Source organism: Veillonella montpellierensis (assembly GCF_947090115.1).
In the GTDB taxonomy this organism is placed as follows: domain Bacteria; phylum Bacillota; class Negativicutes; order Veillonellales; family Veillonellaceae; genus Veillonella; species Veillonella montpellierensis.
This window is the reverse complement of sequence record NZ_CAMUMS010000007.1, coordinates 1-115,343: the sequence shown is the minus strand read 5'-3', so window position 1 is coordinate 115,343 and position 115,343 is coordinate 1. Positions and strand designations below refer to the sequence as shown.

The window sequence follows — 115,343 nt, the reverse complement described above, 5'->3', positions numbered from 1 at the left end:
GTCGTACTCGTATAGGCCACCGTATAGGCTTTGATTTGTTCCTTTAATTCTCGAATCGTCATTTCTTCTGGTTTACGTTGGTCTTTAGCAATCGCCGACGGTGCTTGTCGAATCGGTAATTTTTGTTCTTTAAAATGCAAGGACCGTTCAACCCCATCACCTGCGGACACATCAAATATAGTGCCGTCGTGCATAATCCAATATTCCCCATCCCACGTAGCACGATTGGCATTTTCAATTTGTGACAAGGTACCATTGGTAAATTGTTGCACCGTTACCGTAGTCAATTCTTTCGTAGTAGCATCGAACTTTCTAGCATACATCAAGGCCGTTAGATTATCTTTGTCGATCGTCTTTAACACGATATGTTCCTGTGATTGCGGTGTGGCTTGTTTCATAATATCTTGACGAACAATGGTTTGATACATATGATTGGTTCGCGGCACCACATATTCATTAAAGGCAACGGAAAACAGAGAGATACAGAGTGCTAGTAGGTACACGGGTAATGCTAATCGTAGAAAGCTAAGTCCACCCGCACGCATGACGATAATTTCGCTAGTGCTACTCAAACGGCTAAAGGCCATCAAAGCGCCCAGTAATACGGCCATTGGAAATGTAAGCGTAATAATGCTAGGCAAGGCTAATATAAAAGCTTGTAAAACGAGCCACAAGGAAGCACCATATTCTGTTACATATTGGGCAATTTTAAATAGAGTGCCTGTGCCCACAAAAATGCTGGTAAAGGCAAAAATGCCAAATATAAAGGGGCCAAAGAACGCCTTTATCATATATTTATCTAATAATCTCATACAATTATGTGCCTACTTTCATGCTACATGCGAAAATCTTGACCTAAATAAAATTCTCTAGCAATCTCACTATTTGCAATATCCTGTGGCGAGCCTTCTAATAAAATTTCACCATTATTTAAAATATACGCCGTATCAACAATGCCCAAGGTTTCCCGTACATTGTGATCGGTAATCAGAACACCAATTCCTCGTTCTTTTAAATGGCGAATCATTCCTTGTATGTCGGCTACGGCAATGGGATCGACCCCAGCGAATGGTTCATCTAAAAGTACAAAGCGTGGTGACAAGGCTAAACAACGAGCAATTTCTACGCGGCGCCGTTCTCCCCCCGATAATTGCATGCCTTGGCGAAACCGAACATGTTCAATGTGAAACTCTTGTAGTAATGATTCTACCGCCTCTTCAATAGCCGTTTTCGTCATGGTCGTCGTTTGTAACATGGCGCGAATATTATCTTCTACTGTCATGGTACGAAAAATCGACGCTTCCTGTGGCAGATAGCCAATGCCTTCATCGGCCCGCTTATACATCGGCATCCGTGTAATGTCTTTACCGTCAATCAAGATAGATCCAGAGCTAGGTTTTTCAATGCCTACAATCATGTAAAAAGTCGTTGTCTTTCCTGCGCCATTGGGTCCCAACAGTCCTACAATCGATCCCTCTTGAACACGAATACTAGCGCCATTAACAACATTTCGTCCTTTAAATGTTTTAACTAACTTGTGTGTTTCGATATACATAAATTCTCCTTATCGTGGAGCAATAATCAATGTGCTACGACCGCCAACAGTTTCCGCTGAATTATCTTTCATAGCTAATTTTAATGCTGGTGCATTCAATACATTCCCCTGTTGAATAGCTCGTGCATTCCCCGTCAAATACGCTACCCCATCGTCTTGTCCCGGTGTTTGTGTATAGGTAGCACGATTTGCTGTGGCCGACATATGACGTGACGGACTTGATAGTGTGACAGACCCATTCGCCTCTGCTCGAATTTCATTCAGCCATCCTTCTATGTGATCCGCTGTTAATGTTGCATCGTCTATCATCAAACGACCATTACCACTGACTACTCCATAAGCTGTATCCGTATGATAGATAAGAGAGTCGCCAAATACTTGACGATCGTCTTTCTGTAAATGAACATTGCCCGTAGCCTCTAATTCTGTTTGATGCCTACTATGGAGGGAATCGGCAACCATCGACATGGTATCACCGATCAAACTAACTCCACCCGTTAAACTGGCTTCTTCTTGGTGTACATCGTACCAACCATCAGCGCCCGTCATCGTCTTATCATCTTTCGTAATCACCACATTGCCATGCACTTCAGCACGACCCGTGGTGCCATCATAGGTCATTCTATCCGCACTAATCATGACATTTGACGAATTACCTGCTGCTAATACAGATGCCGTCATAGCCACTACGACTAATGCAATCCCTGTTACTTTTTGTAATTGTTTCATCTGTTGTATCTCCATTACTTTTTAGCTAGTTTAGCATGTCCTTCTACAGAAATTTTTTGTAACCCCGTATCGGCTACCAATCGATCTCCCGTAATTGTAATATTCTTACCCGTATAGGAAAAGGCTCCTACCGATGATAGTTGTTTCGTCGTATTATCATAATGTAATGTCGCCGTATCAAATACGGCCCCCTCTGTATTTGTCGCATGAATGCCGCCTGTCATATCTAACTTTGTATGCTCCTTAGTCATATGTGCCTCAGGGGCTACAATGTTTGTGGTCACACCATTATGATGAAAAGTGCCTTTCAAGTTTTTCAAATGTATTTCTTGTGTTGTCGGATCCACATCAATGCTATCCGCCGATAAGGACCAAATAATTTGACCATTTTTCTCTTCACGAATATCGGTGCCACTAAAGCTAATTTGTGCACTTTGCCCAGTCATCTCACTCCGTTCTTCATAGTGGTATATGTAATATCCAAAACCACCGATAATGAGTAGTATGGCTACTATCAAGGCTATTATTTTGTTACGATTGGTCATGAGCTAACTCCCTTATTGCCATTTTTTTATCATAATCTATAATTTCATGCGGTTGTGTACGCCAACGATGTTGAAACCATAGCCATTCATCGGGGTGCGCCTTAACAAAGTCTTCTGTTACTTGTATCATCCGTTCCGTCAAGCGATATAGATCAACGTCTTTTTGCCCCGTATCCTCATATCTAAGAATTGGTAACACATCAATCACATGACCACCATTCGGTGTTCGTGATGAAAAAATAGGCACCACGGGGGCCCTAAATTTTTCTGCAAAGGTGGCAGGTCCTAATACAGCCGAAGATTCTTGTCCCAAGAATGGCACGGGAATGCCATTCACATAGCCGTCTTGATCGGCTAAAAAGCCTAGTAATTTTTTCTGTTTCATCGCCTTAGCCGCTCGAATCACTTCCGATCCGCCACGTGCAAAGACTTCCATACCCGCCATTTCTCGATATTCGTTCAAAAGTCGTGTGAATTGAGCATTCGGTTGCTTTTTCACCAACGTCGTTGTAGGATATCCATACGCTGCAAGAGCCGCACCCATCCATTCCCAATTGCCCACATGTGCCGTTAAAACGACGACGCCTTTATTTTCTGCTAAGGCGGCCTCTAAAATATGAGCATTTCGTAATTCTATGTGTTCCTTGATAAATTCTTTCGTCAAATTAGGCATGTAGAACATTTCCATAACAGAGCGACCAAGATTACAGAATAATCGTTCCATTAAATCGGATGCTTCTTGTTTTGATATGTCTAAGCCAATCATGGCATTTTTCATGCCTCGTTTTTTTTGTTTCTTTGCAATAAGCGAGTACACTGGACCCAGCTTAGCCCCTATAGAAAGTATCGTTTTATAGGATAATTTGCATACTAACGAACTAATTCCCCGCAATACGGTATATTGCCATTCATTCGACACGAGTCCACCTCCTCTACTTATTGTCCCTTTTCATATTGTTCACGCTCGTATCGTGCCACCACGTCTTGCCAAGAACCATTTTGATGTATGATATATTCTGCCGCTTCACGAACAGCACCATGACCACCGTGGCGAGTGGTTACAAAGTCTGCGACGTTACGCACTTCTACGCATGCATTCGCCGGTGCAATGGCAAGGCCTGCCAATTGTAAAGCACCCAAATCATTTAAGTCATCACCTATATAGGCTACTTCCTCCACTTCCCAATGAAAGTTCTTACAAATGGTGAGGAGTGCTTCACTTTTATTACGCACCCCCATTCGCACCACATCCATGTGTAGTTCATTCGCTCGTCGCTCTACGATGGATGATGTACGCCCTGTAATAATCCCCGTTTTTATGCCCTGCGTGCGCAAGGCTGTAAGGCCCATGCCATCCGCTACATGAAAGTTTTTTACTTCATTTCCATCAGATGTATAGGTAATAACACCATCTGTTAACACCCCATCTACATCCATCAATACACATCGAATCGTCATTATACAATACCTTTTCGCAACAAATCAGTAAGATGTACAAGCCCAATCGATTGGTATTCTTCATTGACCACTGGTAATACCGTAATCGGTCTTGGCTCATTTTGTTCCATCTGGCGCAACGCTTCCGTTGCCAATTTATCTTTCGTAATCGTCCTTGGCGCCGTCGTCATCATAGACGATACAGGCATGGATAATAAATCTTGTGTTCTATCCAGACCTCGACGAATATCTCCGTCTGTCACCAAGCCTACTAACCGTCCCTCTCGATTCACTACATTCGTAGCGCCTAACCCTGTATCCGTCATAACAAATAATGCATCTCGTACAGAATCAGTATCTAGTACAACGGGATTATGTTCACCCGTATGCATGACATTTTCTACGGTCATCAATAATTTACGTCCCAAAGAGCCACCAGGATGAAAAATGGCAAATTTTTCTGGCGTAAAGTGAGAGCTTTCTAACAAACAGACAGCCAAGGCATCTCCCAAGGCTAACGCCGCCGTCGTGCTCGAAGTCGGTGCTAACCCTAAGGGACATGCTTCCTTCTCAACGGCTACTAGTAGCGTAATATCTGCATTCGTAGCTAGTGTAGAATGCGGATTGCCTACCACACTAATCAGTTTAGCCCCAATACGGCGTAAGGATGGTAATAAATTAACCACTTCGCTCGTTTCTCCACTATTAGAAAAAGCTAGTACAATATCTTCATGGGTTACCATGCCTAAATCGCCATGTACCCCTTCTGCAGGATGTAGATAAAAGGCTGGCGTTCCAGTACTCGCCAATGTGGCCGCCACTTTACTAGCAATATGTCCAGATTTTCCCATACCTGTACAAATCACACGTCCTCTGGATGCCATAATCATGGTAACGGCCTCTTCAAAGTTGTGATCGAGTGTAGTAATTAATGTTTCAATGGCTTGCGCTTCCTCATGGAGAACGCGCGCTGCTTGTTCTAATATGGTCACGATATCACCTCTATCCAACGCTACAACTTTATAAGCGCTACTCTATCTTGTAGTCGCCTACGACATGTGTCAATGCCTCGATTACATCAATCGTCTGACTCTATTACTACTATTACCCTTTTACAATCTTATCAATCGCCACTAAATCTGTTAATAACGATTCTAGGTCATCTAAATATACCATGTTAGGACCATCCGATAAAGCTTCTTCAGGATTATCATGAACTTCCATAAATAATCCATCCACGCCACTAGCAACAGCAGCACGTGCAAGGTTAGGTACAAATTCTCGTTGTCCACTTGATGAAGTACCAGCACCACCAGGTAATTGTACACTATGGGTCGCATCAAAAATCACTGGATAGTCAAAGCGTCTCATAATCGGGAATGAGCGCATATCGACTACTAGATTATTATAGCCGAAACTAAACCCTCGTTCGGTGAGCATCAAATTATCATTTCCCGTTTCCTGCATTTTATGTAGCACATTTTTCATATCGTTAGGTGCCATAAATTGACCTTTTTTTATATTCACTGCTTTTCCCGTTTTAGCCGCTCCATATACTAAATCAGTTTGTCTACATAAAAATGCGGGGATTTGCAATAGGTCGATCACTTCTGCAGCTGGTTCTATTTGTTCAATGGAATGGATGTCGCTCACAATCGGCACTTGTAATTCTTGTTTAATATGTGCCAAAATGCGAAGGCCTTCTTCTAAGCCCGGTCCTCTAAAAGAACCATAGCTTGATCGATTCGCCTTATCAAAAGAAGCCTTGAAAATATATGGAATCCCCACGCGTTGGCAAATTTCCTTTGCTCTTCGTCCAATCATAAGTGTCCGTTCTGGGTCTTCAATAACGCACGGTCCTGCTAATAAAAACAAACCTTTACCGCCACCTACTGTGAGGTTGCCAATTGTAACTTCTTTCATTTATTTCTCCTTATCCGCCCATAGTTGATTTACCAGTTGTAAATCCTCTATGGTATCAACGCCAATAAATCTCTCTTTCGTAGTAATCACACGAATCGTATACCCATTTTCTAAGGCTCTCAGTTGCTCCAAAGACTCTGTTTCTTCTGCTGGTGTAGGTGCCATCTTTGCATAATCTAAAAGAAATTCCCGTTTATATGCATAGATACCCACATGCTTTAATGGAGGACTTACAAAATCATGTCGTGGATAGGGCAACAAGGATCTAGAAAAATACATAGCATTTCCCTTGCGATTTAAGACGACTTTAACCGCTGACGGTTCGTTATATTCCTCTGGCAACAACGGAGATGCTACGGTGGCCATCTGTAACGTGTTATCCTGTAAAAATTCATCTGCTAGTTCATCGATAATTGCGGGATCAATTAAGGGTTCATCGCCTTGCACATTAATAATGACATCTATATCGTCGTGGGATAGAGCCACTTCTGCCAGACGATCCGTGCCTGTTGGATGGTCGGCGCGAGTCATAACAACATGTCCACCGAATTTTGCTACCGCATCATACACACGCTGATCATCGGTAGCAACAATGACTACTTCAGGTCGTTTTGCTTTAGACACTTGTGCATATACGCGTTCAATCATAGGGCGTCCTGCAATATCTGCCAACGGTTTTCCCGGCAATCGAGTTGACCCATATCGTGATGGAATGACACATGCAAACTTCATCATAGATCCTTCTTTCTCTTATACTTCTACGCTAGATAGGCATATACGCCTATCCAGGCCCTCATATGTCTATATATACAATCTCCCTTATCCCTCTATCCCTTTTACAAGGTATACCGTGATATAAAGGCTTATTACAAAGACCTTACTAATGTGCGTAATTGGTCTTCTCCCTCTATACATTCAATACCTATGGCCAGTACATAAATAGGAATATTAAAATCAGTAATCGCCGGTAATTGGCTAAATTTTACCGCATCTTTTTCTGTAATAATAATGGCTTTCGCCCCTTTAGCAAACGCCATAGACCATATATCCACTAAATCATCATTGATAAAATTGTAATGATCCTCATAGGCCATACAATGAACACTCGTATAGCCAAGACTTGTCAAGGTCATTTCAAAGGACCCTGGATTACCAATGCCCGTAACGGTCATGATTGGATCCGTAACATAGGCCTTTACCTGTTGTCCCGCTTTACCATCCATCCATTCATCTAATGTGTACATAGTCGTTGGTTTATGAATGGCTTCTCCTATTGGTATATGGGGCACATATTGTTTTAATTGACGTCGCAGTTGTAGCAATTCACTCTCTGATACCTGATCTACCTTCGTTATAATAATCATATCCGCTCTAGACAGACCCGTTAGTGGTTCGCGCAACAAACCTCGAGGTAACACATACCCAAAGCCGAATGGATTCGATGCATCTATCAATAGGATATCCAAATCTCGATCCAGTTGTCTATGTTGAAAGCCATCATCTAGCACTAGCCGATTAGCTCCCAAAGACGATGTGGCTAATGCCGCCGATGTAGCGCGAGAGCGGCCAATGATTACATCGGACTGTGGCAAGGATTTTGCCAAAAGCCATGCTTCATCGCCACTTATCGTTGGTGATACATCGATGTTTCCTAAGCGAGATACGATGCGACTCGTTTTATTATTTTCCGCCTTATAACCTCGACTTAACACCGCCGTATGATAGCCATCTGTATTTAGTATATCACAAATATAACGAACCATCGGTGTCTTTCCCGTACCTCCTACGGTAATATTACCGACGCTAATAACGGGGACGTCTGCATGATAGACGCCGATGCCCTTATCAAATCTACGATTGCGCAAATTCATAATTTGCCCATATAATCTACTCGCTGTTGTAAGACCAGCACGAGCCATATCGCCCGCTAAAGATGCATCATGACCACCGATAATCATTTTAAACATACTATCACGGTTCACAGATATTCACCTCATTTCTAAGGAATGATATGTTTCTTTTTAAACAACATTCGTATTTCTTCTATATTTCGATGCGTCGCCCCTTTGTTTTCCGCCATAATCTCCATACAATGACATCCCATATCCTCACGTAGTTGAGCATCTCCACACAACCTAAGAATGGTGTCTGTCAATTCATGTCCATTACGTACTTGTAAGCACGCCTGGCGACTATGTAATAAATTAAATATTTCTTTAAAATTAAACATATGTGGTCCCACCACAATCGGTTTGCTATGTGCGGCAGGTTCTAAAATATTATGCCCTCCCGTTTTCACTAAAGAGCCACCTACAAAAATAATATCTCCTAAACTGTATAAGCGCCCTAATTCACCTATCGTATCTAATACGACGATGGGAATACCTTCGTGAACCGGTTCTTTCATAGCACTACGACAAATCGATAAAAGTCCATAGCGACTCGCAATATTTTGTACATCCTTACCGCGCATAATTTCTCGTGGAGCTATCAACATTCTAGCTTGTGGGTACGCTTGTAATACGGTAATAAATGTGTGAAATAGTGCTTCTTCTTCCCCTTTATGCGTACTTCCCGCTACGATAATAGGATGGTTATGACAAAATCCAAACTCGTCTAACAGTGATTGTTTTTCTTCTTCTGATACAGTAGCGTAGGTCTGATCGTATTTCATATTGCCAGTTACTGTAATGTCTTGTACCGGTGCACCTAATTGTTCAATATAGGCTGCATCAAATTTAGATTGCATGCAAAAACGATTAATAGATCCTAACATTTCTTTCGTAAACGCACTAATATATCGATATCGTTTCATGCTTCTATCACTAATACGCCCATTCACCATCATAATGGGAATCTTTTCTTTTTCCGCAATGCGCAAGAAATTCGGCCAAATCTCAGTTTCTACGAGTAAAATCGTAATCGGTTTGATAATATGCAAAATCTTTTTCGTCAAATATGGCAAATCTAAAGGGAAAAAGATAATTCCATCAGCTTCAGGAATAATGCGATGTGCCATAGCATGTCCCGTAGCAGTAACAACAGATACGACTACAACTGCTTCTGGAAAATCCCGTTTAATGGCTTTTACAATGGGGCTGGTCGCCACAATTTCCCCTACAGAAGCTGCATGTACCCAAATCGCACGCCGTCCTTCTATTTTTTTTAGTAATGGTAACGGCATATAACCAGCACTCTGCTTAATCCGTTCATAAAAACCTTCTTCAAATGCTAATCGATATAGGATAACAGGAATCAATCCCAACCAATATATGATAAGCAGTATATTATAAATCCAATACATAGTTATTTATAATCCTTTATCAGCAAATTGAACTGAATGCAAATATTGATATACTCCATTTGGTAATGCTAATAATTCTTCATGTGTCCCTTGTTCTACCAACTTTCCTTGTTGTAGTACGATAATGCGATCTGCATTTTGAATGGTACTTAACCGATGGGCAATGACAAAGGCCGTCCGTCCACGCATAAGTCTATCTAACGCTTCTTGCACTAATCTTTCACTTTCTGTATCAAGTGCCGACGTCGCTTCATCTAGAATTAAAATTTTAGGATTTTTTAAAATGGCCCGCGCAATTGCCACCCGTTGCCGTTGACCACCAGACAACGAATTACCTCGTTCTCCTACAATAGTGTCTAACCCATTAGGTAATTTCTGAGCAAATTCCATCACATTAGCCGCTTTTGCAGCTTCTACTATTTCTTCATCGGTAGCCGCTAAATTACCATATAAAATATTTTCCCAAATTGTCGTATTAAATAGCATCGTATCTTGCGGTACTAAGCCTATTTGCTCGCGCAAGGAGGTAAATGTAACATCTCGCACATCAATACCATCAATGCATACTCGGCCATTTGCCACATCATAGAAGCGAGGTAATAAATTAGCCAATGTTGTTTTCCCTGCCCCCGATGGGCCTACGATAGCCGTCACTTCACCAGGCTCTACATCTAAACAAAAATCTTGTAGCGCCATTTTTTCACCATCATAGGTGAAATCTACGTGATCAAACACCACATGCCCTTGAATTGGGGGCATAACGATAGCATTTTCTTTTTCCACTACATCTTCTGGTGTATCTAATGTTTCCAATACACGATCCCCAGCCGCCATAGCTTTTTGAATATTTCCATACACTTGACTTAATCGTTTGACTGGATTCGACAAGTTGATTGCATAAATCAAAAATGCAATTAATGAGCCTGCCGTTATGCTACCAGTTACAACGGAATATCCACCATACCAAAGAATTACTGTAATGGCAATGGCCGCTGAGAACTCTACCAACGGACTCAACAAGCTAGTTAGTTTCGTGGCCCTCATAACTGCTCTAAAGTTATTTTCATTTTCTGTAGTAAATCGCTTGATTTCATGGTCTTCATGAGCAAATGATTTAACCACGCGAATACCCGATAGTGTTTCTTGTAATAAAGAAGTAATATCCGCTGTTCTTCCTTGTACGTCATGACCAGCTAGGCGCAATCGCTTTCCAAATATATTAATAATACCTAATACCATTGGCACAGTAATTAACGTAACGAGTGTCAATTTCCAATCGATTAACAACATAGATACAAATGAACCAATCAATGTAACCGATTCGGTAACCATAGATACTAAATTTTCTACAATAGCCGATTGTAATGCCCCTACATCATTGGTTAAATTGCTCATAATCACGCCTGTTTTACGTCGGTCAAAGTAAGATAATGACATACGTTGTAAATGCTTAAACAAGGCTTCACGAATATCAATAATGACACGTTGTCCAATATAGGACATATTATAGGTTTGACCATAGGTAGCAAAACCGCGAAGTAAGAAAACAATTAAAATGGCGCCGACTATTAAATTCAACATCCACATTGCTTTTGCTTGTAACACTTCATCGACTACATTTTTAATCAACCAAGGTACGACAAGGTACGCTGCTGCTGCTACAATCATACAAAATACAGCAAATACCATGCGCCATCGATAGGGTTTCACAAAAACCACTAACCGTTTATAATTATTCATTTATGCTTCTCCTCGTGCTACTGTACTAATGAGTTGTGCCACTCGATTAACTGCACCTTCTTGACCTAATAATGATCGTACTCTATGTAATTCTTCTATCATATGCGTTCTATATACATCATCATATAACATAGGTTGTAAGGCTTTACTAATGTTATCTGGTGTCACATCCTGTTGTAACAATTCAGGAATAACCGATGTACCCGCTATAATATTAGGCAAACCTACAAACTGTACGTTAACTACCAGTTTTCCGATGCCATACGTAATTGGTGACAATCGATATAGTAATACGGTTGGTAATCCCATTAATGCTGTTTCTAACGTAGCTGTCCCAGAAGCCGCCACGCAAGCATCACAAATTTGCATAAGATCATACGTATATTCTTCTGTAACCTGTATAGGCACTGTATATTGGCTAATCACATGTTCTAATTCTTCTAGACTAATCGTATGTGCACGGGGTAAGAAAAAAGAAACTTCCCCTTGGGCAGCCATTGTTTCTGCAGCCTTTAGCATCGGTGGCAATAGGTTCATAATTTCTTGCTTACGACTACCCGGCATTAATAACACGCGTTTTCCCGTTGGTGATACAGAAAAATATTGTTTTGCCCTCTCTTTTGTCATGGTAGGTTTCACAATATCTAACAAAGGATGTCCTACAAATTCTACATCACAGTGAAATTCTTCATAGGCTTTTGCTTCAAATGGAAAAATAGAAGCAACTTTTGTTACATATTTTTTTATGTCCTTACCTCGACTTTTATGCCACGCCCATATAGTAGGAGCGATGTAGTACACCACTGGTATTCCTAAATCATGTGCCACTTTTGCCAATTTCATATTAAACCCTGGGTAGTCCACACAGACGAGAACATCGGGGCGCTGGTCTATCATAATTTGTCGCAAATAGGCACGAAGTTTAAAAAATTTAGGGAGGGCTTGTATAATTTCTACAAATCCTATGATGCCTAGATTTTTAATATCATATACAATGTTAACTCCTGCTTGTGCCATAAGCTGTCCACCCATACCGAACATAGTCACTGTAGGATCTAAGGCGGTAAGTGCACTAGCTACTTTAGCTGCATGCGTATCACCAGACGCTTCTCCAGCGGAAAACATCACTTTCATTTATGCATCCTTTCGTAAACTTTCTTCACTAACAGCACAAATCGTAATTCCTTTTTTATTGGCTAGTGCCAACACTTCTTCTTGTTCCACAAAAATAGTTCGACCTGCTTCAATGGCCAATACACGGCAATTACTTTCTATCATCGATTCCAATGTTCTACGACCAACCGCGGGTACATCAAATCGTACATCTTGATTTGGTTTAGCAGTTTTAACTACTACTGTATCGCCTCTTCCCAACGAGCCACCTCGCACAATGCAAGCATCGGTACCTTCGATTGCTTCGATAGCCATAGCCGCCTTATGTTTAACAACTACCGTTTGACCAATATCTAGCCCCCCCATCTGCTTTGCTAGGGTAAACCCAAAGCGAATGTCTTCCATTTGTTCTTTGGTTGGTCCTTTCTTGGTCAATACGCCTACCTTAGGAATCAGTGGTTGTAAATATACTGTTTGATCCACCACATGAAATCCTTCCGCCTCTAATTCGTCGACAATTGCTAACATAATCGTATCATCTTTTCGATTTCTCAAACGATTTAAAAGTTGTAAAGCCCGTAAATCTGGCATAGATAATCCTTTAAACAGTAGTTCTTTTGTTACCTTGCCCAGCATAGTTATGTCTACAACATTTTCTTTATGTAAGGTCTTCAAAATTTTATTCAATTTAGCTGCATTAATCTCATAATACTGATTGGCTTCCACAGCTAGTGCAGGATTAACTCCTGCCACAACGGCTACAACGACTACTTCATGTCCTAATGATTGGGCAGCCCTCATAAACTCTACTGGCAAAACACCTATCCCTGCAATGAGTCCAACTCGAGACATTACATATTCCTCCTACTCTATGGTTATTTCTTATCGTCCTATTCTATAGTATAGATACATTTTATTGTACTATAAAATACCGATTAATTCAATTAAATCAAGGCTTAACAACCATTTTCATCGCGTCATCAATCTGCTAATCCAAGATTTTCATATCGATATATTTCATTCATTTCATGTCTTATACAATTATAAACAGAGTTACTCTCTCTTACCTATCAGCACACAGTGTCTCATAAAATAATTACAGATTTTGAGCATACTTATTAGCACATATGTGCCACATAGATACGTATTCTAAGAAAACTGGTTAACTTTTAAAGACATCTATGCTCTTAGTGTTATAACTTACTTCCTAGTTTGCATGTATTCTGTCATTTTTGCGTCTAATCCGTTCCATCCATGCAACGTTTTCCGTCTTTCTATAACTTCTCTCACCTTATCATGTTATCCAAATTAGTAAATACGTCATAAACATTGTATTGATTCCATCAGTACACATAAAAAAGGGGCTGTGATCTTACAGTCCCTCTTGTCACCATGACTTATGATCGGCGAGTACGCATAATACCACGATCAGCGTTCCGCAAAAAGCGCAATAAATTTTCTAATTCCACCGACGAATTAAGTTGTAACTCCATTTCTTCAATGGCACGAGTTAGTCCAAAGCCAGAGCGATAAATAATGCGAAAGGCTTGCTTTAAATCACGACGAATTTCTTCAGAAATACCTGCCCGTGATAGGCCTACAGAATTTAAACCGATGACGCGAGCTGGTTGACCATCGGCAATCACATAAGGCGGTACATCTTGTACCACTTTTGCCATGCCACCAACCATCGCATTACGTCCAATTTTTACAAATTGATGAATGCCTGCAAGTCCTCCAATAACAACGCGGTCTTCTACAATGGCGTGACCTGCTAATCCTGCACAATTACTCATAATGACATGATTACCTACAATACAATTGTGAGCTACATGCGTGCAAGCTTGAAACAAGCAATTATTGCCTACTCGCGTTTCTTCACCTTCGCCCGTAGCGCGGCTAATCGTTACACATTCACGAATAACAGTATCATCGCCAATATTGCAGTAGCTTTTTTCCCCTTTAAATTTTAAATCTTGTGGTTCTAAGCCGATAGCCGCATTCGGATAAATTTCACAGCGTTTACCAATAGTAGTCCAGCCACCAATCACAGCATTAGCCCCAATTTTTGTGTCTTCCCCAATCACCACATGTTCGCCAATAACAGCTCCTGGTCCTACGATTATTCCTTTTTCTAATTTGGCATTTGGATGTATAACGGCCGTCGGATGTATATTAGAATCAGCATGTTCCATGCCTACTACTATCATAAATGTCAACTCCTTACTATCTAGTTCTTATTACTAATACTACTTGGACAGTAGATATAGTAATAACTATATGCTCATCTACTTCAAGAATTAACCTTTAGTTACCAAGGCAAACATATATTCACCACTAGCGCATAATTTACCATCCACTAATGCACGACCTGCCACTTTTCCCATTTTCCCTTTAGTTTTCACAATTTCTGCTTCTAAACGAACCGTATCACCTGGTTTAACAGGATGGCGGAAACGTACTTTATCAATGCCTGTAAATACGGGTGTAAGTCCACGATTTTCTTCTGGATATAACAATGCTAATCCGCCGATTTGTGCGATAGCTTCGGTAATCAATACACCTGGCATAATTGGATTACCTGGAAAGTGTCCTTGGAAGAAAGCTTCATTAAATGTAGCATTTTTAATTCCCACAGCTCGTTTCATAGGTTCTAATTCGATAACCTTGTCCACTAATAACATCGGATAACGATGTGGTAAAATTTCCATAATTTCTTCGACAGTTAATATCATGGTTACTGGTCCTCCATAATTTCTTCCAAAATACTCCTAGATAATCGAGAGTTTAATTCATGGCTCGATTTCACGGCAATAATATGCCCTTGTATAGGGCCTAATAAATATAAGTCCCCTAAAATATCCAATATTTTATGTCGCACTAATTCATCTTCAAATTTAGGTACTGACAAACACTGTGTATCATCATAGACCAGTGCATTTTCTAAGGTGCCACCTTTTGCCAATCCCATGGCTTGCAACTGTTCTAATTCTCGCAAGAATCCAATCGTTCTCGCTGGGGCAATTTCTTTTTCAAAGGTAGCTGGGGTAATCACAAAGTCCGCGTGCTGCGTCCCTAATAATGGATGTTGATTAATAGATGTAAAGGTAACACGTAGTCCATCATAAGGTACAATGGCAATAAATTTATCTGCATCATATACCGTATGTGCTCGTTTTACCGAATACACTAATCGCTTTATTTCTTGTTCTACTATGCCGGCCTCTTTAATTAATGATACGAAGGTAGCACTACCCCCATCTGCCACTGCAGGTTCAGGAGAGTTCATTTCAACGATACAATTATCAATTTCCATGGCATTAAAGGCAGCCATTACATGTTCAATGGTAAATACTTTCGCTAATCCATCTTCCAATGTAGTAGCTCTCATAGTATTCGTCACATATTGTATATTCGCCTTAACAGATGGGCATCCTTCTAAATCAGTCCGTACAAATACTATCCCTGTACGTTCTTTTGCAGGTTTAAACTCCATCGTAACAGGCGCACCACTATGAAGTCCGGATCCCTTATACTGAATTGACTTTTTTAATGTCTTTTCATGCAGTATCATGAGGGCCTCCTTTCTAATATGTTTAATCACTAGTATAATCCAATATGTATTATACAGTATTCACCTAGTCTTTTACAAGAAAGGATTCTGTCATAGGATCGGGTGGTGTTTCAATTTTGCCTGCATATTTGCGACGAGTCCATTTCCAACGATTATGAAGCCAAAACCAATCTTCTGGATACCGACGGATATGGTCTTCAATAATTTCATTTAACGCTACTGTTGTCACCACTATATCCCGTTTCTTATCGTCCGTATGCTCTGCATAGATCAGTGGATCTACGTTAATAATATGTTTCTTTTCAAAACAATCATAGTGAATCGTTACTGGTATAATAGGACAATCTTGCATACGAGCCAATGAAGCGGCCCCTGTAGCCGTTAATGTTTCATAGCCAAATAGAGGTGCTAGAACACCTGTATGCGCAGGGTCCTGATCCATAAGTAAGCCGATAAATGAGCCTTTTTTTAATTCACCGATCATTTCTCGAACCCCAGTTTTATACGTTACATGTTGATGCATAAGTGCTCGATATTCATTGATAAATCGATCGGCACCACCATCTTGTTGCATCGCTACAGAAATCAACGGATAGCCTTCCGATGCTAATACGCCACCAAGGAGTTCCCAGTTGCCACTATGTAGGGACAGAATGATAGCTCCTTTCCCTAATGCCAATGCATCATCTAAATGCTCACGTCCTTCAAATCGAATCATGTCTCTATATTGACCGTCTTTAATTTCTGGAAATCGCAACACATCGATAATCATATTACCAAACCGAGTCGTACTAGCCTTAGCAATACGCACAGCTTCTCGTTTATCTTCCGTAATACGACAAAACAAAATTTGAGCAATCGCCAATTTACGACGTTTAGGTGGTAAAAGTAACCAAATAATTTCCCCTAATAATGAGCCTAATGCATATTGCAAACTTGTGGGCAATATGCAAATAAAAGCACTTAATAGTTTCATAAACCTATACATAGAGTATTACTTATCCTCTTTCTTTGCTTTTAATTGTTCCACTTCTTTTTGTAATTGCTTAATCATTTTCGCCATTTCTGGTAGGCGATTTTCATAGGCTGCTACTTTCAGCCATTGTTTATGAGGTCGCATAGGAAATCCTGCATAAACACCATCGGATGGCACATTTCCTATAATCCCAGTTTTTGCGGCAAATGTAACATTATCGCCAATAGTTATATGCCCCGTACATCCAGTTTGTCCAGCAAATGTAACATGATTACCACATTTAGCACTACCAGCAATTCCCACTTGTGCAATGATGAAACAATCTTCCCCAATTTCAACATTATGACCCAAATGTACTAAATTATCAATTTTAGTGCCTCTACGAACCATGGTAGATCCCATAGTAGCATTATCAATACACGTGCAAGAACCCACTTCCACATCATCTTCTAATATAACATTACCCACTTGAGGAATGTGTCGATGTTTACCATTTTCAGTGGCAAAGCCAAACCCTTCTCCACCAATAACAGCATTAGCTCGTATAACGACACGCTGACCAAGCACACAGTTCTCATGAATGATAGCGCCTGTATAAATAGTCGTATCGTCTCCAATTCGACTATTATGTCCAATATATGTGTGAGGGTAAATAGTGACGTTATCACCGATAGTCACATTATCAGCAATGACCGCATAGGCACCAATCGCCACATTTTTTCCCATCTTTACATGATCGCCAATCACCGCCGTAGGATGCACCACGCGATCAATAATAACAGGTGGATGAAATAGTTCAAGAATACGGGCAAATGCCACTTTGGCATTAGGCACGACAATTTGTGTCATAGGTGCCTCTGGTATAGCCTTTTCTACGATAACAGCGCTCGCTTTCACTTGCGGTACATACTCTACATATTCACCAATAGCAAATGTAATTGTTCCTTCTACTGCTTGTTCTAAGCTTCGTGTATCATAGATAAGGGTATTTCCATCACCTACCACTCGTCCGCTAACAGCTTGCGCTAATGAATATATCGTGTGTTCCACCTAATATGCTCCTTTCTATTGACTATTATTGTGCTGGTTGACTATTCTCTGTAGAGCCCGTATCTGCTGGTGCTGTAGACGTCGATGCATCAGCTGCTGGCTTAGCTGTGCCAATCTTTTTTAATAATGCATCGGTTACATCTACACCACCGCCACCGACAGCATTTTTATCAACTACCACTGTTACACCTTGTTCTTTCGCCACTTCGCCGATATTGCGTTCCATATAGGTTTGTAAATCATTCTTCATAGCTTTTGCATAAATTTGGTATTCTTGATCTGCTGCCGCATAGGCTTTTTGAATTTCTTCTTGATTTTGAGAATCTTCCGCCGCTTTTATTTTTCCCATAATTTCTTGATGTTTTGCATTTAATTTCTGTGTGATTTCTTGACCTTTTGTACTTTCTGCAATCACTTTATTACTGTCAATATAACCAATTTTATCTTGGTGTCCACAGCCAGCCACAGATACTACACCCATCATCATGGCGCCTAAGATCATTAATTTGCTATAACGTTTATTCATCTATCTATACTCCTTTTATGTATCCTTGTAGGTAGCAATCAGTTCATCGGTAATATCTATACCCTTATTATTACTCACTTCATCAGTAAGAACAAGGTCAAGTCCTTTTTCTTGAGCTATAACCGCTACACGCATTTCAATATCTTCTAAAATTGCTTCATGTAAAGAATTTACTTCTGCTTCTTTGTCCTGTATTCGCTTAGTCCATTGACCACTCCATTCAACAGGTGATGGTAAATCGTTGTGACTCATAACCATACGAGCTTGTTCTTCTATATGACCATCACGCTTACGAATAAGTTCTGCACGCAAGGTGCTCGCATAGGCTTCTAGTTCCTGTTGTTTTTTTACTTGCATCGGTTTTAGTTCTGCGTCGACTTGCTCATGTATACGCTGTATATCACGTTCGATAGCCGGTCCTCTCTGTGCTAATAGTCGTTTCAGTTCTAATTCCTTAGCTGATTTTTCATCAGCGATTTGTTTAGCATCTTCTTGATTAAGAGGAACCCGTTGTACACGACTTACTAAATCTAATTGTAAATTAACAATGCGTAAATCAATGTCCGTTGCTGTCGATGTATGGTTTTGTAAATACTTAGCTAGCAAAGCTTGTCGTTGTCGCTGCATATCTGCATTTAACGTATCTTCTTTTACTTTAATTTTTGCTTGCAGTTCATCATTTAACGACTGTATAAAAGCAGAATCACTCGCAATCGCCGCCAACTGTGATGATTGTACATTCGCCTTGGCATTCAATGTGCCTTGCTCATTTACATATTGTTGTTTTAACTCTTCTAATTCATGCTTTGCCTGTATATATTCTTGATAGGATGGATTGATTTCGATAAGTTTATCCAGATGAACAATGCCGACTTTAGTAACAGAAGAAGCGGTAGGCTCATGGTGTACTAAAAAATGTCGAATTCCGTAACCTCCTAACAGAGCGCCTACTACGATAAGGCCTACTAGAATCCAACGATATGTACGTCGCACACAATCCCTCCCCTCTATCATTCATATGTGTAAGTTAAGCGATGAAATCATAGCTATACAATTTCTGTATGTCTGCTAGATTCCATCGCTCACAATATACATTATTTTTTTATATTATTTACTAGCATCACTAGAAAGTTTTTTACTTACCTGTTCAGTTACATCTACGCCACCATATAACACAGCGCGTTTATCCAAAATAACTGTCAATCCTTTTGCTTCTGCTACTGATTTAGAGGCCTCTGCCACTTTATCTTGCAAGCCTTTTTGAATTTCTTCTTGTTTTGCCTGCATTTTATCTCTAAACTGAGCACTTAGTTTTTGTTTACCCTGATCATCTAAGTTAGCAGATTGTTGTTCGAACTCTGTCTTTAATTGATTTTGATAGTCAGAAAATTCTTTTTCCGCATTAGTTACTAGAGGACTATCATTGGTCAATAGTTTAGATTGATCAATAACACCGATATTACTTTCTGACGCCGCATAGGCAGGTGCTGCCATCTGCGTGTACGCTAATGCACCAATACCGATAATAAAAATAGCTGCTACTACTACAGAAATAACTTTTACGTTGGCTTTATTGCCCAACAATCGCATCATACTACATGCCCTTCTTTCTTAACCATACTTTTCTATTAGAATTGTGTACCAAAGCTAAAATGGAATTTTTTATCATGTTTCCCAATACCATAATCAAGTTTCACTGGTCCAATTGGCGTAATAACACGAACACCGGCACCAAAGGAGTATTCAAAACTCTTTGTATCTTTATACCAGATTATATTAGATGTATCCCACGCACTACCGATATCAGTAAATAATACGCCACTTACTTTTTTAATAATAGGGAAACGATATTCTAATGTAGCATTGTACATTTTTTTACCGCGAAGTTGATCATCTTCATAGCCACGCAATGAATCGGCACCACCCAAGGTAAATAATTGAGAGTATGGACTGCTGCCTTGAATCCAACCGATACGACCACGAAGTGCAATCACTTGTGATTTTCTTACTTTATGGTAGAAACGTGCTTCACCAGTGAATTTCCAGAAATTAAAATTACCCCCTAGGACACGCGTAGCCCATTGCACTGCTGCCGATAAACGCTTACCTTGTGTGGCATCATACACATTGTCACGAGAGTCAAAAATTTTCTGCCATGTAATACTATTCGTGCGACCAAAATTTTTACCCACATAATTCATATCTTTAAAATTAAGTGCTTTCTTATCTTTCTGATTAGCCGGATGGGTATCTGGTGTTTCTTGGTCTCCATAGTTTTTAGTATAAATAAACCCGTTCGCACTGTTACTCTTAGGGTCAAATATATACTTATCGTCACGACTTTCTAAGGTTAAATAATCTCGTGTGTATTCTCCCGTTTGACGGCCTAAGGATACATTAAACCCTGTTGTTTTCTTATTATATTCTGCAACAGCTGCGCCTTTTGCATCATAGTCATTGTATTCATTCGTACGACTAAACACATTCACACCTAACGATGTTGCTTTATCATCTAGCCATGGATGTAAATAGGAGATTTGATAATTTTTGTATTTATTAGATCCCCCATATTCCCAATGAAGTTTAACTTTATCGCCTGTACCACGTAAATTATCTTCCCCTAATTCTAAAATGCCTGTTAACCCATCTGATTCTGAATAACCAGCACCAATAGTAACAGTTCCTGTTTTACGTTCTAGTACATCTGTTTCAAGGATAACTTTTGATGGATCGCTACCTTCTAACAATCGAACATTAACATCATCAAAAAATCCTAGGTTGTACACTTTTTCTACCGACCGGCGTACTAAGAATTTATTGAAAGGCTTGCCTTTTTTTTGATTGAATTCACGAGTAATAACTTTCGTTCTCGTTTTCTTATTACCAGCAGCCGTAATGTCTTCTACAATGCCTTCTACAATGCCTACATGTAGAGTGCCTTGTTTATCCACATGAATGCCCGATACATGAGCTAGCATATAGCCATCACGATTATAGGCTGCATTAATACCTTGTATTTTTTCGCCCACCGTAACCGTATTAAGAATGTTGCCTGGCTCTAACGCCATATAATTAGTTAAGGCTTCATCTGTGTAAATAGTGTTTCCTTCAAAAGCAACACTGTGTACGATAGGGTTTGATGTTACTTTGTAAGTAATCTTAACACCTTCTGGTATCACCGTTATAATCGGATTTACTTCCGAAAATATACCTCGATTGCCGATAGATACTATATCATTCTTTACACCATCAATACTAAGAGCATCACCAATTTTTTGATGCAACCCAGCAACCAATTTCTGCTCTGCTTCTTGAGTAACCCCATCTATGGAAAAAGAAGCTATTGTTTTTCCCACATACGGTGTTAACAATTCATCCGTCACCGCCGAGATATATTTTGCTTGTACGCCTACAACTTTTGTAGAGGCAGCCTCCATTTTTGCTTTTTCCAAATCAGTCTTACCTGTTGTTTTAGCAATAACCGTCACTTCTGTATCCGCTGTAGATAAAGCAGAATTATCAACTGTTACATTAGCTGGCTTACCATCGATTGGCGTTACATTGCCACGAGCTTCAGTAATAGCCGCCATGACATCCACATTATTTAATGCTTTATGATCTGTTGTTGTATCCATACTTGGCACATGATTACTGGATGGTGTAGCGGCCCATGCGGTGCCCGCTCCCATCAATGTTGATACCACAGCAACTGTCAACACGTTCTTGTAGGCTCTTTTTCTAAGCATCTATGCAAATCCTCCTAAACTTTAACATATAGTAACATACTATATTCTATCATAATAACTATTAGTAAGCCTCAATGAATGATATCTTAATCTTTTACATTATAGCACATCCCTATTTCATTGGGAACATTCTCACTTCATATAATTAGCAATTCTTGATAAATTATAGTTTCATCTGGTCCATGTATTCCATTACATCATGGCTTGCTATCTACAAAATCGCTATTTCACAAACTTTCCCAGAGTCCATGTTATACCAGATTGTATATCCCCAATTCATAGGACCTATATAGCATTTCGTATAGTATATACACATTCTATGAAGTACAAATGATTTTTACAATCCTAGTATCTTTTAAAATTCTTTACTCCACTTCATGCCTACAAATCGATTCTTATCAGAGTTAGTCCATGCACTAAGCGCAAAATGTTTCGACACATCATACTGTATACTGTAGGAATAGTTATCATTGTTAATGCCGCGACTATATTTAAGATATACATTAGGAATAATATATTTACCGATTTCCAAATTATAAAAACCAGCCACGTCTTTATCATCTTCTTGTTGAAAGCCCATAGCCCCATTTGTAATCGAGAACGTATCGAGTCCTGTAATATCTCGCACTGTATTTTCTACATAACCAAAGGCAAACATTTGCAATCCTTCTGATAATAAGGAGTCCGCATCATCTCGCCCTACCCCTCTTGTAATTCCTCGATCATGACCGAAGGTCAACAATGATACAATCTGATTCTGTGTCAATGTCGGTTTTGCCGACAAATTCATTTTCAATGCATCAACCGTACCATCTACTTTCATAAAGATTTGATAATTAGACCTTTCTGTACTTGCTTCCATATAGAGATGAGGCAATAAAGAATTATTTCCGAAATTAGCCATGCCTTTATTAATGGTAAAGCGATTATTTAAATATTTAACACTGCCCCGTTTAACCGTAAACTGACCATCGGAGCGCGGTTCTACTAATGTACCTCCAAAGTGTACATCCCCAGTAACCAACATATCGTATAAAACTGGATCGTAGAGGCGCACTTTATCGTCTGCATGAACACTTACATCAAGGGCTATATTAGATGTAGCAGTGTCACTGGTCAACGTGAGAGGAACCTTAATAGTTGTATGTTCTAGATTAATATCGCCTTTTACTACAGGGCCATCATCTGTCTTAGTTATATATAATTCCCCATTCAATGGACCTTTTATATATTCATTTACCACATCTAATTTATCAAGCTGAATACCGCCCGTATAGGCTGTTAAGGTTCTACCCATCCACTCAATGTGTCCAGTAGCACCCATGTTGCCTTTCCCCATGGCGCCTTCCATTTGAAAGTCTCCATTTCTACCTTTACATACGAGGTTAGCATTAATATTCGCTAAATCATTAGCCACATTTTTTATGTGTAAGGAACCATTAGTAATACTAAGAGAACCGTTCACTTCTGGTTGTTCATAGGAACCAGTTACATGTAAGGTGCCTTTTAACTTACCGTTTCCTTTCGTAAACAAAGAGGAACTAAGTGGTAATACTGCCAAATCAGCATCATTCATATCAAGCATCATATCAATTCCCTCTGCATCTCCAGGAGAGAGATACTCACTCGTATATAATGCATGAAGTGGCACTTTGCCATAGGCTTTCACTTTATACGGTCCTTTTTGTAGTACCATCTGATTCACATGAATCACTTTATCTTCCATCGTTGCTAATACATAGGCCCGGTCAATGCCTATCTGCTGATACGATGCATTTTGTATTTCCCCAGAAAATTCCATATGCGGATTCTTGGTTTGTCCCGTTATATTAGTAATCATACTAATCGTGCCAGTTAGATCAAGTGGTGACTGACTTAGTAATGGTGCTATATACGCTGCATCAACATCTTTCATAGCGATTTGCAGATTCGATTCACCACGCAAGTCGGCTTGTCCTCCTACAGCCAACATACCTTTGCCAATAGGCAACGACAATTTCTTTATTTTACATATATGGTTCGATAATCCCACATCAATCGTAGCATTACCAACTAGCCTATCACCGAAGGTAACATGATCTACCGTTCCCCACACGGTAAGAGACGGATTTTCTACGGTGCCATCTACGTCAATCGTGCCGGATAATTGTCCACCGACCCGTTCTAACGGTTGCCCTACCATTGAAGCTATGCGCGAAATATTACCATTTTGTACTGTCGCTTTTCCAAATATATGATTTTTCTCTATCGCATCTCCTAATGTCATACCCCCAGTAGCATGATAGTAACCTGTAGTTTCATCGCCGAAAGAGATATCTTCCACATGCACCACAGTAGGATCCACATGAATCTGTCCCACCATATTAGAAAGAGCCGTATTTTCTATCATCAACGACCGTGATTTTACAGTTCCCTCAAAAATAGGTTTTTCCATAGTACCACTTACGGTGCCTTGCATCGCAATTTTTCCATCTATATCTACTGACGTACGAGGCAAGAAACGCCCTATATCAATCGCATCTCCCAATAAATTAATATGTAATTTATCTTTGCTAGCTATACCGTCAACAAAAATTTTTGATCCATACGCATCTATTGTGCCATCGTATACAGTAATTTTTCCTTGTTCATAACCGTATGTAGTACGTGCATCGGTAATCAACTTGCCATATAGAGAGCCTTCCCACATATGAGCATATCCATCTACTTTTGGTGCACGCAAGGTGCCTGTAATATGATTATGCATCGATAACCAACCTGTCATTGGTATATCTGTAAATGGTGATATAAGGTTTTCAATTCTCACATTGTCTGTGTCTAAGCGCATATCAATCGATTGCGTACCAGTTAGGTCTATAGTGCCTGCTACGCTATGAGAGCCAGTGGCATCTAACAAATCTCCTTTTTCTACATGGAGCACGTGGTCCTTGACGAAGAGATCTAATTTAGCACGTTCATAACGAGTTTGATCAACGCCAATATCATTGGCAGACAGTTTCGCTTGTATAGATGGATTATCTACAGTACCCGTCCAAGTCCCTGTAATGGTACCCGTTCCAGCCAATTGATGTCCTGTCATCTTACTAGCTATAGAAAGTGGTAGATTGTGACCGGTGAAATTCATATGGGCTTGTCCATAATTCCAAGTGCCATAACCAGTAATCGCCCCATTATCTATAGTTCCATTTAGATATGTCAATGTATAGGCATTAGGAGATCCCTCAAATCTAGCATCCACTGTATCGAAAGTAAAAGAATCATACGATATAGCCTCTCCATGTAAGGTACCATTTATGTAAGTAAGCTGTCCATCTCGACCTGTTACCATAACATGACCATTCACTATGCCCGTTACATCATAGCCAGTGATATCTTGCAACTTTGACAAATCTAATGATTTTCCCACAGCAGCCACAGAAAATTCACTTGTATCCGTATGATACGTAGCCTCGGCTTCGACTAATCCATTGCCGATAGACGCTTGCCCATTAATGACTTTCAATACATGATTATCATACATAACATCTGCCGATAATCGATCTAATCCTATACCCTCATATTGTATAGAATCAGATGTAATATGCCCATCTACAGTCGGCGAGACTGTAGTGCCACCAATATGTAGTGTCCCATCCACTAATCCATGAATCGGCGTATCCACGAATTGTGCTACATCAAAATGAGTGGTATACACATTAAGATTCAATGCACTATTCGCCGTATCTTGCAGCGTAATCACTCCATCGAGTCCAATAGCTTGATCGTTAACACTACCTTTTGTGTTTGAAAGAATAATCTTCTGATCATCTAGTCGCACATGAGCATGTACATCATGAATCCTATAGGTAGTGTCATATACAGCATCTACATCATTAAGCACTACAGAACCATATAATTTTAAATTATTATTAGTTCGTACTGCATGTACAGCTATATCATCGAGTGAACCGCGCTTTACGCTAAGCGGTATGGTATCACCAATAAAATCATTGACATACGTACTGTGAATACTATCGCCCTTAATCGATATATCAAAATCCTTAGCATCATTCATAGTGATAGTTCCACGTACTGTAATAGGTTTGTTATCCAGCGTAGCTTCTACTGCCCCATCTATGATTGGCATATTCGACAAATCAACGCCACCACTGACATTGGTTACATCATAGGCATGTCCTTGTAGGGGCTTGATGTGAACATGCATAGTATCAAACAATATGCGTCCTCTGAAATCCGACGATGTATCCTCATCATTGGAACGTATAAGATGTGTTACATTCCAGGAAGAGTCCTTTTCTTGCCAAATTTGTAGATCTCCATCAGAAATAGTAACTGTAGAGATAAGAGCTGTCATCGTTTTCTTGCCTTGTATAATATCAATGATCATGCTCGGCGATAATGCGACTTGAATATCCTTAACGCTCATAATTTCTTGTTTCTTTGCGTCTTGTATACGTGCATTATCTATATGAACCTGTCCACGCCAATCAAGTCGTAAACTGTCATAGGTAACAGTCCCATTTACAGCGGTATTTAATTGTTCTTGCACTAATGGTGTTACATATACTTCTAGTGCTGGCTTTGCTATCGTAATGCCCCCTGTCAACGTCAAGATAGCAGCCACTGCTAGAGCGATGGAGCGTGTATTTCCTAGTTTCATATTATCACACACCTTTATTAACACCTTATATCACTATGCAATCCTCTACGATGAATGCATTTATTTCATATATATACCTTACATGACATTTCTAGTCATAGATTTCTTATCTTTATCGTTGTGATTGTCTATACTTAATATTTTTAACTGACCTAGTTCCAACAATCATTATAATCATCATTATCTTTTATTGTACTATATATAGTGCGTAGTGACTATCACGGAATATTATTTTTTATCACTGCCAATACAAATTGGAATCTTCATAGGCTAAAAGGTGATACGTCAGTCCATGTACATTTCCTAATCACGATCCATGTACATCACCTAGTCACTATCCCGAAAAGCGTTACAGTTATATATCATCCTATACTCTATTATACTATGACCGACTTACAAAATGTGTAGATAAAAATATAGATGACAACCATTCGTATCGTACTTCTACCTTCTATGCGCGCTAATACGATGTAACCATGTCTAATCGAGTTACGTCACATGTGAGTGCTATAATCAATTACTTTCTCCATCTGCTAAGTTCTTTATCATAGTAGCCTTATCAAGGTGTTTCCATCTACAGATACATACCTACACAAAAGACTATTACCATAGTTATCTATGGCAATAGTCTTTTTAGTATATCTATTCTACTATAGAGCATTTGTTACGCCACTCTATCTACATGTTATGAGAACGAATTAAATCTGCTCCGTTAGCCACTCGAGTCTCTACAGGAATGCCAATTGCTTGTTCCAATGTAGCTACACTAACGTTATAGTCATATAATGCATCTACATAGCGATTTCGTGCATTTGCTAATTCTGTTTCTGCATCTAATACATCTATATTGGTTCCCACACCAGCCCGATATCGTAAAGAGGCAATACGGAAGTTTTCTTGTCCTTCTTCGACAGCTGTTTTAGTACTGCTTATCATTTGCTCTGTAGAACGCATAGTAAGATAGGCTTGTTGCACACCTAACAAAATAGAATCAATGGTAGCTAAATTGTGTTCCTTTACTTGTTCTAACATAGCTTTTCGTTGTGCCACAACCGCATCACTAGCACCGCCATCCCAAAGATTCCAACTAGCCTGTCCTGCAATATGCCATCCTGTATGATGATCCGTCCCAGTCAAACTGTTTTGACTCTTAAAACTATCCCCCACATTGAGATATACAGCTGGCAATTTTCCCGCTTTAGCAGCATGAATTGCTTCTTCTGCAGCTTTTACTTGCATCGTTGACTGAACTAGTATAGCTCGATGTGCTAAGGCATAGGCTTTAGCATCGTCTAAGGTCACTTCATATGGTCGATATGTCATCTCTTGATCGGTAGTATCAATATGCACCTGTACAGGAATCGCCAATACCATGTTCAATGCCGCTTCTGCCAAATCTGCACCTTGTTGTGCCTGTACTAGATTAGTTTTCGCCTTTTCTAATCTGGTTTTTGAAGCCAACACATCAGAACTTGCTACAATACCTACATTATATTGAGCTGTCACATTCGATAAATGACCTTCATAATCTCGCAAAGCCTGTTGTGCTATATTGATCTTATTTCTTGCTTTTATCAGTCCATAATAATCTGTAACGGCCTTTAATTTAGCTGCTTGTTTTGCTTCTACCACTGCAGCTTGTGCCCCTTCCCGTTGATATCGCGCACTAGCAAGAGCTGATTCTATCTTGCCGCCGGTATACAGAGGAACCTGTATATCCAAGGCATGACTAGCTGCCGTATCAATAGGTTGCACATCCGTCGTCTGCATTTTGCTAGCTTTATATTGGTAGGTAACTACAGGATTTTTTGCTGCCCCTTGCACACGTACACCCGCTTTTGCCGCTTCATAAGACCAGTTTGCTTCTTTAATAGAGCGATTATTTTGAAGGGTCCATGCGACAGCACGATTTTCATCCAAAGTAACCACCTGAGGGATTGCCTTGTCGCTTATTACTTTATCAGCTACCACTTGTTGTGTTATGTGTAACGCCTTCTCTTGGTAATCTTCTAAACTTGTATGATTTCTAGGCGCTGCCAATGCACTAGTGGTCATTATCGATAATATAAGTGCCAATGTGGCCGCTTTCTTATGCACATTCATCATCTCCATTTCACTTAAAATACATGTTTAACACCAAAATAGTTTCCTCCTAGGGGATCACTATAGGGCCTTGTAATTTGTATAATACCATACGTATCATCAAACAATTTATATTCGCTACGAATCCGATACCGTTGATGATTAAGATTAATCATCGCCGCCGAAATGGAAAAAGGAGTACCTACACCATAATCGAGACTTGCACCTAAGTCGCCTTCAAATAAACCACCTCGAAGCAACCATCGGTCAGTTAAGAATTTACCATAATTGGCATTCAATGATGTGTTATCGCCTATGTTAAAAGCACCTATCTCGAGCATTCCATTTCTTAAAAATAGTCTTGCATTACCATTTACTCCATATCTATGATTATGAGAATTATATAGCAATTCTACGGAGTTTTCTGACCACATGGCTCCACGATTCTTCGTATTCATGTATTCACCTTCATCAACCGTCGCTGTGGTAGAATCCTTATACGCACTGCCTCCAGTCAATTGATTAATCCGCTTAGAAATTTGTGCCGTATTATGTAATGTTTCCTTAATATCGCGCTGTGCTTGTGGATCATCCACTATGGTAGACATAGAACGCGCCATTGTATTTACAGTATCTGTAGTATCTTTTAGATTATCTAATATTTGTCGCATCTGCTGTCCAGCTTGTCCATCATGATCAAATTGTGTCGCTGTCCGATTTAATTCCGTTGTTAAAGAATTCACATTACGAGTGACTTCAACCATATTCGAAGTAATCTGATTGATATTTCCTGAATTTTGTGCCAGTGCGCTATTCATCTGTGCCGTTAACATAGCCATATTATCAGCTATCGTCGATGTCGTGCGCAATGTATCTCGCAAAGCGCCTTGTGTTTCGTGATCGCCAATGATGCCATTAATAGCTTTTAATGTCTTATCGCTACTGTCAATTAAATTTTCCACTTTTTTAAAAGCACGCTTCATATCATCTACGTGGCCATTAAAATGATCGCCATCATGAAAATACGTCGTCGCCTTTCCTGGTTGTACTTGTATGAATTTATCGCCCAAAATGCTATCGGACTCAATTGTGAATGTAGAATCTGTCGGTATCAGCGTTTTTTTATCTACCGTCATCGTAATCACAACACCTGAAGTACCAATATCAACTCGGTCAATTTTACCGATACGCACGCCAGAATAATTGACGGCACTTCCTGCTTGTAATCCTGATGCATTAGAAAACGTTCCCACTAATGTCATCTGTGGTTCATGGAATAATGACACACGCCCTACAAACAATATGGTCACAATCAATAATACAATGCCTGCTAATGTAAAGATACCCACTTTAGCTTCTGTTGTCATCGGCACGAATGTATACCCCCTTTTAGTTCTCCTCGAACGCTATATCACCATGAATAAATTGCTGTACGCGAACATTCGTAGATTGTTGAAAGTCTTTCGTCTTCGACACTTCTATGAATTGCCCTTTATCTAACAAAGCAATCCGATCCGCTATATAAAACGCCGATTTCATATCATGCGTCACAACAACAGACGTACAATTCAATCGTTCTTGCATATTACGAATCAGCATGCTAATAGCATTCGAGGTTACTGGATCTAATCCTGATGTAGGTTCATCATATAAAATCAACATAGGGTCAAAAGCAATGGCTCGCGCCAAGCTAACGCGTTTTTTCATGCCCCCTGATAGTTCACTGGGTTTATATGTTTCATACCCTGCTAGTCCGACCCAATCCAACTTTTCTCTTACTATCTTAGCAATATCATCAGCACTTCTGTGGCCTTCACGAACTAAGCCAAATGCTACATTCTCACCTACCGTTAAGGAGTCAAAGAGTGCAGAATATTGAAACACCATACCCATCCGTTGCCGTACTCGATTAAATTCCGCTTCAGACATATGTGTAATATCGTGTCCATCCACTAAAATCTGTCCCGATGTAGGCTTTACTAATCCTATTAATAAGCGTAACAACGTACTTTTACCGCTACCACTACCGCCTAAGATAGCGACTGTTTCTCCATCTAAAATTGTTATGTTAATATGATTTAATATAACCCGCTCATCATATGCCATGACTACATCTTTAAATTCAATCATAATGAACCTCAGAATAATAAAACGGATAAAAAGTAATTTAATATAAAGATTAAAATAATGCTCGTCACCACCGAACTAGTCGTAGAATTACCTACTGCTCTAGCCCCACTGCCAGTATACATTCCTTTATAAGCACCTACGAGAGCGATAACCGCACCAAACACACTCGCCTTTATAAGGCCATATGTTAAGTCTGTTATCACCGCCAAATTTTGTATCGACGTCGTATAGGTTAGACTGGCTAATCCTTTTATATAGGTAGCTACAAACCAACCACCGCCAACGCCAATCAAGACGCCATAGAATGATAAAATTGGCACCATAATCATACAGGCAACAACGCGAGGAACTACCAAATATCCTATAGGATTCGTAGCCATCACGCGTAACGCATCAATTTGTTCAGTTACTTTCATAGCACCTAATTCAGCAGTAATGGCCGCCCCTACACGGCCTGCTAACACGACGCCCACCAAAATGGGGCCCAATTCACGTCCCATAGCAATGGCCATAATACCACCTACAGTACTTTGGGCACCATAGGTAATTAATACATCTGCCATTTGTAACGTCATAACTGCACCGGCGAACACTAAAGTCAAGCTAATAATCGGCAAGGAATCCACGCCTAGATATGCCATTTGTTGTATTGTATGACGCCAATTAATCATTGTTAATTGGCTACAGGTATCTACTACAAGTAACATAGCACTACCTATTTGTTCCAATCGTTCTAATGTCCAACGACCAATTACCTCTAACCAGTGCATAAAGCCTCCTCGCTTATCGGATACGTCTTATCAAGTTATGTTTCCAATTTCATTTTTGCCAATTGTATTGCTTCTTTTTTCTTTTTCGCCAACATTTTATCTCGCTTATCCGGCGTCATAACTTGAATGTTAAACTGACCATCACCTTGAATAATATAGTCTGTATTCACATAGGTTCGTTCCTCTTTTGTATCCTTATGTAAATTATCTTTATTTCCCTTTTTAGTAATAGTGCCTGGTAATTTATTTGATTCCACACCATCGATTTTAGCAGTCTTTTTAGAGGATGTGCCTTCACTGTCTACCATGCTAACCCCAGAGTCTAAAATTTCAACTACTATTTGTTGATTCGAGTCAGTTGTCAATAATTCCTTATAAAATTCATTAAAATCTTTATACGTTTTCAAGCGCCGAATAATTTCATCTGTTAAATTATATTTTTGTTTTTCAAATACATATGGCAATGGTACAACACCACCACCACGTACTTCTAACACGGCATCACCCAATGGCTGATCTTTAGGAACAGTGTATAGCACTTCTTTTGTAAATGGTGTGCCTCTAAATGGATATAATTTTACATTAACAGAAATCGTATCGCCTGGTGAAACGATGACAGGAGATGCGGTGGCATCAACAATTTTAGCCGTTTTCTTGTCTTCCATCACATCTACATGAATCGTAATATCAGAAATATCATAATCGATAAAGCGATTATTCATTAGTACATCAATGACATTATAAAATTCATCTACACTTTTAATACTAATAGAATCCGCAGAGTAGAACATATTTTTTCTTGTAAAAGGAACAATCCCCGTATTACGCGGCGTAATGGTATATGATATGGTCGCCGTTCCCGCTCCAGATCTATCTAAGGTTTTATTTAAAAATGTATATAACGATGTGGATGCTAATGATGGCGTCATATCGCTAGATTCAATAACTTTTACATAGGCAGTTCGTTCCTTGCCTGTATCTAAATCGCGAATGACCATACGTACAGGAATTCCTGCATGAATACGACCTACCGTACCAGCAATACCGCTACCACGGTCTTCGACAACCGATCCTACTTCAGCACCCATAGATCCTAATTTGAAAGCTGATTCCACACTTTTTACTACCGTAAAGATACTAGAGTTGTGCATGAAATAATTAGTGCTACCATGTTTTAAGAAAGGATGTCCAAAGGCAACAACTTTATCATCATCCACATAGGTAACGGTACCAATTGCACCTAATTTCAAATCGCCATCCACTAATAATGCTGCTACAGATCCACCAGGAACCAAAGGTTTAACCACATCATCTCCATTGGCCGCTGCCGTATCATACATATCATAATGATATTGTGGTAGTTTCTTCGCCATATAATCCAATGCATCACGATCAAATCCATAGGCCATTAACGGTGTCCCCATAGGAATTAATTGACCATCTTGCCATTGATGGGCCATTTCTTTTTCGTAGGGTATATTCCACAGTTTGACCATATCCGCAATCGGTGTGATCATGCCAATCGTACCATCTGCAAATCCCCAGCCATAGGCTACGGCACCGACTAGTTTTCCATTAATGTATACAGGACTACCGCTCATACCATGCGCAATACCCCCTGTTTTATCCATAACAGGACCTGAAAATTTTGCCAATATCAAATCTCCTGATGGCCCTTTATCTTTCATAATGCCTAATACTTTGACATTAAATGTAGAGATTGTATCTCCTACAAGTACAGTTTTCGCAATTCCTTCCATGCCTGTTTTTACATCAGCCACAGGCATAAAATCAACAGCTTGCGCCTGTGCCGCTACAGACCAACAGAAGAAAAGCGCCAGTACACCTTTTCCATACCGACGCAAAGAATGAGGTAATTTCATTCTTATTTCTCCCCTCTATTTACTTTCAATAGTAACAACTACTTGACCTCGTTCTACGGAAGATCCTATTTGTGCCTCTACAGCACTAATAACGCCATCTACAGTGGCTTTTGCACCTGCCATAGGACCTGCTAATGTTTCTATGGTGAGTAATGTATCACCTTCTGTGACAGCAGTACCTACTGGTAATACTGTGGCTACAGTTCCACTTAATACTGTAAATTGTTGCACTGGCTGTGCCATAGCTGGCATAATCCCAATAGCAGTCAATACGGCTACTACCGCCATAATTATATTCTTTTTCATATATACCTCCAGTCATACCCATACAGGCTATAACATGATGAACTTATATGTATTATACTTATAAAACTTATCACTCTATAATTAGTACCATATATTACATTATATAGCAAAAAATAATTCTATACTAGAGTTATTTTATATACGCCACGCTTAATCGTCATAGAATACAAACGAAATAGTATAAGTACTTATATATAAATGGATTACAACAAATAAAAATTTATTGTAATCCATTGGTAGTAATAAGTAAGCTAATTAACCTATGATTTCATAAACTACTATACTTATTGCAATTCATCTAGACTATCTCGTAAATCAGACATTTCTTCCAAAGCCTTAGCCGTTCCTTTAATCACTGCATAGCGTGGTGAGTCCATTAAGTACGTAGCGATTCCAACGATTCGTGTAATTAATCGATCTAAGCCATCCATAAGAGCACCACCACCGGTTAAGACAATACCATGATCGGCAATGTCAGCCACTAATTCTGGTGGTGTTTTTTCTAAAATCCGCTTAATACCTTCTATAATAGTCATGACTTGTCCTTCTACAGCTCGTTGAATTTCGCTAGACGTAACCATAATTGCCTTTGGCAATCCGGAAGCACTATCGCGACCACGAACAATCATTTCATTGCTTTTCGCATGGCGATCTACGGTACCAATAGATATTTTCAATGCTTCCGCCGCACAGGTACCAATAATTAATTTGCGTTTTCGACGGATATAGCGAATAATCGACTCATTAAACATATCGCCACCTAAGCGTAATGATTCACTCACAACAATGCCCGTAGTACATACTACGGCAATGTCTGTAGTACCACCACCAATATCTACTACCATAGCACCTGCTTCTTTCACAGTATCAAAGCCTATTCCCAACGCAGCTGCTAAAGGTTCTTCAATGAGTACCGTTTTCTTAGCACCGGCTCGCAAAAACACTTCTAAGACCGCTCTTTTTTCCACCGGTGTAACACCTGATGGCACGCATACTACAATTCTAGGTCGTATAATCGCAGAAATAGATACTACACTTTTTAAAAAATAGCGTAGCATAAATTCAGTAGTATCATAATCGGCAATAACGCCCGCCTGTACTGGGCGAATAACCTCCACTCCTTGCGGTGTGCGTCCTAACATATGTTGCGCTTCTTTACCAACTGCTAAGACTTCCTTTGTGTGAATATCTCGTGCTACGTAACCTGGTTCATCTAAGACAAGACCTTTTCCTTTTACATATATCAACACATTGGCTGTTCCCAAATCAATGCCCACATCATAGGTAGCTACACGACTTACAATATCGAAAAGAGATTTTCTGTATTTTTTTGTTTCTTTTTTCATGGTCATTTGTGGCGTTGTTTTAGCAATCATTTGTGTTTGCCTTGCTCGTCGTGCTTTACGCCTATCGTCTATGGTTAGAGTCTTCGCTTTTTTCTTATTCGTCCACCCGAACAATGTCAGCACCTAACCCTTTCAATTTACCTACCAAATCATCATAACCTCTATCGATGTGATGTAAATGATCAATTTCAGTAGAGCCTTTGGCCGCTAAGCCTGCACATACCAATGCTGCTCCAGCTCGCAAGTCGGTGGCGCGAACACGGGTACCTGTCAAGTGATCAACCCCATCAATGATGGCTTTTCTGTCTTCAATGCGTATGTGAGCTCCCATTTTTTGCAATTCTTCCACATGCATAAACCGATTTTCAAATACAGTTTCTGTCACAGAGCTAGTACCTGTAGCAATCGTTGTTAGCGCCATAAATTGCGCTTGCATATCCGTAGGAAATCCTGGGTATGGCAATGTTTTAATATCAACCGCTTTGAGGTTTCCATCACTAATGACGCGAATGCCATCTACATCTTCTTCTACGGTAACACCAGCTTCTTTTAATTTAGCCACCACTGGTTTTAAATGTTCTGACAAAGCGTTTTCCACATACACATCGCCACTAGCCATAGCTGCCGCAATCAGATAGGTACCCGCTTCAATACGATCTGGAATAACCGTATGTACCGCTCCGCTAAGTTCTTTAACCCCTTGGATGCGGATAATGTTAGTACCAGCCCCTTTAATATTGGCCCCCATACTATTCAAATAGGTCACCAAATCGACAATTTCAGGTTCTTCGGCTGCATTTTCAATAATGGTTTTTCCCTCTGCTAATGTGGCCGCCATGATAACATTTTCCGTAGCACCAACGCTTGGGAAATCGAGATAAATTGTATTGCCTCGTAATCCATTTGGTGCATGGGCATACACATATCCTTCAGTTAATTCGATGGTAGCGCCTAGTGCTTCAAACGCTTTCAAATGTAGGTCAATAGGTCGACTACCGATAGCACACCCGCCAGGTAGAGAAATTCTAGCTTCTCCTTTACGTGCCAAGAGTGGCCCCATTACTAAAAAAGAAGCTCGCATGCGTCGAACCAAGTCATAAGGAGCTTCAATAGCGGTTAACTGCGAAGCATCAAAGTTAATTTCATCTGTATCGCGATTAAACGTCACACGCACACCTAATGATGCAATGACATCGCAAATCGTAAACACATCATCTAATTTTGGGATTTCTAGTAGCGTACTAGGAGTTGTGGCTAACATAGTAGCCGCAATAATTGGTAAGACGGCATTTTTTGCACTACTAACGCGTACTCTACCTTTTAATTGATTACCACCTTTAATAACAAGCTTTTCCAACAGAGTTCCTCCTATTTAATCCCATTTCTATAGTAACGTTTCAGTTTGTTCATCATAATTCACTACATTATAGTATACTATTATTTGACTCGTATCATCAAGTATTATGCGTTTTAATTTCCAAAGGAATCCTTGTGACGATGTTCCTCACCTATATACATCAAACTAATAGCTTATAGACCTCATTTAGTAATATTGCTCATGCAATGATGAGTCTTGATTATATCTTTTTATACATCTCATTAAAACAAAAAATATGTACTATGATTGTAGTACTATACATAGTATATAATGTATAACGCATATCATAAGGAATATATACTGTACCCCACTGAGCAACTTAATCGTTAATATTTCTATACTTAACACGTTTGTACTAGTGCACGTGTTCAAACTAATAATGCGGATTGTAGACACCTATGTGTACAGTCCGCATTATCCTTATTATCTAAATGAGTATCATAAAATGCAGTTACACTATCATTTCATGATACTCACTCTAGCATATCACTTGATACCATTATCAATTATTTAGCTTTCAAATTTTTTAATTTCTTATCTAAATTATGAATTGTATCTACAAATCGAGTAGTTCCTGTTTTGTAACGCATAACAACAGAATGTGTTCTCATGCCACCATTAAATGTACGAATACCATTCAAAATATTACCTGGTGTAATCGCTGTGGCAGCAAAAATTGCATCATCGCCGCCAACTAAGTCATCCAAGGTCAACACTTTATTGACGTCGGTAATTCCCATGGCTTGACAGCGAGCAATTTGTTCTTCATTTTCTGGAAGTAATCGCGCTTGCATATCGCCACCAGCACATTTCAAGGCGGCCGCTGCTAATACACCTTCTGGAGCCCCACCTGTACCGATTACCATATGTACACCAGAACCTTCAAAACAACATTCCATAGCAGGGTTTACATCGCCATCTGTAATAAGGCGAATACGGGCACCAGCTTGACGACATTCTTTCATAATTTCATAATGGCGTTCACGATCTAACATAACAACAGTAATATCATCAATACTACGTTCCATCTTTTCTGCTACTCGTGTTAAGTTTTCTGTTACTGATGCGTCTAAATCAATAACACCTTTCGCACGTGGACCTACACATAATTTTTGCATATACATATCGGGTGCGTGTAATAAACATCCTTTCGGAGCGATGGCCAATACTGCGATGGTACCATTTTGGCCTTTAGCAATCAAATTAGTACCTTCAATAGGATCCACAGCAATATCAACGACTTCACCGCCACGGCCCACTTTTTCTCCAATATAGAGCATAGGCGCTTCGTCGATTTCACCTTCACCAATAACCACTGTTCCCGTAATGTTAACAGTGTCAAACATTTGACGCATAGCATCAACTGCTAGCCCATCAGCTTCATCTTTCTTACCACGGCCTATCAAACGAGCGCTATTTAATGCAGCAGCTTCTACTACACGAACAAATTCCAATGATAAAGAACGATCCATAATTTGCCTCCTCAAGCATATGCTTATGTATATAATCATTAATTCTCTATAGTACAATCACTATAGTATTTTAGTCCTAGTACACACTCATTAATTCTATTATACACTTATTGATTTGCTGTATGCCAATCTTCTAAAAATCTAGCAATTCCTGCATCTGTCAATGGATGTGTCAAGGCTTTCATCAAGACTTGATAAGGTACTGTCGCAATATGAGCACCCGCTTTAGCACATTGAGTTATATGAAGTGGTGTTCTCACACTGGCTGCAATAATTTCAGTATCAATGTTATGTAACTGAAAAATCTGTGCAATATCTTTAATCAATGTAATGCCATCCATGCTCATATCATCAATGCGACCTACAAATGGGCTTACATAAGATGCACCAGCACGGGCCGCCAATAAAGCTTGATTCGCAGAGAATATTAAAGTTACATTTGTCTGAATGTTCTCTTTATGAAGAACGGACACAGCTTGTAACCCTTCTCTAGTCATCGGGATTTTTACGACCACATTATCATTCCATTGACTAATTGCACGACCTTCTTCAATCATTTCAAGCGCTGTCGTTCCTATAACTTCTGCATTGACTGGGCCATCAACTAACTGAGAAATCTCTTTGATGACCGCTTGTAAATCACGATGTTCTTTCACAATTAACGATGGATTGGTGGTAACACCACTAATACATCCCATAGCATAGGCTGTTTTAATTTCTTCAATATTCGCTGTATCAATAAAAAATTTCATATATATACACTTTCATACTTTCTTGCTAACTACAATAGTTGACACTACAACTACTTATTATTTGGTCGGATGACTGTGCATCCACCCATGTATGGCACTAAGGCGGTCGGTATCACGACTGATCCATCAGATTGCTGATTATTTTCTAAAATCGCCGCCACAGTACGACCTACGGCCAAGCCGGAACCATTTAAGGTGTGAACAAATTCAGGTTTTTCTTTTGGCCCACGACGGAATTTAATATTCGCTCTGCGTGCCTGAAAGTCTGTCATATTAGAGCAAGAAGAAATTTCTCGATATTTATTTTGTGCTGGCATCCATACTTCTATATCATATGTTTTAGCAGATCCAAATCCGATATCTCCTGTACAAAGAGTAATCACACGATATGGCAATTCTAATAATTGTAATACTTTTTCTGCATCATGGGTCAACGATTCTAATTCATCCCACGATGTATTCGGATCAACTAATTTGACCATTTCTACTTTATTAAATTGATGTTGACGAATGAGTCCTCTTGTATCACGACCAGCTGAACCCGCTTCTGCACGGAAACAAGCTGTATGAGCGGTAAAATATTTTGGTAAATCGGTTGCTTTCAAAATTTCTCCACTATAATAATTCGTCAAAGTTACTTCTGCCGTAGGAATCAAAAAGTAATCCATCGTATCACTATGAATTTTAAACATATCTTCTTCAAATTTAGGAAGTTGCCCTGTGCCAGTTAATGTTTCACGCGTTACCATATAAGGGGTCATCATTTCCGTGTAACCCTGTTTTTCTATATGTAAATCAAGCATAAAGTTAATTAATGCCCGTTCTAATCTAGCACCTAAGCCTTTATAAATGGTGAATCTAGCACCGCTTAATTTCCCTGCCCGTTCAAAATCTAAAATATCAAGGCTTTCACCTAGATCCCAATGGGCTTTACTTTCAAAATCAAATACCCGTGGTGTGCCCCATTTACGATTTTCAGGATTATCATTTTCATCTGCTCCTACAGGTACTGTAGCATCGCACATGTTAGGCAAGCGAAGTGCTACATCGCGCAATGAAGCGGCCACCTTTCTGGAACGATCATCTAATTGGGCAATTGTTTCCCCTACTTTTTGCATTTCTGCAATTTTATCATCTGCATTTTCTTTATTGCGTTTTAATTGACTAATTTCAGCAGTAACTGCATTGCGTGTTGCTTTTAACTGTTCTACTTCTAAAATAATTTTTTTGCGTTCATCATATAATGTAGCAAATGTTTCTAAATCACCTTTTGTGTGACGATTATCTAAATTTACTTGCACTACGTCCAAATTGTCTCGGACGAATTTCATATCTAACATATACAAACCCTCTTTTATTTATCTGCCTCTTAATGGAAATATCCAATTACATTTTAGTTTACCATAAACTACTTATTTCGACTAGTAGCCGATCTAACCCCCTTCGTCATCTAGGAACCTATACCAATCGATAGACAGTAACATTCTGTCATCATTGCTATCCTCAATCATCCTCTTCATCTAGCAAATAATCCTTTGCCATCCATCGTTTCGTAGCAGTAAATGATATGGTTACCCATTTTTCAGTAGGATTACCTCCAATTTCTGCATCAATTTCATTGCGAATGCGATCCAATTCAACAATACTTTGTTGTGGAAAGTCTTTAGGAATTAAAATATCGATTTCAATAATTCGAGCATTTCCATATTTTTGAACACTACTCACATAGTCTTTAAACTGATACCGCTGCATGAACTCATCCATAATCGTTTGCACTTCATCATGCAATGCAGGCGGTGCATATCCTAAGATTTGTTTTGTCGATGGAATGAGTATTTTGATAGCCGATGGCAAAATTTGTAACGCTAATACGATTAATACAATCGGGTCTATATATTTAGCATACACTGCATAGTCCGTAAATTCTAATCCAGCCGCCACAACAAAACTAATTAATATAGCCGCTTCTAGCCACGCATCAACGGACCAACTAATATTATCAAACTTGATAAGATTTGATTGCAAACTTTTATTAATGCGATGTACATACAAGTAATACGCAGCATCAACAATGGTAAAAAAGATGGCATAAAAGATAGCTGGCCCAAAATCTACTACACGGCCCCCATTCAAAAGATCGGTAACACCACTTGATAAAGCGTATAAAACGATGACTAAAATAAATAAACCTTCTACGGCCAACACCAATGGTTCAAATTGCCAAAAACCAAATTGGAATCGCTTACTCGTTTCGCGAGCAATTAATTTTGATGTCATCAGCATCATGACCTTAATGACTACGTCGACAAAAGAAAATACTCCATCTAGTAATACGGCACTCGATCCCGTAACAATCCCCATAATCGTACCACTAATGGCAACTAAACTCATCAACGCTGTGGACTGTATCAGTAGTTTTTGCTCAATTGATTGCCGTGCTTCTACAACGTTCATTGTCCCATGCTCCCTTATCTGTATTGACTGTCTTACATAAACTTTCTATTTTAATTTCATCTATACAAAATCTATCATGCCTACTACAGAAGATACGCCCCTAATACATACTGCAAACTAAGAACTCTAAATCAATCATCTATATACTATTTATAGGATAGTCCCTTACCTTCGTGCTAGTAATTATCTTTCTATCTATATATTGTACTAAATAAGTAGGTTGCCTGTCCAAAGAGAGCTCATATCTTACCATCTGCACTACGTCTGTATAGGAGCCCTCAAATGTGTCTACTACACATGCTATCACTAATACTATCTATCTAAGAAAGGAGCCGATTCTTTCTTCCATACATATGCCTCAATCTCTCTAGTTCCCTCTACCGTACGTCTTATATATACACCTTGCATTTCGGGTGCAAATCCTGGGAATTGATTAAGACCTGCTTCTAACACGAGAAAATAGTCTCTAGCTGTTTCAGACCATCGTTCGCCAGGTTGTACGCAAATAACACCTGGCGGATATGGTAAAGCGCCTTCTAAGGCAATGCGATTCGTTATGTTAGCTAGGGGCACTAACTCTCCTTCTCCACGTACAAAGGCAATGTTCGCCACTTGTGGTGTAGTCACGTACTCTGGTAAATAGTCATATAAGAATAATCTTTTTTGTAAACTACTCATGCCACGATTTTTATAAAAATCATGCATTTCCTGACACAATTGGCGAATTGTATAGTCTCGATACCTATAGTGATAGGCCTCATACAGTGATGGCAATACCTCTTTCATGGGTACATCTTGGTCAATCATTGTCTCAAACTGTACCAAAGCGGCCAATAATCGATCCATTTTATCCGCACTTTCAGCAGGCGTCATCAAAAATAAAATCGTATTAAGATCACATTTTTCTGGAATAACCCCGTGTTCTCGAAGATAATTTGCTAAAATCGTGGCTGGTATGCCAAAGCTTTCATAGTCACCTGTAGCCACATTAATGCCCGGTGTAATGAGCTGTAATTTGCATGGATCCATACAATATTGGCCGCTACCATATCCTTTAAAAGAATGCCACTTAGCCTCTGGAGTAAGTGAAAAATAAGAAATATCCTCAGCCATAGTACGAGTAGTGCCATTTTGCCACGGCTCACCATGGACCATTGGGGGAATCAACGGGCGTATATAATGGCACTGTGAGAGAACTGCCTTGCGTGCATCAATAGAACGTTCTACGCATTCTTTCCATAATTGTCGTCCCATTTCACCATCATGTATCTTAGCATTCACATCTAATGATGCAAAAAGCGGATAAAAAGGAGATGTAGACGCATGCATCATAAACGCATTATTAAATCGTTTATGATTAATATATCGTGCTTGTCCTTTTATATGGGCATCTTTTTTATGCACTTGTGACGCCTGTGAAAATCCAGCTTGCTGCTTATGAACAGATTGGGTTACTAAAATGCCTGGATCCTCAGGGCCCAATTCTAACAACAATGGGCTGCACTCTTTCAACATAGGGATAAATTGTTCATACCCCACCCAAGCAGAATCAAATAAAATATAATCACATAAGTGACCAATGGCATCAATCACTTGCCGTGCATTATAGATACAACCATCATACGTACCTAATTGAATGACTGCCAACCGTACTGGTCTTTTTTCTTGGGCTTTAATAGGGTCCCTCTTTCCTATTACATTTCTGATGTATGTTTCATCAAAGCAATGTTCTAAAATTCCCCCTATGGAACCAAATGGGTTCCTAGCCGTTTCCAAATATACTGGTGTCGCCCCAGCCTGTATAAGGGCTCCATGACTAATTGATTTATGATTGTTTCGATCATATAAAACAATATCTCCCGGTGTTAAGACAGCATTGAGCACCATCTTATTCGCCGCCGATGTGCCATTGAGGACAAAGTAAGTTTTATCTGCATTAAATACACGAGCCGCTTCTTGTTGCGCTCGGCAAGCTGGTCCCTCATGAATAAGTAAATCACCTAATGCTACGTCTGCATTACATAGATCACTGCGAAATATAGTCTCTCCATAAAAATCAACAAACGCTTTTCCTGCAGGATGGCGCGTATAAAAGCATCCACCTTGATGTCCTGGACAGTCAAATTGCACTGGTTGTGACTCTACATACTCCATTAATGCTCCAAAAAAAGGAGGTAATAATTTCTTCTCATACTCTGTAGCGGCTCTAGCAATGTCTTTCATATATAACTCTCTTTGTGCCATATCAGTATCAATGATATGTGCTCTATGTCGCAATGGATGCGATTGTGTTCTTTGAGAGGATGTGCGTATTAAAAAAACAGGAATGTCTAACGCATGTATCCTTTCAAACTGAGTGATATCCTGATCTGTCATGACAATCGCTGCCACGTCAGAAAAGTCGGTTATCTCTAAGGGCACACACTCTCTTTCAATTAATGGAGAAAATAAAGTTGCTCCTATTTTTGAATACGCAATTTTTAATGGTTTCACGCTACGGTCTCCTACTCTATACAATCTTCAATCAACTACATACGCACCAGTGGCACAAGTAATTATCAACTATCCACCCGATGCTATCAGATTACTGTTAATTTTTAACTTTTCTCCATATACATAAGTTTATAAAAATAATTATAACTCACATGTTAGTATGATCCGATACTTGTACCTATTTTCACATTCATAACTATATAAAAAGTGTAGCCCTTATAATAAGGACTACACTACACTATCTTCATCTACGCTTCTATCATTACCTCTTGTCTAAGACACATAGATACGCTATACCTATAGTAGCTTAAAAGAGCAATAACTATTACTATACGAAGCAATAAACATTTATTCAGTTGGGTCTGCCACTTCTGGTTTCATTAATGGGAATAACAATACATCGCGAATAGAAGCGGAATCAGTTAAGAACATAACTAGACGATCTATACCAATACCCAATCCAGCTGTTGGAGGTAACCCATATTCCAACGCTGCTACATAGTCTTCATCCATACGATGCGCTTCATCATCACCAGCTTCGCGTTCTTTTAATTGTGCTTCAAATCGTTCTTTTTGATCGATTGGATCATTCAATTCAGAAAAACCATTGGCCAATTCACGACCATAAATAAATGCTTCAAATCGTTCTGTTGTTAGCGGTTTTTCACGATTCAATTTCGCTAACGGAGAAATTTCCTTTGGATGACCATATACAAAGGTTGGTTGAATTAAGTTTTCCTCTACATATTCTTCAAAGCAAAGATTCATAATTTTACCAATGCCATCATTAGGTCCATAAGCAACATGCAAACGGTCAGCAATAGCTCTAGCCTCTTCTACCGTTTCCACTGCATCAAAATCTTCGCCAGCATATTTTTTCACACCTTCTGCCATAGTAATTCGATTCCATGGTGGGGTTAAATCAATTTCAGTACCTTGATAGTTAATCTTAGTAGTGCCTAATACTTCTTTAGCACAATAGGCTACAATATTTTCAGTCAAACGAATCGCATCTTCATAATTGCCATACGCTTGGTATGATTCCATCATAGTAAACTCAGGATTATGACGATTATCAATACCTTCATTACGAAATGAGCGGTTAATTTCATACACACGTTCTAACCCGCCAACAATTAATCGTTTTAAGTATAATTCTGGTGAGATGCGCATATAAATATCAATGTCTAATGCATTATGATGTGTAATAAATGGACGTGCTGCCGCGCCACCAGGAACAGCATGCATCATTGGTGTTTCCACTTCCATAAACTGTTGTCCATTTAAGTATTCGCGCACTTTCGCAACGATTTGTGTTCGTTTTACAAACGTATCACGCACTTCTGGATTGACAATTAAGTCCACATACCGTTGTCTGTATCGTAATTCTGTATCTTTTAAACCATGCCATTTTTCTGGCAATGGACGTAGCGCTTTCGATAACAGTGTTAATTTCGATACTTTAACAGTTACTTCACCTGTATGCGTTCTAAAAACATGGCCTTCAATGCCAATGATATCACCAATATCAAGTATTTTAACATGTTTATAGTTATCGTCGCCTAATACATCTTTACGAAAATATATTTGTATATCGCCAGATAAATCACGAATATTAGCAAACGCTGTTTTTCCATGTGATCGAATCGTCATCAATCGGCCCGCCATGGTCACAGGTTGATCTTCAAAATTAATAAAATCATCTTTAATTTCTTGTGCATGCTGTTTCGCTACAAATCGTTGTCCAAATGGATATACCCCATCTGCTTCATATTGAGCTAATTTATCACGACGCACTATCATTTGATCATTCAAATTTTCTAATTCCGTCTGTGGAATTTGTTTTTCCTCGCTCATTTGTTACCTCCTTGTACGTACACTGTACTACTCGCCACTATGATACATTACTTAATTAATCGCCAACACTTTAAAAGTAACAGGGCCGTCCGGAGTAATGACTTCTACATTATCACCTTTGCGTTTACCTAAAATGGCACTGCCTACAGGAGATTCATTAGAAATGCGATTATTAAATGGATCTGCTTCAGAGGATCCTACAATTACATATTCAAGTTCATCATCATACGATGTGTCTAATAATTTAACTTTACTACCTACAGTTACCACATCACCTTTTGCACTTTCGTCGATGATTTTTGCTGTATTTATTTTATTTTCTAATTCAAAAATATGACCTTCAATAAACGCTTGTTCATTTTTCGCATCATCGTATTCAGAATTTTCACTAATATCCCCATATTCAATGGCAATTTTAATACGTTCTGCCACTTCAATACGACGCACAGATTTATAATAAGCCAATTCCTCTTCTAATTTTTTTAGCCCTTCAGCTGTTAATAAGGTTTCTTTTACATCAGCCATTCTTACAATCCCACTTTCCTAAAGTCTATAAAAGGAAAAAGTGTCACAATGATGACACCTTTACAATCATATAATAAATATATAATTAATCTATATTATTATAGCTAGATACAATTTTATTGTCAATGCTAATCCATAAGCACATATGTAATACATCTAGCGTAGTCAACCATTTGTAGTCTATTATACTACAGCTCATCAATTTAACCTAATAAACTTCTATATTGATGAATCGTTTCTACAAACTGTGACACTGTCGTTACCGTATTAATCAAATTACGCCACCTGGCTGCTTCTGGTAAGCCTTTAATATACCATCCTGCATGCGTTCTAATTTCACGAACGGCTAGCATGTCGCCTTTATAGTTACATAATAGATGAAAGTGCCGCAACAACATGTCTAATTTTTCCACGCCTGTTGGTTCTGCTAGTAATGTGCCATCTGCTACATACTGATTTACTTGATCAAAAATCCACGGATTACCTTGCGCACCGCGTCCTATCATGACCGCATCACACCCAGTATATGTCAGCACATCAAGTGCCCTTTTAGCATCAACTATATCACCATTGGCAATCACCGGTATATCCACTTCTTCTTTAACCCGCTTGCTAAAAGACCAATCAGCACTACCACTATACATTTGTTCCCTGGTTCGTCCATGAATAGCAAGAGCCGCGACTCCCACATCAGCCATACCTTTAGCCAAGTCAACTACATTTTTATGATCTTCATCCCATCCTATTCTCATTTTTACCGTAACGGGTATGGATACAGCCTTAACAGCGGCCTTAGCCACTTGCCACGCAAGGGTTGGTGTTTTCATCAATGCAGATCCATCACCGGAAGACACGATTTTTTTTACGGGGCATCCCATATTAATATCTACAATATCAGCCCCTGCTCTTTCAACCGCTTGGGCTGCCAATGCAATCGCACTAGGGTCAGAGCCAAATATTTGCATCGATACAGGATGTTCCCCATCTTCCATCCGTAGCAATTCATGCGTATGGTCATTGTTATATTTAAGCCCCATGGCACTAACCATTTCTGTGCACACAAGGGCCGCTCCATGTTCTTTGGCTAGTAACCGATAGGCTATGTCACTAACACCTGCCATAGGTGCTAAAATAGCCTGTCCTTGAATTTCCACACTCCCAATATACCAACGTTTTTTATTGATTTTTTTCATAGATTAACCGTAATCCTTCTAGTGTTAACATAGGTTCTACATAATCGATGCAATCTGTAGCACTGCCAATTAAATTAGCCAATCCACCAGTGGCAATAACGGTCACACCTTCTGGTAATTCTTTTTTCATACGATTAACCAATCCTTCTACTTGTCCCACATACCCATAAAACATGCCTGATTGCATAGAGGAAACAGTATTACGACAAATGACTCTACCTGGATCACGGACTTCGATGCGCGGCAATTTAGCAGCCCGTTGGAATAGTGCTTCTGCTGAGATATTAACACCTGGTGCAATGACGCCACCCATATAGTCCCCATTCTCTAAAACGGCACAATAGGTAGTCGCCGTACCAAAATCGATAATGATACTAGGACCGCCATATTTTTCAAAAGCGGCCACCGCATTAACGATACGATCAGCTCCTACTTCGCGAGGATTATCATACTTAATAGCCATGCCTGTTTTGGTGCCAGGCCCTACAATTAATGGTTTTACGTTAAAATAGCGTAAGCACACATGCTCCAAGGTTGGCATCAATGGGGGTACAACCGACGAAATAATAATCGATGTAATATCGCTAACATTTACCTTTCTATCATGAAAGAATAAATTCATAATAATAACACCGTACTCATCTGTCGTACGAACTCGATCCGTGGAAATTCGCCAATGTCCTACTAAATGTTCATGATCATACACACCCAATACAATATTGGTATTTCCCACGTCTATTACTAATAACATTATAATCCTCCTATTTCATAGCTGGTCGTATAGATACATCACCTGCTATAATACGTTCTGTTTTGCCATTTGGCAAGCGAACTATTAAATTACCATCTCGGTCGATATCGATAGCATGACCTACATAGGTATTACCTGGGGCTCTAACTTCTACATCTTGATGCAATGTAACACTTAACTGTTTCCACTCTTCAAGAGTCGTATCAAATCCACCACTAACCACTTTATTATACTGATTTTCTAGTTCTTGTAAAATAGTTTGTAACGCAACCTTGCGATCAACCGTTACACCTTCCATCGCAAATGACGTAGCAATATCCTTAATATCTTCAGGCAGTTCACTTTTTTCCACACTAATATTAATCCCCATGCCCATAATGATATAGGAAATTTCTTCCATAGTGCCACTCATTTCTGTTAAAATGCCAACTATTTTTTTTCCTTTCACTAAAATGTCATTAGGCCATTTTATACCAGCTGCTTCTAGTCCTAATGCATGAAAAGCTTTTGTTAACGCTACTGCAGCCATTAACGTACATTTAGGCGCTTCTATGGGTGAAAATTTAGGGCGCAAAATTAAACTCATCCATATACCTTTGCCATAAGGAGAAAACCAACCTCGTGTCAAGCGACCTCTCCCTGCTGATTGCGTTTCCGCCACCACAATTGTCCCCTCTGGTGCACCTTCTTGTGCCAATAATTTAGCTTCACGATTCGATGAATCAGTACTATCCATGTATATATAATGTTGACCAAAGTACTTTGTATGTAAATCTTTTTGTACATCGCTAGGTCTTAGTAGATCTGGTTCTTCTATAAGACGATATCCTTTTTTAGTAAAAGACTCAATTACATACCCCTTATCGCGTAATGCTTTAATATGTTTCCAAATTGCTGTTCTAGATACATGACACGTGTTCGACATATCTTGTCCAGATACAAATTCTCCATTCTTAGCTCTTAATAGATCTAAAACCATGTCTCTCATAATACCCCTCCTTTTTGTCAACTTAAGTTTACAATACGATTCTACAATAAAATAGAAATGTAAATCAAGTTTTTATGGAATGATAGACTCCTATTCATAGGAAATTATATAAATTGTATCCTGTCCTATGCCTTACCAGTTATCACCACTATTAGAAATCGCCCCAAATATATATCTATGCGCAATAGAAAAATAAACCTTTCCCCTATAACGACTATCTAGAATAGTAACCTCCTTACAATGTTTCACATATCTATGTATAGATATGTGAAATGAATCGTAACACACGCCTTAATAGGCCTACAGACTATCTAGTACACTTGCCTATATCTATATTTATATCATTGCTTACGTCCCATCACTGTCAATAACATTGACTACTAGTAATACAATCCATTAAATCTACACAAGTAGATTATGTCATTTATAGTGATACGTTCTACATCTAATTGACATTCTATGAATGGCACATATAAAAAAGACTATCTCTATATGATAGTATCATATAGAGATAGTCTTTTTAAGAACAATAATTTATATTCATAGCCCAATGACTCATGCTTATGATTTATCTACCTCTGATGTAGTGTCTTTTAATACACCAGGTGTAATAATTTCTTTAGGCACTACTATGCCCGCTTCTTCTAATGCATGTTTAGCATCTTTCGATTCATCTACCTCTGGCGATGTAACAGTACCATACTTATACAAATTTTCCACCTGTGTATGATCAATCGTTTCTTCTTCTAATAAAGCATGCGCCATATTATGTAAGAAGTCAATATTATTCGCTAATAATTCCATTACATCATTATAGGCATCAGCTACCATAGCATGCATTTCTTTATCAATTTTTTCCGCCACTGCTTCACCATAATTTCGTTCATGGCCTAAATTACGTCCCAAGAATACTTGCTCTTGATGTTCACCAAATACCATTGGTCCTAATTCATCACTCATACCCAAACGAGTAATCATTGTCCGAGCAATGTTGGTCACCTGTTGTAAATCATTAGAAGCGCCACTACTAATTTCATGTAAAATAAGGGCTTCTGCACAACGTCCCCCCAAAGCTACACGAATATCCGCCAAATATTGAGAACGCGTTTTAAAGTTTACTTCTTCCTCTGGCAACATTAATGTATAACCACCGGCACCACCGCGTGGAATAATCGTTACTTTATGGACTGGATCTGCCTCTGGTAATAAATGAGCCACAATGGCATGTCCTGATTCATGATACGCTGTTAATCGACGTTCTTTTTCATTCACAATATGACTGCGCTTTTCAGGGCCCATCATAACTTTTTCACTAGCTTCTTCCAACTCATCCATAGAAATAATTTTTTTATTGTGACGAGCTGCTAATAAAGCTGCTTCATTTAGCAAGTTACTCAAATCAGCTCCTGTAAATCCAGGTGTCTTACGAGCAATCACTTTCAAATCAATATCATCGGCTAATGGTTTATTTTTAGCGTGTACATGTAAAATGGCTTCACGACCACGCAAGTCGGGACGACCTACAGTAATTTGGCGATCGAATCGACCCGGGCGCAATAATGCAGGATCTAAAATATCAGGACGGTTAGTAGCTGCTACAGTAATAATACCTTCATTCGCACCAAACCCATCCATTTCTACCAATAATTGATTCAATGTTTGTTCTCGTTCATCATGACCGCCACCTAACCCGGCGCCACGTTGACGACCAACTGCATCAATTTCATCAATAAAGATGATGCAAGGTGCATTTTTTTTAGCTTGCATGAACAAGTCACGCACACGAGAAGCTCCAACGCCGACAAACATTTCCACAAAATCAGATCCAGAAATGCTAAAGAAAGGAACGCCCGCTTCACCAGCTACTGCTTTAGCCAATAAGGTTTTACCAGTCCCTGGAGGGCCAAATAGTAACACCCCTTTAGGAATCTTGGCTCCGATGGCATTAAACTTTGCTGGATTACGCAAGAAATCAACAACTTCTTGTAATTCCTGTTTTGCCTCATCAGCACCGGCCACATCTTTGAACGTAACATTCGTATTACCTTCCATCATTTTGGCTTTACTTTTACCAAAATTCATAATACGGCCACCGCCACCTTGCGTCTGTTGCATGATAAAAAACCAAACAGCTACTAACAACACGATTGGCAAAATGGATGTTAATAAACTCATCCATATAGATGGTTGTTCCGGTGGTTTTGCTGTAATTTCTACGCCATTTTCTGTTAATTGTTGAATCAACGTAGCATCTGTCGGTGCATAAGTTGTAAATTCCGTACCATTATTTTTTAATTTACCAATAATCGAGTGATTATCTGTAATGGAAACACTTTCTACATTCTTTGTTTTTACTTGTTGCATAAAACCAGAATAACTAATCTCTGGTTTATTAGAAGTAGAGCTAGCAAACATGTCTATAGCTGCTACCGCTGCTACAATAATCAGTAAATACAAAAGGACATTTTTTGTAAATCGGCCCAATGTATGACTCCTTTCATTATTATACTTGTTATATCATTTTACTATCTATCTCATAAATTATGCAGATATACCTTTTGCTATTGTATCACATTTGATAGAACTAGACAATCAAGATAGTAGTGTTCACTCTAGTAAAAGCTATGCTGGTAGATAGTACTTATTGATATATTTCTTCTTTCAAAATACCAATATACGGCAACTGACGATAGCGTTCTGCATAATCTAAACCATAGCCAATCACGAAATAATCTGGCACAGTAAATCCATTGTAGTCTACATGTACTTCCACTTTACGCCGTTCTGGTTTATTTAATAAGGTTGCTAATTTTACAGACTTAGCTTGACGAGCTTTCAAGTTATCTAATAGATAATGCAATGTAGTGCCTGTATCCACAATATCCTCTACTACTAACACATGTTTGCCTTCAACGGATCGATCTAAATCTTTCATAATCCGTACTTCTCCACTACTAACAGTGCCATTACCATAGCTAGAACAAGAAATAAAGTCTAGCAATACATCTACATCATTACCAATGGCGCGAATTAAATCCGTATAAAATACAACGGCCCCTTTAAGGACACAGACAAGTACAAGTTCTTCTCCTTTATAGTCTTGAGAAATCGCCTCCCCTAATTCTTGTACCCGTTTTTTTATTTCTTCTTCTGATAATAGTACTTTTTTCACATCGTTATGTAACATTATGATCCGTCTCCTTAATGGTTCCTACATAGTATGCGCTCGCAGTGCTATCAACTACGCGTAGTGCACAATTGTTTCTATAAGGCAATACCAATTGATGTCCAATCGCTATAAAATATAACACATCCCTCTTTGAGGTCGGTATTTTTCTATCAATTAAATAGGACTTTAATTTTTTACTACCAATTCGTTGTCCCTGTCCATTTAATAAAATAATACGATCACCTGGTGCACGATGCCGTATTGTAATCGCATCCGTTACCCACTCATAAGGTATACAAAATTGATTATTATCTAACATGCTAGGCGCAGTATCTTGTATACACACCTTCTCAATGGTCACTAGTTGCTGCACGCTAGACTTGAAAACCTCATCAACAACAGAGGCAACACCGATTACTATTTTATCATATTGCGCTACAACTTTCATCTGTCCTATAGCAAAAACTTTTACTTCTTTACTACCTAGTAACGTACATAGTTGCTTTTCATGCACTTCTTCCAAACGACGAGCCACCAGCTCTCCATCGATAGAGGCCGTTTTAATCATGGAAAACGCTCGCCGCCACACATAGGGCAACATCGCTCTATCCAACTGACGCATACCAGTTTTTGATAAACTAATGTAGGAACAACTTTCTAGCGGATACGCATCATGTTGCTGCTGCCCTATCGCTCGTTTCTCATGGAAGGGTAAGGCATCGCTATCCGTAGTAGTACTATTCCTATGTCTATCATTTTTTTCTTGATCCGATAGCAATACACATGCTTCTAACGCTTCTTGCGCTCTTTTATCGATATACATATAGGCCTGTTGTGCCAAGTGACCTAATCGAAGTATGGCATCCACCGCCTTTGGGTTTATCGTTTCCATAGGGGGGAGCACGTCCCAACGTATGCGATTACGCGTATACTGCGTATCAAAGTTAGAGTGATCGATTACATAGGGAATATGATGCGCTTCTACATATTCCACCAGTTCTTCTTTTGTCACATCTAACAACGGTCGTATGATGGGGATTCCACTCACTGAATCGGTGCGATATTTCATACCTTGCAAGCCATTGAGTCCGCAACCACGTATCATATGCGCCAGTATCGTTTCCGCTTGATCGCGCTTATGATGAGCAACGGCAATACAGTCATACTCATGAAGAGTAGCAATGTCTTGAAAGATTTTATAGCGCATAATGCGTCCCATTTCTTCGATGGAAAGTCCCTTTTTTTCTGCCAACGACGTAATGTCTACGGACTGTCCATAAAAGTCCCAGCCTTCTTTCTGTGCTATTCTTTCTACCAAGGAGAGTTCCTCGCCACTTTCTAAGCGCAACTGATGATCTAGAGTCACAACGCCTATATGACACTGTGGATATAGTTCTTGTAGTATATATAAGAGCCCCATTGAGTCTGGTCCTCCAGAACAGGCCACTAATATACGTGACACTTGATCGAATAAATGCTCTCTTTCACAAGTATGACGAATTGTTTCCACGCAAAGCTGAACCATATATACAAAACCCCACTTTCTCTAATCATCTACTACGCCCATCACATCTATCAAATCCTTATAGAAGAACAGACTATAGCAACGATATACTCTCATACACGCGTTGGCTACTATCAGTATCGTATCTATGTTATGTACATACGCTTTTCTTGATACATCACGTCTATCGGATATGACAGTTCACGATGAAAGTATCACTTTATGCACGACACACTATACATTCATCATAACTCATACAAAGATGCTTGTATGCCTTCCATACCATCTGTATCACTAATATATATTGCTGAAATGCCGTAAAAATCTAAAAATGATGTAATAATCTCTCCGCCGCTCACAATAATATCTGCTCTGCCTTCTGGTAATCCTACCACTTGTCTTCTTTCTTCCATAGACATATATCTAAGTCTCATGACAAGGCCTTCTATCGTTTCTCGACTCATCATATGTCCCTGAATACGTAAAGGATCATAGACATCCATTCCTACATCAATAGCCCCTAATGTGGTAGCAGTACCACCAATAGCAACAACCACGCCAAACGGTTCTTTCATCGGCATAGATAGCCACATACTTTGTGTTACTTCCCACACCGCTTGCGGTCCTTCTTCAGAAACCGATTGTAATCGTACTGCACCAGCCAAATATGATGTGCTCCACGCAACGCCCTGTATCGATCCTAAGGCCACTTCAGTGCTACCACCACCTACATCTATAAGGGCATGTTGCTTTCCATCCGGCAAATAGGTTTGCAAAGCGCCTTGAAATCCATAGTACGCTTCTTCCTCTCCCGTCAATATACGCGTATGCATCGGACAATAACTCTTCGCAATTGTCAAAAATGTCTTTCCATTCGTCGACTCTCGCACAGCACTAGTGGCAAATCCATATATATCACTAGCTCCATACATTTGCGCTAGCGTATAAATTTCTGAAAGTGCTTCAAAGCTAGCCTCCATGCGTTCTTTCTTCAAAGAACCATCCCTACGTCTATCGCCTAAGCGTGTAGTCCATAACTGCTTTGGTTCATTATGCCATACACCCTTTTGTAATGTACCTAATAATAAACGAATCGAATTAGACCCCATATCAACAATAGCGACTTTTTTACCTATACCATTTACATTCATCATACCCTACACCTAACAATTTAATCGATTGTCATACATATTAGTACGCTTCATTTACATTTAAATTAACTCAACATATTCCTTATGCATGAATTATCTATTATGTTTCTCTACTATCTACTAGCTCTATAACTCATTTGCTCATCCTATAACAAGAAAGAGATGACATCTAACTGTCACCTCTTGTTTATTAACCTCTACGGCCACCTCGACCGCCTCGTTTAGATTCGGTATTACGTTTTATATCGGTTAAACGCTCATCACTATCTTTCAAAAAGCGTTTCATTTTTTCTTCAAACGACAATTGACCGCTTCGACTCGCTGTTCGTTTTTTATCAAAGCTATCTCGCCGTAGGCCTTTATCCGTTACATACCCTCTTGTAGAAGTACTATCAAAGTTTCTAGCCGTTCCCTCTTCTTTAGCAGAAACCGTGTTTGGTTGTGTTTGTTTAATGGATAAACTGATTTTATTACCTTCCACCGTTAACACTTTTACTTTTACTTGATCGGTCACTTTTAAAAAATCATTAATATTCTCTACATATTCGTTAGAAACCTCAGAAATGTGAATCAGTCCTGTTTGTTTTTCTCCTAAATCTACAAAGGCACCAAATTTGGTAATTCCTGTTATTGTTCCTTCTAGAACATTGCCTACTTCAATAGCCATGCTAACTTCTTTCCTCCACAAGATTATACATCAATAATTCAGTTCTCAGCTTTCTCACTTTATAGTACATGACTACTAACTAAAAACTACTTGTTGTATCATTATAACGGTCTATAAAAAACATTGTCAATAATTACTTTTTCTATCTAACCAGTAGTAATTCGATGGTTTTCTCCATAAAAGAGCTATGAAAAATAGGACTATTCACGAATCAAAATAGTCCTATTATCTTTACAATACATTATTTCAAAGCAAGTATGGCATCTACAAACCCTTTAAATAAAGGATGTGCATGAGTTGGTCTGGATTTTAATTCTGGATGAAATTGAACGCCTACAAAGAATGGGTGATCTTTCACTTCCACACATTCTACTAAGCGACTATCGGGAGATGTACCAGATAATATTAATCCCGCTTCAGTCAATTGTTGACGATATTCATTATTAAACTCATAGCGATGACGATGACGTTCGTAAATTAAATCTTCTCCATATACTTCACGTACTTTTGTGCCTTCTACGGTTTTACAAGGATATAAACCTAATCGCAATGTACCACCTTTTTTATCTACGTCCACTTGATCTGGCATCAAGTCTATTACACAGTGCTTTGCACTTTCATCAAATTCACTAGATGTCGCACCAGTTAAGCCACATACATTGCGCGCAAATTCCATAACTGCCGATTGCATGCCTAAACATAGTCCTAAGTATGGTACTTTGTGTTCACGGGCATATTGAATCGTACGTATTTTGCCTTCCACACCGCGATGACCAAATCCACCAGGTACTACAATGCCATCACAATCTGCATAAATTTCTGCTAACTCATCTTGTGATGCATTATCTAGTTCTTCAGAGTCAATCCATTTAATATTGACTTTTGTGTCGGCCACAATACCTGCATGACCTAATGCCTCTACTACGGACAAATACGCATCATGTAGAGCTACATATTTACCCACTAAGGCCACCTGAATTTCTTGCGTAGGATTCAATATTTTGTCTACCATAGCTTGCCATTCAGTCATGTCTGCTGGTACGTCTTCTAATCCCATTTTTCTTACTACGATGCTATCTAGTCCTTCTTCTCGCATCATTAATGGCACTTCGTAAATACTGTTACAGGTCATGTTTTCAATAACCGCTTCTTTATCAATATCGCAGAATAAAGCCAACTTTTCTTTCATATCTTCCGTTAATCGTTTTTCTGCACGGCATACGATAATATCTGGCTGAATTCCAATGCTACGTAATTCTTTTACACTATGTTGTGTAGGCTTGGTTTTAAGTTCTCCTGCTGCCGATATATATGGTACTAACGTAACATGAATATATAATACATCATTACGGCCCACATCTTTTTTTACCTGACGAATGGCTTCCATAAATGGCAAGCTTTCAATATCCCCTACAGTACCGCCAATTTCAGTAATCACAAAATCGGCATTTTCTTCTTTTCCTACTTTATAGACATTTTCTTTAATCGCATTCGTAATATGAGGAATAACTTGTACCGTACTCCCTAAGTAATCGCCTTGACGTTCTTTATTAATAACAGACCAGTATACTTTCCCTGCCGTAACATTAGAGCGCTTTCCTAAATTAATATCAATAAATCGTTCATAGTGGCCTAAATCCAAATCGGTTTCTGCCCCATCGTCAGTAACAAAGACTTCACCGTGTTGATACGGACTCATGGTGCCAGGATCAATATTAATATAAGGATCAAATTTTTGAATTGTTACTTTATAACCACGATTCTTTAATAAACGACCTAACGAAGCTGCTGTAATTCCCTTTCCCAGAGAAGATACAACACCACCTGTTACAAAAATATACTTAGTTGCCATGATGCCTCCCAAAGCGAAAATTGAAACTATGTGAATATAATACTATGTCATTGTCATACATCAAATCTCATACATTTTATTATATACTAATTTTCTAAATTTGTTATCTCTAATTACCAATTAATCATTAGAATTCCTATGATACGTCGTAGAAAGTGCCATTTACATTTTTTCTGGTGCCGATACGCCTAATATATTAAGTCCATGCTCCAACACCAAAGCTATTGCCGTAATCAATCCTAAGCGTGCTTGTTGTAATTGGCTATCCACACCCATGATACGGCCTTGGCGATAGAATGAGTGGAACATACCCGCCAAATCATATAAATAACGAGAAATTCGATGTGGTGCTCGTAATTTAGCTGCCACCTGTACTTCCTCTTCGTAGGAGCCTAATTTTTTAATCAATTCTAATTCAGATTCCGCCGTTAATACGGTAAAATCAGTGTGATTCCAATCGCCATAAAAAATGCCTGCTTCACTAACTTGTCGATAAATACTGTGAATTCGTGCATGGGCATATTGTATATAGTACACAGGATTATCATTACTATGAGATGTTGCTAAATTAATATCAAAATCTAATTGACTATCTAAGGAACGCATTAAGAAAAAGTATCGCGCTGCATCAACGCCTACTTCTTCCATCAATTCATCGAGTGTAACGGATTCACCAGTCCGTTTCGACATTTTAACAAGTTGTCCATCACGGAATAATGCCACCATTTGTAACAACAATACGGTTAGTCGATTTGCATCAAAGCCAAAGGAGGACATAGCCGCTTTCACACGAGCCACATACCCATGATGATCAGCCCCCCAAATATTTATCATTTCTTTAAAGCCTCGTTGATATTTATTGCGATGGTATGCTATATCCGCTGCCAAATAAGTAGGTACCCCATTATCACGAATAACCACACGATCTTTGTCGTCACCATAGGCAGTAGAATTCAACCACAATGCACCTTCTTTTTCATAAATAGCGCCTTTGTCTTGTAATTCTTTAATGGCTGCCATCACATCTCCAGAATCATGCAATGTGCGTTCACTAAACCACTTATCAAAATGAACATTAAATTTTCCCAATGTATCTTTTAAAGCATCTAATTTTAATTTATATGCTTCTTCTTTAAAAAATGCATGCCGTTCTTCCACCGTCATGGCTGCTAATTGATTGCCATATGTGGCTAACAATGATTTAGCAGTATCCACAATATCTGCCCCACGATACCCATCTTCAGGAAATTCCACGCTATTACCCAACAATTCTTGATACCGTGCTTCCACTGATTTAGCTAAATTATTAATCTGATTGCCTGCGTCATTGATGTAATATTCTGCTTGCACATGATATCCACTAGCACGCAACAAATTTACCAATGCACTGCCGTAGGCAGCACCTCGGCCATGTCCCACATGCAATGGTCCCGTAGGGTTTGCACTTACATATTCAACTTGAATTGTATCAGTTTCACGAAGCGGTTGATTACCATATTCCTTACCTGTAGTTAATATATGTTTTAATGTGTCATATACTACATCAGATTGCAAGTAAAAGTTAATAAACCCTGCGCCAGCCACTTCTGTATGGTCTAACCAGTCAAACTTCATTTCTTCCATAATCGCTTCTGCAATCATTTTTGGATTTTTACGGGCCACACGTGCTGACTGCATGGCAATATTCGACGAAAAATCTCCAAACTCTTTTTGCGGTGGCACTTCTAGTACTACTTCTGGATACACACCTTCTGGTAAATGACCTTTTTGAATTGCTTGTTGTAAGGCTGTATTAATCCCTTCCTTTAGAATTTCTTTCATATCCATTTTCTGTATCCTCCCGCAATGTAATTGTTAATTGATTATAAAATTGCCATTCTCCATCTACTGAAATATCATATCCTAAGTGAACACTTCCTATGCCATCTTGAATAGATACATTAAACTCATGTGTATATACTGCCATATGAAGTTGTCCATATGGTGTTTGATATACAGATTCATGCTTTTCATTGAGCACATATTGATGACGCATATTGACATCACCGGTACGCAATAAAACAACGGAATTAGGATAGACTTTAATAGTTGTCTTAACGCCCTCTAATCCCGTAACTTCACTTTCATTATATATAATGTATTTTACACCTTGTCGCTCATAGTAACGACCCGATGAAATTAGTTCTACAACGGTGTCTTCGCCATCACGGTCTCGCTGAATACTTTTAACAGACACTAACACCTGTTTCATCCGATTCCTCCCTTGACCTATGGAAACCTACTTTTTTTACTTAATCTTTTATAGTATATCATATAATAGATGATTTGACTTCTATATCTTAGTTTCTTTTATACTTTCTATCACACCATCAACAGAATACATGATTGCCAACCTATCCACACCATCTCATATTTATACTGTATCACAAATCATCACCAGTAAACGTTTCGATCAGTTTTTCCTTCTCCTTACGAGAAAGTCGTTTAATCGCATATTCTTTTGCTTGTGCTTCACGCTTTGTAGAAAATACTGCATACCATACAAGCTGCACAGGTCGACGTATTCTCGTATATTTGGCACCACCTGCGATTACACCATTATGTGCTTTCATGCGGTGCTTTAAGTTTGTTGTCCATCCTGTATAATATGTATGATCACTACATTCCACTATATATGTATAATTCACGTTACTCCTATATAAGTATATATCAGTACTCTATTACATAATTATTCTTACAGGTCATACCTACTCATGTTGCTTATTACTTACTTGTTTTAGTCTCTGAAATTGGTTCTAAAACAATAGAGTTAATAATAACTGGCTTTGTCGGTTTATTTTGCTCATTAGTCGGTACTTTTCCAATGTTAATAACCACGTCCATACCTTGTACAACGACACCAAAAATAGTATGTTTATTCTCTAACCAATCCGTAGGTGCTAAGGTAATAAAAAATTGCGATCCCCCTGTGTTAGGGCCTCGATTAGCCATCGCTAACACACCCATTTGGTTAAAGTGCAAATCATTAGAAAACTCATCGGGTATTTCATAGCCAGGTCCGCCTGTACCATTGCCAGCCGGATCACCACCTTGAATCATAAATCCATCAATAACACGATGAAATGTAAGTCCCTTATAAAAGCCTTGCTTCACTAAATATTCAAAATTTTTCACCGTAATTGGTGCTTTGGACCCATATAAGCGAACTTTGAATGTTCCCATGTTTGTATTAAATGTAGCATAACTATCTGCTATTGGTTCTGGTGTAAAGTTAGGCATGCCCGTGCTTTCTACAGTGCCTTTTGACTGAACGCTCATCTGCGTTGTATTTAGACTACAAGCAGAACTTATCACGGCCATAATTACTAACATCATAACACATAAAATTTGTTTACTATTCATCATTATCCTTTACTAGTAGCCACGAAGGACCACTTGTACATTATCACTATCTATATCATCAAATATCTATGTATCGACCCATCCAAAATGTTGGCAAGCTTTCAAAATACCATCATCATCACAAGAAGCCGTTACATAATCTGCGGCCTTTTTTAACGGTTCTCTACCATTGCCCATGGCAATATTAGTCCATGCCGAATTAAACATAGATAAATCATTATAACCATCACCAAACACAACGACTTGATCCTCACGCATACCAAAATAATTAAGCATTTTATAAATGCCCCGTGATTTATCCATAGGTTCAAACAAAAGGCAGCCTTCACCATAACGGATTAATTTTTCTGTCATATGCGTAATTTGTTTAGCCTCTTCTTCTCCTGGTTTAAAAAATACATAAATTTTGTAAAACTGCTTTGATTGTCGATAATCATATGACGGATCAACAACAGTGTGAAATACATCCCATTCAGGATGCCATTTCAAAATTTCCTTATAAGGCGTAATGCGACGCAACTCATTACTGTCAGTAACCGCCCAGTACACATTTTTTTCTTCCAACATGGACAAGTAGTTAAGACATGTATCATGGGGTAAGCCTTGCATGCAATGTATTGTATTATCAATCGTAACACTATAGCCCCCATCTGCCACAAAATCTGTCAGCCCCAAGCGTGCCGCAAATCTAGCTGCATCCTTTTGAATACGGCCTGTAGCTAATGCCACACGATGCCCCGCTTGTTGCAATTGTGCCAATGCATATATAGTGCTATCAGGAATATGGCAATCTGGCCAAACAGCCAATGTATTATCCACGTCAAAAAAGAAAAGTTTTTGTTCCACAGTACCTCCTAATCGTTATCTCTCATCTCTTCCAGACAGCAGTTTAAACCTTTCTTTTTGAGTTACTTCTGGATATTTTTCATGATCCACTTCACTAGCAAACATAACTAACGGACGTATATAGGTTTTTCGTTCCCCATACAATTGTTGATATACTACAAAGGGTTCACCCGTTTCAGAATGAATAGCAATATTAGAAACATAATATAGCATTCCTTTAAAATGACGGTATAATCCTCCTACTACAATTTCATGCATATAAACCTCTCTATCATCACTGAATTATCACTATGCACAACTACACCAATAGATAGTTCTCTGCATATATAATATTTTAAGTTCCAATAATTTCTATTCATTATACTAACAAATTTTCCTAATTTTTTCTACTCCTCCTTGATACTCTTACTAGTAATTATTCACTAATTCTATAGCAGCTCCGCATAATGTGTTATACAATGAATTCTTTTCATAACTCCTATCTATGCAAAATGACACATCACTTAGCTTATTTGTATATTCTAATTAGATATTTCCTTTATGTAGTGAAAGATTCTTATATGAATAAAGTATTCTATATCTAACAACGTGGCGCCACATACTAGATACATAGTTCAAATACCCTCTTTTTTCTAAAACTACATAAAAAAATATATTCCCAGAAAGATAAAACCCTATTTAGGTCAGTAAATGAAAGTGTTTTCAGCTTTTTTGCAACACATTGTGTACACCCTTTAAAGTTCACAAAAAAAGATAAAATGCCGATGAAGCTAGGTATTTTCTAGCTCTATCAGCATTTAAAACAACGCGTTTTGTCCTATAACTCTAAAAATATGCCATCTAATAGAATCTCCATTAGATGGCATAAATCATATAAATTATACTCTTTCCAATTCATATATTGCTTTTTCCACAGCATCGCGTGTGACGGGGTAAGCACTCACATTCGTATCTGGTACAGCCATAGCTTTATCTAATATAGCTGGGATTGCGGCTACGTCTAGCTCCAAATCTCCCAAACACGTAGGCCATCCCATTTCTTTATAAATAGCAAGCCACGTATCTCGTTCTTCAATTTGTTTATCCAACGTTAAAAGCACAAGTACGCCATAAGAAACGATCTCCCCGTGTAAATGTCTTGTCTCCACCGTTTCAAAGGTAGACGCACCATAGCAAATAGCATGTGCCAAATTACTATTATATCCTTCTATCAAACACGTTGAGGCAATTCCAGTGGTTACAATAATGGCTAAACAAATCTGATCAAATGCCTCGGATCGTTCTTCTCGTTTAGCCGATTGTAAGGCAGCAACCCCATCTCGCTTAATAGGTTCTGAACATAGGCGCGATACAGTAACACCTAATTCAGACTCATAGGTTAATGCTTGCCCTCTAGAAGAAAATTCTGGTTCATAATGCTTAGCAATCGTATCTCCCATGCCGGCCCAAACAAATTTAACAGGCGCCTCTACTAATATTTGTGCATCAATAAAGCAATGAATTGCTTGGCGCTCCAAATAATAAGCATCGCGAAAGATATGATCTGGTGTATATGTAGCAGCTACCTTCGAAGTGGCTGCACAGGTTGACGCTACCGTAGGGAATGTAAAAAATGGTTTATTTCCAAGTCGCCCCGATACAATTTTCACAGTATCGATTGCGCGTCCCCCACCGATAGCAAAAAGTACATCCGCGCCTTGCACTTCTAGCATAGATGCAATTTCATCAGCTCGTTCATAGCAACATTCTTTACCATATACAATTTCACCAGTGATTTCCAAATCACTGTTCACTAAAATAGGTCGCAAAATAGGCATCGCCTTAGATAATGCTGTTTTTCCCCCAATAATACAAACACGTTTTCCCACAGGTCTTACAATATGTGGTACTGCTTCATATGCCTCATGACCACCAATCGTATAATTAGGTAAAAAATTAGTATTCATTAATTAGCCCTTCTCTCATTTCCACAATCTGTTCCATTTGTCATTGCTTTTACAATTAATCCAATAATAAAGCCTACAATGGCAAGTGGTAACCAATCCATGCCAACACTATGTAGTGGCACATATTCTTTAAATAAAAATTCTACTGTTGCTGGTGCAAAACCTGCTGTTTCCAAACCACTTACAACACCTGAAATCAAAGTAAATGCCATAGTTACGGTATACACACAGCGGCGTCCACCAAATATATTATGTGCTAGTGCCAAGAAAATAAGCACAATCGTCAATGGATATAAGAGCATTAAAATTGGAATTGCCGCAGAAATAATAGTTTTCAATCCATACATACTAACTACAAAAGATGCAATTGTAAAAATAACGGCATATGTTTTATATCCAATACGACCATAAATTTGATGGAAGTAACTAGCACATGATGTAATAAGTCCAATGCTAGTAGTCAAACAAGCCAATAGAACAATAACGGCTAAGATTACGGCCCCTAAGTTACCGAAAAAGTACTTCGCACTTTCAGCCAAAACAGGAGCTCCCGTTTCTAAAAGACCCAATTGCCCCACGCTAGTAGCACCGATATTACCAATAAATATATATACAAAGCCAAGTAGTCCTACGGCAATCATACCAGCTTTCATTGTAGATGCTGTAATTTCTTCGCGACTTGTAGCGCCACTCAACTTAACAAAATCAATCACTAAAATAGCAAATACCAGTGATGCCAATGCATCCATCGTGTTATAACCATCTAAAAAGCCTTGTACTGTAGCAATCATTGGTGTGGCATAGGCCTCTTGTGCTACATCATAGCTTCCCATAGGGCTTATTAAAGATTTTACAATGAGTAATAAAATGGCACATAGCAATAAAGGTGTTAACACTTTACCAATGCGATTTACTAATTTAGCAGGATTAATCGACAGCCATAAAGAAATCAAGAAAAACAATAATAGAAACCATGTTTCAAATGAATACATGCTGGCATCTAAAAAGGGTTTAACTGAAATTTCATAAGATACAGTCCCTGTACGAGGAATGGCGAACATAGGTCCAATGGCTAAATATAATAGCACTGTGTAAATTCGACCATACCAGGGATGAACTCGCCCTGCTAATTCATCAGTATTTTTACAGCCAGAATGGCCCATTGCCAATACACCTAATAGTGGAAGTCCTACACCAGTAAGTATAAAACCTATAATTGCCCACCACACATTAACACCTGCCTGTTGCCCTAAGGCGGCAGGGAAAATCAAATTGCCGGCGCCGAAAAACAAGGCGAACAGCATAAGTCCAATCGCCACATACGCACGGCCAGATAAATTTTGAGAACTTTTCATAACAATGCTCCTCTACAATAACACATATATGATTTACCACATAATCCCTACTTACTTAGAAAATAATGTCTATAACAACACATGTAAGAACATATGGAGTACGAATCATCTATTCTATCAACAGTAGTTATTTTATATAGTATAAACTAAAGTTTCACATATGACAATCTATAATGTATATCATAATCAAACTTTATAGTAGCATTGCATTCTATATCTTCACCAAATACTAATAAATATATGAATACTATATGCTAACGTATAGAGTACAGTTGCCTATTAAACTATGGAATTCTATCACTAATAGAATCCATCAAGATTCAATGTATGAATGATAGACCCAACGATTGTTGTGTATCATTAACACTATATTAGCTTCTTCATCATAGTATACGTTCAACCACAGCGTATAGTAGATATTCTCTATGGTTAGTCATAGATAATCAATATAATTTCATTATTATACATGCTACAACTTAACTGTAATTACGCACTAACAATTAAATATGATGCATGGGCTCATACCTACACCAACCATTACACGCTATTAAGTATCTCTTCTTACTTTTATATAATGCTTTACAACTATTCCTAGCACGTAAAACAGTTAATATAATAGCAGAACTTACGGTGGCATAATGATCACTTACCTCTATACTCAACCTTCAAGGATCTAAAATCATAAAATAAGCTGATGTATGTGGTTTATATACTCTATCACCAGCCTCTAAGTTTTATACTCCATCACATCATCTAACTAGTATCTCTATGTAATATATATATAGCTCAATTTCGCCATTCACTATTTAACTTATTGATAAATATATTTACTATACACTAAATTAATAGTTTTTCTTGAAATGAATTACATGTCGATATATTTAAGAAAGTAATGCCTGTACGGCAATACAGAGTTTTTATTCATTAATAAGAATAAAAATAACTTGATTTATATTTTTAAATATTTCTATATTCTGTATCAACTCTATAAGAATGTATTTTTATATTTGTCATCTATTTTAGGTATAATCTATGCAAAAAACTCATGTTTTTCATAAAAATGCACGTTGACAATACAAATAGTTAGATTACTTATAACTAAAATTCATCATTGAATTAACATTGATTAATTCTTACTTTCTCTTGAATAGTACCGTCTTTTTTTCGTCAAAACTGCTAGTTCTATGCATATTTAGTAAGGGAATTCACTGTCAAACACTATTCAATAATGTTGTGTTCTATGCTATACTGACATTGTCAATTGAAGGAAGCACGCAAGAGGCTATCATCTAATGTGGAGCGTTTAATTATAAACGATTAGTTGATATTTACATTTCTTGCCGTAGCATTCTAGGTACATTATTATATTTTGAAAAGAGGTTTTGACAATGGCTGGAAATATCGTTTATTTTCCTTATGAAACTCTAAAAAAACTTTCCATGGATGCATTCCAAAAATTCGGTTTCACTGAAAAAGAAGCTGACATCATTCAAGATGTACTTCTAACTTCCGACTTATTTGGTATTCAATCCCATGGTATGCAACGTATGGTTCGTTACCACAAAGGTATTACTTCTGGCTTGATTAAAATCGCCTCCAAAGGCAAAGTAGTTTTCGAAACTCCAATTTCTGCAGTTATCGACGGTGAAGATGGCATGGGTCAACTTATCGGTCACAAAGCTATGGAAATGGCTATCGAAAAAGCTAAAAAATCCGGTGTTGGTATCGTTTCTGTTCGTAATTCCAACCACTATGGTATCGCTGGTTACTACGCTAAAATGGCAAGTGACCAAGGCTTAATTGGTTTCTCTTGTACTAACTCCGAAGCAATCATGGTTCCAACTTATGCACGTAAAGCTATGTTAGGTTCTAATCCACTTGCTTGGACTGTACCTGCTGATCCAGTAGATTTCTTCTTTGACTGCTCTACAACTGTAGTAACTCGCGGTAAATTAGAAATGTACAACAAAATGGGTAAAGCTACTCCAGATGGTTGGGCTGTAAACAAAGATGGTGTTCCTTCTACTAATGCAGCTGAAGTATTAGGCAACATTTCTCGTCATGAAGGTGGCGGTATCTTACCTTTAGGCGGAGCTACTGAAATCTCTGGTTCCCATAAAGGTTATGGTAACGGTATGATTGCCGAATTATTCGCTTCCATTCTTTCTCAAGGTGGTACATCCAATAAATGTATGAAAGATGGTCGTTCCAACATTTGCCATGGTTTCATGGCTATTAACCCTGCATTCTTTGGTGACCCTGCTGAAATCAAAGCTCATTTCAGCACATTCTTACAAGAACTTCGTGATGCTCCTAAAGCTGACGGTCAACCTCGTATCTACACTCATGGTGAAAAAGAACATGAATCTGTAGCTCGCGTTCTTAAAGAAGGTGTGCCAATTATCGAAGGTACAATGGTAGAAGTTCAAGATCTTTGCAATGAATTAGGCTTAGACTTCAAATCATACTTTGGTGATTATGTACCAAAAGCACCTCAAACAATGTTTAAAGGTAACTACTAATACTATACGATAGCAGAAGTCATAAATTCAGCTATTATCTGAGTATACTTCTAATAAACGAGTATTATATACCAAACAGGGGAAATAAACTCAAGTTTATTTCCCCTTATTATTCTCATTTATGTTATGTTAGTATCGTGTAAAATATTACTAACTATAGGAATCAATAATATAATAACGTTTATTTAATTATAAACTGTATCTATAGTTAAATTTTTTTACTCACAGTGATAACTTTTTTTGCTATAGTCCATCAATTATTTAGAGGTATAGTATGTATCATGCGTATTATACCTACTGCTATTATTATGTGCCTATACAAATATGCCTATAGCCTTAAAGTAATTCACAAAGCGAATCTAATATATCGTATATATAAAAGTTTATATTTATTATGGAAAGGGTGAATTATCATGTCACTTATGGTATTAATTGCACTTATACCTATCATCTGGTTAGTGTTAGCACTGGCTATATTAAAAATTCCTGCATGGAAAGCTTGTTCTATCGCTGCTATCGTATCATTCATTATTGCTATAATACCTTCATTTTATGACAAAAGTCCTGCTATCATGCTATCAGGTGCAGCTGAAGGTGCCGCGCTTGCCATTTGGCCTATTCTACTAGTTATTACTGCTGCTATTTTTGCCTATAACCTAGTAGTGCATACGAAAGCTATGGAAACTATAAAAACTATGCTTTCTTCTGTAACTTCCGACAAACGTGTTCTCGCATTGTTATTAGTGTGGGGTTTCGGTAACTTTATGGAAGGTATGGCTGGTTTTGGTACCGCTGTAGCTATTCCTGCGGCTATGATGGTCGCTGTTGGCTTCAATCCATTAAAATCTATTGTAGCTTGCTTAGTTGCTAACTCTGTGCCAACAACATATGGTTCTATCGGTATTCCAACAACTACATTAGCTGCTTTGACAACACTTGATCCATTACATTTAGGTACATTCATTTCCGCTCAATTATTTATTCTAAATGTAATTACCCCATTCTTTATTGTAGCTATTATCGCTGGTGGTATCCGCGCTATTAAAGGCGTATTTACTATCACTTTACTATGTGGTTTTGCATTAGCTATTCCTCAATTACTTATTAATAAATTCATGGGCCCTGAATTATCTGTTATCGGTTCTTCCATCATAATCATGGCTATCATCATTATTATGGCCAAAATTATGCCTAACAATGAACCTGAATACCAAGTAGAAGCACCTACAACAAAAATTTCCTTCAAAGAAGGGTTAATTGCTACTTGCCCATTTATTTTAATTTTCTTATTGTTATTATGTACATCAAAATTAATTCCAGCTATCAATGGACCTTTAGCTTCCATTAAAACATCTGTGCCAATCTATCAAGGTGAAGGAGCTAAACCTTACACATTCGTTTGGATTGCCACTCCTGGTATTATGATTTTTATTTCCGCTTTCATCGGTGGTTTCGTACAAAAAGCAAAAGCAAGTGAAATATTTAATGTATTAGGAAATACTTTCAAAGGATTAAAATTCACATATATTACTATTATCGCCGTTGTTATTACTGCAAAATTAATGACATATAGCGGTATGACTATCGATATTGCGAATGCCTTAGTTGCTGCTACAGGCTCCTTGTATCCAGCATTTGCTCCTGTAGTTGGTGCCTTAGGTGCGTTCTTAACAGGTTCTGGTACAAATGCCAATGTACTATTTGGACCACTACAAATAGCCGCTGCTGCTCAATTAGATCCATCACATCCACATTTAGCACTTTGGTTAGCAGCTATTAACTCTGGTGCTGCTGGCATCGGCAAAATGTTCTCTCCTCAATCCATTGCTATCGCAATCGGCGCTGTAGGACCTGCACTTGCCGCATTTGTTAAAGAAAATAACATAAATGCCAGTGAAGCCGACAAACTAAACAAATCCATCGAAGCAAGTTCTATCATGCAAGCTGTAGTAGGATACTTCTTACTATTCTTAATTGCTGATGGATTAATTTCCTACTTTGGTCAACAAGTAGTATTCCATCTTTATGACATTCTTCTATAAGTAATACATAAAGAATAGATAAACTATACTAAATGATTCATAACTGCTAACGGTAGCAGATAGTTGATACTATCATCAGCTGTCTGCTACTTTTTTGCGCTCTATACCTACATGGTGATCATGTATTGTATCATGTACACCATCTTATGTTACATTAACTATCATGACTAGCTAACCTATTTCCTAGTATCATAAGTCTGCTATGTTACGTAATTAATTACACTCCTATGATACTTTTATGTATAGTATCATTACGATCACTATAACAAGAAGAAATACTATAGGCTTGGAGCCTATAGCATCCAAGCCTATCACGATCTATGTCTTATTCTCTAAAGTTTTTACTCCCACCCTAGTTTAACTAGGGTGTATCTATTTTCATACAAGGATAAAAAGCAAGTAGCAACTATATAGTTGCTACTTGCTAATCTTTTACTTTCATCCTATACTACATGACTACTTATACGTATAGTTGGTATAGATGTTCATAATGTATTATGCATTTTGTTGTGCATGTAATTGTTTTAATGTTTCAGCTTCAATTTCTTCTTGTGTTCTGTAGTCTTGTGGTATACGCGATAAACGAATCCAACTACGAACAGCTTCTACTAAAACGATTAATATCATAATAAACATAATGACACTAAATGCTACTAATGTCCACTTACCTGCTGGAATATAACTATTAAATACATTTTCATAGTCTGCAGTAATAGCTACAATTGCCATTAATACGCATGGCACACCAGTAACCCATGCATAACGTTTATGTCCAAGTCGCATAATAACAGTAGTGCCAACGGCTAATGTCATAGTACCTAGTAATTGATTCGACACACCAAATAGTGGCCAAATAATACCAATGTTACCTTGTAATACTAAGTATCCCCATGTAAGACAAATTAAAGCGGCACATCCATACACACCAGGTTTCCAATTAACATTGCCAAGCGGTTTATAAAAACGCCCCAATAATTCTTGTAATAAATAACGCCCTACACGAGTCCCTGCATCAATTAAGGTCATAATAAACAACGCTTCAAACATGATACAGAAATGATACCAATATCCCATCAATTGTTCCATATTAGGAAGTTTAGAGAATATGTGAGCCATCCCTACAGCTAATGATACGGCTCCACCAGGACGATGCATCAAATCTTCGCCTACCATATGAGACAATACCGGCAATTCATGCACTTGCAAGCCTAAGGCTTTGAAAGATTCTGCTGTACTATTAATCGCAAAATAATCATCCGGATGTAATGCAGTGGCCGCAATTAATGCCATCATAGCAATAAACCCTTCTGTCAACATAGCACCATAACCGATTGGCAAGATTTCTTTTTCATTCGTAATCATCTTAGGTGTAGTACCTGTCGCAATAACTGTATGGAATCCAGATAAAGCACCACACGCAATGGTAATAAAGATAAATGGGAATACAGAGCCTTTCAATACAGGGCCGCCACCATAAATATACGGAGTGACAGCTGGCATTTGTATAACTGGCATAACAATGATAATGCCTAATGCTAATGCCCCAATAGTACCAATTTTGAGGTACGTAGATAGATAATCACGGGGCGCTAATAATAACCATACTGGCAAAGCTGCTGCGAAGAAACCATACACAGCTAACATAATTTCAATCGTTTGTAAATCATAAGTAAACCAGGAAGCATAGGAAGATTCTGCAACAACAGGACCATAAATAATCGCTGCAAAAATAAGTAACACGCCAATAATAGTAGCTTCTTGAATTTTACCAGGTCTAATCCAACGTAAATAAATACCAATAAAAATAGCAATAGGAATCGTCATACTAACGGAAAAGAATCCCCATGGAGAATTATGCAATGCATTCGCTACTACAACAGCCATCCCTGCTAAGGTAATAATAAGCAAGAACAACGTTGCCAACATAGCACCTAAGCCTGCTAGCTTACTAATTTCTTCTTTAGCGATGTCCGCAATTGATTTACCATCATAACGAATTGATGCAAATAAAATAACCATATCATGCACCGCGCCAGCCATAACAGATCCAATAAGAATCCATAAAGCACCTGGCAAATAACCAAATTGTGCGGCAATAACAGGACCTACTAATGGCCCTGCTCCAGCAATCGCTGCAAAGTGATGACCAAAGGTAACCCACTTATTCGTTGGTACATAATCATGTCCATCATTATGTACTACCGATGGAGTCAGACGATACTGATCCAATGTCAATACTTTAGCAGCTAAGAATGCACCATAAAACCTATATGCTAACATCAAGATACAGGCTGATGCAATGACTAAATAAATACCATTCATTACCACAAATAACACCTCCAACATACAAGTACTATAGAATTTCAAACGCCAATGCTCTTGAAATCTAATACAGTTATAATATTAATCTTATTTTGTAATATGTCAACCATTATTTCATATTTCGGTATTATATTATGATTTATTTTCATATATCATTTTTTCAGTGTATCCACCTTTCATAAAAGAATAGAAAAAACTGCCTAGTTATAATGATTTATAACTAGGCAGCTATATTGTATACTGCATATTATATAGTATTTTTCTATGATACATAACTCATTTTCATGATATATATATCATATATGTATTACCTTATAAACATACAACAATAGTAGTTGTGCACCACTAAAAAATGTTTTTATTACATTTAGTTACAATGTCTATGCAAATTTTATATACTATCTTTATTCATCAATAGTAATAATATGATTTAAGTTTTGTACTTCAAAGGAGGCATATTTCGTATTTCCATTATGTTCTAAGTATAATGTATTACCTTCTAAGTGACCGCGCCACCCCACTACAATAGGAATGGTCGTACTAAGTTTACGGAGCAATTCAATAGGTTCTAAATTTAAAATTGGTGCAAAAAGAACATTAATGCCATCCACTAACGCCACTTCTACAATATTCATATTTAGAGCACGACGTATGCTTTCTTCGGCTAATGCAGGCCGTTCTTCCCTAGGCACTTCTAAAAAATCTGCATCAATCAAATGTTTTGCTTCCATGTACTTCCATCCACGTTGTTCTGCTAACTCGCGAATAATTCTACTTTTGCCACTGCCTGGCCCACCTACAACAAACAAAATACGTTCATCATCATTTTGAATCGATTCCCATCTTGCTTTTACATCTTGTGCTGAAATCATAGGTACCTCCTTAATAATGAAGTGTATCATCTTATCGTAGCCGACTGGCAGGACGATCCGATACCATAACCATATTAATAAATTTATCCTTCTTATCTATAGTAAACAACAAGTAACTATTATTTGCAAATGGATTTTTATATTCATATATATGTTCACCATCTACCGTTTCAATATGTGTTGGTTCCCCATACATATATAATAGTAAATACTTAGTGTCACCAATAGTTACTCCACGTCGTGTGGTCGACGAATTACCATTTAAAAATATGCGATTAATACATTGTTTCTTGTCAAGGCCTACTGCGTAATCTCGATAGGAAATAAAATCTGAATTAAATACAGTGCCTCTCGTTTTCCATTCTCCATCTACACTACCATGGAAAGTATCATTTAACTGTAATCCACGCAATATAAAATCCTCTGAGGTTAATTGTCCCGCCTGAAAATGGTTCATTCTTAGATTAGGCGCACCTAATCGTGGCCACACTTGCCCATCAATCATATCAATGGCCTTAATTTTATCATCATGGAATGTGAATAACAAATATCTCTTATTTTTCATTTGCGAAGCCGCATCTTGTGTCATACGCGGTGCGCGAGTGACACGATCATTTCGTATATCATAAAACTGACTATGCCCTTCATAGAGAAATAGCAAATCCGATGTATTCGCATCGCGCCAAATCACATTAGGTGCTCCATAGGCAAATAATGTTTCGCCTCGTGTATTACCAATACCGATATCCCGTACAGTAGTTCCCTCTCCATGCTCTACATGGATATTAGTAATTGTACCATCCTTTGAATAAAAATAATGTGCTCCTTGCCCACGCAAGCGTTGATGAGCAAACCGCTTTGATTCAACCCCTGTATAGGTAGTAATAGTAGAGCCTATCATTGTATAGGTCGTAAAATTATCATTACTCTTAACCTGTAACACATCATGCCACCCAATACCTTCTGGCAAGGTAAAACTATCTTTTACCTTCTCTTCATCCTTTGCCGTAGGCTGTTGTTTTTCACTATGACTATGCTTAGTAGCTTGCTTTGCATTAGTAGACTGTGTATGTTTCTTAGAAGAATCTGTCTTGAGATCCGCCACTTTCTTATCCTTTACCGTTGTATGCTGGACATGCTCATCTTCATCAGAACTAATATTCTTTACACCTTTCTTCATTTCACTATGCATCGTTGAAGACGATTCTTCCATCATTTCCATAGCGGGTACGGCACACACAAGATGTCCTGATAGGGATGTTTCCTTTTTCTTAGCCGTCTTATTGTCATCTACGCTTGGTTCCACCTTACCTTTAGGCTGCATGCGATCATGATCCAACTCTTTCTCGCAAGAGCCTATGTCTTGACCTTCACTACTATCGTTCCTATCAACAGTCTTCTCTTCTGTAGTGCTTTTTATCTTTGTCGGTGCTGTCTTAGCAAGTGACTGTTTTTTATCCTTATTGCAAGACTTTTCATCCTGATTTACCCGAGATGCCTCCGTTGCATGCCCATCCTTATCTTCTTGACTATTCTTCAACTCTTTCTGCTTTGACGTAACAGAATCAGTATGTTCATTCGTATCAGATGTAACTTTGTCATGCCCATCCTTACAACCTTCATGTTTATCTCGCTTTGCCGCCAATCGCTCCGCTAAGGACTGATTCGTATTCATCGTGTCCTTTTTCTTTGTTTCCTCATCCTTTCTTTCTTTCTCTGAAAGTAAGAATGCTGCATGTTGATTGACGATTTTAGCCCCTCTATATACATCACCTAGGGAATAGCCATTCATGGAAAAGTCAGAGCCTTCAATGGGAAATAAATTATTAGCCGTAATATCGGTACCCACTTTTGCTAAATCAAAATCATCGTGCATAACCCCATGTTTGTGATACTCTTGTAGAGATGATGTGGTATCCATACTTTTATGAGATGTGTCACTTGTATGGGGCTTCGTATTGTCAAGTTGTACCTGATGATGGGCCGCTTCTTTTGGTGCTAGTTCTACTAATCCCTGTTGATTGCCTTCCGATGTAGCCATAGACAAACTACTACATGCACCTACCATACTACTCAAAATAACTGCTACTAACCATTGTCTTTTATGCATATTATACCTCTACCGTTTATCTAACTGCTGCCGCAACCATGATGTCCACGCATCGAGACCAGTCTTTGTTGTACAACTAATCTCGAAAATCTTTGCATGGGGATTTAAATTATGAATATCTCGTAACGCCACTTCTTTATTAAAAGGAATATACGGAAGTAAATCAATTTTATTGACTAAAACCGCAGCAGCCTCTTTGAAAATAAGAGGATATTTTAGCGGTTTATCTTCTCCTTCTGTAACGGATAATACAGTCACTTTCATATGTTCCCCAATATCAAATTCTGCAGGGCATACTAAATTACCTACATTTTCAATAATAATCATATCTAATGCATCTAAATCTAACTCTTGCAATGCATTTTCTATCATCTGTGCATCTAAGTGACACCCTCCTACTGTATTGATTTGCAATACAGGTATACCCAATGCATGAATTCGTTCTGCATCTTTTGATGTAAATAAATCACCTTCAATGACAGCCAATCGATAGTCTTTCACTAAATCTTTTAATGTAGCCTCTAGTAAAGACGTTTTCCCCGCCCCTGGAGAACCTAATAAATTAAATACAAAAATATGTTTATCCTTAAATACTTCTTTTAAACTATGTGCTATGGCATCATTCTTAGCTAGCACATTTGTCATTACTGGTACTTCCATACGTATTTGCCTCTTAGTATTCTATGTATCTATTAAATTACTATACTAACAAAGTTACTAGTTAGACCCGAGGTCATGGACTAGTAACTTTTACCTTATCTATATCATATATTATTTTATCTTTTTTTGCATGACAAATCTAATAAAATATTAATCCATATCAATGGATGTCACTTGTAATTCACGGCCACTTACGGTAGCAATCATATGACTTTTACAATAGGGACATACAAACCGATAGTTTTCAACGGGAAATTCCTTATCGCAATCCACACAATGACCCACGATTGGCAAGGTTGTGATGGCAAGTGTTGCCCCTTCCGCAGGTGTTCCCTTAGTAACGGCATCAAAGCAAAACAAGAGTGCCTCTTTTTCAACACCACTCATACGACCTAAATTCAATTGAATACTATGAACCACCGTCCCATTATTTTTCTGTAATGTGTCGAGTGCAATATCAACAATTCCCTCTGCTATCGACATTTCATGCATGTATATCCCCTGCCTTTTGTAGTTGGTACGCTTCATATACAGACTCTAGCATCATAGTCGTAGTCACTGATCCTACTCCACCTGGTACAGGCGTAATCGCACTAGCTACTTTGCTTACATTTGTATAATCTACATCGCCTACAGTGGTGCCATCTAAATCATTAATGCCCACATCAATAATAACAGCGCCTGTTTTTACCATATCCGAAGTAATCATATGCGCCTTGCCAGCCGCAGCAATCACAATATCTGCATCTTTCACGGTGCCAGGCAAATCAGCCGTACGGGAGTGACAAATAGTCACTGTCCCATGTTGTGCCAATACCATTAATGCCACCGGTTTTCCAATCACTTGACTGCGACCTACAACAACAACTTTTTTACCTGCCACAGAGATGTTATAGTGTGCTAATATCGCCATACACGCCTTAGCTGTACATGGTACTAAACTTGGTTTGCCACAAGTCATGCGCCCTATATTGTAAGTGGTGAGTCCATCAATATCTTTTTTGGGTGCCAATGTATCGATAATAGCATCTGTATGAATATGACTTGGCATAGGCATTAATGGTAAAATGCCATGAATACTAGGATCCTCATTCAATGATTGCACGACGCCAATTACCTCTTCTTGTGTAGCTGTTGTAGGCAATGTAATACGTCGACAACCGAATCCTATTTGTAACGCAGTTTTTTCCATAAATTTAGCATACATAGCAGCCGCTTTATCATCGCCTACCAATATAATCGCCATAGAAAGAATCGTATTATTTTCTTTCAATGCCCCTAACTTTTCTAATAATATTTTCTTATGTGCCTCTGCAACAGCTTTACCTCTTAATTCCAACATAACTATCTCTCCATCTCTCAACTAACTAACCATTTACTATATGTGTATTGACCAAGCAATACACGCTAAAAAACATGATTTCATTATACCCAACTACGAATGATTTCTTGATGAAATCTAGCTAAACATATATGTTAATGGGAAAAGACAACTCGAACTGTTTCATCGTCGCTTACTTCTGTGCCAGCCGGTATATCTTGTGATACGGCATATCCCGTACCATCAGGTATAAAGGCAAGACCCGCCTCATGTAACCACTGTCTAACTTCACCGAAAGAATAGCCCGTAAAATCAGGAATCACGATACGTTCATTCCCCTGTTTAGTGACGGTTGGCAAAGACCGTTTTTCTACTTTTGTCGTCTTTTCTTGTTCGCGCACAGATGGAGATATTTGATAGTATCGTACTAATTGGGACATAATATCCTTAAATACCGGTGCCGCAATTTGTCCGCCATAAATAGAGCCTTGACTAGGATCATCAATTACCACTAACGCCACAAACCGAGGGTCTTCTACGGGACCAAACCCTATGAATGATGCTATATAGCGACCATCTAAATATCCGCCATACTCAGTATTTAATTTTTGAGCAGTCCCCGTTTTGCCAGCAAAATGATATCCTTCTACCATGGCATTGTGACCGCCCCCTTCGGATACTTCTTTTTCTAGAATATCTACGATTGTCTGAGCTACTGATGACGGAATTGGTTGTCCTACTTCTTCTGGTTCTGTAGTACTCACAACAGAACCATCTGAATTATTATAGGACTTGATAATATGTGGTTTCATCATTTTACCACCATTAGCAATCGCCCCAAAAGCACGCACCATTTGAAGTGGCGTAACTGCAATACTTTGACCGATTGACATAGAGGCCGTATCGACATCTGCCATCTGATCCGCTTCAAATAAAATGCCTTCCCCTTCGCCAGGCAATTCAATCCCCGTAGGTTGTCCGAACCCGAATTTTTTCACATAGTCCACTAAAATCTTAGGACCTGTCGTAATGCCGATTTTCGCCATCCCTGTATTGATAGAAAATTTAAGGATATCCAACAATCGCACATCCCCATAACCTTCACCATTCCAGTTTTTCATAACATGGTCATTCGTCTTAATACAGCCTACATCGTGATACACTGTGTCAAGGCTCCACTTATTAGAAGCTAGTGCCGCCGATGCAATGATTGGCTTGAACGTAGATCCCGGTTCGTACAAGTTAGTAACTGCAATATTTTTAAAAGATTCTTTTGACCCTTTTTCGTAATGATTAGGGTCGTAGGTAGGTCGATTAGCTAAGGCCAAAATTTCCCCCGTCTTAGGGTCCATAATGATAACACTCGCATGGGCTGGTTTTGTAGTCGCCATAGCAGTATCTAACGCCCGTTCCGCTATAAATTGTACCGTAGAATCTAAGGTCAAGGTCACACTTTCCCCTTTATTGGGCAAAAACTTAGACATGACAGAACCAAATATAGCATTTCCTTTAGCATCAGTAGCAATTAATTCCTCTGCAATCGTTCCTCTAATCGTGTCATCTAGCACCATTTCAAGGCCATCTAATCCCTTATCATCTGTACCAACAAAGCCTAATACTTGTGCTGCCAATTCACTATTTGGATAAAAGCGCCGACTTTCTTCCACAAAATTAAGTCCTTCCAAGCCCTCTTGTGCCATAATCTCCTGTACCGCTTTTGATTTATCTGGATCCATCATGCGATCTAACCACACAAAAGCTGTGTCCTGTCTAAGACGAGCTGCGATTTCATCTTTAGGAATCGTTACATACGGTGCTAACAGTTCAGCGATTTCCTCTGGTGTTTTTTTAATCATCGCCGGATCAGCATAGAGGGATTTCGTCATCATGCTCATGGCTAATGGATTGCCATTGCGATCATAAATAGTCCCTCTAGGCGATTGCAACTTGCGATCCACTTCTACTTGTGCATTGTTTTTACCAATCAATTCACGGGCATCAAAAATTTGCAATTGAAACAAGCGGCCTACTAATAAGAAAATAAAGCATAGAATGCATAGATATAAAATGTGTAACCGTTTTTGTATGCGATTAACGTCTTTATTCTCCATTTTCTATCTCCTCTTGTTTAATCGTATCCCTCATCAATTTACGTTTCACTGCATGCATCAGTGCTTCTGGTGTGTTTTTTACCTGCTTAGACTGCACTTGATGTAATACATGGGGTAATAATTCTCCTACGCGATCCCCCATCACTGTCAATAGCTCTCTATCATACTGTAAATCCCGCGTATGAATAGGTATACTCTTTGCGATACACGCTAGTTTTTTCCCAAATGTCACCGTATCATCCACTATCTGCTCCGACTTGCCCGTACCGATAATATCAGCTACACACACTTTCGATTGTTGCTCGCATGCCTCTTGTAATTCGCGGCTATATCGAAAAGATCCACTATTGGCTTCTTTTCGCATCCACTTTTCCGCATTCGCCTCTGGATGACTGACAAAATAATGAAAGCGCATATGATTTTGCACTAACCATACAACTCGACTGACGAATTTTTTATCGTATCCAAACCGTAATAGTATCTGCTGTGCTAACACGGCACCAGCTTCATCATGGCCCCAATCCGTAATTTTTCCATTACGAATGCCTCGCACCTCTGGTAACCCTTTACCCACATCATGCAATAATGCGGCCCATCGCAAAATTAAATCTGGTTGTGTAGCATGCACCACCGCCAAGGTATGATGCCATCCATCAAATTCATGATACCGTTTTTCTTGCGGTAAATTCACCAAATGATATAACTCTGGCAAAATAGGAACCATTTCTATTTGTCCATGGCGCACAACTTTACAAGCGCAGTTTCCCAATCTTGATTGCACTAGTAAATCTAAGCCTTTTTCAGCAAACGGTTCCAACAATAATGTCTCTATCTCGGCTTTCACCCGTTCTAATGAAAGTCCTTCTACGCGTGAAAAAGCAGATGGCATAGCGTTTACCAAACTTTCACTAGGCGAAAAGTCTAATTTGGCCGCAAAACGGCACGCTCTAAATAAACGCAATGCATCTTCTTGAAAGCGTCTATGAGGATCACCAATTGTTTCCAACCGCTTGTGAGAAATCGCATGTACGCCGCCTACTAAATCGATAATATGCCCTGTTTCATTCATGGCCATCCCATTGACAGTAAAGTCCCGTCGCTTAACATCTTCTTCCAAGGAATCTGCGTATGCCACAGAAGTAGGGCGATGACTATCTTTTCCATATTGTTCTCGACGATACGTAGCCACTTCATAGTGACCTTCTGGCGTGATAACTACTACAACACCGAATGATTTTCCTACGAGTCCAGTCGTTTTATAGCCGTTGCGTTCCATAACCTGTACAACCGTATCTGGTCTAGCAGAGGTAACAATATCAAAATCATGCGGTTCTCGCTTCATCACAATATCACGGACTGCACCACCAATAATAAATGCTTCATAACCAGCTGCAGTAAGGGCCGCTAAAATACGATTAGCCCCTTTCCACATAATTGATATATTCATACGTCACCTCCTACCAAGAATAAGACTCACATCGATACAACTAGTAACTATTATTTTATTGTACTACAGGAATATGTTTTATGCATTAAAAATGCGTATGCCTATCGTGATACTATGTATCTTTCTTCAACAAGATTACATAATTCATTATAGACAATACGCATAGGACATGTAAAATAGGTATCCATAAAAATTATTTTTTACGAAAACGAGTGTTAAAAGAAACACCTTGTCACTAGTATATAAACTCTATGGACTTATAAATTTCTAATTCGTTCTGCAATTAATTCGCCATGCATAGTTTTCGCCAAACCGCCTTCACTCGTTTCTCGCAACGTGCTTGGCAAGGCCCGCCCAATCTCATTCATTGCTTCAATCACTTCATCGGGAGGAATTTGAGAGGCAATCCCCATCATGGATAATTCTGCCGCCGTCAAGGCATGCACGGCATACACACCGTTTCGTTTAACACAAGGTACTTCCACTAGCCCTGCTACGGGGTCACACACCAAGCCTAATACATTTTTCAAGCATAATGCCAATGCATGACCTACGGTCGAAGGTTTCCCCCCCATCATAGCTACTACTGCTCCTGCCGCCATAGCCGCCGCCGATCCCACTTCAGCTTGACAACCGCCAACAGCACCTGCCACACAAGCTCGTTCCGTAATCACATTGCCAATGCCCGCAGCTGCTAGAAAACCATCTATATAGGCAGATTCTGGCAATGTATACGCTTCTCCCACTGCTTTTAAACAGGCTGGCAACACACCACACGATCCGGCCGTCGGGCATGCTACAATACGATACATTTTTGCATTCGCCTCATTGACCGCAATGGCATAGGTCATTGCACGATAGGCGAGTTCACTCATAAACCGTGGCGTATTGCCTAATAACCTAGCCGCTTGACCACCCGACATGCCACTTTGCGTACGATCAATATTATCTAACCCCGATTGAACGGACTCTTCAAAAATCTGTAACCGTCGTTGAATTTCTCTGATAACATCTTCACGAGATTTCTCATATTGTGCCATTTCTTGCCGTAAAACGACTTCACTAAAAGAAATGGATTCCGTTTGTGCTAATTCAATAATATCTGCTATTGTTTCATACTGATATCTCATAGTATCCCCCATCGTCATATCTAATTAGTACAACCCCTATCTCTCTAATAACTACTTTTCTCTCATGCTGGCCTATTCCTCGCCAACTATACTATGGGCGCAATGAGTGCCCATCTATCTTTCACTATGCCTAACAACACACGTTCTATTATCATGTACATCTATACAATGACTAACAACTTAAAAGTAAATGCATCAAGTGTGCACCTATCTAGTAAGCCCTATATCATATAAACTACATATTCTATGCAATCGCTGCCTCGTATCACCGCAATGTAGGCCCAAATAGATTGCGCTAGATAGCCATCTACTCATCACTAAAGTTTAGCAAACATTAATACATCAGTCACATTTGGCAGATTACGAATTTCTCCTAACGATGCTTTATCCACAGGCGAGTCTGTCGTAATCACCATAACAGCTTCTTCATGTTTATTTTTTCTAAATACACGCATGCCGGAAATATTAATTTGTTTCTGACCTAATACACCAGACACGCCAAAAATAACACCCGGTTTATCATTATGCAAAATAATTAATGTTTCTTCATCACCTGTAATGTCCACTGTCATACCGTCAATTTCAGTAACTAAAATGCGTCCGCCTCCTAAGGATCTGCCTACCACAGAAGCATGATGCGAATCATCCGCATTATACATATCAAATCGCACTACATTAGGATGACCTACATCAATCGGCGATTCAATAAAGCGATATGACAAATGACTCTTACTCGCTAATGTGTACGCTTCTCGAATGCGTTCATCATCGGCGCCAAGTCCTAACAAACCTGCTAATAACGCTTTATCCGTACCATGTCCTTTATAGGTTTTAGCAAATGATCCATATAGGGTCATATCCACTCTCGCAGGTTGCTCTTGAAAAATATATCGTGCCATGTTAGCCAACCGAGAGGCTCCTGCAGTATGAGAACTAGACGGTCCAATCATAACGGGACCAATGATATCAAAAATACTATTCATACAGCACCTCCTATCGCTTTCATTATATAAATAACCGTAGTAAAAGTCTATAACTAGCTCGCCATTATATGTTTTACCACAAATTACCATCGCCCTCTCACGCAAATGATATCTATACTGCACCACATCAATAGAATTGACAATCCATCGTATCCATAATAATACCTATTTCGCTAGTTAAAATGCTATAGTTTCCGCCGCACACGCATTAGCGATGTTTCTTTAATGTGACATGAGGAATGCATGCATAATGAGGCTTTTCTAACCACATAGGTCAATGAAAATTTTCAATCTTTTTTATCCATTCATTTTGACTATCTTACCACCTAGGTACACTATCTGGTGTATCATCAAATCCTTCTATGGTGGATTCTTTTATGTTACTATGTTCAGTGGTATCGAACAATGTATTATACTTCTAATCCATGAATGTTAAACAACGATGATAATTATATAAATCACTCCATAAAAAAGCACCTCACACATAACAAGTGTATGAGGTGCCTTTCAATTCTTTATGCGTAGTAGTTCTCTCTTATATCGTAGTGTATCGTCATATAAACCTTTATACACTGAAACATAGTAGATAACTTATGATACTTGCAACGTATCCTACCATACGCGATGCACTGTAACATGCTATATATTTTATGATGAATCTATTACAATATCGATATATTGAAAATAAGAGTACTCTATATCTTATGATTGATGAGAGCCTAGTATTTCTTTCATATCCGCTTCAGGTGTAGTAATCGGATGTAATTGGAATTTGTCCACTAGTATTTGCAACACATTGGATGAGAAAAATTTAGGAACCGATGGCCCAATATAGATATTTCGAATACCTAATGCTAATAAAGTCAATAAAATGCAAACCGCTTTTTGTTCGTACCAAGATAAAACGAGTGTCAACGGTAACTCATTCACATCGCAATCAAAAGCATTTGCTAACGCTAATGCCACTTGAATGGCTGAATATGCATCATTACATTGACCCATATCCATAATACGTGGTAGTCCCCCAATAGTCCCCATATCAAGGTCATTAAATCGATATTTACCACAAGCAAGCGTTAACACAACGGTATCTGCTGGTGTTTGTTTAACAAATTCAGTATAGTAATTACGACCTACTTTAGCACCATCACAACCGCCCACTAAAAAGAAGTGTTTAATCTGTCCTGCTTTTACTGCGTCAATGACTGTGTCAGCCACGCTAAGAACTGTACCACGGCCAAAACCAGTAGTCACTTCGTGGCCTCCATTAATACCTGTGAATTCTTGTGCTTCTTGATAGCCACCCAATCGTTTAGCATGTGCAATGATAGGCGAGAAATCCTTCGTTCCATCTTCTTTCGTAGGAATATAAGAGCACCCTGGGAAAGCCACCATATCGGTAGTATAAATATGGGATCGATAACTTTCTTTTGGCGGCATAATACAGTTGGTAGTAAACAAGAAACACCCTGGCACGTTATCAAATTCTTGTTGCTGATTTTGCCATGCTGTGCCAAAATTTCCTTTTAATTGTGGATATTTTTTTAATTCTGGATATGCATGACATGGTAACATTTCCCCATGGGTATACACATTAACGCCTGTCCCCTTCGTTTGTTCCAATAACATTTTCAAGTCATGTAAATCATGACCTGTAACCACGATAAATGGTCCTGGTTCTACCGTCAAAGGCACTGTTGTTGGTTCTGGTGTACCATAGGTTTCTGTATTAGCAGCATCCAACAAACCCATGCACGCTAAATTAACATTACCAAATTCCATCAATAAGTCTAACCATTCTTCAGGAGAATGATCAGTAGCCACTTCCACTAATCCCTTAACGAACCAAGCATCTACCTGTTCATCATTATACCCTAATATCGCCGCATGCCAAGCATAGGCACCCATACCACGCAATCCTAACAATAAGGTAGAGCGCAAGGATACAATATCTTCGTCTCCCGTCCAAAGTGCTGCCCAGTCAAAATCTGCTATTGATGCATCGATACTATCTCGGCACGCATGTACCTCTTCCAAAAAGGCTTTGATCGATGTATCATCAAAATTTACATTCGTTACACAAATAAATAGACCTTTTTTTAATATATTAATCGCTTCTCTTGTAGCCCGATGCGCATTACAAGCACGTGCTAATCCTATCAATGCCGCCGTTACTTGATCTTGTAATGTGGCAACTGATTCACTCTTACCGCAAACACCTTGTACTGTACAACCACCTGGTGCTGCTGATTGTTCACATTGAAAGCAAAACATACTCATAATGATCCTCCTTCACGAGACTTTCTCGTTTTATATACTATTCATTCTTATTCATATCTTGTACTCTATGACCTTTGTCATAACTACGAATATAGTGTACTATAATCATAGAACAAAATCTGTAGCTTCAGCTACATCTATTATTTTATATGCTGAAAGTTTCATACTACCATCATGGCTATGACCAATCAGAGATCTGTATACGATTTTCATACAATAGTACCAATGTATAATTGACCTATTATACACGTATTATCTAATCGCTACCCGTGTCATACGATTCATGTCCTGTGGTATCCACCTTTCGTGTTCTACTATAACTAGCTTTCAACATATGTAATCGTATAAAATATCTAGCACGCATAAAAGGAGATATATATGGTAAAAAATTCAACGATTTCATTACTAGAGAGTCATTATGAAGCCATTGCTGCTTGTCCTCTATTTCGCGGTTTACAGCGCGATGAGTTATTATCCTATTTGCAATCTGTTCCTATTTTACTAAAAAACTATCAAAAACATGACTTTATCGCTATTTCTGGAGATCCCATGGAAGGTATCGGCATCGTAGTAGAAGGTAGTGCCCTATTAACTCGTGAAAATGTACTTGGCCAGCGAGTGATTATGACAGAATTAACACAATCATCTATGTTCGGAGAAGCCTTACTATTTACTGCTCGCCCCTTATGGCCGGCTACGATTAAAACAACAAAACCTACTACTGTACTCTTTATACCGCTAGACAGTTTTATCCAAACGTTGCCAAATTGTCAATATTGTCAAACTAAGATGTTAACTAATTTGCTCCATGATCTGTCAGAAAAAGCATTAACACTGACTAAAAAAGTTCATTATTTAACGTTGAAAGGTATGCGAGAAAAAATTTTTGCCTATTTAACCGATCTGTACACGATGCAACAATCCACGACATTGGAACTACCACATTCACGCCAAGAAATGGCAGACGCCCTCAATGTATGCCGCACTGCCTTAAGCCGTGAGCTAGGTCGTCTACGAGATGAACATATCATTGCCATTCATGGTAAAACAGTACATCTACAAGAATTAGATACTATTTTAGAATACCGTTTCTAGTACGTATGCATGTACGTAAATCATTTCTAACACCTATACCTAGGCTTACCATGTTTCTAAGACATACAACTCATTTACCATTTCTATATAAGCATACAAGCTCTACCTAACTGAGTTGTTATAGATGAACATTCTTTACAAAACCATCTCTGAGAGCCTGATTTATTCTTGCCATATTTCATACAAATACTATTGCAAATAGGACAGATACCCCTCTTCATTATATCTACCTCCGAAAATTCATTTTCTAAAGAAGATATAACACTAATTTTCCTTAAGATTTCAAGGGTTTCGAGTATTTTTACCAACTCTTTTTGTCCTATAAGCCTAAAATATCCACCAAATCATAACCACCCGTAGAACGGGTGGTTTGCTCTGACCCTATAAGGGTCTTTCTCTAGTGGTAGCCCTCTAAAGAGGGCATTGAATAATCTGACAACCACTCTATTACCACTGGCTGCCCCCTACTCGGGGGCTTTTCTTTTGCCTATTTTACTGGCTCACCCGTAAACGGGTCGGTATACTCTTTAAAGTTTAATGTATCTTGTGCTATATCTTCTTGTAGTTGATTGCGAATATACTCTTTTATTGCTCCTTCATATCGTCCTACCGTATCCACATAATATCCTCTACACCAGAAATGTCTATTTCCATACTTATATTTTAAATTTGCGTGTGTATCGAATATCATGAGGCTACTTTTGCTTTTTAAATACCCCATAAAGCTCGATACACTTAAATGTGGTGGAATTGTTACTAGCATATGTATATGATCCGGACAGCATTCCGCCTCGATAATTTCTACATTTTTTCTCTTACTTAAATCTCTTAGAATTTTACCTACATCAACTTTTATCCGACCATAAATTATTTGCCTTCTATACTTTGGAGCAAAAACAATATGATATTTACATCTCCATTTACTATGTGATAAGCTTTTTACGTCATTCATTGACATTGAACCTCCTATGTTGAAATGTTGTGGTTGCCAGACCAACTTCATTTTATCACTAGGAGGTTCTTTCCTTTTCTCTAAGAAATTTTACTGACCCCCAGTTTAACTGGGGGGGTAATCATGCCTATTCGGCGTACAAACAAAAAGCACTGAGCCTAGTAAGAGTACTAGACTCAGTGCTTTTATATGGTTTTTATTATATAACGCTCTCCACACCAGATAAACCAACATTTCTATAGCCACGTTGATATCTATAAGATGGTATCATTTATAAATAGCCTATCATCATCTACTCTTTACCTTGCCCATGTTAGTTTCACCATAACTATACTATCAGCAAGTTATACGTTGTATCGCTTTTTCTGTCACTATATTTCTCAATACCTACACTATCAGTAAAATGTGGCATCATAGATTGATACAAGTTCTACTAATTAGAACCAACGGCTAATGTCAAATTCCTCACCGATGGTAGCTTTCACATGAGCTCGTCCTAAATATAACCCTAACAAGGTTAAGGACATATTCGATAATTCGCCGCTATCAAATATATCTGCCAAATCGAGCAACACAGGAGAAATTTTTTCTAAAATATTGCGAGCCTCTGCCCCAGAGAACGAGGTAGGTTTCGATTTCATTAATCCGATTAATCGTTGTTGTATATCTATATCGTTAATATGTGCTTGACGGAATAAGGCTTGTGCCATTGATTCATCTACGATAGCAAGTTTGTATAATGAAGAATTCATACTTTTAACAACAAACGATGTTGGTAAGGTTTCTCCACCCATAGCACGTTCCAATTCCTCAATGGTAAATCCTCTAAAGTTGAATACGAATGGATAGGAATTACTCATTAAGTGGGCAAAGGTAATTTGTTCCCGTTCCGGCATACTACAACGCAAATATTCTAATTGACGGAATACAGAATTATCTCGTGGAATATCCGAAATAAATGGTTCAATATATTTTTCTACATAATGTTGAAAATAATCTAAGGTGTAATTATTAGAATTACGAGAATATTGCAACAGCAAAATGATGGCCATAATTTGAAAGTGACCTAGTGTCAAATGTGGTAAGATACGTAATGCATCAAAGGCTACTAAATAAGGCGTACTAGATTTTGGTTCTTGCACTACATCTAAAAACGCTTCTAGTGCTGCCGATTTCATCCAAAACGTTGGTGTTGCCGCATAGGCTTTCTGCATACATAGCATAGCTTCTTGTACAACAATACTTTCTAATAAAGCTTGTGCCTCTTCAGGATGTGTCACATCTAAGTGATACAATGCATCCGTTGTAATCTCTGTAACAGCCTTACGCGTAGCTTCACTAACGCCTCCAAAATAATGGAGAAACGGAGCCATGGCGATATCAACATGAGATTTAGGCACCATCGACTCAGTGGCGTCTTTGTTATGATCCATACCCATTCTACTTGCATTTGCTACGCCACAGGTTTCTCCCATAGAATGCGTATCCCACATAGCACTTGTAGAAATCACACGTGTTTCATCCATTGGTACATTTCTATGTTGCGTATCTACTGCAGGCATGACTAATGTGGCGGATGTTTCTGTATCATTACTATCTATGTCTATATCATCATACGGTTCATCAATAGGGCTATAAAAGTCGCGTTCTACATCGTCTTCCACCCTATCGGTTGCGGGCATTTCTTCTACTAACTGCTTAGGCACTACGGTTGTATGGCTCCCCGTTAATCGATTTCCCACCATGCGATCTGCCTCTTCGATAGCATATTTTCGGTTAGATAGCGATGTGTTTTCATCATCAGTCGTAGTTTCACTATATGTATTCATCGATGTACGTGTATCATCACGTCTATACGGCATACTGTTCGCCCGTTCTTGACGATTCGATTGTGCCTTATATCGTTTCTCGCCTGCTCTTTTTCCATTAGTTTGACGCAATCTAGCATCTTTCGATTGTGGCGATTTAAATAGCCAATAACAAATTAAAAAAAAGATAATCACCACAACTGCAATGACCAGATATGGTATGAATTCTTCCATAATTCCTCCTACACATACATCTCACTATATATTTCTAGTATATCTAGTATCTAGAGTCTAATCATCTATACAATCTACAATTTATATTCATAAAAAGTAGCTCAATCCATCCGCTAATCATCGTTCATCATTGACAACGACAATCCCATAGATTTGGCTATCCTAATTCTTCATTATATATGGCACGACTACCGCCAATGCTTTTAGGGCGTGTGCGCGCTGCTGTTACATGGGCGTGTCCAATCGTTGTAACAGATAATCGAACTGGCACTGCCACATGTGTAAGATGCATGCCGATTAAAGTATCGCCTATATCAATACCCGCATCAGCACGAATAAACTCAACTACGCAAGGGTCTTTAAATCGTTCATAGGCCACCGTAGCTAGCGACCCTCCCGCTTTGGGTTGCGGTATCACATTGACAATTTCTTCGGTAATAACCGTCTGTTTTTCAATGACCAATGCACGGTTCAAATGCTCGCAACATTGAATGGCCAATTGAATACCCTGCTTTTGTGTCACATCATATAAACCAGTATATACCGCTTCAGCCACATGTAAATTAGATGCTTTACCAATATGATATCCTACAATTTCACTAGTTGAACAGCCGATAACCAATCGACTTCCTTCTCTTAACTTGGCCACTTCGATTAACTCTCTGACCGCCTGCTTTGTAGTACCCGTAATCGTATCTAACCAACGACGTTTTTCATCATCGGAACTCGTTTCTTGTTTCATACAAGTCATTTGCAATGGGTAGTCATCCCTATTTTCTTCTGCCTGAGCGTGACAGACTCTCTTATTAGGTCCCACACCAACCCCTCTTTTCATCTCATCTCTAAATGTTTATATGGAATTATATATCCACTACGTTATATCCTATCATACTTTACGTATCCATTAAAGGTAAAAATAGTTTATTTTTATAATTATGTGACGCCGTATTTTTTAGAAAAATAGTATTAAAAATTTAAAATACTTCCCCCTAAATCGATAAGATACTACTCAGCCCCATATGTCTAGCATTACTGTAAAAACTCTTATCTTACTAGTCTCATGATGATACTACTAACAATGATACGCAGCATCTTTCTTATGTGAGTGATACAGCGTACTTTAACTACTATGGTTTAAATGCCATTCTATATAAATGAGTATTTCTATCTCACAACACGTTTCCTTTTCTATAGCAAATTATATGTATGGCACTTCTTATTAGTGCTGCCTAATGCTTCACAAACAACACAAAAAATCGGCACAAAGGTTAATACCTTCATGCCGATTAACAGTTTGATAGCACTTAATAATGTAAACTACGTATTAATAAGTAATACAATTAGTCTCTTTTATATGGTTTTTGACCGATTTCATAGAAGTTGTTACCTTCAGTATCGCCTACAACGATGCATGGGAAATCTTCAACAGTCAATTCTGCCAATGCTTCTGGGCCTAAGTCTTCATATGCCAATACTTCATATTTTTTAATAGATTTAGCAATCAATGCAGCGGCACCGCCAACAGCAGCAAAATAAGTTGTACCATTTTTCTTCATAGACTCTACAACTTCTGGTTTACGAGATCCTTTACCGATCATACCTTTAATACCTTGATCAAGCATTGTTGGTGTGTACGCATCCATACGACCAGATGTAGTAGGGCCAGCAGAACCAATTGGATCACCAGGTTTTGCAGGTGTTGGTCCTAAATAGTACACAATTTTATTAGTCCAATCAATTGGCAATTTTTCACCACGTGCCAATGCTTCTGTCATAACTTTATGAGCTGCATCACGAGCTGAATAAATTTTACCAGTGAATAATATGCTATCTCCTACTTTTAATTTACGAGATACTTCTTCATTATAATCTTCAGTGTTAATGCGAATTGTTTCAGCCATTCTGAGTTCCTCCTATCAATTAAAGTTCTACGTGTGCATGACGCGCTGCATGACACATGATGGTAACAGCTACAGGAAGACCTGCAATATGAGTAGGACCCCATTCAATATTTACACCAATACAAGTAGTAGTACCACCTAATTGTGGTCCAATACCAGTTTTATTTACCATGCCAAGAATTTCTTCTTCAAGTTTAGCGTATTCAGGGTCTTTATGAGGTACATCGATAGGACGAAGTAACGCTTTTTTAGACATAACTGCCGCTTTATCCATAGTACCGCCAATACCGATACCAAGTACGATTGGAGGGCAAGGATTTGGGCCCGCATGTTTTACAATATCAAGTACGGCTTTTTTTACGCCTTCTACACCATCTGCAGGAACTAACATAGCTACATCAGATTTATTTTCAGAACCGAAACCTTTAAGTTCTACTTGAATATCAATCTTGTCGCCAGGTACGATTTCAGTGTAAATAATAGCTGGTGTGTTGTTACCAGTATTTTTACGATTGAACAATGGTTCAGCTACAACGGATTTACGAAGATATCCTTCAACATAGCCTGCTGCTACACCAGCGTTAACGGCTTCAGTAAGATCTCCACCTTCAAGATGTACATCTTGACCAATTGAAAGGAATACTAATGTCATGCCTGTATCTTGGCAGTATGGGCGATCTTCTTCTCGAGCAATTTCTGCGTTTTTAATGATTTGGTCTAATACAACGCAACCTACTGGAGATTCTTCTGTTTCACGACCTTTTTTTAATCCTTCATAAATATCTTGTGGTAAGTAGTAAGCAGCATCCATACATAATTGTCTAACCGCTTTTGTAATTTCTGCAACATTAATTGTACGCAAAATAATCCCTCCTCAATTAACATGATTTAGTCAAAACACTGAACATAAATCAACTCTATGAAATTATCATAACATGCTAAATAGGGTCATTCAAGGCACATACTATGCCGTTTTATCAAGCCATTTTCATTTATGAGAAACTTTATCATATCCACTATTCATAGACATTTATCTATCCAATACGAACATTTTTGATGTAATACATTTCTTTCGTCTAGCCACGGTATTTTACATGTCAAACTTTAATAGTCTGTATTTTTAATAGGATTTATCACAATGATTGTAAATAACTGTATTAATCAACATTCCTTCATTCATTTAAAAACTCAAAATTTCTAGCATCTTCTCTATGACAAGTAAACCATCGAGATTATTTTTTTGTAACCACAACAGTTTAATTTATATTTATTACCTCATACAAGGGTCCTGTATCTCTTCTTATTGATAGTAATTATCATATTTTTATAAATTTTTAGATCGTATACACACATATAGCTATTCTCAGAATCTGCTACTTAGAAAGAAAAATTTTTGATCATTTCTATCACAACATAAGTAACCATCTATTTTTTGACGTTTTACTGTCATGCCTGTCTATAGAGGTTATTAATAAACATGGTATCAGACCTTACTAAAAATAATCGTATTATGAATTTTTATCATAAGCATTTCAATCATAGCATACCTATAATTATGCATTTATGATATATATTACTCACTTTCTCCATTTTAAAATTACAATATATATGTATATATTATAATTAATAGGCTATATTTGCTAAATTTTACTCGATTGTCCATCGAGTCATTCTTACTGTGCTTATATAATGAATATAGCACTAAACGATACTGCACATCAGGCCATTCTTGTGCAACTTTCAGGCAAGAAATATCCTTACTCACCGTGGCAGAATGGTAAAGTTAAGAGAGGTCATAGAGAAGATGGAAAAATTTTATATGGCAGAAAAGTTTTTACAAGCGAAAAAGAATTCATCAAACAAGTAGAAAAACATGGAGCAAGATATAACAGTACAGCAAATACGACGCTTGACTTCAAACGCCCAAACTAAGTTGTATCAGAATAGTTCTCAATGTGTAACATATGTGTGAAAACTAAGACATAGATATATCAACATAGCGCAAATAGTATTGATTTTTAATCCCCTAATAAATAGATAGAAACGTACTTTTTACAGGTACTATTAGCCGTCTATGTCACACATAGTCAACGACTATAAAAGACGAGCAAAATCTTTTAAAAAAAAGACTTGCATTATTTCAACATATCACCTATAATAACAAATGTACTATTCCTCGATAGCTCAGTTGGTAGAGCAATCGGCTGTTAACCGATCGGTCGTAGGTTCGAGTCCTACTCGGGGAGCCATATGCGGCCCGTTGGTCAAGCGGTTAAGACACCGCCCTTTCACGGCGGTATCGGGGGTTCGATTCCCCCACGGGTCACCAATTATATATGGACGATTAGCTCAGCTGGGAGAGCGCCTGCCTTACAAGCAGGATGTCGGCAGTTCGATCCTGTCATCGTCCACCACATACAACAACGGCTATATGCCGTTGTTTTTTTCTTTATTGCACTAGGTATCCATATATTCTTTTTACAATTCATAGTGTTAGATGTATAGCACGTTTTGTCCTATTCCCTATTCCTACATCAATGCATACTAATTGATGATACCATATCAAACCTATATTCACTGTATGAAAACAACTCTTTTTCTAGTCCCTCATATTGTATCCCCTACATAACATACATAGTCCTATGACACGTACTATGTATGCGATTACTCGTTTCGTCAGAATGATACATATTATTATCACATTATCTAATAAATGTGCATTAAACAATTGTTTCTCATTTAATAATATGTTAACCAATTAAAATCAAACAAATGTATCGACGATAGGTCCTCACAGTCTATCAACTTACTAGGATTAGTAATGTTGTACCGCCATATTTTTATATCACCATCTTCATATCATCCTTGCAAGGGAAATAAAAAATTTTTTACAAACTTTTTTCAAAAAAATTTATTTATATGATATAATGGTATATATGAAATACAGTATCAAAAATTGTATTTTACACTTTTATAACTTCATATTGTCAGGGAAGCTGATGGAATGTCAGCGCTAGTCTTATTACAATGCTTGTTCTCACACGTCAGTGATGAAACAGTATGTATTCTATGTACGAATTGATATGCTTTTTTACGCAATCAATTCGGTAGTAAGTGCTAACTGTAATAGTGAATGCCACTATCATAACCTCTTGCAATGGGATGGTGGCCATGATGATCTTGAGCCAGGGTACTGACTTGTAATAATTATTACCGTACTATAAATACTTAAGTCAGTGCTTATATGCGGTTTTTCTTTATATACAGATATGTTCATATGTTGTTACATTTTTTATTAGTTCACATAACACTATAGTACTCTTTTTTATTTATTACTCATGAAATTAGCGTAAGAGAACTAACTCTATATGCGTATTAATTACTATGTGGACATAATGCATATAATATCTCTATATCGAGTCTTTTTTACACCAATAAATTACCACTCTACCTCATCATCACTATCGTTACCGTAATAAAACGAATGCTACAATCCATATCTCCCTTTGATGATTATGAAAACGTTACTAATTAAAAAGAAAGCAGGTTCATTATGTTTAACAAACAACTTCAAAAACGTATTGCCTTAGCCACTGTTTGCTTAGGTATGTGTGGCGCTTTATTCACTGGTTGCGGTTCCTCTACAGAACAACCAACTAAACAAGCAGCCGTTACTTGGAACGACAATTTAGATGGTAAAGATGTGCAAGGTTCTGTAACAACAGCTCCTAAAAAGGCCGTATCTCTATCCCAAGCAACTACAGAAATGATGTTAACATTGGGATTAGAAAATCAAATGGCTGGTACTGCGTTCTTAGAAGAACCAATGTATGCACCATTAGTTGAACAATATAAAAAAGTGCCTGTTTTATCCGATAAATGGCCATCCTATGAACAATTCATGGCTGTTAAACCTGACTTTGTTACAGGCTGGGGCGACACATTCAGTAAACGTTGGATTCCAGCTGACAAAATCTTATCACAACATATTCCTATCTTTGTGCCAGATTCCATGCAAGATACTGACGCTAATTTAGATACTTTATTTAACGATATGTTAAAACTAGGTGAAATCTTCGGTAAAGAAGAAGTAGCTCAAAAATGGGTAGATGGACAGAAAGAAAAATTAGCAGCGATTCAAAAGAAAATCGGCCAACAACCTACTAAACGCGTACTAGTATTTGACTCTTCTAATGACGAACCTTTCACTGTATTCGGTGGTTACACAGAAAACATTCTTAAATTAATCGGTGCTGAAAACGTTATGTCTGGTCAAGTGAAAGGTAAAACTTGGGGCAAAGCAAGCTGGGAATCTGTTATTGCTGCTAACCCTGACTACATCATCGTTGTTGACTATGACACAACAGAACTTAACAGCGATTCCTTCGAAGTACGTGTTCAAAAAATCAAAAACAACCCTCAATTACAATCGATTACAGCCGTTAAGGAAAACCATTTCATTAAAGTGAAATTATCCGAAATCACTCCAGGTGTACGAACTGTAGATGCTCTTGAACGTCTTGCTGCTACAATTCACGGTGCTAACTAATGTTGAACATCTATACAAAAGCATTGGGACTCATCGTCGCTATTTGTGCCAGCTTTATCCTATCCATTGGCCTTGGATCTGTATCAATTCCGCTTCATGATGTATTAGCCAATATCATGACGTTTCTACAAACAGGTACCTTACCACAGGATATTGTATCTACCATTTTATGGGAAGTTCGCGTACCACGCACACTATTTGCCATGTTATGTGGTATTGGCCTCTCCTTATGCGGTCTTGTACTACAAACGGTAACACGTAATGATCTCGCCGATCCTTACATTCTAGGTGTTTCATCTGGGGCTGGATTTGGCGCCGTAGGCACACTCATCTATGGCTGGTTAGCATTTATGACACCCTACGATCAATCTGTTGGTGCCTTTGTTGGAGCTGCCTTAAGTATGTTAGCCGTTGTTCTGCTTTCAGGAAAGCAGAATAACATCACGCGATTAGTCCTTGTGGGTATCGGAATTTCCGCCCTATTTTCTGCGTTAACGATGGTCATGATTTATGCCGCACCTCATGAAAACCAAGTACGCAGTGCCATGTTCTGGCTATTAGGCAGTTTTTCTGGTATTCAATGGTCTGCTATACCAATTACCTCTATAACTGTAATTGGTACCTTCCTCATACTCTTCTCCTTGCACCACGATTTAGATATTCTATTGTTAGGTCATACAGAGGCACAATACTTAGGATTACCGATCAAACGAATTCAATTAACCATTATTCTTGTTACTTCTATATGCATTTCCGTGCTCGTAGCCCATGCAGGGATTATTGGTTTTATCGGTTTAATTACCCCTCATTTGGCACGTTTCTTAATCGGTCCTAAGCACAAATCATTATTAGTATTCACTAGCTTGATTAGTGCCCTACTTATGATTTGGGCAGATGTAGTAGCGCGTAGTGCATTCCGACCTGAAGAATTACCGATTGGCGTATTAACATCGATTGTAGGGACACCTCTATTTATCTGGATTGTATGCAGACATCAACGAGGAGGCTCTTCATGTTAACAGTAGAACATTTATCGTACTCGATTCACGACAAATCGATTTTAAAAGATATTTCTTTACAAATAGAAGAACATACGATGACCGCCATTATTGGTCCTAACGGTTGTGGCAAATCAACATTACTAAATCATATAACGGGGCTACACCATTCAGAAAATACTGTTTTTTATAAAGGACAAGCTATTGAAACGATTCCACGCAAGCAGTTTGCTCGTGAGATTGCTGTCATGATTCAGCAGCACAATCCAACTGGTGATACGATGCTCGCCAAGGATATTGTATTGATGGGACGCTACCCTTATAAAAAACAATTCATGGACTATACAGAACATGATTTAAACATTGCCCATGAGATGATGGAAAAATATGGTGCTGTGCAATATGAAAACACGCCATTATATCAATTATCGGGTGGCGAACGACAACGTGTATTGATTGCGAAAGCCTTTACACAGGAACCGAATCTATTACTATTGGATGAGCCAACGAATCATCTAGATATTCACCATAAAATTAATTTAATGGAAGAATTAAAGAAATTTACTGGCACATCGATCATCATCTTACATGACTTGAACCTAGCGGCTCAATACTGTGATAACATCATTATGATGAAACATGGTGAAGTAGTTGCCCATGGCAATGCTACGGAAGTGATGACACCAGCCCTTCTAGAAGAGGTCTTTCAAGTTCCATTTTATGAAGCCTTTCATGATGATGGACGTCATCTATATTATTAGCGTCATTGTATACTAAGAATAGCCTATGAAAGAATAGATATCTACGCTTTCATAGGCTTTTTCTGAAATATATACGAACTTTCAATGCGAACATGCTTGCTATATGTATATTGCATCTCAACATGGTAAAAAATACGCCTATTCGTATCCCCTCCTAGTCAAAACTTGACGCTGTATATAATGGAGTAGATGTATAAACCGCATAGAATCTTTCAAAGCACTATCGATGGGAATTATTCATGCATACATACCAGAGCACATAGTGCCTAAGCCTATCACGATATGCTGCTCCTAGAATACTGTCCGTACATACATGATACATATGTAGAGTATACTCCAAGAAGATACTGTCGATACGTAGAGAGTAATTTATCAAGATACTATCGATGGGAATTATTCATGCATACATACCAGAGCACATAGTGCCTAAGCCTATCACGATATGCTGCTCCTAGAATACTGTCCGTACATACATGATACATATGTAGAGTATACTCCAAGAAGATACTGTCGATACGTAGAGAGTAATTTATCAAGATACTATCGATGGAGATGTGCATATTGTCATAATACGCATAGATACATTGGCACTTCTATCTATGTAGGCTTCGGAAACGTCGTTGCTACTTTCCCGTCCTCACGATTTATTCATTTTTTTATTATATATTATTATTATATTTTATAAATTATACTACTATTATTGTATTTGTAATCCACGAGGTATATATGAATTTTTCTAAGATGAATCTACTATCAACTCACGTTACTAGTGAAAGAGAACATCGCTCCCAAGTGCAACCTAAACCTATCGGAACAGGCATGGAGCGAAACAGGCATCGATACGCATCAAAAGTAGTGTATGCTACCCTAACGGTTATGATAGCTGGTGCATTGTATCATGTACCTACTGCACAAGCGGCATACGGCGAAGAGCTATATACACATATCCACCGCAGTACATCGGAAGAAACTGTGACGAAAACGGAAACTTCCTATGTAGAACACACCAGTACATCGACGACAGACATCATCAAGCCTCATGTGGATTTAAACTTGCCACGGATTAGTAAAAGTCAATTAAAAGAAGCCCGCGAAGCACTAGGATACATTGACTTACGTGAATCAAATCGATTAGCAGAATACAGTTATTTCCCTATCAAGGAACAAAATTTATATCCTATGGGCGTATTAGCAAAATTTAAAGATGGTAATCGTTGGGGCATTATTGATACAACGGGTACGGTGACAATTCCTGCGCACTATAAGGAATTGAAAGAACTACCCGATGGTACCTTCCTAGCAGGGAAGGATAAAAAACAACTAGACCATATTGACAAACATAATAAAAAGCTAGGTGATATGACATCTATCCCTTCCGATTGGTTACAACCTACATCGAAAGAGAATTTGTTACATCCACCGACTAACCTTGTTGAATATACACGTCAAGTAAGTACGTGGAAGGGAACCACCGTTGCCGACGCCCTATTAACCAGTGTGTTAAACGATGAATCCTTTGACACAACAACGCGCTATGGGGCCATCTTTCACGGCACAAAACGAGGCTACAAAGACGATCATGGCAATGTCATCATCGATGCCCATAATGATAAAGTGTATCCGATGACGCAATATGGTACCATTGTGGTTAACCAAGGGCTGACCAAATTTGTATCACCGACTGGCAACGTTCTCATTCAACCTGATCAATATATGGTAGGTCGCTTAGAACCACGAGAAGGATTATTGGCGTTACAAAAAACTACAAAAGACGGCTATGCGGTGTTTGATTTACATACAGGAAAGGCCTTAACAGACTTTAACTTTACCAGTCTCCTATTTTTAGGGCACGATCGCATGTCGGTACGACTAGGCGAATCCCACTATTTAGCGGAAGCTAGTACGGGCAAACTTTTAAAAAAATGGAGTGATACGGCCATCATCAGACCATTCGATAATACACCGTACACATGGTCCATCGATGGTAAGGAACGCAGTATTATCGATGTAGACGGAAATACGTTATACACGAGTCACAATACCATTTCTGGTACCAATCTATTTAAAAATGGCTACAGTCCTGCTCGACAAGGGAAAAAATGGGGAATTATCAAGCCAGATGGCACTTGGCTAGTACCGCCTACGCACGATAAAATCGTTATGTTATAGTCTTTCGAGTACAAATCGCGACACACGTCGTGCACCCGAAAGTCATACAATCTCCATTATAAAAACCTATATAACTACGCTCATTCCTTGATGAAAGTAGTTATATAGGTTTTTTATGTGCCTACGTCATGTCGCTACGTACAGATTATGAAAGTACTATGTGTATTTTTTATCTTCTCTATGTACAGCGTAATAATAATAGGTATCTAGTCTTCTTTATCGTATTTCTAATAACTTTAATTTACCAGTTTTCTGTTACATAGAAGGTAATTTCTTTTTTTATATAATCATCATAATAAAACCAATAACACATACAATACTTAATTAAAAAGTAAACAATAATTCGATCGTTACTTTCAAAATCATATCTACTAAAATTCTTAAGAAAAAAAGCTATATTCGAAGGCGTACTTGGATTGTATAAAGCATGTATCAGTTTATTTTCTAATGATTGTAAAGATTCACATACACCAATATATGGATGTAGGGCTTGTAAAAAAGAGCCTTTCGTATTTTTATCTGTTAAATCTATTACTAGTTGATTTGAGTTTTTCGAAAGCTTTCTTCGAAGACTATCATATTTATTGTCTGATAAATAAATAATTCTATTTTGGGGATAGGGCAGTGATTTATTTTCCTTATCATTTACATAAAAAACCTTAAATTCTTCCAAACAAGTTTTTGTATTAATAACATCTAGACTAACTAATGTTCTTGGTAAAATTTCTACAGGAAATAATGTATAAAACCAATAATTTTTTTCAAACTGCGTAGATGTTACATACAGTATTTTTTCTAAACCTTTTCGTCTCATGCATTTATCTATATTAAAAATAAAAATATAGATTTTTTATGTTTACATTTTCGAAGTCAAACCAATCCTCTATATAACTCGCAAACGCACGAGAATTACAATTCAATGGAAAATTAAAAATTTTTCCCATAAACTGAGTGAAATCACTCCATTTTTTTGTTTTTTTCCCCTCAATTTCTATAATCATATCTGTGGAATTATTAATATTGTTTTTTAAATCAAGATATTCGTTATAAGTAATTGCACGGAATTCAAATTCTTTTTTCATACTATAATTTTCCTCACTTTATTTTTATAAAATTTTTATAATGAGAATCAGTATAATATATACTCCCATCACCACCTACTACGAATCGCTCAGTATCTCGTTTTTTACCCGGCTCAGTGCTATTAACATCAAATTCTCTATAAGTAATCTTTTCCCCATATTTATCTTTTTCAGGTAATTTTATATCCTCTCTAATATCATTTTCCCATAATTTACCAGCTTTCATGTTTTTAGTATTTGGCAATTGGCCTTTCCACCCATGTTTTTCATATTTATAAAACATTTCCTTCGCATGTTCTGACAATTCATCAATTGTTCCTTTTGCTTAATTATAAAATGAAATTGAACACATAAAAAATCCATAGTGAACCTTGTGTTATGATTTAGGTGTCTAGTCTTGTTGTATACCCTATGTGCATGTAGTAAAGGTCACAGTTTTCTTGTAGACGCTTTTACAACGCTTGTTGGTATAATTTTCTGATGTCATCACCTGTAACCATCACCGGATTATTAGCAATATTGCCAGCGCCAACTTTTAAACAGTTCTCTACCATCCATGGAATGTCCTCAAAGGCAATGCCTAGGTCGGAAAGGGATAGGCGTAAGTCGATTTTCTCTAGTACCTGACGCAACACGTCGCCCACATCGCCGCCGTGAGTAGCGCCAAACAACTTGGCAATATGAGCAAATTTTTCAGGATTTCCCTGCCACGATGCATCGACACAGACTGGTTCAATGGCGGCCAAACCTTTTCCATGCGTAATATCTTTTAATCCACTTGCTGGATGTTCCATACCATGGGCCAATGTAACGCCCGCATTGTTAATGACCATGCCGCCAAACGTACTGGCGAGAGTGATGGCTTCCCATCCCTCTTTTATGTCCTCACCTTGGTAAACGGAAACGAAATGGTTCGCCCATAACGATAGGCCTTGGTAGGCGAAGGCATCTGTAATGGGAGAGGCACTCTTTGCCGTATAGGCTTCTATCAAATGACATAGGGCATCAAATCCTACGGATGCCAACACAGACCGTGGCATCGTTTGCATACATGCAGGGTCAACGATGGATACTTTCGGCACAATGGCACTACAACGCAAGGACTTCTTATCCCCATTTTCTGGATTCGTAAGTACACCGAAACCATTCCCCTCGGATCCTGTACCACACGTAGTTGGTACTACTACCAACGGTAAGGCCTTATCACTTCGTAACCGATTATAAATGTAGTCGTTAATATTCCCCTCATTCACCGCTAAAAAGGCAATACCCTTCGCACAGTCCATAATGCTACCACCACCTAGAGCAATCACCACGTCGCACTCTTCTTCTGTAGCAAGGCGTGCCCCCTCTTCAGCGGTAGTCGTCAACGGATTCGCTTGCACTTTGTCAAATAAAACGCTTTCAACGCCCACCTGGTGCAATGCATCTACCACACGGTCATACAAGCCTGATCGTTTCGCACTAGAGCGCCCCGTTACAATCAATGCTTTCTTGCCATAGGGCTTGGTCAATTCTCCAATTCTATCGACCATCTGCCATCCAAATTTTAGATTCACTGGTAAATAATAACTAAATTCCATAACAACCTCCATATATCCATCATGTTGCATCACATACGGCCACATGAAAGCGGCCTATATCACATCTACATAGGCTCCCTTTATATCTCGCCCACTTCAATAAGTTCATTCTTGTAATAGTACTCCGGTATGACCTCTACTTTACAACGTTTGTCTTGTAACAGTTGCTCCTGTTCGGAGGACAATAAAATATCCGATGCCCAAAAGAGAATGCTAGGCTCTTTTCATTATTCGTCCATATCATGTATCTGCGATTTTCCTATCTTATTTAGTTACATCGCCACATATTAGATTCGACGCATGTCAAGTGAGTGACACAAACTAGTATTATAAATCTATGATTGATTCATTAAGAAAAAATCCTCTACTCTAATGTATAAAATATTACCATTATCATGCTTAGAAATACTACATTTCCTTACAATAACAATCTTTATAATACATTATCTATTTACACTTTTTTATGTCGAGTTTATTGTACTATACATTGGTAAACCAATCAATTATAGATAAAAATTTCAAGTATCTCCGCCTTTTCCCAAGTGTTAAATTTAATTTTCAAGATAATTATGATTGCATCGATTATGTTACATAACATTTCATAGGATTTTTTAGAAATGTATCCTTGGTATTTCCTTTCTCCATTACATCGAATATTTTCATTTTATGATTGTAAAAACTATCCCAAACAAGTATAATACAAATATATAATGTACCAAACGAGTATGCATTATACTATATCTAGTATATAGCTAGTATAGCAACTTGTGCTCTACGTATATATCATACAGAGCATCCCTCGTAACAACTTTGATGTTCATGGAGTTGTTACCGTAATCAATGGAGGTTGTAGTAACCTGGTACTACAACTATTTTATAGGTAGTATGTATTGGAGGAGTAGAAGCGTATCATGGAAATAATGATTACCAAACGAGATGGTCGTGTAGAGCCACTTTCAGTGGAAAAAACAAAGCGAATGATCGCCTTTGCCTGTTTAGGCTTAGATGCGTGTGATCCATTGGAATTAGAAATGGATTCAAAATTGCAATTTGTAGACGGTATGACTACAAAGCAGATTCAAAAAATTCTTGTCCAAACAGCCATTGAAAAGGTGATTCAAAAAACGGATGATGGATTTGGTAATCAAGTCAATCGTATGAACCAAGATTGGCAGTTTGTGGCAGCTCGCTTATTCCTATTTGATTTGTACAAAGAAGCCGCTATTAATCGCCAATATAAAGCGTTTGGCTATGGAAATTTTCCTAATCTGGTACATACCTTGGTGGAGAAAGAAAAATATGCCCGCTTCTTTGTCGATGCGTACACACCGGAAGAGTTGCAAGAATTGGGCAATTACATTCAGCCGAAACGAGATTATCTATTCAATTATGAAGGGATTAAATTATTAGCCGACCGCTATTTAGTAAAAGGCTATGATAAAGAGATCTTCGAATTACCACAAGAACGATTCATGGCGATTGCCATGCATTTAGCCTTAGTGGAAGGGGATAAGAAAGTAACATTTGCCAAAAAATTCTACGATTTGATGAGTCAATTAAAGATGACTACCGCTACGCCTACATTAGCCAATGCGGGAACTCCGTTCCATCAATTATCGAGTTGCTTTATTTCTGGCGTAGATGATAACTTGTGGTCCATTTATGATGTGAATGCGAAATTCTCTCGCGTATCCAAACACGGAGGCGCCCTCGGCATTTATCTAGGAAAAGTACGGGCCTTACACAGCGATATTCGCGGCTTTAAAAATTCTTCTGGTGGCGTGATTCCTTGGACTCGATTATATAACGATACGGCGGTTGCCGTTGATCAGCTTGGTAAACGCAAAGGGGGCGCTACTGTTACCCTCGATGTGTGGCACAAGGATTTCTATGAATTCGTTGAACTACGAACTAACAATGGCGATGATCGTCGCAAAGCGCATGACATCTTCCCCGCTCTATCGATTCCCAACATTTTTATGGAACGCTTAGAAAGACGGCAACCGTTCACGCTCTTTGATCCCCACGAAATTCTAATGGTGAAAGGATGGGCCTTAGAGGATTTCTATGATGATGGGGACCAGAAAGAATTTACTAAGCGCTATATAGAATGTGAAAAGGATCCTAATATTCATGGTACGGAGGTCATGGCATTAGACATGATGAAAAAGATTATGCGCAGTGCCGTAGAAACGGGGACCCCGTTCATCTTCTTCCGCGATACGGTCAATGCGGCAAATCCAAATAAGCATGCAGGTATGATTTACGCCTCGAATCTATGTCATGAAATCGCACAAAATGTAGGCTTTACAAAATTACTTGACGAGACGGTCAATGAAGAAACTGGTGAATTAATAACGCGCACAGCTACTGGTGATATGGTAACGTGTAATCTAAACTCTATCAACTTGGGTAAAATCACCGATGAGGAACTAGAGGAAAACATTGCTCTTCAAATTCGAATGCTGGATAATGTCATTACTATCAACCAAGCACCTGTACCAGAATCGCGAATGACATCCGATAAATATCGTGCTATTGGTCTAGGTACATCTGGATATCACCATTATCTCGTTAAACATGCGATTCAATGGGAAACAGATGAACATATTGCCACCGCCGATCGCTTGTTTGAAAATATCGCCTATGCCGCCATTAAAGCTTCCATGGAATTAGCCAAAGAAAAAGGGGCTTATCCTGCTTTTAAAGGATCCGAATGGGAAACAGGCGCCTACTTTATCCGTCGTGGCTATACGTCACCTCGTTGGCAGCAATTAGCAGCCGATGTGAAACAGTATGGTATTCGAAACGGCTATTTATTAGCCATTGCCCCAACGGGCAGTACATCTAATATTGCCAATACGACGGCCGGTATTGATCCAATCTTTAAAAAATTCTTCGTAGAAGAAAAGAAAGGGAGCATTACACCTAAGACAGCCCCTGATTTAGATAACACTACATTTTGGCTCTATAAAGAAGCGCATACGATTAATCAGCAATGGAGCATTAAGGCCTGTGCCACTCGCCAACGCCATATCGATCAAGCACAATCTTTTAACTTATACATTACCCCTACGATGAAAGCGAAAGAAATTTTAGATTTGTATATGGAGGCGTATAAGCAAGGCGTGAAAACGATCTACTACATTCGCAATCAGTCATTGGAAATGGATGAATGCACGAGTTGCTCCAGCTAATCGAGAGGACGAAAAACAAACTTATAATCTATGAACGAATACGAGGTAGCTATGAAACAGAAATTAATCTTTAACGAACATGGTGATCGCGGTACGCAGGGTATGATTGGTGGTAATACCACCAATCTACGCGAGTGGAATCGCATAAAATATGATTGGGCCCATACCATGTATCGCACCATGTTAAATAATTTTTGGATTCCCGAAGAGATTTCCCTAAATGAAGATGTTAAACAGTTCCCCTATTTAACGGACAGTGAACGACGGGCCTTTGATAAAATTATTTCCTTTTTGAATTTCTTAGATTCTATACAGACTGAAAACTTGCCGAATTTAAGTCGCTATATTACGGCGGCCGAAGTATCTTCCCTGCTTAACATCCAAGCCTTTCAAGAGGAAATTCACGCCCAAAGTTACTCCTATATTTTAGATACGGTTACCAATCCGATTACGCGGGACAGAATTTATGATGAATGGCGTAGTGATGAAATATTGCTCGATCGAAACCGTTTCATTGCCGACGCGTACCAACGTTTTAGCGATGATCCGTGTGAACAAAACTTTCTCCGTTCCATCATTGCCAACTATATCCTAGAAGGCATTTATTTCTACTCTGGATTTAGTTTCTTCTACACCTTAGCTCGTCAAGGCAAAATGACTGCTACTAGCACCATTTTCAAATATATTAACCGTGATGAAGTGACTCACTTAGTATTATTCCAAAATATAATTCGTGAGCTTCGTGTAGAACGACCAGATTTATTTACCGATGCCTTTAATCAGGAAATTACCGACATGATTCGCCAAGGGGCTGAAAATGAAATTGCCTGGGGTCAATATGTAACCGATGACAAAATACTAGGTTTAAATAATGTACTCATTGAACGATATATTAAATATCTTGCCAATATTCGGTTAGAGGCTATCGGTCTTCCTCACTTATATCCTGATATTACCACTCATCCTATGGAATGGATTGAAGGTTTTTCCAATCTAAATAATACGAAAACTGATTTCTTTGAAGCCCGTGTTACCAATTATACGAAAGCGGCGGCCTTTGATTTTGATGATTTAGTGTAATACTTTATCACAGGCTTAAACGGCTATCACCAAGAAAATCATTTAAAAATACTGCCTACCCTATCTAGTATGGGCAGTATTTTTTATTCCTTTTTCCTACTTATCTATGATTTCTAATTGCTAATCTTCAAAAATCTATCGTTACCAGTCGTACGGTCACACCATCAGCCTAAACAATGGAGCATCTTACGATTATTAATAGTAAAAATACTGTCAGCATGATGATCTACAAAATCAAGCTAACCTTGTCTAATTCATTCGACTGTATATAAGATACAACGTACCTCATTCCTATGTCGTGTGCCCATACGCATAGGTAGCTTAGAAAACGTGTGACTCTGTACTTACTCGACTTCCTACGTTAACTACCGCATAGGTAACTTAGAAAACATGTCTGCAAAGAAATTATATACGGCGTTTGTTAACTACCGCATAGGAATATGTAATTTTCTAGGTTTGTACATAGGTTATGTTTGTGAAAATGATATTTATTGTTATATTTTATGAAAAATACTTGCTATTTTTTTACCAAGAGTTATATAATAAACATATCATATTAAGAAGGGAGTTATCATGATGAACAGAATCGTGTCTAATGCAATACAATACAATAGTGCATACGCATACTTTTGGTACTTTACTCAGTCTACGGGTAAAGGCTATTTGAGTTGCACTGATTCAGTTCTGACAGTGATAGCTTAATATAGTAAAGAGCTACCCGTAATTGGGTAGCTCTTTTTTTATTATCCCTAGCAAGCCTTGCTAGCGTCCCCTGTTAATAAGAGAGAGTCATGAGAATCTATGTCGATTAGTACGCATTCTTCACATACACTACGCCTATTCGTGGCCTACCTATCTCATAGGTAACAGTGTCCGTGATGAAACGTAAAATCGTCGAAGCAGCCATCACACATATGGGAGGAGAAAATTATGATTATTACATTACACGCTAACGCAAATCCAGAACAAGTAGAAGAATTAAAAGTATTACTAGAAAATTTAGGCTTAGTCATTCATCCTGTAAAAGGTGCTAATTATAATATTATCGGTTTAATCGGTGATACTAGTGCCTTAGATGCTAGTCTTATTGAATCATTGGAGATTGTAGATAAAGTGACACGTATTCAAGAACCTTTTAAAGGAGTAAACAGAAAATTCCATCCTGAAGATACTATCGTAACAGTCGGCAACGTGCCAATCGGTGGCGGTCATTTTGCTATTATGGCTGGCCCTTGTTCTGTAGAATCCGCTGAACAAGTTACAGAAATCGCACGTCGTTGTAAAGCGGCTGGTGCTCAAATATTACGTGGTGGGGCTTTCAAACCACGCACATCCCCTTACTCCTTCCAAGGAATGGGGCCTAAAGGACTAACTCTGTTAGCTGCTGCTAAAGAAAAAACAGGTATGCCTATCGTATCGGAAATCATGGATGCCACTGATTTACCATATTTCATTGACGCTGGTGTCGATATGTTACAAATTGGTGCTAGAAATATGCAAAACTTCTCCCTATTGAAAGCAGTAGGCAAAACTAACATTCCCGTTTTATTAAAACGTGGATTATCCGCCACCTATGAAGAATGGTTAATGGCTGCCGAATACATATTCGCAGGTGGTAACCACAATATCGTATTGTGCGAACGTGGTATTCGCACCTTTGAAACTAAAACGCGCAACACATTAGACATATCCGCCATTCCTATGATTCATGAATTAAGCCATTTGCCTATTATCATGGATCCTAGCCATGCGGCTGGTATGAGTCGCTTCGTTCGACCACTCTCCCTAGCTTCCACCGCTGGTGGTGCTGATGGTCTTATGATCGAAGTCCACAACGATCCAGCTCACGCCTTATGCGATGGTCCTCAAGCAGTAAAACCTGATGATTTTGATCGATTAACAAAAGAAATTTTTGCCATTCGTCAATCCGTGAAAGAAACCATCTCTATGTAATTAGCTAGGTTGAGGAGTTTACTATGAATACCATTCCTGTCCACGCATCACAACCCTATACGGTCTATATAGAAAATGGTTTATTACAACAACTAAAAAACTATGTGCCCACTGTAAAAGCCCCTTGCCAAGTAGCCATTATCACCGATGATCGAGTGAGCGAGTATTATCTACATACAGTCAGCTCTCAACTAACTATCGCCGGCTATACGGTGTGCCACTATCTATTCCCTCATGGAGAATCTTCCAAAAATGTGGAAGAACTCATCAATATGGTGGAATTTCTTGCAGAAAAGCGCTTTACTCGCTCTGATTTAATCGTTGCCCTCGGTGGTGGCGTTGTTGGCGACATGGCGGGGTTTGCAGCAGCCACCTATTTACGTGGTATCGACTATATACAGATTCCTACCAGTCTATTAGCAGCTGTTGACTCATCGGTAGGTGGTAAAACGGCCGTCAATTTACGGCACGGCAAAAATTTATGGGGTGCATTCAAGCAGCCCATTGCCGTATTCTGTGATCCTACCACACTACGTACCTTGCCTGAGAAAGAATTTATCAATGGTTGTGGAGAAATTATAAAATATGGCATGCTCGGCTATCCTCAATTACTAAATGCCCTTGAAAAAGAACCGCTCACTCCGTCATCTACGATGCTAAATGATATCATCGCCCAATGTGTCGAGGCCAAGGCACTCATTGTACAGCAAGATGAGCGGGAAAGTGGCGTGCGCCAATTGTTAAATTTTGGCCACACTTTTGCGCATGGCATTGAACTAGCGAGTCACTATACGGTGTCTCATGGCTATGCGGTAGCCATAGGAATGATGCTCATGACCCACGGAGCAGTTGCCGTAGATGGTCTAGATAAAGCCGTCGCCGATCGACTCCATCGATTGATTGAATCTCATCAATTGCCTACTACGACAACGATAGATGCGTCTACATTACTCGAGCTAGCTAAAAATGATAAAAAAAGTCGTGGACAAACTATCAATATTATTATCCCTACTGATTGGGGCCATAGTAGGATAAAACAAGTAACCCATGAGGAGTTACGTCACTATCTAGAGCCTACTAAACCGACTCATGTATAGTGTGATACAATACATATATACTGTAACGCTACGTATATTCCTATCACCAGATTTGAATGCGCATCCATAGTGATAGGATGTATGACTCATGAGTCGCCACATCCTATATACGTAATGATTTTGTCAATTCATACATACCTATACGATACAAAATAGGAAGGTTTCCTTCCTATAAGGGAGATATTATGCAGTCTATTACTAACGCTATTCCTACAGGTACCATTGCAGCTATTCCTGCTAAAGCCCATGCCCATCGTGCGTTAATTGCGGCCGCTTTAGCCAATGAACCGTCTACGATTCTATTAGCGCGCAGTTCCCAAGATATTGATGCTACAATGGATTCACTATGCGCCTTAGGGGCCCATATTTCCTATGAGAATGGAGCTGTTCAAGTAGTACCAGGGAAACCACCCCTACACGGTGCCATTGTTCCCAATGAATCCGGCACTACCTTGCGATTGTTATTACCCGTAGCCGCTTCTCTATGTGATAGAGTCGATGTGGATGCAAAAGGTCATTTACCCCAGCGCCCCTTAGAGCCTTTACTTCAAGAAATGGCCTCTCACGGCGTTACCTTTTCACAGGCTGCACCGCCTTTCACCATGACTGGTCGTTTAGAAAAAGGTACCTATACCATGGTAGGCAATGTGAGCAGTCAATTTTTCTCTGGTTTATTATTGGCTGCCCCACAACTGGGCCATACAACCATTATAAGTAGTACGCCCCTAGAATCTTATAACTATGTAGCATTAACTATCCAAGTAATGCATGATTTTGGTGTGTCCGTAGTAGAAGAAGGGCGCACTAAATTCATCATACCTAGTACATCTACGTTCATAGGACAGCAGAATTATGCCATTGAAGGCGATTGGTCCAATGCTGCCATTTGGCTAGTAGGATCCGCCTTAACGGGCCAACCAATTACGGTTACCGGTCTCGATCGAGATTCTATCCAAGCCGATTGTCAAATTACTCGCATTTTAGAAAGTGCAGGATGTCACCTTGTATGGAACGGGCGTCAAGTGACGTGTCATGGTAACGCAAAGAAACCATTACGAGTCGACTTAGGTCAAATACCAGATTTATTACCCGTATTAGCTGCCTTAGCGTGTGGTATTCCTGGAGAAAGTGCCTTTATCAATGGTCAACGATTGCGCTTTAAAGAATGCGATCGCCTAGATGCTATCTACCACATGGTACGAGCACTGGGTGGTAGTGTTCGCATGGAAGGCGACAACTTATATATACAGGGTACGGGGCATCTCACAGGCGGCACAGTGAATTGTTGTCACGATCACCGCATCGTTATGGCTGCCACCTTAGCGGCACTCATTGCCAAAAATCCTGTACAATTTAACGATGCAGAGGCAATTCATAAGTCCTACCCAGAATTTTTTAACGATTGGAACTATTTAGGAGGTAAGGCGTATGTCATCTAGTTTTGGAACAACAATTACCGTATCTACCTTTGGTACCTCACATGGTCATGCAATTGGTGCCATCGTTGATGGGCTTCCTTGTGGTTTCACCGTCGATATGAAAGCACTAGAAGCATTTATAGCTCGTCGTGCACCAGGAAAAAGTCAATTACACACCCAACGCAAAGAGGCTGATACACCTCAATTTTTATCGGGTATAGTCGATAACACATTGAGTGGATCCCCCTTAGCCTTTCAAATTCTAAATACATCCCACCATTCTCAGGATTATCAAGATCTACAAGATATACCCCGCCCTTCTCATGCAGATTATACAGCTCGTCTCCGCTATGGTGATCACGTCGACATGCGTGGAGGCGGTCATTTCTCTGGTCGCTTAACGGCACCCATCTGCGTGGCTGGAGGTATTGCACTACAAATTTTAAAAGCGAAAGGGATTACCGTGGCTGGCCACATCAAACAACTAGGACCGATTGTAGATACATCGATCAATTTGGTTACGCCCGATATAGACGCCTTGGTGGCTATATCGGGAGAAACGATTCCCATGGTCTCTCCTAAAGCTCGTGCTGATGCAGAAATGCTCATAACTCGCCTGCGTCAAGACTGTGATTCTATTGGTGGTATTATTCAAGTTGTGGTTACTGGATTTCCTAAAGGCATCGGCAATCCCAATTATGATGGTCTTGAAAATCGATTAGCCAAAACGGTCTTTGGCGTACCTGCCGTAAAAGGCATTTCCTTTGGCAGTGGTTTTGCTGGTTGTTTAGAGCGAGGTAGCGAACAAAATGATCCTTTCACCATAGTCGATGGAACCATTCGAACTACAAAAAACAATAGTGGTGGCATTCAAGGTGGCATTTCTAATGGCATGCCTCTCATCATGCAAGTGGGTATCAAGCCAACGGCCTCTATTTTTAAACCACAACAAAGCGTATCGTTAGGAGAAAAAACCGAGAAAACGCTCATCATTAAAGGGCGTCATGACCCTTGTATCGTACTCCGTGCAGTCCCCGTCATGGAAGCCATCACGGCCTTAGTCTTATTAGATTTTTTAGCCCCCGTTCATGAATACAACAACGAACCCTAGATAGATACAATTTGCCAAGCGAATGTTATACTTTCTACGTACTGTAACCATTACCAAAGGAGATCTCATGAGCCTAGACGATTTACGAAAAGAAATTAACGCTCTCAACGAAGAGCTACTCACCTTATTCAAGCGACGTATGGCCGTATCTAAAAAGGTGGCAGAAGAAAAAGCACACATTGGAAAAGCCGTCTATGATGCCAAACGCGAGCGGGACATACTAGATATGGTCACCGCCAAAGCTGGCCATGATATGGATTTATATGCACGTCGCTTTTTTCAAAACATTTTCAGTCTAAGTCGCACCTATCAAGCGGAGCAATTGTTCAAAGATACAGAATTTTCTAAACGCATTGAACGTGCCGTAAAAGCCTCTCCTAAGTTACCACCTCAACGTGGAGCGGTAGCCTGTGCAGGCATATTTGGTAGTAATGCCCAACTAGCTTGTGATAAATTATTGCCCTTAAGTCAAATTCTCTATGTAAATTCCTTTGCCTCTGTGTTTGAAGCCGTCGAATCAGGTGTCTGTGAATTCGGCGTATTGCCCATTGAAAATAGCTCTAACGGTTCTGTCAAAGAAGTGTACGACTTGTTAGAGAAAAAAAACTGCTACATCGTTCGCGCTACGAAACAGTGGATTTCTCACGATTTGTTAGCAGTGCCACAGGCATCCCTTGATACGATTCGCACCATCTATTCCCATCCGCAAGCACTTGGTCAGTGCAGCACTTTTTTAAAAGGGTTAGAACACGTAGAACTAAAAGAATATGCCAATACGGCGATGGCCGCACAATTTGTAGCAGAATCGAAGGATCCCACTATAGCCGCGATTGCTGCTCCTATTTGTGCAGATATCTTTAATCTAACGCCACTAGCTAGACATATTCAAAACAATGACAACAATTATACTCGTTTCATTTGTATCGCGAAAACATTAACCGTATATCCAGGGGCCAATAAAATTAGCTTGGTCAGTACGGCCCAGCATACACCGGGTGGTCTAGTTTCCTTATTGAGTAAATTTGCCGATCTAGGTATGAACTTGACGAAGCTAGAAAGTCGCCCTATTGAAGGTCATAATTTTGAATTTCTATTCTACTTAGATTTAGAAGCGTCCCTCATTGACCCTAATGTACGTGCATTACTATCTGATCTCGATGCAACACAGGATAAATTTAGATTACTAGGAAACTACCCAGAAAGTTAGGTATCTTATGAAGTTTGGACTACTCGGCATGACCTTAGGTCATAGTTATTCGCCACGCATTCATCACGATCTTGGCGATACAGGCTACGAATTATTTGAATGCGATCCATCACAATTATCTACATTTTTTAAAGATCCCGCCTTACAAGGTCTTAACATTACCATTCCCTACAAGGTGAAAGCCTTGAAAGCGTGTCATACCGTGTCTGCCATCGCCAATCGCATTGGCTGTGTCAATACAATGGTACGCCAAGAGAACGGTCAATGGTATGGTCATAACACTGATTATGACGGTTTTATCTACATGTTACGACGTGCACATATTCCTATCAAAGGCAATCACTGTTTAGTGTTAGGAGATGGAGCCACTTCAAAAACAGCACACGTAGCACTCACAGATTTAGGGGCCCGCTCAATCACACATATGTCACGTCATACGCCGCCTACCTACGATGCTATCGAACAATTCTATGAAACGACGCAAGTTATTATTAATACAACCCCCGTCGGTATGTATCCTCATAATCCTGATACGCTCATCGATGTAGGAGCATTTCATCATCTAGTAGGCGTTAGTGATGTTATCTACAATCCCCATCGTACGGGCCTACTCATCCAAGCAGACTCGATCGGCATCCCCTCTACAGATGGATTACCCATGTTAGTTGCCCAAGCCGTCTATGCAGCCAAACTCTTTCAGGGGCAAGACTATGATGACCATACAATTGAAAGCATCTTGCAATCCCTTCGCCAAGAATTAGAAAATATTGTTCTAGTGGGTATGCCTGGTGTGGGAAAGACAACTGTCGGTCGCCAATTGGCAAACGTGCTCCATCGGCCTTTTTATGACAGTGACGACGTATTTCTTAAAGAAACGGGCCAAAGTAGTAGTGCCTATATCAACATGTATGGAGAGGCGGCTTTTAGGGAGAAAGAATCCGCTATTCTACGAGAACTTGGTACAAAAACGGGCGTAGTCATTGCCACTGGCGGTGGTTGTGTTACAGTGCCTGAAAACTATATGTATCTGCGTCAAAATGGACGTATATACCAGATTACACGCCCCCTAGAGGAATTAGACATGACAGATCGACCACTCTCAAAAGGTGGCCTTCCTGCCTTACATCGACTGGCGACTATCCGTACGCCTATGTATGAAAGCTTTGCACAACGCACCATCTCTAATCGAGTTGTATCTGAAACCGTTGCCTTAATTAAGGAGGATTTCTATGAAAGTATTAGTCATTAATGGACCTAACATCAATTTACTAGGATTACGAGAGCCTCATATATATGGCCATACTACCTATCATACATTGATTAAAATGATAGAAGAAAAAGCACGCACCCTAGGTATAACAGTCACATGCTTTCAAAGTAACAATGAAGGAGATATAGTGGATGCAATTCAAGCGGCTCGCTACCCGAGAGTAGTCGTATCATCAAATCCAGATATTACTTCAATTGGTATAAAAGCACCTTTTGATGCAATCATTATCAATCCTGCCGCGTATACCCACACGTCGGTAGCCATTTTAGATGCCTTACAAGGCGTACAACTACCCACCGTAGAGGTGCACATTTCTAACCCCCGCCAGAGAGAATCATTTCGTCATACTTCCTACGTAGGTATCTATGCAGAAAAGACTATCCTAGGGGAAGGATTAGAGGGCTATCTACACGCATTAGAATATATAGCAAATACCTATCAACCTACTACATAAGACGTGGCACGATAGTGGAGAATCTACTATGCATAATGTAATACCTATGCTTCAAGCTATGATAAAAACTATGAGAATGAAAGAAATATGACGGTCAATTTTCAATTTGTCTATCATAAGAATCACAAAAAATATATCACATAATATCTTACTACTAGATAATAATGCTATATCTTATATACACCAATAAATAATACTATAGTAAAATTTAATTATAAATTGGATACACTATATAAAAACTTACTTATAAAGTAAAAACAACGCATAAGAATGGATCATAAAATTCCTACTATACACTATATTGTGATGTAGTATCTGACCAATTATCACCATGAACTACATTCACCAGCATGAAACTACATAGAAATACGCATCGTCGGCACACAAAAAAGCACTTACCCAAAGGTAAGTGCTTATCACTTAATCAGCAACTTCCTATCCTCCCAGGCCGTCGCCAGCCAAGTACTTTCGGCG

Annotated in this window: 93 protein-coding genes, 3 tRNA genes and 1 pseudogene (1 of these 97 running past the window's edge); 20 read left to right on the top strand and 77 right to left on the bottom strand. The window is 38.7% G+C overall.

What is annotated here, in order from left to right:
* From P6940_RS05060 to brnQ, 56 genes are all read right to left on the bottom strand, one after another.
* A protein-coding gene (locus P6940_RS05060) for an LptF/LptG family permease (RefSeq protein ID WP_028258175.1) crosses the window boundary here: on the bottom strand, nt 1-812 show its 5' portion. 277 nt of this gene lie to the left of the window's left edge; only the first 812 of its 1,089 coding nucleotides appear in the window; it begins with the start codon at nt 810-812; its stop codon lies off the left edge, out of view.
* A 23-nt stretch (nt 813-835) separates the two neighbouring features.
* Nucleotides 836-1,555: an LPS export ABC transporter ATP-binding protein gene (gene lptB / locus P6940_RS05055; protein WP_277293393.1), complete on the bottom strand. Its 720-nt coding sequence runs from the start codon at nt 1,553-1,555 to the stop codon at nt 836-838.
* A 9-nt stretch (nt 1,556-1,564) separates the two neighbouring features.
* On the bottom strand, nt 1,565-2,284 hold the full coding sequence (locus P6940_RS05050; protein WP_277293392.1) for an LptA/OstA family protein: 720 nt from the start codon (nt 2,282-2,284) through the stop codon (nt 1,565-1,567).
* A 14-nt stretch (nt 2,285-2,298) separates the two neighbouring features.
* Nucleotides 2,299-2,829, bottom strand: coding sequence for an LPS export ABC transporter periplasmic protein LptC (gene lptC, locus P6940_RS05045; RefSeq protein ID WP_277293391.1), 531 nt, complete (start codon nt 2,827-2,829; stop codon nt 2,299-2,301).
* Entirely contained in the window at nt 2,816-3,748 is a 933-nt protein-coding gene (locus tag P6940_RS05040) for a lysophospholipid acyltransferase family protein (RefSeq protein ID WP_277293390.1), read from the bottom strand. The genes lptC and P6940_RS05040 overlap by 14 nt, the downstream gene beginning before the upstream one ends.
* A 17-nt stretch (nt 3,749-3,765) precedes the next feature.
* Entirely contained in the window at nt 3,766-4,287 is a 522-nt protein-coding gene (locus P6940_RS05035) for a KdsC family phosphatase (RefSeq protein ID WP_277293389.1), read from the bottom strand.
* Nucleotides 4,287-5,258, bottom strand: a complete 972-nt coding sequence (locus P6940_RS05030) for a KpsF/GutQ family sugar-phosphate isomerase (RefSeq protein ID WP_277293404.1) — start codon at nt 5,256-5,258, stop codon at nt 4,287-4,289. The genes P6940_RS05035 and P6940_RS05030 overlap by 1 nt, the downstream gene beginning before the upstream one ends.
* Nucleotides 5,259-5,370: 112 nt before the next feature.
* Nucleotides 5,371-6,189 (bottom strand): 3-deoxy-8-phosphooctulonate synthase, encoded by an 819-nt coding sequence (gene kdsA / locus P6940_RS05025; RefSeq protein ID WP_277293388.1) that lies wholly within the window; start codon nt 6,187-6,189, stop codon nt 5,371-5,373.
* Nucleotides 6,190-6,921 carry a 3-deoxy-manno-octulosonate cytidylyltransferase gene (gene kdsB, locus P6940_RS05020; RefSeq protein WP_277293403.1) on the bottom strand — a complete coding sequence of 244 codons (732 nt, stop codon included), beginning with the start codon at nt 6,919-6,921 and terminating at the stop codon, nt 6,190-6,192.
* 134 nt (nt 6,922-7,055) lie between these two features.
* A complete protein-coding gene (lpxK, locus tag P6940_RS05015; RefSeq protein ID WP_277293387.1) occupies nt 7,056-8,171 on the bottom strand; it encodes a tetraacyldisaccharide 4'-kinase in 1,116 nt (371 codons plus the stop codon).
* A gap of 17 nt (nt 8,172-8,188) precedes the next feature.
* On the bottom strand, nt 8,189-9,493 hold the full coding sequence (locus P6940_RS05010; protein ID WP_277293386.1) for a 3-deoxy-D-manno-octulosonic acid transferase: 1,305 nt from the start codon (nt 9,491-9,493) through the stop codon (nt 8,189-8,191).
* 6 nt (nt 9,494-9,499) lie between these two features.
* Nucleotides 9,500-11,233 (bottom strand): ABC transporter ATP-binding protein, encoded by a 1,734-nt coding sequence (locus P6940_RS05005; RefSeq protein ID WP_038152644.1) that lies wholly within the window; start codon nt 11,231-11,233, stop codon nt 9,500-9,502.
* Nucleotides 11,234-12,367, bottom strand: a complete 1,134-nt coding sequence (gene lpxB, locus P6940_RS05000; protein WP_277293385.1) for a lipid-A-disaccharide synthase — start codon at nt 12,365-12,367, stop codon at nt 11,234-11,236.
* A complete protein-coding gene (locus P6940_RS04995; RefSeq protein WP_277293384.1) occupies nt 12,368-13,198 on the bottom strand; it encodes an LpxI family protein in 831 nt (276 codons plus the stop codon). It abuts the gene before it with no gap.
* A 545-nt stretch (nt 13,199-13,743) separates the two neighbouring features.
* Nucleotides 13,744-14,556, bottom strand: coding sequence for an acyl-ACP--UDP-N-acetylglucosamine O-acyltransferase (gene lpxA / locus P6940_RS04990; RefSeq protein WP_028258161.1), 813 nt, complete (start codon nt 14,554-14,556; stop codon nt 13,744-13,746).
* 90 nt (nt 14,557-14,646) lie between these two features.
* Nucleotides 14,647-15,081 (bottom strand): 3-hydroxyacyl-ACP dehydratase FabZ, encoded by a 435-nt coding sequence (fabZ, locus tag P6940_RS04985; protein ID WP_277293383.1) that lies wholly within the window; start codon nt 15,079-15,081, stop codon nt 14,647-14,649.
* 2 nt (nt 15,082-15,083) lie between these two features.
* Nucleotides 15,084-15,920: a UDP-3-O-acyl-N-acetylglucosamine deacetylase gene (gene lpxC / locus P6940_RS04980; protein WP_277293382.1), complete on the bottom strand. Its 837-nt coding sequence runs from the start codon at nt 15,918-15,920 to the stop codon at nt 15,084-15,086.
* Nucleotides 15,921-15,984: 64 nt separating this feature from the next.
* On the bottom strand, nt 15,985-16,908 hold the full coding sequence (locus tag P6940_RS04975) for a lysophospholipid acyltransferase family protein (protein WP_038152654.1): 924 nt from the start codon (nt 16,906-16,908) through the stop codon (nt 15,985-15,987).
* A 6-nt stretch (nt 16,909-16,914) separates the two neighbouring features.
* A complete protein-coding gene (gene lpxD / locus P6940_RS04970) occupies nt 16,915-17,946 on the bottom strand; it encodes a UDP-3-O-(3-hydroxymyristoyl)glucosamine N-acyltransferase (protein ID WP_028258157.1) in 1,032 nt (343 codons plus the stop codon).
* A 25-nt stretch (nt 17,947-17,971) separates the two neighbouring features.
* Nucleotides 17,972-18,472 (bottom strand): OmpH family outer membrane protein, encoded by a 501-nt coding sequence (locus P6940_RS04965; RefSeq protein WP_028258156.1) that lies wholly within the window; start codon nt 18,470-18,472, stop codon nt 17,972-17,974.
* A gap of 15 nt (nt 18,473-18,487) precedes the next feature.
* Complete coding sequence (locus P6940_RS04960) at nt 18,488-19,465, bottom strand: hypothetical protein (RefSeq protein WP_028258155.1); 978 nt, start codon at nt 19,463-19,465, stop codon at nt 18,488-18,490.
* Nucleotides 19,466-19,579: 114 nt separating this feature from the next.
* Nucleotides 19,580-20,065, bottom strand: a complete 486-nt coding sequence (locus tag P6940_RS04955; protein ID WP_028258154.1) for an OmpH family outer membrane protein — start codon at nt 20,063-20,065, stop codon at nt 19,580-19,582.
* Between the two features lie 35 nt (nt 20,066-20,100).
* The gene (locus P6940_RS04950; protein WP_277293381.1) at nt 20,101-22,218 is read right to left on the bottom strand and encodes a BamA/OMP85 family outer membrane protein; all 2,118 of its coding nucleotides are present in this window, start codon (nt 22,216-22,218) and stop codon (nt 20,101-20,103) included.
* Nucleotides 22,219-22,573: 355 nt separating this feature from the next.
* On the bottom strand, nt 22,574-26,878 hold the full coding sequence (locus P6940_RS04945; protein ID WP_277293380.1) for a translocation/assembly module TamB domain-containing protein: 4,305 nt from the start codon (nt 26,876-26,878) through the stop codon (nt 22,574-22,576).
* Nucleotides 26,879-27,556: 678 nt separating this feature from the next.
* Entirely contained in the window at nt 27,557-28,984 is a 1,428-nt protein-coding gene (locus P6940_RS04940; RefSeq protein WP_277293379.1) for a TolC family protein, read from the bottom strand.
* An 11-nt stretch (nt 28,985-28,995) separates the two neighbouring features.
* Nucleotides 28,996-30,327, bottom strand: a complete 1,332-nt coding sequence (locus P6940_RS04935; RefSeq protein ID WP_277293402.1) for an MlaD family protein — start codon at nt 30,325-30,327, stop codon at nt 28,996-28,998.
* Between the two features lie 22 nt (nt 30,328-30,349).
* Nucleotides 30,350-31,090: an ABC transporter ATP-binding protein gene (locus tag P6940_RS04930; RefSeq protein WP_277288458.1), complete on the bottom strand. Its 741-nt coding sequence runs from the start codon at nt 31,088-31,090 to the stop codon at nt 30,350-30,352.
* 8 nt (nt 31,091-31,098) lie between these two features.
* Nucleotides 31,099-31,860, bottom strand: coding sequence for an MlaE family ABC transporter permease (locus tag P6940_RS04925; protein WP_277293378.1), 762 nt, complete (start codon nt 31,858-31,860; stop codon nt 31,099-31,101).
* A 35-nt stretch (nt 31,861-31,895) separates the two neighbouring features.
* Nucleotides 31,896-33,743, bottom strand: a complete 1,848-nt coding sequence (locus P6940_RS04920) for a SpoIVB peptidase S55 domain-containing protein (protein WP_038152666.1) — start codon at nt 33,741-33,743, stop codon at nt 31,896-31,898.
* Nucleotides 33,744-33,758: 15 nt separating this feature from the next.
* A complete protein-coding gene (locus P6940_RS04915) occupies nt 33,759-34,049 on the bottom strand; it encodes a hypothetical protein (RefSeq protein WP_028258147.1) in 291 nt (96 codons plus the stop codon).
* 284 nt (nt 34,050-34,333) lie between these two features.
* The gene (locus P6940_RS04910; protein ID WP_081658431.1) at nt 34,334-35,425 is read right to left on the bottom strand and encodes a rod shape-determining protein; all 1,092 of its coding nucleotides are present in this window, start codon (nt 35,423-35,425) and stop codon (nt 34,334-34,336) included.
* A gap of 64 nt (nt 35,426-35,489) precedes the next feature.
* A complete protein-coding gene (gene murA, locus P6940_RS04905) occupies nt 35,490-36,752 on the bottom strand; it encodes a UDP-N-acetylglucosamine 1-carboxyvinyltransferase (RefSeq protein ID WP_277293377.1) in 1,263 nt (420 codons plus the stop codon).
* Nucleotides 36,753-37,279: 527 nt separating this feature from the next.
* Nucleotides 37,280-38,245: a class II fructose-bisphosphatase gene (gene glpX / locus P6940_RS04900; protein ID WP_277293376.1), complete on the bottom strand. Its 966-nt coding sequence runs from the start codon at nt 38,243-38,245 to the stop codon at nt 37,280-37,282.
* A 107-nt stretch (nt 38,246-38,352) separates the two neighbouring features.
* Entirely contained in the window at nt 38,353-38,997 is a 645-nt protein-coding gene (gene fsa, locus P6940_RS04895) for a fructose-6-phosphate aldolase (RefSeq protein ID WP_038152670.1), read from the bottom strand.
* A 50-nt stretch (nt 38,998-39,047) separates the two neighbouring features.
* Entirely contained in the window at nt 39,048-40,337 is a 1,290-nt protein-coding gene (gene serS / locus P6940_RS04890; protein WP_038152671.1) for a serine--tRNA ligase, read from the bottom strand.
* A gap of 163 nt (nt 40,338-40,500) precedes the next feature.
* A complete protein-coding gene (locus P6940_RS04885; protein WP_038152672.1) occupies nt 40,501-41,451 on the bottom strand; it encodes a cation diffusion facilitator family transporter in 951 nt (316 codons plus the stop codon).
* Nucleotides 41,452-41,763: 312 nt separating this feature from the next.
* Nucleotides 41,764-43,944 carry an ornithine decarboxylase gene (gene speC, locus P6940_RS04880; RefSeq protein WP_277293375.1) on the bottom strand — a complete coding sequence of 727 codons (2,181 nt, stop codon included), beginning with the start codon at nt 43,942-43,944 and terminating at the stop codon, nt 41,764-41,766.
* 348 nt (nt 43,945-44,292) lie between these two features.
* On the bottom strand, nt 44,293-45,801 hold the full coding sequence (gene lysS / locus P6940_RS04875; RefSeq protein ID WP_277288549.1) for a lysine--tRNA ligase: 1,509 nt from the start codon (nt 45,799-45,801) through the stop codon (nt 44,293-44,295).
* Between the two features lie 51 nt (nt 45,802-45,852).
* The gene (greA, locus tag P6940_RS04870) at nt 45,853-46,326 is read right to left on the bottom strand and encodes a transcription elongation factor GreA (RefSeq protein WP_028258138.1); all 474 of its coding nucleotides are present in this window, start codon (nt 46,324-46,326) and stop codon (nt 45,853-45,855) included.
* Between the two features lie 203 nt (nt 46,327-46,529).
* On the bottom strand, nt 46,530-47,519 hold the full coding sequence (gene dusB / locus P6940_RS04865) for a tRNA dihydrouridine synthase DusB (protein WP_038152677.1): 990 nt from the start codon (nt 47,517-47,519) through the stop codon (nt 46,530-46,532).
* Nucleotides 47,503-48,270, bottom strand: coding sequence for a type III pantothenate kinase (locus P6940_RS04860; protein WP_028258136.1), 768 nt, complete (start codon nt 48,268-48,270; stop codon nt 47,503-47,505). The genes dusB and P6940_RS04860 overlap by 17 nt, the downstream gene beginning before the upstream one ends.
* A gap of 10 nt (nt 48,271-48,280) precedes the next feature.
* Nucleotides 48,281-49,258, bottom strand: coding sequence for a biotin--[acetyl-CoA-carboxylase] ligase (locus tag P6940_RS04855; protein WP_028258135.1), 978 nt, complete (start codon nt 49,256-49,258; stop codon nt 48,281-48,283).
* A gap of 561 nt (nt 49,259-49,819) precedes the next feature.
* Nucleotides 49,820-51,742: an ATP-dependent zinc metalloprotease FtsH gene (gene ftsH, locus P6940_RS04850; RefSeq protein ID WP_277293374.1), complete on the bottom strand. Its 1,923-nt coding sequence runs from the start codon at nt 51,740-51,742 to the stop codon at nt 49,820-49,822.
* Nucleotides 51,743-51,899: 157 nt separating this feature from the next.
* Nucleotides 51,900-52,445, bottom strand: a complete 546-nt coding sequence (gene hpt, locus P6940_RS04845) for a hypoxanthine phosphoribosyltransferase (protein ID WP_277293373.1) — start codon at nt 52,443-52,445, stop codon at nt 51,900-51,902.
* Nucleotides 52,435-53,952, bottom strand: coding sequence for a tRNA lysidine(34) synthetase TilS (gene tilS / locus P6940_RS04840; RefSeq protein WP_277293372.1), 1,518 nt, complete (start codon nt 53,950-53,952; stop codon nt 52,435-52,437). Before tilS ends, hpt begins: the two co-directional genes overlap by 11 nt.
* A 224-nt stretch (nt 53,953-54,176) precedes the next feature.
* Nucleotides 54,177-55,085, bottom strand: coding sequence for a phosphatase (locus tag P6940_RS04835; protein ID WP_277293371.1), 909 nt, complete (start codon nt 55,083-55,085; stop codon nt 54,177-54,179).
* Between the two features lie 187 nt (nt 55,086-55,272).
* Nucleotides 55,273-55,749: a S1 RNA-binding domain-containing protein gene (locus tag P6940_RS04830; protein ID WP_277293370.1), complete on the bottom strand. Its 477-nt coding sequence runs from the start codon at nt 55,747-55,749 to the stop codon at nt 55,273-55,275.
* 241 nt (nt 55,750-55,990) lie between these two features.
* Complete coding sequence (locus tag P6940_RS04825; RefSeq protein ID WP_277293369.1) at nt 55,991-57,601, bottom strand: CTP synthase; 1,611 nt, start codon at nt 57,599-57,601, stop codon at nt 55,991-55,993.
* A 162-nt stretch (nt 57,602-57,763) separates the two neighbouring features.
* Entirely contained in the window at nt 57,764-59,428 is a 1,665-nt protein-coding gene (argS, locus tag P6940_RS04820) for an arginine--tRNA ligase (RefSeq protein ID WP_277293368.1), read from the bottom strand.
* Entirely contained in the window at nt 59,394-59,852 is a 459-nt protein-coding gene (locus tag P6940_RS04815; RefSeq protein WP_028258128.1) for a DUF1934 domain-containing protein, read from the bottom strand. The genes argS and P6940_RS04815 overlap by 35 nt, the downstream gene beginning before the upstream one ends.
* Before the next feature lie 172 nt (nt 59,853-60,024).
* Nucleotides 60,025-60,288 (bottom strand): GIY-YIG nuclease family protein, encoded by a 264-nt coding sequence (locus P6940_RS04810; protein ID WP_277287909.1) that lies wholly within the window; start codon nt 60,286-60,288, stop codon nt 60,025-60,027.
* A 76-nt stretch (nt 60,289-60,364) separates the two neighbouring features.
* Nucleotides 60,365-60,919, bottom strand: coding sequence for a peptidylprolyl isomerase (locus P6940_RS04805; protein ID WP_423839113.1), 555 nt, complete (start codon nt 60,917-60,919; stop codon nt 60,365-60,367).
* 150 nt (nt 60,920-61,069) lie between these two features.
* The gene (locus tag P6940_RS04800) at nt 61,070-61,849 is read right to left on the bottom strand and encodes an HAD family hydrolase (RefSeq protein WP_277293366.1); all 780 of its coding nucleotides are present in this window, start codon (nt 61,847-61,849) and stop codon (nt 61,070-61,072) included.
* A 15-nt stretch (nt 61,850-61,864) separates the two neighbouring features.
* Entirely contained in the window at nt 61,865-62,107 is a 243-nt protein-coding gene (locus P6940_RS04795; protein WP_028258124.1) for a DUF1653 domain-containing protein, read from the bottom strand.
* Between the two features lie 620 nt (nt 62,108-62,727).
* Complete coding sequence (locus P6940_RS04790; protein WP_277293365.1) at nt 62,728-63,795, bottom strand: iron-containing alcohol dehydrogenase family protein; 1,068 nt, start codon at nt 63,793-63,795, stop codon at nt 62,728-62,730.
* On the bottom strand, nt 63,795-65,150 hold the full coding sequence (gene brnQ / locus P6940_RS04785; protein WP_277293364.1) for a branched-chain amino acid transport system II carrier protein: 1,356 nt from the start codon (nt 65,148-65,150) through the stop codon (nt 63,795-63,797). The genes P6940_RS04790 and brnQ overlap by 1 nt, the downstream gene beginning before the upstream one ends.
* A gap of 1,388 nt (nt 65,151-66,538) precedes the next feature.
* Here brnQ and P6940_RS04780 point away from each other — a divergent pair.
* Nucleotides 66,539-67,672, top strand: a complete 1,134-nt coding sequence (locus tag P6940_RS04780) for an Ldh family oxidoreductase (protein ID WP_277293363.1) — start codon at nt 66,539-66,541, stop codon at nt 67,670-67,672.
* 410 nt (nt 67,673-68,082) lie between these two features.
* Entirely contained in the window at nt 68,083-69,714 is a 1,632-nt protein-coding gene (locus P6940_RS04775; protein ID WP_277293401.1) for an L-lactate permease, read from the top strand.
* Between the two features lie 495 nt (nt 69,715-70,209).
* On the opposite strand, the gene P6940_RS04770 is transcribed toward P6940_RS04775, so the two are convergent.
* From P6940_RS04770 to hcp, 11 genes are all read right to left on the bottom strand, one after another.
* Entirely contained in the window at nt 70,210-72,042 is a 1,833-nt protein-coding gene (locus P6940_RS04770) for a carbon starvation CstA family protein (RefSeq protein ID WP_277293362.1), read from the bottom strand.
* A gap of 398 nt (nt 72,043-72,440) precedes the next feature.
* Nucleotides 72,441-72,908, bottom strand: a complete 468-nt coding sequence (gene brxF / locus P6940_RS04765; protein ID WP_028258118.1) for a BREX-3 system P-loop-containing protein BrxF — start codon at nt 72,906-72,908, stop codon at nt 72,441-72,443.
* A 31-nt stretch (nt 72,909-72,939) separates the two neighbouring features.
* Complete coding sequence (locus P6940_RS04760) at nt 72,940-75,018, bottom strand: hypothetical protein (RefSeq protein ID WP_277293361.1); 2,079 nt, start codon at nt 75,016-75,018, stop codon at nt 72,940-72,942.
* Between the two features lie 9 nt (nt 75,019-75,027).
* Complete coding sequence (gene hypB / locus P6940_RS04755) at nt 75,028-75,678, bottom strand: hydrogenase nickel incorporation protein HypB (protein ID WP_028258117.1); 651 nt, start codon at nt 75,676-75,678, stop codon at nt 75,028-75,030.
* Between the two features lie 150 nt (nt 75,679-75,828).
* Nucleotides 75,829-76,170, bottom strand: coding sequence for a hydrogenase maturation nickel metallochaperone HypA (gene hypA / locus P6940_RS04750; protein WP_028258116.1), 342 nt, complete (start codon nt 76,168-76,170; stop codon nt 75,829-75,831).
* Nucleotides 76,163-77,020: a bifunctional 5,10-methylenetetrahydrofolate dehydrogenase/5,10-methenyltetrahydrofolate cyclohydrolase gene (locus P6940_RS04745; RefSeq protein ID WP_038152694.1), complete on the bottom strand. Its 858-nt coding sequence runs from the start codon at nt 77,018-77,020 to the stop codon at nt 76,163-76,165. The genes hypA and P6940_RS04745 overlap by 8 nt, the downstream gene beginning before the upstream one ends.
* Before the next feature lie 134 nt (nt 77,021-77,154).
* Nucleotides 77,155-79,110 carry a penicillin-binding protein gene (locus P6940_RS04740; RefSeq protein ID WP_277293360.1) on the bottom strand — a complete coding sequence of 652 codons (1,956 nt, stop codon included), beginning with the start codon at nt 79,108-79,110 and terminating at the stop codon, nt 77,155-77,157.
* Entirely contained in the window at nt 79,100-80,542 is a 1,443-nt protein-coding gene (locus P6940_RS04735) for a CCA tRNA nucleotidyltransferase (RefSeq protein WP_338116627.1), read from the bottom strand. The genes P6940_RS04740 and P6940_RS04735 overlap by 11 nt, the downstream gene beginning before the upstream one ends.
* Nucleotides 80,543-80,814: 272 nt before the next feature.
* Nucleotides 80,815-81,687, bottom strand: a complete 873-nt coding sequence (gene sdaAA, locus P6940_RS04730; RefSeq protein ID WP_277293358.1) for an L-serine ammonia-lyase, iron-sulfur-dependent, subunit alpha — start codon at nt 81,685-81,687, stop codon at nt 80,815-80,817.
* A 317-nt stretch (nt 81,688-82,004) separates the two neighbouring features.
* On the bottom strand, nt 82,005-82,670 hold the full coding sequence (sdaAB, locus tag P6940_RS04725) for an L-serine ammonia-lyase, iron-sulfur-dependent subunit beta (protein ID WP_277293357.1): 666 nt from the start codon (nt 82,668-82,670) through the stop codon (nt 82,005-82,007).
* 702 nt (nt 82,671-83,372) lie between these two features.
* Nucleotides 83,373-84,950: a hydroxylamine reductase gene (hcp, locus tag P6940_RS04720; RefSeq protein ID WP_277293356.1), complete on the bottom strand. Its 1,578-nt coding sequence runs from the start codon at nt 84,948-84,950 to the stop codon at nt 83,373-83,375.
* A gap of 378 nt (nt 84,951-85,328) precedes the next feature.
* Here hcp and P6940_RS04715 point away from each other — a divergent pair, with 378 nt between their 5' ends.
* Nucleotides 85,329-86,045 carry a Crp/Fnr family transcriptional regulator gene (locus tag P6940_RS04715; RefSeq protein ID WP_028258109.1) on the top strand — a complete coding sequence of 239 codons (717 nt, stop codon included), beginning with the start codon at nt 85,329-85,331 and terminating at the stop codon, nt 86,043-86,045.
* A gap of 128 nt (nt 86,046-86,173) precedes the next feature.
* Here P6940_RS04715 and P6940_RS08140 read toward each other — a convergent pair.
* The 6 genes and pseudogenes from P6940_RS08140 to P6940_RS04690 all read right to left on the bottom strand — a co-directional run.
* Nucleotides 86,174-86,266: pseudogene (locus P6940_RS08140) on the bottom strand (IS1/IS1595 family N-terminal zinc-binding domain-containing protein); the annotation flags it as partial.
* A 266-nt stretch (nt 86,267-86,532) separates the two neighbouring features.
* Complete coding sequence (tnpA, locus tag P6940_RS04710) at nt 86,533-86,997, bottom strand: IS200/IS605 family transposase (protein WP_038153425.1); 465 nt, start codon at nt 86,995-86,997, stop codon at nt 86,533-86,535.
* Nucleotides 86,998-87,434: 437 nt separating this feature from the next.
* Nucleotides 87,435-89,039: an LPO_1073/Vpar_1526 family protein gene (locus tag P6940_RS04705; RefSeq protein ID WP_277293355.1), complete on the bottom strand. Its 1,605-nt coding sequence runs from the start codon at nt 89,037-89,039 to the stop codon at nt 87,435-87,437.
* A 157-nt stretch (nt 89,040-89,196) separates the two neighbouring features.
* Entirely contained in the window at nt 89,197-89,781 is a 585-nt protein-coding gene (locus P6940_RS04700; RefSeq protein ID WP_277293400.1) for a TIGR01440 family protein, read from the bottom strand.
* 598 nt (nt 89,782-90,379) lie between these two features.
* Nucleotides 90,380-90,940: a Fe-S-containing hydro-lyase gene (locus P6940_RS04695; protein WP_277293354.1), complete on the bottom strand. Its 561-nt coding sequence runs from the start codon at nt 90,938-90,940 to the stop codon at nt 90,380-90,382.
* Nucleotides 90,941-90,959: 19 nt separating this feature from the next.
* Nucleotides 90,960-91,802: a fumarate hydratase gene (locus P6940_RS04690; RefSeq protein ID WP_028258104.1), complete on the bottom strand. Its 843-nt coding sequence runs from the start codon at nt 91,800-91,802 to the stop codon at nt 90,960-90,962.
* A gap of 827 nt (nt 91,803-92,629) precedes the next feature.
* Between P6940_RS04690 and P6940_RS04685 the strand changes: the two genes are divergently transcribed.
* The 8 genes from P6940_RS04685 (at nt 92,630) to P6940_RS04650 (ending at nt 99,417) form a co-directional block, all read left to right on the top strand.
* Nucleotides 92,630-92,872 carry a hypothetical protein gene (locus P6940_RS04685; RefSeq protein ID WP_277293353.1) on the top strand — a complete coding sequence of 81 codons (243 nt, stop codon included), beginning with the start codon at nt 92,630-92,632 and terminating at the stop codon, nt 92,870-92,872.
* 241 nt (nt 92,873-93,113) lie between these two features.
* Nucleotides 93,114-93,189 (top strand) — tRNA-Asn (locus P6940_RS04680).
* Nucleotides 93,190-93,194: 5 nt separating this feature from the next.
* A tRNA-Glu gene (locus tag P6940_RS04675) sits at nt 93,195-93,269 on the top strand.
* Nucleotides 93,270-93,278: 9 nt separating this feature from the next.
* A tRNA-Val gene (locus tag P6940_RS04670) sits at nt 93,279-93,354 on the top strand.
* 1,139 nt (nt 93,355-94,493) lie between these two features.
* Nucleotides 94,494-95,489 (top strand): ABC transporter substrate-binding protein, encoded by a 996-nt coding sequence (locus P6940_RS04665; RefSeq protein WP_277288281.1) that lies wholly within the window; start codon nt 94,494-94,496, stop codon nt 95,487-95,489.
* Nucleotides 95,489-96,508 (top strand): FecCD family ABC transporter permease, encoded by a 1,020-nt coding sequence (locus P6940_RS04660; protein ID WP_277293352.1) that lies wholly within the window; start codon nt 95,489-95,491, stop codon nt 96,506-96,508. The genes P6940_RS04665 and P6940_RS04660 overlap by 1 nt, the downstream gene beginning before the upstream one ends.
* Nucleotides 96,502-97,248: an ABC transporter ATP-binding protein gene (locus P6940_RS04655; protein WP_038152735.1), complete on the top strand. Its 747-nt coding sequence runs from the start codon at nt 96,502-96,504 to the stop codon at nt 97,246-97,248. Before P6940_RS04660 ends, P6940_RS04655 begins: the two co-directional genes overlap by 7 nt.
* Before the next feature lie 726 nt (nt 97,249-97,974).
* Entirely contained in the window at nt 97,975-99,417 is a 1,443-nt protein-coding gene (locus P6940_RS04650; RefSeq protein ID WP_277293351.1) for a WG repeat-containing protein, read from the top strand.
* A gap of 241 nt (nt 99,418-99,658) precedes the next feature.
* On the opposite strand, the gene P6940_RS04645 is transcribed toward P6940_RS04650, so the two are convergent.
* The 4 genes from P6940_RS04645 to P6940_RS04630 all read right to left on the bottom strand — a co-directional run bounded on the left by P6940_RS04645 (nt 99,659) and on the right by P6940_RS04630 (nt 102,082).
* A complete protein-coding gene (locus P6940_RS04645; RefSeq protein WP_277293350.1) occupies nt 99,659-100,231 on the bottom strand; it encodes a hypothetical protein in 573 nt (190 codons plus the stop codon).
* 13 nt (nt 100,232-100,244) lie between these two features.
* Nucleotides 100,245-100,499, bottom strand: coding sequence for a hypothetical protein (locus P6940_RS04640; protein ID WP_277288277.1), 255 nt, complete (start codon nt 100,497-100,499; stop codon nt 100,245-100,247).
* Between the two features lie 13 nt (nt 100,500-100,512).
* Nucleotides 100,513-100,782: a ribonuclease domain-containing protein gene (locus P6940_RS04635; protein ID WP_081936480.1), complete on the bottom strand. Its 270-nt coding sequence runs from the start codon at nt 100,780-100,782 to the stop codon at nt 100,513-100,515.
* A gap of 169 nt (nt 100,783-100,951) precedes the next feature.
* On the bottom strand, nt 100,952-102,082 hold the full coding sequence (locus P6940_RS04630) for an iron-containing alcohol dehydrogenase (protein ID WP_277288276.1): 1,131 nt from the start codon (nt 102,080-102,082) through the stop codon (nt 100,952-100,954).
* 911 nt (nt 102,083-102,993) lie between these two features.
* Here P6940_RS04630 and P6940_RS04625 point away from each other — a divergent pair.
* The 9 genes from P6940_RS04625 to P6940_RS04585 all read left to right on the top strand — a co-directional run bounded on the left by P6940_RS04625 (nt 102,994) and on the right by P6940_RS04585 (nt 114,869).
* The gene (locus P6940_RS04625) at nt 102,994-105,279 is read left to right on the top strand and encodes a ribonucleoside-diphosphate reductase subunit alpha (RefSeq protein WP_038153331.1); all 2,286 of its coding nucleotides are present in this window, start codon (nt 102,994-102,996) and stop codon (nt 105,277-105,279) included.
* Between the two features lie 51 nt (nt 105,280-105,330).
* Nucleotides 105,331-106,359, top strand: a complete 1,029-nt coding sequence (locus tag P6940_RS04620) for a ribonucleotide-diphosphate reductase subunit beta (protein ID WP_038153330.1) — start codon at nt 105,331-105,333, stop codon at nt 106,357-106,359.
* Nucleotides 106,360-107,289: 930 nt separating this feature from the next.
* Nucleotides 107,290-108,312 (top strand): 3-deoxy-7-phosphoheptulonate synthase, encoded by a 1,023-nt coding sequence (gene aroF, locus P6940_RS04615; RefSeq protein ID WP_277293348.1) that lies wholly within the window; start codon nt 107,290-107,292, stop codon nt 108,310-108,312.
* 23 nt (nt 108,313-108,335) lie between these two features.
* Entirely contained in the window at nt 108,336-109,409 is a 1,074-nt protein-coding gene (aroB, locus tag P6940_RS04610; RefSeq protein WP_028257982.1) for a 3-dehydroquinate synthase, read from the top strand.
* A 185-nt stretch (nt 109,410-109,594) separates the two neighbouring features.
* On the top strand, nt 109,595-110,848 hold the full coding sequence (aroA, locus tag P6940_RS04605; protein ID WP_028257981.1) for a 3-phosphoshikimate 1-carboxyvinyltransferase: 1,254 nt from the start codon (nt 109,595-109,597) through the stop codon (nt 110,846-110,848).
* Entirely contained in the window at nt 110,838-111,938 is a 1,101-nt protein-coding gene (gene aroC / locus P6940_RS04600) for a chorismate synthase (RefSeq protein WP_277293347.1), read from the top strand. The genes aroA and aroC overlap by 11 nt, the downstream gene beginning before the upstream one ends.
* A gap of 67 nt (nt 111,939-112,005) precedes the next feature.
* On the top strand, nt 112,006-113,145 hold the full coding sequence (locus P6940_RS04595) for a bifunctional chorismate mutase/prephenate dehydratase (protein ID WP_277293346.1): 1,140 nt from the start codon (nt 112,006-112,008) through the stop codon (nt 113,143-113,145).
* A gap of 7 nt (nt 113,146-113,152) precedes the next feature.
* Nucleotides 113,153-114,394 carry a shikimate kinase gene (locus tag P6940_RS04590; RefSeq protein WP_277293345.1) on the top strand — a complete coding sequence of 414 codons (1,242 nt, stop codon included), beginning with the start codon at nt 113,153-113,155 and terminating at the stop codon, nt 114,392-114,394.
* The gene (locus P6940_RS04585; RefSeq protein ID WP_028257977.1) at nt 114,375-114,869 is read left to right on the top strand and encodes a type II 3-dehydroquinate dehydratase; all 495 of its coding nucleotides are present in this window, start codon (nt 114,375-114,377) and stop codon (nt 114,867-114,869) included. Before P6940_RS04590 ends, P6940_RS04585 begins: the two co-directional genes overlap by 20 nt.
* Nucleotides 114,870-115,343 lie beyond the last annotated feature (474 nt).

What these genes read in the sequence shown, in the direction of transcription:
- lptB (WP_277293393.1), bottom strand. Translation starts at nt 1,555, where the DNA reads ATGTATATCGAAACACACAAGTTAGTTAAAACATTTAAAGGACGAAAT.
- P6940_RS05050 (WP_277293392.1), bottom strand. Translation starts at nt 2,284, where the DNA reads ATGAAACAATTACAAAAAGTAACAGGGATTGCATTAGTCGTAGTGGCT.
- lptC (WP_277293391.1), bottom strand. Translation starts at nt 2,829, where the DNA reads ATGACCAATCGTAACAAAATAATAGCCTTGATAGTAGCCATACTACTC.
- P6940_RS05035 (WP_277293389.1), bottom strand. Translation starts at nt 4,287, where the DNA reads ATGACGATTCGATGTGTATTGATGGATGTAGATGGGGTGTTAACAGAT.
- kdsA (WP_277293388.1), bottom strand. Translation starts at nt 6,189, where the DNA reads ATGAAAGAAGTTACAATTGGCAACCTCACAGTAGGTGGCGGTAAAGGT.
- kdsB (WP_277293403.1), bottom strand. Translation starts at nt 6,921, where the DNA reads ATGAAGTTTGCATGTGTCATTCCATCACGATATGGGTCAACTCGATTG.
- P6940_RS05010 (WP_277293386.1), bottom strand. Translation starts at nt 9,493, where the DNA reads ATGTATTGGATTTATAATATACTGCTTATCATATATTGGTTGGGATTG.
- P6940_RS05005 (WP_038152644.1), bottom strand. Translation starts at nt 11,233, where the DNA reads ATGAATAATTATAAACGGTTAGTGGTTTTTGTGAAACCCTATCGATGG.
- lpxB (WP_277293385.1), bottom strand. Translation starts at nt 12,367, where the DNA reads ATGAAAGTGATGTTTTCCGCTGGAGAAGCGTCTGGTGATACGCATGCA.
- P6940_RS04995 (WP_277293384.1), bottom strand. Translation starts at nt 13,198, where the DNA reads ATGTCTCGAGTTGGACTCATTGCAGGGATAGGTGTTTTGCCAGTAGAG.
- lpxA (WP_028258161.1), bottom strand. Translation starts at nt 14,556, where the DNA reads ATGATAGTAGTAGGCATGGAACATGCTGATTCTAATATACATCCGACG.
- fabZ (WP_277293383.1), bottom strand. Translation starts at nt 15,081, where the DNA reads ATGATATTAACTGTCGAAGAAATTATGGAAATTTTACCACATCGTTAT.
- lpxC (WP_277293382.1), bottom strand. Translation starts at nt 15,920, where the DNA reads ATGATACTGCATGAAAAGACATTAAAAAAGTCAATTCAGTATAAGGGA.
- P6940_RS04975 (WP_038152654.1), bottom strand. Translation starts at nt 16,908, where the DNA reads ATGTATAGGTTTATGAAACTATTAAGTGCTTTTATTTGCATATTGCCC.
- P6940_RS04965 (WP_028258156.1), bottom strand. Translation starts at nt 18,472, where the DNA reads ATGAATAAACGTTATAGCAAATTAATGATCTTAGGCGCCATGATGATG.
- P6940_RS04955 (WP_028258154.1), bottom strand. Translation starts at nt 20,065, where the DNA reads ATGATGCGATTGTTGGGCAATAAAGCCAACGTAAAAGTTATTTCTGTA.
- P6940_RS04950 (WP_277293381.1), bottom strand. Translation starts at nt 22,218, where the DNA reads ATGCTTAGAAAAAGAGCCTACAAGAACGTGTTGACAGTTGCTGTGGTA.
- P6940_RS04945 (WP_277293380.1), bottom strand. Translation starts at nt 26,878, where the DNA reads ATGAAACTAGGAAATACACGCTCCATCGCTCTAGCAGTGGCTGCTATC.
- P6940_RS04940 (WP_277293379.1), bottom strand. Translation starts at nt 28,984, where the DNA reads ATGATGAATGTGCATAAGAAAGCGGCCACATTGGCACTTATATTATCG.
- P6940_RS04935 (WP_277293402.1), bottom strand. Translation starts at nt 30,327, where the DNA reads ATGACAACAGAAGCTAAAGTGGGTATCTTTACATTAGCAGGCATTGTA.
- P6940_RS04930 (WP_277288458.1), bottom strand. Translation starts at nt 31,090, where the DNA reads ATGATTGAATTTAAAGATGTAGTCATGGCATATGATGAGCGGGTTATA.
- P6940_RS04925 (WP_277293378.1), bottom strand. Translation starts at nt 31,860, where the DNA reads ATGCACTGGTTAGAGGTAATTGGTCGTTGGACATTAGAACGATTGGAA.
- P6940_RS04920 (WP_038152666.1), bottom strand. Translation starts at nt 33,743, where the DNA reads ATGAAATTACCTCATTCTTTGCGTCGGTATGGAAAAGGTGTACTGGCG.
- P6940_RS04915 (WP_028258147.1), bottom strand. Translation starts at nt 34,049, where the DNA reads ATGAAAAAGAATATAATTATGGCGGTAGTAGCCGTATTGACTGCTATT.
- P6940_RS04910 (WP_081658431.1), bottom strand. Translation starts at nt 35,425, where the DNA reads ATGATTGCTAAAACAACGCCACAAATGACCATGAAAAAAGAAACAAAA.
- glpX (WP_277293376.1), bottom strand. Translation starts at nt 38,245, where the DNA reads ATGGATCGTTCTTTATCATTGGAATTTGTTCGTGTAGTAGAAGCTGCT.
- fsa (WP_038152670.1), bottom strand. Translation starts at nt 38,997, where the DNA reads ATGAAATTTTTTATTGATACAGCGAATATTGAAGAAATTAAAACAGCC.
- serS (WP_038152671.1), bottom strand. Translation starts at nt 40,337, where the DNA reads ATGTTAGATATGAAATTCGTCCGAGACAATTTGGACGTAGTGCAAGTA.
- P6940_RS04885 (WP_038152672.1), bottom strand. Translation starts at nt 41,451, where the DNA reads ATGAACGTTGTAGAAGCACGGCAATCAATTGAGCAAAAACTACTGATA.
- lysS (WP_277288549.1), bottom strand. Translation starts at nt 45,801, where the DNA reads ATGAGCGAGGAAAAACAAATTCCACAGACGGAATTAGAAAATTTGAAT.
- greA (WP_028258138.1), bottom strand. Translation starts at nt 46,326, where the DNA reads ATGGCTGATGTAAAAGAAACCTTATTAACAGCTGAAGGGCTAAAAAAA.
- dusB (WP_038152677.1), bottom strand. Translation starts at nt 47,519, where the DNA reads ATGAAAAAAATCAATAAAAAACGTTGGTATATTGGGAGTGTGGAAATT.
- P6940_RS04860 (WP_028258136.1), bottom strand. Translation starts at nt 48,270, where the DNA reads ATGTTATTAGTAATAGACGTGGGAAATACCAATATTGTATTGGGTGTG.
- P6940_RS04855 (WP_028258135.1), bottom strand. Translation starts at nt 49,258, where the DNA reads ATGAGAGACATGGTTTTAGATCTATTAAGAGCTAAGAATGGAGAATTT.
- hpt (WP_277293373.1), bottom strand. Translation starts at nt 52,445, where the DNA reads ATGTTACATAACGATGTGAAAAAAGTACTATTATCAGAAGAAGAAATA.
- tilS (WP_277293372.1), bottom strand. Translation starts at nt 53,952, where the DNA reads ATGGTTCAGCTTTGCGTGGAAACAATTCGTCATACTTGTGAAAGAGAG.
- P6940_RS04835 (WP_277293371.1), bottom strand. Translation starts at nt 55,085, where the DNA reads ATGATGAATGTAAATGGTATAGGTAAAAAAGTCGCTATTGTTGATATG.
- P6940_RS04830 (WP_277293370.1), bottom strand. Translation starts at nt 55,749, where the DNA reads ATGGCTATTGAAGTAGGCAATGTTCTAGAAGGAACAATAACAGGAATT.
- P6940_RS04825 (WP_277293369.1), bottom strand. Translation starts at nt 57,601, where the DNA reads ATGGCAACTAAGTATATTTTTGTAACAGGTGGTGTTGTATCTTCTCTG.
- argS (WP_277293368.1), bottom strand. Translation starts at nt 59,428, where the DNA reads ATGGATATGAAAGAAATTCTAAAGGAAGGGATTAATACAGCCTTACAA.
- P6940_RS04815 (WP_028258128.1), bottom strand. Translation starts at nt 59,852, where the DNA reads ATGAAACAGGTGTTAGTGTCTGTTAAAAGTATTCAGCGAGACCGTGAT.
- P6940_RS04805 (WP_423839113.1), bottom strand. Translation starts at nt 60,919, where the DNA reads ATGAGCGTTCAGTCAAAAGGCACTGTAGAAAGCACGGGCATGCCTAAC.
- P6940_RS04795 (WP_028258124.1), bottom strand. Translation starts at nt 62,107, where the DNA reads ATGCATGAAATTGTAGTAGGAGGATTATACCGTCATTTTAAAGGAATG.
- P6940_RS04790 (WP_277293365.1), bottom strand. Translation starts at nt 63,795, where the DNA reads ATGAATACTAATTTTTTACCTAATTATACGATTGGTGGTCATGAGGCA.
- brnQ (WP_277293364.1), bottom strand. Translation starts at nt 65,150, where the DNA reads ATGAAAAGTTCTCAAAATTTATCTGGCCGTGCGTATGTGGCGATTGGA.
- P6940_RS04780 (WP_277293363.1), top strand. Translation starts at nt 66,539, where the DNA reads ATGGCTGGAAATATCGTTTATTTTCCTTATGAAACTCTAAAAAAACTT.
- brxF (WP_028258118.1), bottom strand. Translation starts at nt 72,908, where the DNA reads ATGATTTCAGCACAAGATGTAAAAGCAAGATGGGAATCGATTCAAAAT.
- P6940_RS04760 (WP_277293361.1), bottom strand. Translation starts at nt 75,018, where the DNA reads ATGCATAAAAGACAATGGTTAGTAGCAGTTATTTTGAGTAGTATGGTA.
- hypB (WP_028258117.1), bottom strand. Translation starts at nt 75,678, where the DNA reads ATGGAAGTACCAGTAATGACAAATGTGCTAGCTAAGAATGATGCCATA.
- hypA (WP_028258116.1), bottom strand. Translation starts at nt 76,170, where the DNA reads ATGCATGAAATGTCGATAGCAGAGGGAATTGTTGATATTGCACTCGAC.
- P6940_RS04745 (WP_038152694.1), bottom strand. Translation starts at nt 77,020, where the DNA reads ATGTTGGAATTAAGAGGTAAAGCTGTTGCAGAGGCACATAAGAAAATA.
- P6940_RS04740 (WP_277293360.1), bottom strand. Translation starts at nt 79,110, where the DNA reads ATGGAGAATAAAGACGTTAATCGCATACAAAAACGGTTACACATTTTA.
- P6940_RS04735 (WP_338116627.1), bottom strand. Translation starts at nt 80,542, where the DNA reads ATGTGGAAAGGGGCTAATCGTATTTTAGCGGCCCTTACTGCAGCTGGT.
- sdaAA (WP_277293358.1), bottom strand. Translation starts at nt 81,687, where the DNA reads ATGAGATATCAGTATGAAACAATAGCAGATATTATTGAATTAGCACAA.
- sdaAB (WP_277293357.1), bottom strand. Translation starts at nt 82,670, where the DNA reads ATGAATAGTATTTTTGATATCATTGGTCCCGTTATGATTGGACCGTCT.
- hcp (WP_277293356.1), bottom strand. Translation starts at nt 84,950, where the DNA reads ATGAGTATGTTTTGCTTTCAATGTGAACAATCAGCAGCACCAGGTGGT.
- P6940_RS04715 (WP_028258109.1), top strand. Translation starts at nt 85,329, where the DNA reads ATGGTAAAAAATTCAACGATTTCATTACTAGAGAGTCATTATGAAGCC.
- tnpA (WP_038153425.1), bottom strand. Translation starts at nt 86,997, where the DNA reads ATGAATGACGTAAAAAGCTTATCACATAGTAAATGGAGATGTAAATAT.
- P6940_RS04705 (WP_277293355.1), bottom strand. Translation starts at nt 89,039, where the DNA reads ATGGAAGAATTCATACCATATCTGGTCATTGCAGTTGTGGTGATTATC.
- P6940_RS04700 (WP_277293400.1), bottom strand. Translation starts at nt 89,781, where the DNA reads ATGAAACAAGAAACGAGTTCCGATGATGAAAAACGTCGTTGGTTAGAT.
- P6940_RS04695 (WP_277293354.1), bottom strand. Translation starts at nt 90,940, where the DNA reads ATGGCTGAAACAATTCGCATTAACACTGAAGATTATAATGAAGAAGTA.
- P6940_RS04685 (WP_277293353.1), top strand. Translation starts at nt 92,630, where the DNA reads ATGAATATAGCACTAAACGATACTGCACATCAGGCCATTCTTGTGCAA.
- P6940_RS04665 (WP_277288281.1), top strand. Translation starts at nt 94,494, where the DNA reads ATGTTTAACAAACAACTTCAAAAACGTATTGCCTTAGCCACTGTTTGC.
- P6940_RS04660 (WP_277293352.1), top strand. Translation starts at nt 95,489, where the DNA reads ATGTTGAACATCTATACAAAAGCATTGGGACTCATCGTCGCTATTTGT.
- P6940_RS04655 (WP_038152735.1), top strand. Translation starts at nt 96,502, where the DNA reads ATGTTAACAGTAGAACATTTATCGTACTCGATTCACGACAAATCGATT.
- P6940_RS04650 (WP_277293351.1), top strand. Translation starts at nt 97,975, where the DNA reads ATGAATTTTTCTAAGATGAATCTACTATCAACTCACGTTACTAGTGAA.
- P6940_RS04645 (WP_277293350.1), bottom strand. Translation starts at nt 100,231, where the DNA reads ATGAGACGAAAAGGTTTAGAAAAAATACTGTATGTAACATCTACGCAG.
- P6940_RS04640 (WP_277288277.1), bottom strand. Translation starts at nt 100,499, where the DNA reads ATGAAAAAAGAATTTGAATTCCGTGCAATTACTTATAACGAATATCTT.
- P6940_RS04635 (WP_081936480.1), bottom strand. Translation starts at nt 100,782, where the DNA reads ATGTTTTATAAATATGAAAAACATGGGTGGAAAGGCCAATTGCCAAAT.
- P6940_RS04630 (WP_277288276.1), bottom strand. Translation starts at nt 102,082, where the DNA reads ATGGAATTTAGTTATTATTTACCAGTGAATCTAAAATTTGGATGGCAG.
- P6940_RS04625 (WP_038153331.1), top strand. Translation starts at nt 102,994, where the DNA reads ATGGAAATAATGATTACCAAACGAGATGGTCGTGTAGAGCCACTTTCA.
- P6940_RS04620 (WP_038153330.1), top strand. Translation starts at nt 105,331, where the DNA reads ATGAAACAGAAATTAATCTTTAACGAACATGGTGATCGCGGTACGCAG.
- aroF (WP_277293348.1), top strand. Translation starts at nt 107,290, where the DNA reads ATGATTATTACATTACACGCTAACGCAAATCCAGAACAAGTAGAAGAA.
- aroB (WP_028257982.1), top strand. Translation starts at nt 108,336, where the DNA reads ATGAATACCATTCCTGTCCACGCATCACAACCCTATACGGTCTATATA.
- aroA (WP_028257981.1), top strand. Translation starts at nt 109,595, where the DNA reads ATGCAGTCTATTACTAACGCTATTCCTACAGGTACCATTGCAGCTATT.
- aroC (WP_277293347.1), top strand. Translation starts at nt 110,838, where the DNA reads ATGTCATCTAGTTTTGGAACAACAATTACCGTATCTACCTTTGGTACC.
- P6940_RS04595 (WP_277293346.1), top strand. Translation starts at nt 112,006, where the DNA reads ATGAGCCTAGACGATTTACGAAAAGAAATTAACGCTCTCAACGAAGAG.
- P6940_RS04590 (WP_277293345.1), top strand. Translation starts at nt 113,153, where the DNA reads ATGAAGTTTGGACTACTCGGCATGACCTTAGGTCATAGTTATTCGCCA.
- P6940_RS04585 (WP_028257977.1), top strand. Translation starts at nt 114,375, where the DNA reads ATGAAAGTATTAGTCATTAATGGACCTAACATCAATTTACTAGGATTA.